General features: G+C 35.6%; 81 protein-coding genes and 1 tRNA gene. 52 read left to right on the forward strand and 30 right to left on the reverse strand.

Features of this window, described 5'->3' with window-relative positions:
• On the reverse strand, positions 1–279 hold a 279-nt coding region (locus H599_RS0111655), incomplete at its 3' end, for a transposase (RefSeq protein ID WP_026714305.1).
• Positions 280–359: 80 nt separating this feature from the next.
• Positions 360–932, reverse strand: coding sequence for a porin family protein (locus H599_RS19585; RefSeq protein WP_051590726.1), 573 nt, complete (start codon positions 930–932; stop codon positions 360–362).
• 264 nt (positions 933–1,196) lie between these two features.
• On the opposite strand from H599_RS19585, the gene H599_RS0111665 reads away from it, so the two are divergent.
• Positions 1,197–3,158 carry a transglycosylase domain-containing protein gene (locus tag H599_RS0111665; RefSeq protein WP_026714306.1) on the forward strand — a complete coding sequence of 654 codons (1,962 nt, stop codon included), beginning with the start codon at positions 1,197–1,199 and terminating at the stop codon, positions 3,156–3,158.
• Between the two features lie 125 nt (positions 3,159–3,283).
• Here H599_RS0111665 and H599_RS0111670 read toward each other — a convergent pair whose 3' ends face one another.
• Both H599_RS0111670 and H599_RS19590 read right to left on the reverse strand, forming a co-directional pair.
• Positions 3,284–4,321, reverse strand: a complete 1,038-nt coding sequence (locus H599_RS0111670) for an NADP(H)-dependent aldo-keto reductase (RefSeq protein ID WP_026714307.1) — start codon at positions 4,319–4,321, stop codon at positions 3,284–3,286.
• A gap of 223 nt (positions 4,322–4,544) precedes the next feature.
• Complete coding sequence (locus tag H599_RS19590; protein WP_051590727.1) at positions 4,545–4,820, reverse strand: helix-turn-helix domain-containing protein; 276 nt, start codon at positions 4,818–4,820, stop codon at positions 4,545–4,547.
• 197 nt (positions 4,821–5,017) lie between these two features.
• Here H599_RS19590 and H599_RS0111680 point away from each other — a divergent pair, with 197 nt between their 5' ends.
• The 4 genes from H599_RS0111680 to H599_RS19595 all read left to right on the forward strand — a co-directional run bounded on the left by H599_RS0111680 (position 5,018) and on the right by H599_RS19595 (position 6,772).
• Positions 5,018–5,221: a hypothetical protein gene (locus H599_RS0111680; protein WP_026714308.1), complete on the forward strand. Its 204-nt coding sequence runs from the start codon at positions 5,018–5,020 to the stop codon at positions 5,219–5,221.
• Between the two features lie 194 nt (positions 5,222–5,415).
• Positions 5,416–5,586: a Sec-independent protein translocase subunit TatA/TatB gene (locus H599_RS20585; RefSeq protein ID WP_081810553.1), complete on the forward strand. Its 171-nt coding sequence runs from the start codon at positions 5,416–5,418 to the stop codon at positions 5,584–5,586.
• A 331-nt stretch (positions 5,587–5,917) separates the two neighbouring features.
• The gene (locus H599_RS0111690) at positions 5,918–6,139 is read left to right on the forward strand and encodes a hypothetical protein (RefSeq protein WP_026714309.1); all 222 of its coding nucleotides are present in this window, start codon (positions 5,918–5,920) and stop codon (positions 6,137–6,139) included.
• A gap of 291 nt (positions 6,140–6,430) precedes the next feature.
• Positions 6,431–6,772 (forward strand): hypothetical protein, encoded by a 342-nt coding sequence (locus H599_RS19595; RefSeq protein WP_026714311.1) that lies wholly within the window; start codon positions 6,431–6,433, stop codon positions 6,770–6,772.
• A gap of 46 nt (positions 6,773–6,818) precedes the next feature.
• On the opposite strand, the gene H599_RS0111705 is transcribed toward H599_RS19595, so the two are convergent.
• On the reverse strand, positions 6,819–7,760 hold the full coding sequence (locus H599_RS0111705) for an OmpA/MotB family protein (protein ID WP_026714312.1): 942 nt from the start codon (positions 7,758–7,760) through the stop codon (positions 6,819–6,821).
• 24 nt (positions 7,761–7,784) lie between these two features.
• Entirely contained in the window at positions 7,785–8,549 is a 765-nt protein-coding gene (locus tag H599_RS0111710) for an exodeoxyribonuclease III (protein WP_026714313.1), read from the reverse strand.
• 138 nt (positions 8,550–8,687) lie between these two features.
• Between H599_RS0111710 and H599_RS0111715 the strand changes: the two genes are divergently transcribed.
• Positions 8,688–10,490 carry a GNAT family N-acyltransferase gene (locus H599_RS0111715; RefSeq protein WP_026714314.1) on the forward strand — a complete coding sequence of 601 codons (1,803 nt, stop codon included), beginning with the start codon at positions 8,688–8,690 and terminating at the stop codon, positions 10,488–10,490.
• 90 nt (positions 10,491–10,580) lie between these two features.
• Here the strand turns inward: H599_RS0111715 and H599_RS0111720 are convergent, their stop codons facing one another.
• Together H599_RS0111720 and H599_RS0111725 are read right to left on the reverse strand one after the other, a co-directional pair.
• On the reverse strand, positions 10,581–10,862 hold the full coding sequence (locus H599_RS0111720; protein WP_026714315.1) for a TM2 domain-containing protein: 282 nt from the start codon (positions 10,860–10,862) through the stop codon (positions 10,581–10,583).
• A 93-nt stretch (positions 10,863–10,955) separates the two neighbouring features.
• Positions 10,956–11,903, reverse strand: coding sequence for a 2-hydroxyacid dehydrogenase (locus H599_RS0111725; RefSeq protein WP_026714316.1), 948 nt, complete (start codon positions 11,901–11,903; stop codon positions 10,956–10,958).
• Between the two features lie 613 nt (positions 11,904–12,516).
• On the opposite strand from H599_RS0111725, the gene H599_RS19600 reads away from it, so the two are divergent.
• Complete coding sequence (locus H599_RS19600; protein ID WP_035141524.1) at positions 12,517–13,557, forward strand: glycoside hydrolase family 43 protein; 1,041 nt, start codon at positions 12,517–12,519, stop codon at positions 13,555–13,557.
• Positions 13,558–13,709: 152 nt separating this feature from the next.
• Here the strand turns inward: H599_RS19600 and proC are convergent, their stop codons facing one another.
• The 9 genes from proC to H599_RS0111780 form a co-directional block, all read right to left on the reverse strand.
• A complete protein-coding gene (gene proC, locus H599_RS0111740) occupies positions 13,710–14,489 on the reverse strand; it encodes a pyrroline-5-carboxylate reductase (protein WP_026714317.1) in 780 nt (259 codons plus the stop codon).
• 12 nt (positions 14,490–14,501) lie between these two features.
• Complete coding sequence (gene mgtE / locus H599_RS0111745; RefSeq protein ID WP_026714318.1) at positions 14,502–15,851, reverse strand: magnesium transporter; 1,350 nt, start codon at positions 15,849–15,851, stop codon at positions 14,502–14,504.
• Entirely contained in the window at positions 15,841–16,620 is a 780-nt protein-coding gene (gene rsmA / locus H599_RS0111750; protein WP_026714319.1) for a 16S rRNA (adenine(1518)-N(6)/adenine(1519)-N(6))-dimethyltransferase RsmA, read from the reverse strand. The genes mgtE and rsmA overlap by 11 nt, the downstream gene beginning before the upstream one ends.
• A 67-nt stretch (positions 16,621–16,687) precedes the next feature.
• The gene (locus H599_RS0111755) at positions 16,688–16,999 is read right to left on the reverse strand and encodes a DUF4286 family protein (RefSeq protein ID WP_026714320.1); all 312 of its coding nucleotides are present in this window, start codon (positions 16,997–16,999) and stop codon (positions 16,688–16,690) included.
• 67 nt (positions 17,000–17,066) lie between these two features.
• Positions 17,067–18,845: a tetratricopeptide repeat protein gene (locus H599_RS0111760; RefSeq protein ID WP_026714321.1), complete on the reverse strand. Its 1,779-nt coding sequence runs from the start codon at positions 18,843–18,845 to the stop codon at positions 17,067–17,069.
• 100 nt (positions 18,846–18,945) lie between these two features.
• Positions 18,946–20,217, reverse strand: coding sequence for a serine--tRNA ligase (gene serS / locus H599_RS0111765; protein ID WP_026714322.1), 1,272 nt, complete (start codon positions 20,215–20,217; stop codon positions 18,946–18,948).
• 352 nt (positions 20,218–20,569) lie between these two features.
• Positions 20,570–21,121, reverse strand: coding sequence for a DMP19 family protein (locus H599_RS0111770; protein WP_026714323.1), 552 nt, complete (start codon positions 21,119–21,121; stop codon positions 20,570–20,572).
• A 103-nt stretch (positions 21,122–21,224) separates the two neighbouring features.
• A complete protein-coding gene (locus H599_RS21020) occupies positions 21,225–21,395 on the reverse strand; it encodes a hypothetical protein (protein ID WP_169736899.1) in 171 nt (56 codons plus the stop codon).
• A gap of 66 nt (positions 21,396–21,461) precedes the next feature.
• Positions 21,462–21,971, reverse strand: a complete 510-nt coding sequence (locus H599_RS0111780) for a phosphoethanolamine transferase domain-containing protein (protein WP_245600516.1) — start codon at positions 21,969–21,971, stop codon at positions 21,462–21,464.
• Positions 21,972–22,224: 253 nt separating this feature from the next.
• Here H599_RS0111780 and metG point away from each other — a divergent pair, with 253 nt between their 5' ends.
• From metG to H599_RS0111810, 6 genes are all read left to right on the forward strand, one after another.
• Positions 22,225–24,297: a methionine--tRNA ligase gene (gene metG / locus H599_RS0111785; protein ID WP_026714325.1), complete on the forward strand. Its 2,073-nt coding sequence runs from the start codon at positions 22,225–22,227 to the stop codon at positions 24,295–24,297.
• A gap of 165 nt (positions 24,298–24,462) precedes the next feature.
• The gene (locus tag H599_RS0111790; protein ID WP_026714326.1) at positions 24,463–25,986 is read left to right on the forward strand and encodes a hypothetical protein; all 1,524 of its coding nucleotides are present in this window, start codon (positions 24,463–24,465) and stop codon (positions 25,984–25,986) included.
• A 101-nt stretch (positions 25,987–26,087) separates the two neighbouring features.
• On the forward strand, positions 26,088–26,960 hold the full coding sequence (locus tag H599_RS0111795; protein ID WP_026714327.1) for a DMT family transporter: 873 nt from the start codon (positions 26,088–26,090) through the stop codon (positions 26,958–26,960).
• A 4-nt stretch (positions 26,961–26,964) separates the two neighbouring features.
• On the forward strand, positions 26,965–27,651 hold the full coding sequence (locus H599_RS0111800) for an HAD family hydrolase (protein WP_026714328.1): 687 nt from the start codon (positions 26,965–26,967) through the stop codon (positions 27,649–27,651).
• 116 nt (positions 27,652–27,767) lie between these two features.
• Entirely contained in the window at positions 27,768–28,286 is a 519-nt protein-coding gene (locus H599_RS0111805; RefSeq protein WP_026714329.1) for a ferritin, read from the forward strand.
• A 79-nt stretch (positions 28,287–28,365) separates the two neighbouring features.
• Positions 28,366–28,551 (forward strand): hypothetical protein, encoded by a 186-nt coding sequence (locus H599_RS0111810; RefSeq protein ID WP_026714330.1) that lies wholly within the window; start codon positions 28,366–28,368, stop codon positions 28,549–28,551.
• 72 nt (positions 28,552–28,623) lie between these two features.
• Here the strand turns inward: H599_RS0111810 and H599_RS0111815 are convergent, their stop codons facing one another.
• A complete protein-coding gene (locus H599_RS0111815; protein WP_026714331.1) occupies positions 28,624–28,959 on the reverse strand; it encodes a single-stranded DNA-binding protein in 336 nt (111 codons plus the stop codon).
• Positions 28,960–29,187: 228 nt separating this feature from the next.
• Here H599_RS0111815 and H599_RS0111825 point away from each other — a divergent pair, with 228 nt between their 5' ends.
• From H599_RS0111825 to H599_RS19605, 3 genes are read left to right on the forward strand one after another with little or no spacing between them, the layout of a single operon-like run.
• Positions 29,188–30,717, forward strand: coding sequence for a carbon-nitrogen hydrolase family protein (locus H599_RS0111825; RefSeq protein WP_026714332.1), 1,530 nt, complete (start codon positions 29,188–29,190; stop codon positions 30,715–30,717).
• 2 nt (positions 30,718–30,719) lie between these two features.
• Complete coding sequence (locus H599_RS0111830) at positions 30,720–31,067, forward strand: hypothetical protein (protein ID WP_026714333.1); 348 nt, start codon at positions 30,720–30,722, stop codon at positions 31,065–31,067.
• Between the two features lie 20 nt (positions 31,068–31,087).
• Positions 31,088–33,499, forward strand: coding sequence for a M28 family peptidase (locus H599_RS19605; protein ID WP_081810554.1), 2,412 nt, complete (start codon positions 31,088–31,090; stop codon positions 33,497–33,499).
• A 67-nt stretch (positions 33,500–33,566) separates the two neighbouring features.
• Here H599_RS19605 and radA read toward each other — a convergent pair whose 3' ends face one another.
• The 4 genes from radA to panC form a co-directional block, all read right to left on the reverse strand.
• Positions 33,567–34,928 carry a DNA repair protein RadA gene (gene radA / locus H599_RS0111840; RefSeq protein WP_026714334.1) on the reverse strand — a complete coding sequence of 454 codons (1,362 nt, stop codon included), beginning with the start codon at positions 34,926–34,928 and terminating at the stop codon, positions 33,567–33,569.
• A 2-nt stretch (positions 34,929–34,930) separates the two neighbouring features.
• Positions 34,931–36,076, reverse strand: a complete 1,146-nt coding sequence (locus tag H599_RS0111845) for an alpha/beta hydrolase (RefSeq protein WP_035141530.1) — start codon at positions 36,074–36,076, stop codon at positions 34,931–34,933.
• 133 nt (positions 36,077–36,209) lie between these two features.
• Positions 36,210–36,560 (reverse strand): aspartate 1-decarboxylase, encoded by a 351-nt coding sequence (gene panD / locus H599_RS0111850; RefSeq protein ID WP_026714336.1) that lies wholly within the window; start codon positions 36,558–36,560, stop codon positions 36,210–36,212.
• Between the two features lie 14 nt (positions 36,561–36,574).
• Positions 36,575–37,453 (reverse strand): pantoate--beta-alanine ligase, encoded by an 879-nt coding sequence (panC, locus tag H599_RS0111855; RefSeq protein WP_026714337.1) that lies wholly within the window; start codon positions 37,451–37,453, stop codon positions 36,575–36,577.
• A 79-nt stretch (positions 37,454–37,532) separates the two neighbouring features.
• On the opposite strand from panC, the gene H599_RS0111860 reads away from it, so the two are divergent.
• The 11 genes from H599_RS0111860 (at position 37,533) to H599_RS0111910 (ending at position 52,182) form a co-directional block, all read left to right on the forward strand.
• On the forward strand, positions 37,533–38,336 hold the full coding sequence (locus tag H599_RS0111860) for a glycogen/starch synthase (protein WP_026714338.1): 804 nt from the start codon (positions 37,533–37,535) through the stop codon (positions 38,334–38,336).
• Between the two features lie 23 nt (positions 38,337–38,359).
• Positions 38,360–40,072, forward strand: a complete 1,713-nt coding sequence (locus tag H599_RS0111865; protein WP_026714339.1) for a DUF4270 domain-containing protein — start codon at positions 38,360–38,362, stop codon at positions 40,070–40,072.
• A gap of 9 nt (positions 40,073–40,081) precedes the next feature.
• Positions 40,082–41,926, forward strand: a complete 1,845-nt coding sequence (gene glmS / locus H599_RS0111870) for a glutamine--fructose-6-phosphate transaminase (isomerizing) (RefSeq protein ID WP_026714340.1) — start codon at positions 40,082–40,084, stop codon at positions 41,924–41,926.
• Between the two features lie 219 nt (positions 41,927–42,145).
• Positions 42,146–45,031: a TonB-dependent receptor gene (locus H599_RS0111875; RefSeq protein ID WP_026714341.1), complete on the forward strand. Its 2,886-nt coding sequence runs from the start codon at positions 42,146–42,148 to the stop codon at positions 45,029–45,031.
• Between the two features lie 277 nt (positions 45,032–45,308).
• Complete coding sequence (gene atpD, locus H599_RS0111880; protein WP_026714342.1) at positions 45,309–46,820, forward strand: F0F1 ATP synthase subunit beta; 1,512 nt, start codon at positions 45,309–45,311, stop codon at positions 46,818–46,820.
• An 82-nt stretch (positions 46,821–46,902) separates the two neighbouring features.
• Positions 46,903–47,184, forward strand: coding sequence for a F0F1 ATP synthase subunit epsilon (locus tag H599_RS0111885; RefSeq protein WP_026714343.1), 282 nt, complete (start codon positions 46,903–46,905; stop codon positions 47,182–47,184).
• 63 nt (positions 47,185–47,247) lie between these two features.
• Entirely contained in the window at positions 47,248–48,459 is a 1,212-nt protein-coding gene (locus H599_RS0111890; RefSeq protein ID WP_026714344.1) for an aminotransferase class I/II-fold pyridoxal phosphate-dependent enzyme, read from the forward strand.
• Between the two features lie 4 nt (positions 48,460–48,463).
• Positions 48,464–48,871, forward strand: coding sequence for a putative signal transducing protein (locus H599_RS0111895; protein WP_026714345.1), 408 nt, complete (start codon positions 48,464–48,466; stop codon positions 48,869–48,871).
• 66 nt (positions 48,872–48,937) lie between these two features.
• Positions 48,938–49,573, forward strand: coding sequence for a dethiobiotin synthase (gene bioD / locus H599_RS0111900; protein ID WP_026714346.1), 636 nt, complete (start codon positions 48,938–48,940; stop codon positions 49,571–49,573).
• Positions 49,574–49,604: 31 nt separating this feature from the next.
• A complete protein-coding gene (gene bioA, locus H599_RS0111905) occupies positions 49,605–50,876 on the forward strand; it encodes an adenosylmethionine--8-amino-7-oxononanoate transaminase (protein ID WP_026714347.1) in 1,272 nt (423 codons plus the stop codon).
• Between the two features lie 151 nt (positions 50,877–51,027).
• Complete coding sequence (locus H599_RS0111910) at positions 51,028–52,182, forward strand: beta-ketoacyl synthase N-terminal-like domain-containing protein (RefSeq protein WP_026714348.1); 1,155 nt, start codon at positions 51,028–51,030, stop codon at positions 52,180–52,182.
• 104 nt (positions 52,183–52,286) lie between these two features.
• Here the strand turns inward: H599_RS0111910 and H599_RS0111915 are convergent, their stop codons facing one another.
• Positions 52,287–52,769 (reverse strand): regulatory protein RecX, encoded by a 483-nt coding sequence (locus H599_RS0111915; RefSeq protein ID WP_026714349.1) that lies wholly within the window; start codon positions 52,767–52,769, stop codon positions 52,287–52,289.
• Positions 52,770–53,264: 495 nt separating this feature from the next.
• Between H599_RS0111915 and H599_RS20325 the strand changes: the two genes are divergently transcribed.
• On the forward strand, positions 53,265–57,251 hold the full coding sequence (locus tag H599_RS20325) for a T9SS sorting signal type C domain-containing protein (RefSeq protein ID WP_162174260.1): 3,987 nt from the start codon (positions 53,265–53,267) through the stop codon (positions 57,249–57,251).
• A 265-nt stretch (positions 57,252–57,516) separates the two neighbouring features.
• A complete protein-coding gene (locus tag H599_RS20330; RefSeq protein ID WP_155960778.1) occupies positions 57,517–60,867 on the forward strand; it encodes a glycine-rich domain-containing protein in 3,351 nt (1,116 codons plus the stop codon).
• Between the two features lie 48 nt (positions 60,868–60,915).
• Here the strand turns inward: H599_RS20330 and bioB are convergent, their stop codons facing one another.
• The 4 genes from bioB to H599_RS0111950 all read right to left on the reverse strand — a co-directional run bounded on the left by bioB (position 60,916) and on the right by H599_RS0111950 (position 64,085).
• Positions 60,916–62,001, reverse strand: coding sequence for a biotin synthase BioB (bioB, locus tag H599_RS0111935; RefSeq protein ID WP_026714352.1), 1,086 nt, complete (start codon positions 61,999–62,001; stop codon positions 60,916–60,918).
• 95 nt (positions 62,002–62,096) lie between these two features.
• Entirely contained in the window at positions 62,097–62,534 is a 438-nt protein-coding gene (locus H599_RS0111940) for a hypothetical protein (protein WP_026714353.1), read from the reverse strand.
• A 70-nt stretch (positions 62,535–62,604) separates the two neighbouring features.
• Positions 62,605–63,042, reverse strand: a complete 438-nt coding sequence (locus H599_RS0111945; RefSeq protein ID WP_026714354.1) for a hypothetical protein — start codon at positions 63,040–63,042, stop codon at positions 62,605–62,607.
• 113 nt (positions 63,043–63,155) lie between these two features.
• Positions 63,156–64,085 (reverse strand): bifunctional riboflavin kinase/FAD synthetase, encoded by a 930-nt coding sequence (locus H599_RS0111950; RefSeq protein WP_026714355.1) that lies wholly within the window; start codon positions 64,083–64,085, stop codon positions 63,156–63,158.
• Between the two features lie 210 nt (positions 64,086–64,295).
• Between H599_RS0111950 and H599_RS0111955 the strand changes: the two genes are divergently transcribed.
• On the forward strand, positions 64,296–66,971 hold the full coding sequence (locus H599_RS0111955; RefSeq protein ID WP_026714356.1) for a reprolysin-like metallopeptidase: 2,676 nt from the start codon (positions 64,296–64,298) through the stop codon (positions 66,969–66,971).
• Positions 66,972–67,021: 50 nt separating this feature from the next.
• On the opposite strand, the gene pth is transcribed toward H599_RS0111955, so the two are convergent.
• From pth to H599_RS0111970, 3 genes are all read right to left on the reverse strand, one after another.
• Entirely contained in the window at positions 67,022–67,648 is a 627-nt protein-coding gene (gene pth / locus H599_RS0111960; protein ID WP_026714357.1) for an aminoacyl-tRNA hydrolase, read from the reverse strand.
• Between the two features lie 240 nt (positions 67,649–67,888).
• On the reverse strand, positions 67,889–68,500 hold the full coding sequence (locus H599_RS0111965; protein ID WP_026714358.1) for a 50S ribosomal protein L25/general stress protein Ctc: 612 nt from the start codon (positions 68,498–68,500) through the stop codon (positions 67,889–67,891).
• Positions 68,501–68,564: 64 nt separating this feature from the next.
• Entirely contained in the window at positions 68,565–69,506 is a 942-nt protein-coding gene (locus H599_RS0111970; protein WP_026714359.1) for a ribose-phosphate pyrophosphokinase, read from the reverse strand.
• A 284-nt stretch (positions 69,507–69,790) separates the two neighbouring features.
• On the opposite strand from H599_RS0111970, the gene H599_RS0111975 reads away from it, so the two are divergent.
• From H599_RS0111975 to H599_RS0112085, 22 genes are all read left to right on the forward strand, one after another.
• A tRNA-Leu gene (locus tag H599_RS0111975) sits at positions 69,791–69,870 on the forward strand.
• A gap of 318 nt (positions 69,871–70,188) precedes the next feature.
• The gene (locus H599_RS0111985) at positions 70,189–73,305 is read left to right on the forward strand and encodes a glycoside hydrolase family 2 TIM barrel-domain containing protein (protein WP_026714360.1); all 3,117 of its coding nucleotides are present in this window, start codon (positions 70,189–70,191) and stop codon (positions 73,303–73,305) included.
• 159 nt (positions 73,306–73,464) lie between these two features.
• Positions 73,465–77,562, forward strand: coding sequence for a hybrid sensor histidine kinase/response regulator transcription factor (locus tag H599_RS0111990; RefSeq protein ID WP_162174261.1), 4,098 nt, complete (start codon positions 73,465–73,467; stop codon positions 77,560–77,562).
• Positions 77,563–77,583: 21 nt separating this feature from the next.
• Positions 77,584–78,822, forward strand: coding sequence for a DUF2264 domain-containing protein (locus tag H599_RS0111995; RefSeq protein ID WP_035141532.1), 1,239 nt, complete (start codon positions 77,584–77,586; stop codon positions 78,820–78,822).
• A gap of 25 nt (positions 78,823–78,847) precedes the next feature.
• On the forward strand, positions 78,848–80,005 hold the full coding sequence (locus H599_RS0112000; protein WP_211253753.1) for a glycoside hydrolase family 88/105 protein: 1,158 nt from the start codon (positions 78,848–78,850) through the stop codon (positions 80,003–80,005).
• 96 nt (positions 80,006–80,101) lie between these two features.
• Positions 80,102–81,769, forward strand: a complete 1,668-nt coding sequence (locus tag H599_RS0112005) for a S41 family peptidase (protein ID WP_081810555.1) — start codon at positions 80,102–80,104, stop codon at positions 81,767–81,769.
• 498 nt (positions 81,770–82,267) lie between these two features.
• A complete protein-coding gene (locus tag H599_RS19620) occupies positions 82,268–85,528 on the forward strand; it encodes a SusC/RagA family TonB-linked outer membrane protein (RefSeq protein ID WP_245600517.1) in 3,261 nt (1,086 codons plus the stop codon).
• A 36-nt stretch (positions 85,529–85,564) separates the two neighbouring features.
• Positions 85,565–87,535, forward strand: a complete 1,971-nt coding sequence (locus H599_RS0112015) for a RagB/SusD family nutrient uptake outer membrane protein (RefSeq protein WP_051590731.1) — start codon at positions 85,565–85,567, stop codon at positions 87,533–87,535.
• Between the two features lie 15 nt (positions 87,536–87,550).
• A complete protein-coding gene (locus tag H599_RS0112020; protein ID WP_026714366.1) occupies positions 87,551–88,747 on the forward strand; it encodes a DUF4959 domain-containing protein in 1,197 nt (398 codons plus the stop codon).
• Positions 88,748–88,772: 25 nt separating this feature from the next.
• A complete protein-coding gene (locus tag H599_RS20335) occupies positions 88,773–90,035 on the forward strand; it encodes a DUF4998 domain-containing protein (RefSeq protein ID WP_081810557.1) in 1,263 nt (420 codons plus the stop codon).
• 361 nt (positions 90,036–90,396) lie between these two features.
• Entirely contained in the window at positions 90,397–91,575 is a 1,179-nt protein-coding gene (locus H599_RS20340) for a glycoside hydrolase family 16 protein (RefSeq protein WP_051590733.1), read from the forward strand.
• 74 nt (positions 91,576–91,649) lie between these two features.
• Positions 91,650–92,780: a glycoside hydrolase family 43 protein gene (locus H599_RS0112035; protein ID WP_026714367.1), complete on the forward strand. Its 1,131-nt coding sequence runs from the start codon at positions 91,650–91,652 to the stop codon at positions 92,778–92,780.
• 6 nt (positions 92,781–92,786) lie between these two features.
• A complete protein-coding gene (locus H599_RS20345) occupies positions 92,787–93,983 on the forward strand; it encodes a hypothetical protein (protein WP_051590734.1) in 1,197 nt (398 codons plus the stop codon).
• 194 nt (positions 93,984–94,177) lie between these two features.
• Positions 94,178–94,669, forward strand: coding sequence for a DUF4488 domain-containing protein (locus H599_RS0112045; protein WP_026714368.1), 492 nt, complete (start codon positions 94,178–94,180; stop codon positions 94,667–94,669).
• Positions 94,670–94,930: 261 nt separating this feature from the next.
• Positions 94,931–98,482 (forward strand): family 78 glycoside hydrolase catalytic domain, encoded by a 3,552-nt coding sequence (locus H599_RS0112050; RefSeq protein ID WP_026714369.1) that lies wholly within the window; start codon positions 94,931–94,933, stop codon positions 98,480–98,482.
• 18 nt (positions 98,483–98,500) lie between these two features.
• Positions 98,501–100,972: a sugar-binding domain-containing protein gene (locus tag H599_RS0112055; protein ID WP_026714370.1), complete on the forward strand. Its 2,472-nt coding sequence runs from the start codon at positions 98,501–98,503 to the stop codon at positions 100,970–100,972.
• A 15-nt stretch (positions 100,973–100,987) separates the two neighbouring features.
• Positions 100,988–103,000, forward strand: coding sequence for a DUF2264 domain-containing protein (locus H599_RS0112060; protein ID WP_026714371.1), 2,013 nt, complete (start codon positions 100,988–100,990; stop codon positions 102,998–103,000).
• Between the two features lie 116 nt (positions 103,001–103,116).
• The gene (locus tag H599_RS0112065) at positions 103,117–104,115 is read left to right on the forward strand and encodes an aldose epimerase family protein (RefSeq protein WP_026714372.1); all 999 of its coding nucleotides are present in this window, start codon (positions 103,117–103,119) and stop codon (positions 104,113–104,115) included.
• 45 nt (positions 104,116–104,160) lie between these two features.
• Positions 104,161–105,327 carry a galactokinase gene (gene galK / locus H599_RS0112070; protein ID WP_026714373.1) on the forward strand — a complete coding sequence of 389 codons (1,167 nt, stop codon included), beginning with the start codon at positions 104,161–104,163 and terminating at the stop codon, positions 105,325–105,327.
• A 5-nt stretch (positions 105,328–105,332) separates the two neighbouring features.
• On the forward strand, positions 105,333–106,385 hold the full coding sequence (locus tag H599_RS0112075; protein ID WP_026714374.1) for a UDP-glucose--hexose-1-phosphate uridylyltransferase: 1,053 nt from the start codon (positions 105,333–105,335) through the stop codon (positions 106,383–106,385).
• Positions 106,386–106,409: 24 nt separating this feature from the next.
• Positions 106,410–107,423, forward strand: coding sequence for a UDP-glucose 4-epimerase GalE (gene galE / locus H599_RS0112080; protein WP_026714375.1), 1,014 nt, complete (start codon positions 106,410–106,412; stop codon positions 107,421–107,423).
• 233 nt (positions 107,424–107,656) lie between these two features.
• Positions 107,657–108,884: sodium:solute symporter family transporter (locus H599_RS0112085; protein WP_026714376.1), on the forward strand; the 1,228-nt coding region annotated here is incomplete at its 3' end.

Here is a 108,884-nt window from a genome sequence, read left to right on the forward strand (position 1 = left end):
AGGAACTTCAAATTTTATACTGGCATCTAAAAGAGATAAATTATTTGATATAAGATATTTAACAACTTTTAGTTTAAAATCTAAACTAAAAACTGTTTTAGTCTTATTGATTTTTAAACCTAAAATTCCTTTGGATTTGTATAATCCAACCCATCTTCTAAGAAGCGAATGATCTATACCAACTTCTTTCGAAATAGCACCATAAGAACGATGATCATTAGTGTGCTTTAAAACTTGTTCAAGTTTGAATTCTGATGAAAATTTTCTTTTTTCTCTCATAAAAAATGCCCCAAATAGTGTCTAACTTTTTGGGGCATGTTCAAACTGCATGGTTTTCTGATTATTTCTGAAAATGGATATTAGAATTTGTAACCTACAGAAGCCTGGATTCCAAAACGATTGTTTCCTGCAGGTCCATAGGCCAAGTCTAAGAAATTATAAACATATCTAGCTTGAACAAATGCTCCGGAGTTAAAGCCATAAGCTAAGCCCGAAACAGATGCGATGTTATATTTTCTCAAATTGGTGTTAGCATAAATTCCTTTTGCTTCAGAGTCTATAATGGCACTTGCTTGTGGGCCAACTTCTATTGATAAACCTTTAACTAAGTGAAATTTAGCTAAAACAGGGATTGCTATTTCGCTAATTTTTAAATCGCTGCCACTTGTGTTTCCGTTTCCGTCAAATTTAAAGCTGGAATGTGAATACAAAGCTTCAGCTTGGAATGAAAATTCATCACACATTTTGAATTCTGCTACTAAACCAGCGTGGTATCCTACTTCAGGACGTAAATCGTAAACAGATGCGTCACCTGTTGCTAACCAATCGTAATTAGCTCCGGCTTTAACACCAAATCTTACTGTTTTTGATTCTTGTGCATTTGCAAACGCAAATGATAGTACGGCAATAACCGATAAAATAACTTTTTTCATTTTTAATTTTTTTTGTACTGCAAATTTAACCTAAAACATTCGGAAAGTCCAGTATTTACGGGCTTTTTAACGTTTTTGTTTAGTGTCTTGTTTTACAGTAATTTAGGGGTGTTTTGGTTGGCTCAGTGTAAAATAATAAGATAAGTTGTGGTTTTTTTCATGCTATTCTGCTGGAAAAGTGAAGTATTTATTAAAGTTTAAACGAAGATTCTCAATCAAAGTAAAAAGTTATTATTTTAGCTCGCGACCAAAAAAAACTGATTTATGAGAACCCAAAAACAAAAAATATTCTTAGTTGCAAAAATTGTAGTAGCATTTGCATTGCTTGCAATTATTGGAATTTTTAGTTTTAGAGAGGTGCTTTTGCAACAAATCATTGCTAAAACGGCTAACAAAATGGAAGCGGATTATAACAGTAGATTTGTGGTAAAAAAAGCTGTTTTTGAAGGATTTTCGGGAGTGCATCTGGCTGATGTTAGCTTGGTTCCTAATCATGCGGATACTTTATTTAATATTCATGAAATTAAAACGACTGTAAATGTATGGCGCTTATTGCTGGGTGAAGTGCAACTGGGAACTTTAGAAATCAAAAAAGGATATATTCAGCTGACTAAAAAAGGTGAGGTAAAAAACTTTGCCGCCTTTTTAAAAAGAAATAAAGACGAAGAAAATACTTCTGACAAAAAAGATTATGCTGCTTTTGCCTATCGGATTATTTCAAGAGTTTTGAATTTAATTCCGACGGATATGCATGTTGAAAATTTGAAATTCAAGCTTAATGATAATGGCAAAAAAGCAACTATTGGTATTCAAAAATTAGTTTTGACCAACAAAGAACTGGAGACTTCCATTGATGTTCAAACCAATACTTTTGCGCAACGCTGGAAAATAAAAGGTTTTGCCGATCCAAGAAATAAAAAAGCTGATATCCGGTTTTTTAATATTGATACCGGTGCGATTAAAGTTCCTTATTTTGACGAACGTTACAATCTGATTTCGAGCTTTGATTCCATTCGTCTGAACGTGGAAAATATAGATAAAAGCGGTGGAGAACTTCATATTGACGGTTTTGCTTCGATTGCCAATTTGAAAATTAATCATCGAAGAATTGCTCAAAAAGATGTTTTAATTAAAAATGCCCGATTGGATTACCGATTGCTGTTAGGGTCTGATTTTATGGCTGTGGACAGCAGTTCGACAGCGCAGTTTAATAAGGTGAAATTCCACCCGTATCTGGCTTATGAAACCGAAGAGGATACCATTTACAAACTCAAAATCAATATTCCAAAAATGAAAGCGCAGGATTTTATCACTTCGCTTCCCGATGGTTTGTTTACGCATTTTCAGGGCATGGAAGCCGAAGGAACTTTCGATTATTATTTGGATTTTGCATACAATAAAAACAAACCAAACGATTTGGTGTTTAACAGCAATCTGAAAAAAGAAAATCTGAAAATTACCAAATACGGCGAAGCCAATTTGAACAAACTCAATGGTGAGTTTATTTATCGCGCTATCATTAACGGGATGTTGCAGCGTCCGGTTTTGGTAGGAACTTCGAATGTGAACTATACTCCTTTGGATCAAATTTCGCCTTATTTGCAAAAATGTGTCTTAACTACCGAAGATCCTTCGTTCTTTTCGCATCATGGTTTTATCAATGAAGCGTTCAAACAATCTATTGCTAAGAATATCCGCACCCGAAAATTTTCCCGTGGCGCCAGTACTATCAGCATGCAATTGATTAAGAATGTTTTTCTGACCAGAGAGAAAACTTTGTCCCGAAAACTGGAAGAAATTCTATTGGTTTATATTTTGGAAAACAACCGCATTGTGAGCAAAAACCGTATGCTGGAGGTGTATTTTAATATTATCGAATGGGGACCAAATGTGTATGGAATAGGTGAAGCAAGTCAGTATTATTTCCGGAAAACCCCTGCCGAATTGACTTTTAACGAATGCTTGTATTTAGCGCGCATTATTCCAAGTCCAAAGAAATTTATGTATCAGTTTAATGATGAAGGAATTTTGAAAGAATCGGCGATGAAACAGGTTTCTTTTTTAACCAATTTAATGATTAGAAGAGGATTGCTGACTGTAGATGATACGATTTTTAAAAAGGAGCAAACCGTTTTAACCGGTCCGGCTAAATCTTTTTTGCATATTAGAGTCAAAGATACAACCGTTGTTGACTCATTGAAAATCGATGAAGAATTTGAGTTTTAATTTTTTTATCTGAAACATTAAAAACGTGTGAGAAAATAAAACCATTAAGAAATTAAGAATATGAAGAGAAATTCTTCTTAATGAAACTTAAATTCTTAATGGTTAATTTAAATTTTTAGGGTAAATTAAGGAGCAGGATCCGGAATTACAGCATGAACGGCATTGATTTCAGAAATGATTTCATCTGATAAAACCAAGTCGATCGAACTGATGTTTTCTTTTAATTGTTCCAAAGTTGTCGCGCCAATAATATTACTCGTAACAAAAGGCTGTTGCTTAACGAAAGCTAAAGCCATTTGAGCCATTGAAATACTGTGTTTTTGAGCAATTTCCTGATAACGTTTGGCTGCCTCCGTACATTCGGCGCTGTTGTATCTGGAAAATTGCGGGAATAGTTTGATACGGGCGTTAGGATGATTTTCTCCGCTTAAAAATTTCCCGGAAAGCACTCCAAAAGCCAATGGAGAATAAGCTAACAAACCTGCATTTTCTTTCATGCATACTTCGGCTGAACCTACTTCAAATTGGCGGTTTAACAACGAATACGGATTTTGAACGGTGCTGATTTTTGGCAGATTATTGTATTTACTTTCTTCCAGAAAACGCATGATTCCCCAGGGAGTTTCATTTGAAAGTCCGATGTGTTTGATTTTTCCTTCTTTGATAAATCCTTCTAAAGTTTCCAGTACCAATCGGATGTTGTCTTCCCAGGCATCGTGTTCTACGATAAAACCTCTTTTGCCAAAAAAATTGGTTTTACGTTCCGGCCAGTGCAATTGGTACAAATCAATATAATCGGTTTGCAGGCGTTGCAAACTGTTTTCTAAAGCGTATTTAATACTGGCTGGTGAAAAATCATTCTTTTCACGCATGTAGCCAAAATTTGGATTGGGTCCGGCAATTTTAGTAGCCAAAACAATTTCGTCTCTTTTGCCGGATTTTTTAAACCATGTTCCCAGAATTTTTTCGGTACTTCCGTAAGTTTCTTTGCGTGCCGGAACGGAGTACATTTCGGCAGTATCAAAAAAGTTTACCCCGTTGGCAACGGCATAATCCATTTGCGCATGACCATCAGCTTCGGTATTTTGTTGCCCAAAAGTCATGGTACCCAGGCATATTTTACTTACTTGAATATCAGTATTGGGTAAAGTTGTGTATTTCATTGTTGAGTTTTAAAAATTAAAACAAAACTATATAAAACGATTAATATTTTCAAGTAAAACCTAAGTCATAAAATCGTTTTCATATCCTCGTATTTTTGATAATTGTTATAAAGTATTTGTTTTAATTGCCATGATACACATGTTTAAAATTAAGACTGTAATTGTTTGTTTTTCAAATCTTTACTTTTAATATTTTTATGTTTGTTGTCTTTAACAAGCTACTTTATTCGTGTTGTCTTGTCAAAGAGACTATTACAGTTAGCATTTTTTTTTTATTGTCTTCTCCAGTTTCGTTAACTTGTTCTTCTTTAATAAAAAAATCAAATTCTACTTTAAATTCTCTACAAATCTTGTATATTAATAGAAAATCTATTTTTTTAGTAGTGCTACTTTCTATGTTGCATAAAGTTGTTTGTGCTATACCAAGGCGATGTGCTAATTCTGGTTGAGACCAATTATTAGCTTCTCTTAGTTGTCTTATTTTAACACCAATGCTCATACATTATTTTTTTAGCAAATTCCTATATTAAAATGAGAATTACAATACCCACTTTTAGTGATATTTACATAACTCATAAGATTTAACATAAACTCAAATTCATAAATAAAATTATTCGTTTTCGAATAGGAAACTAATTTCTGTTTATTAAACTTTGTAAGAAGAAAAATTAATCTATTAACAAAATCATTGACTTTATGAAAAATTCCGAAATTAAAAAAATGAGTCTTATTAATATGGAAGACAGATTAACATTTGTTGAAATGGAAAACATTATGGCCGGAAGTGGATCCTCAACGCTATGGGGTTGTGCATTAAGTGGTTTAGCAGCAGGCGTTGCTTCTGGCATGAATCCATTAGTTGGAGGATTAACAACTGCAGCTTGTTTCTATCTAAATTAATTTAAACAATTAGAAATAAATTATGAATAGAGGGGCTATAACAATTATACTGCTTATTGTAATAATTGCAATAGGATATAGATATAAAATTTATAAAGAAAAAAAAAAGTAGTACATCTCCACGAAAATTTTAACCTCAAGAGCATCTGTTTTTGAGGTTGTTTTTTTATTAATTTTTTTAAATTTATCAAATAATGGGAAGATTTGGAATAACAGAAATTACACTTATAGTTTTTGCTGTTTTATTATTATTCGGAGGAAAAAAAATACCGGAATTAATGAAAGGTCTAGGAAATGGTATTAAAGAATTTAAGAGTGCTATTAAAGATACTGATTTACATAAAGACGCGAAAAAAAAGGAGTAAATCCTTTCAGGATAGTGTCCAAACAATATCTTACTATTTTTAATATCGTTGGACTATTTTATAAAATTACAATAGTCCTTTTTATTTCACTAGTTTATCATGTTTATGAAAAGTACTTTCTTCAAGTACCTATTGCTCTCTATTGCTTTAATTGGACTATCCACTATTTCAATATCTGGAAATCATTCAGAGTTAATAGAAACTGAAATTCATAAACAAAATTATTCGTTTTCGAATAGGAAACTAATTTCTGTTTATTAAACTTTGTAAGAAGAAAAATTAATCTATTAACAAAATCATTGACTTTATGAAAAATTCCGAAATTTAAAAAATGAGTCTTATTAATATGGAAGACAGATTGACATTTGTCGAAATGGAAAACATTATGGCTGGGAGTGGTTTTTGGAATGGTTGCGGTGGAGCAACTGTAGGCTTAGTATTTGCATTTGGAGGTTTGGCAACACTAACTGCGGCAAGTGGTGGGCTAGCCACAGGAATTGCTGTTGGAGGATGGCTTGCTGCTAGTTCTGCTTGGGGAGCTACTTGTAGATAATTCAAATTAATAATTAAATATCAGTCATGATAAAATTTAGTAAACCTATTTTATTTATTCTTTTTGTAGCTTCTCTTTTTTTACTAGGCATATCAATTTCAAATATCGTTATTGATGGTTTTTTAAAAGGTAAAGAATTATTTGTACAAATTGCAAATTTAATTATTTATTCATGTGCAGCATGCACATTTTATATTCAGCTATACAAATCAAAAAAATGAAACCCTGTTGTAATATGTAAACTTGAAAACAGTAGCAAAAGCTGCTGTTTTTTAATTCTACTAATTTATTATGCTTATAAAAAGTACTTTTCCCAAGTACTTGATTTACAATTCACTTTCAGAACAACTTACGCAAAAACAAGTACGAGATTTTTTTGAGATCCAAAACAAGTGGCAATGGCTTGGATATATTTTGCTGCCAATACTTTTACTCATTAAAACAGGTCTTATAGCTTATATTCTTTACATTGGCACTTTCTTTTTTAGTGCAATTCCAGTTACATTTAAAAAGTTATGGTCAATTGTTATAAGTGCAGAGTTTGTGTTTTTGCTTGCTATTTCAATATCTGGAAATCATTCAGAGTTAATAGAAACTGAAAATTTTTATAGTGAATATTGGAATGAAAAATAAAAAAGTTTTGAAACACTGTTTCAAAACTTTTTTATCTAATGTTTAATTAATCAATCTCATTCAACATCTCGGCGATTTCATCTAATCTTGGTGTTAAGATAATTTCAATACGACGGTTTTTAGCTTTGCCTTCAGCCGTTTCATTAGTAGCAATCGGAGAGAATTCTCCTCTTCCGGCAGCGGTTAAATTCTTTTTGTTGATGGCTCTGTTTTCGCTCAAAATTCCTACAATGGCTGTAGCTCTTTTGGTTGATAAATCCCAGTTGTCAGCAATTGGTCCGGAACCACCATAAGGGTCGTTATCCGTATGACCTTCAATCAAAACCGCAATATCCGGGTTTTCACCCAATACTTTTCCTAGTTCCACTACCGCTTTTTTCCCTTCCGAACTCACAGCCCAGCTTCCGGAATTGAAAAGTAATTTGTTTTCCATGGATACATATACTTTTCCGTTTTTTTGTTCTACGGTTAAGCCTTTGCCTTCAAATCCGTTAAGAGCTTTTGACAAAGTTTCTTTTAATTTTCGCATGGAAGCCTCGTTAGCGGCTATTTTATCTTCCAGTTCTTTCAGGCGTTGTGCATTTTTACTTAAACGTTCTTGTTCAATAGATAAGGCTTTTTGCTTGGCTTCTAATTCGGCTAATAAATCACGATTCTTTTTCATGTTGGCCTGTAAAGCATCGTTGCTGTTTTTCTCCAAAGCATTGTAAGAATCTTCCAAACGGGCTATTTTTTCGTTTAGTGCTTTTTGGTCAGCCGTTAGTTTGTCGCGCTCCGATTTTATTTTGCTTAATTCATTTTGCAAAGTCTCGCGGTCAGATTTTAATTTGTTTTTGGCTTTTAAAAGTGCCTCATTTTCGTCGGTTAAGCTTCTGTTTTCTTTCTTTAAATCGGTGTATTTGTTTTCTAAGTCTGTATATATTTTCTTGGAAACACAAGAAGTTGAAAGTGCCAGAGCTAACAGGCTTAAGGAGATTTTTTTGATCATTTTTAAGAGTTTAAAATGTTTATATTATTCGATATCTACCAGAACGGGACAGTGATCAGAATGTTTGGCCTCGGGTAAAATAAGCGCTTTTTTGATTTTGTCTTTCAAAGGTTCGCTCACCAGACAATAATCAATACGCCAGCCTTTATTGTCAGTTCGGGCTGTTTTTACACGAACGGTCCACCAGGAATAATTACCCGGTTCTTTGTTTAAAAAGCGGAAACTGTCAATGAATCCGTTTTTTAAGAAAGCATCCAGCCAGGCACGTTCTTCGGGAAGGAATCCGGAAACTTTCGCATTTCGTATCGGATCATGAATATCGATGGCCTCGTGACAAATATTGTAATCGCCACAAATAATTAAATTAGGGATTTCCTTTTTTAATTCGTTGATGTAATTTTGGAAATCATCCATAAACATGAATTTATGATTGAGTCTTTCGATGTTGGTACCTGAAGGCAAATACAAACTCATAACTGAAAAATCATCAAAATCGATGCGTAGATTTCGTCCTTCGTGGTCCATGTGCTCAATTCCCGTGCCATAAACTACGTTTTTAGGTTTAATTTTTGATAAAATTGCAACACCGCTATAACCTTTCTTGGTTGCCGGAAACCAATAGTGATAAGGGTAGCCTGCCATTTCAAAATCCATTAACGGAAGCTGATCAGGAGTAGCCTTAATTTCCTGAAGACAAACGACATCGGGTTTGGCCTGTTCTAACCAATTGATAAATCCTTTTGAAATAGCTGCCCGAATTCCGTTGACATTATATGATAAAATCCTCATTTTTTTAAATTTTTTGATTCCCAAAAATACTAAAAAATAACTGGTAGCAGGTATAAAATTTTAAAATCAAAGTAGGCTCATAGTCGGATAATGGAGTTTTTTTCTATCTTTGTTTTTCGCTCAAAAAAGAAAAATTAAATGGGTTTAGTTACAGCCAAAGAAGTTGCAAAAGCAATAAATGTTGATAAATACGGGGTCTTAGGGACTTTTTCAGGTTGGCTATTAATGAAGGCGTTGAGAATTTCTACACTCAATAAATATTACAATCGCAATAAACATTTGAAAGAAATTGATTTTTTAAATGGTATTGTGGACGACTTACAGATAAAATTTGAAATTCCGGAAGAAGATTTTAAACGTCTGCCTAAAGATGGCGCTTATATTACTATTTCCAATCATCCGCTGGGAGGAATTGACGGAATTTTATTGTTGAAACTGATGTTGGAAAAAGAGCCTAATTTTAAAATTATTGCTAATTTTCTTTTGCATCGCATTGAACCATTAAAGCAATACATTATGCCGGTAAATCCTTTTGAAAATCATAAGGATGTAAAATCGAGTGTTTTAGGGATTAAAGAGACTTTGCGTCATTTAAGTGACGGAAAACCCTTGGGGATGTTTCCTGCCGGGGAGGTTTCCAGTTATAAAGACGGGCAGCTTGTTGTGGATAAACCTTGGGAAGAAGGGGCTATCAAAGTAATTAGAAAAGCTCAGGTTCCGGTGGTTCCTATTTATTTTCATGCTAAAAACAGTCGTTTGTTTTATTTCCTCTCCAAAATCAGTAGTACGTTGCGTACGGCTAAATTGCCTTCGGAATTGTTTAGTCAAAAAAACCGCGTGATTAAAGTTAGAATTGGAAAACCAATTTCGGTGGCGGAACAAAACGAATACGAAAGTATTGAAGCCTATTCGGAATTTCTGAGAAAGAAAACTTATATGCTGGCGAATCCTTTTGAAAAGGAAAGCAAATTATTGACAACGCCCCATTTAAAATTGCCTAAAAATCCAAAGGAAATTGTCACTCCGGCTAATGAAGAAAAAATTATTGCCGAAGTTAATGCCTTAAGAAATACCGATTGTCGCTTGTTACAAAGCAAAAATTATGAAGTGTTTTTTGCCGGAGCCGAAAAAATTCCGAGCATTTTGCATGAAATTGGGCGACTGCGTGAAATTACCTTTAGAGAAGTTGGCGAAGGAACGAATGAATCTATCGATTTAGATAAATTTGACCAATATTACCATCATTTGTTTTTGTGGGATGATGAAGCGCAAAAAATCGCCGGAGCTTACCGAATGGGTTTGGGAGGTGAAATCTATCCAAAATACGGAATTGAAGGTTTTTATTTGAATGAATTATTTCGTTTCGAACCGGAATTGTTTGAAACCATGCATCAGTCGATTGAGATGGGACGCGCTTTCATTATTAAAGAATACCAGCAAAAACCGATGCCGTTATTCCTGCTTTGGAAAGGAATTATTCATACTACCTTGCGTTTTCCGGAACATAAATATCTTATAGGTGGGGTGAGTATTAGTAATCAGTTTTCTGATTTTTCTAAATCACTGATGATTGAGTTTATGAAATCCAATTATTACGATCCATATATAGCACAATATATTCATCCGAAAAAGGCTTATAAAGTGAAATTAAAAGATGCTGACAAAGATTTTATCTTCAATGAAACGGAAGCCGATTTGAATAAATTTGATAAAATTATTGACGAATTGGAGCCTGGAATTTTGCGTTTGCCGGTATTGATTAAAAAATACATTAAACAAAATGCAAAAGTAGTCGCTTTTAATGTCGATCCTTTGTTTAATAATGCTATTGATGGTTTAATGTACATTAGAATTGCCGATATTCCGGAAAGTACAATGAAACCGGTTATGGAAGAATTTCAGGCTGAATTGGAGAAAAAATTTAATGAAAAAGGGGAATAGTGTTTTTATACTTTTTTAAAAATTTACCGCAGATTCACAGATTGTAAATTATTAAATCTGCGAATCTGCGGTTTTTTTTAGTCTGAATATCTAAAACCAGGGTTTTCTTCCCATTTGGTAGGTTCTGTAAAATTCATCATCTGATTTTGTCAGATAGATAATACCTTCTATAAGTCCGAGTAATCCCGTTATGGCGCCAAAACTGATGAGACTTAGAAAAAGCCAAAAAATACCCGTTTTAGTATAACCTAAGAGAAATTTATGGATTCCAAATGGACCTAAGATTATTGCTAATAAACCCGCAGCAATTCTTTTATTGTCTTCTTCATAGGGCTGCGGTTGGTTCCAGTGTTCGTATTTTGAATCTTCCATAATCCCATAATTTAGTGATTATCAATCTATAAATTTATGAAATTATCCTGAAAAAAGGAAATTTTTTGGTTTTACAAAAAGCTGGTTTTTATTTTATTGAGCAAATAAAGCTTTGATTTTATCAACAATAGTTTGTGCCAGGCGCTCGTGACTTTCAAAAGTCCATCCGGCAACATGTGGAGACAATAAAACATTATCAGCGTCTAATAAATATTGAAACGCTTCCGGAGTTGTTTTGTCCTGAAATAAGGTTTCAAAAGAGAGTTTTTCATACTCCAAAACATCTAAACCTGCTCCTAAGATTTTTTTGGATTGTAAGGCTGTAACCAAGTCGGCTGTAACGATATTTTTTCCTCTTGAAGTGTTGAGTATCCAGAATGATTTTGCGAAGGCATTAATAAAGTTGGTATTAACCATTTTATCCGTTTCCGGAGTCCATGGCAGGTGCAGACTCAAAACATCTGTTTTTTGCTGTAATTCGGCTAAAGAAACCTGTTGGGCATTTTCGTCGCCTACATTTTCTTTGATGTCATAACAAAGCACTTTTACATCAAAACCTCGTAGCTTTTTAGCAAACCATTTTCCCATGTTCCCATAACCGATAATTCCAACGGTTTTTCCGTCTAATTCATGACCACGGTTGCTTTCTCTGTTCCAGTGTCCGGAACGAATTTCTCTGTCGGCGCGGTTTAAGTTGTTAAAAAGCGATAAAATCATACCTAAAGAATGCCCGGCAACGGCATTTCGGTTACCTTCCGGAGCAGCAATTAATGCGATATTTTTTGAAGTGGCATATTCGCAATCGATGCTTTCCAAACCGGCTCCTACACGGGCAATAAACTGCAAATTGGTTGCTTTGTCCAAAAATGTTTTGTCAATTTTAAAACGACTGCGAATTACAATGCCGTGATATTCCTGAATTTTTGCTTCTATGGCTTCTTTGGAAGAGGTAAAATCTTCATGGTTTTCAAAACCAGCCTCTTGTAATTGTTGCATCAGGATGGGATGATTACTATCGATGTGTAGAATTTTAATTTGCATAATTATGATTTTGAGCTTTCAAAATTAGCAAAAAATATCTGCTTTTGGGTGACGGGAAATTTAGGGAAGCGTTGGGGTTTTAATTCAGAAAAACAAAAAACCATTTCTAAATCAGTATAAATTTAGAAATGGTTCATCGTTGAATTAATCAAACCTAAAGTAATTTTTTTACATACGCGCTTCTTTTACGATTTGTTGTTAGTATTTCACCATTGTTTCGTCTCCGAATAGAAAACGGGAAATTTTGTCGTAAATCATGTTGAATAACTTTTTCATAATAATGTTTATTTAATGTTAGTAACAAATTAAACCATTAACCAGAAAAGTTAGAGTAGACGGGGTTCACTTCCATAAAATTACGGCTATTTTTAGTTTTATAAAAACAACTTTTCTTTTTTTCGATGTAAAGCTCTTTTTTCGGATAAACTACATGATTATCAAACATTTGCATTATTATTTTTACAAATAAAAATTTGATTTTTAGTAAGTTAGTTGTCAGTTTTTAAATTTTAGAAGAAGCAAACCAGAAATCAATTATATTTACATTTTGCAAATGTTGATTTAACATTTAAAAAATTGAATTTTGTAATTATAATTGAAAATAAATAAAACCATGAATTTTTCACGCTTCAGTATTTTTATTAGTATGCTTCTTTTTGGAGTGAGCATACAGGCTCAAAAATTAAAAAAAAACCAATTTGATAATCCATTGGTGTTGCAACGGGCGGATCCGTTTGTAACCAAGGCGGCTAATGGAACTTATTATTTCATTGCGACGGCTCCTGAATACGACCGAATTGAAATTAGAAGTTCTAAAACGATTAACGGAATAAAAACAGCACAGCCCGTGGTGATTTGGCGTAAGCACAATAAAGGGCCGATGGGAAATCATATCTGGGCACCGGAATTGCACCGAATTGACGGAAAATGGTACATTTATTTTGCCGCCGGTTCTGCCGAAGATAAATGGAGCATTCACAAATATGCCTTATCCAATCCTTCAGAAGATCCAACCAAAGGCGAATGGAAAGAAGAAGGACAAATTGTAACCAAAGGAGATATTTTTTCCCTTGATGCGACAACTTTCGAATTGCACGGACAGCGTTATATGGTTTGGGTGGACAGAGGTTCCGGAAAAGTGGTAAATACCAGTTTGTATATTGCTAAAATGACCAGTCCTACTACACTTGATGACAAACAAGTGGTTATTAGTCAGCCAGATTATGACTGGGAAATGCATACGTATAAAGTAAATGAGGGACCAGCGGTTTTGGTTAAAAACGGCAAAGTATTCCTGGCTTTTTCGGCCAGTGCTACCGATGCGACGTATTGTATTGGATTGCTTTGGGCTAAAGAAGGAGCGGATTTATTGGATCCAAAATCCTGGACTAAATTAGACAAACCAGTTTTTTATACGAATGAAAAATTCAAACGTTTCGGGCCAGGACACAATAGTTTTACCGTAGCTGAAGATGGTAAAACCGATATTATGATTTACCATGCCCGTGATTATGAAAAAATTAAAGGGGATGCCTTATCCGATCCGAATCGTCATACAAGAGCCAGAGTATTAAAATGGACTAAAGATGGTATGCCTGATTTTGGTCAGGAATATGATGACAATGAAATGGCTTTGAAGAAAAAGAAAAAATAATTTTTTGTTGATTTACCATTAAGCAATTAAGTTAGTTTAAGGCTTAATTGTGTTAATTTTAAATGGTAAAAGAAAGACAGCAAAGATATGAATTGTAACACAAAGGCTTTCTGAATTTCAGAAAGCCTTTGTTTTTTTTTTACTAAGAACAATTAAATATCTTTAATTTTCTTAACTGCGGCTTTAATTCCGCGGATTAATGACGAACTGAATCCGTGCGATTCCATTTCGCTTAATCCCGTAATAGTACAGCCCTGAGGTGTTGTTACACGGTCAATTAACTGTTCCGGATGAATTTGTTCTTCCATCACCATTTCGGCAGCTCCTTTAACTGTTTGGGCGGAGATTGCCAAAGCTGTTTTCCAGTCAAATCCAATTTCGATTCCTGCCTGCATGGATGCTCTGATGTAACGTAAGGCAAAAGCAGTTCCGCTGGCAGCTAAAACCGTTGCAGCATCCATTAATTTCTCGTCAATAACCGGTGCAGTTCCTAATTCCTGAAAAATAGTTACTAATTTTTGTCCTTCAGCAGCGTGTTTTTCATTAAAAGTAATACAGGTTGCTGATGCGGCATATTGTGCGGCAATATTTGGCATGATACGAATAGCCTGATGGTCTTCGCCAATTTTTTTCTGTAAAGTTTCCGTAGAAAGTCCCGTTACAGCCGAAGCGATAGTTTTATTTGAAATTACAGGTAAAATTTCAGCTAAAACGGTATCTACCTGATACGGTTTAATGGTTAAAATAATAACATCCGCTTCCTGAATATTGTGTTTGTTATCTGAAGAAACGGTAACGCCTAATTTTTCTAAATAAAGAATGTTGGCCGTATTTCTTCTGGTAACTGTAATTTGGTGTTCGCTGGCATTTTTAGCCATTCCCAGAGCGATGGCAGCACCTAAGTTACCACCACCAATAATATGTACTTTCATTAATAAATTATGTTAAATTCCTAAAATCATTTTGGCTACTGCAAAATAAAGGATAATTCCAAAAATATCATTTGCAGTAGTTATAAAGGGTCCTGTTGCAATAGCAGGATCAATTTTGTTTTTATGAAGGAAAAGCGGAACTAATGTTCCTAAGGTAGCAGCAAATAAAATTACCACCAACATCGAAATGGAAATCGCCAGACCAACTAAATATTGTTGGTACATAACCGAATGATAACCTAGCAAAAGCAGGGAAATAATCGTTCCCGAAATCATCGCTACCGATACCTCTTTGCTAAAATAAACACGACTAAATTCTTTCAGCGAACCATTTGCTAATCCCTGAACTACGATTGCCGATGCCTGAACTCCAATGTTTCCGGCGGTTGCCGAAAGTAAGGGTACAAAAATAATTAAGGTTTCGTATTGTCTGAAAGCGTCTTCGTTTCCTTTTAAAACAATCGAAGCAATCAATTCGATGACCATTCCGATAAGAAGCCAAGGCAAACGCGCTTTGGTCAATTCTAAAACGCTGTCATTAGTCTCTACGTCCTGCGTAATACCGGCAGCTAATTGGTAATCTTTCTCAGCTTCCTCTTTAATCACGTCTACGATGTCATCGATGGTAATACGTCCTACGAGACGACCTAATTCGTCTACTACCGGAATAGCCTCTAAGTCGTATTTTTGCATGATACGGGCTACTTCCACATCTTTATCGTCAACTTTTACCCAGTTTAATTTTCGGATATAAACATCACTAATGTGGGTTTTTGTTGAAGTTGTTAATAAATCTTTCAGTGAAAGTCGGCCTTTCAAACGGTTTTCATCATCCACAACATAAATCGAATGGACGCGGGAAATATTTTCGGCCTGAATACGCATTTCTTTCACACAGGTCAAAACATTCCAGTTTTCGTTTACTTTTACCAACTCTTTTCCCATTAAACCCCCGGCCGTATTTTCGTCATAACGCAACAAGTCCACAATGTCCTTGGCGTGTTCCACGTCCTGAAGTTCCGAGATTACTTCGGCTTTGATGTCCTGAGAAAGTTCGGCGATAATGTCGGCCGCGTCATTGGTGTCCAACTCGTCCAGCTCTTCGGCAATTTCCTTTGGCGAAAGGCGACTCAGGATATTTTCACGCAAATCATCTTCCAGTTCCAGAAGAATTTCTGCGGTTTGTTCACTGTCTAATACTTTAAAAATATAGGTAGCTTCATCAAAATCAAGTTCGTCCAAAACCTCGGCTATATCAGCATGGTGCATGTCATTCAGCAAGGATTCCAGTTCCTTGTCACGATTGTTTGCAATGTGCTGTTTTAGTTCGAGAATTAAGTCTTTACTGATTTTAAATTCCATCGGCTTCTATTTTTTGAGTAAGTTCGATAAATTGTGCAACATTCAATTGCTCCGGACGGAGGTCAAAGATACTATCTTCTCTTAAATTATCCGATAAATTCAGCGTTTTTAAACTGTTACGTAAAGTTTTGCGGCGTTGTTGAAAAGCCGTTTTAACTACCGTAAAGAATAATTTTTCGCCACAAGGCAAACTAAAATCTTCTTTTCTGCGCATGCGCATTACTCCTGATTTTACTTTTGGCGGCGGATTAAAAACATGTTCGCTAACTGTAAATAGATATTCAGTATCATAAAAAGCCTGAGCCAATACGGATAAAATTCCGTAAGTCTTGCTTCCTTTTTTCTCGCAAATGCGCTCCGCGACTTCTTTTTGAAACATACCCGAAAATTCAGGGATTTGCTCTTTTAATTCTAAAACCCGGAAAACAATTTGAGATGAAATGTTATAAGGGAAATTACCAATGATAGCAAATTGTTTGTTTTCAAAAACCTCGTTAATGTTGTATTTCAGGAAATCTTTAGAAATGATTTTTCCGTGTAATTTTGGATAATGAGCATTCAAATAGTCCACCGATTCGGTGTCAATTTCAATTACATAGGTGTTAATGGGTTTGTCTAATACATATTTAGTCAAAACGCCCATTCCCGGACCTATTTCCAGTACATCATCATATCCTTTTAGACTTAAGGTGTCGGCAATGTCTTTTGCTATACTTTCGTCTTTTAAGAAATGTTGTCCGAGGTGTTTTTTGGCTTTTACTTTATCCATGTTTGTTGCTTTTTTATACGAAAACAGAAAGAAGCTGTTTTCTTAATTTGCATTCTGAATACTAGTTTTAGTGTTCTGAAATTAGCTGTAATTCCGTCTTGAAAGTGAGCATTTTTTCACCAAAAAGTTTTTGTCCTTCTGCCTGAAAAACAGCTTCGTTTTCCTGATAGAATTTTTCTAAAGTAGCCAGACTGTCGGTAGTAAACTGAGCCGAATACGTCACGCCGCCCATTTCTTCTTCAACTAAAACACGAACCAGTTTGGCATTAGTGAATTTGCCGGTTGCGAGCATTTCCGGAATGTGTTTGTGTTGCATCCAGATTATCCATTGGTCGTGAACGCTTTCGTGTATATTGGTAGTTACGTTGTAAATTATCATTCTCTATTGTTTAATCGTTGATTTGTTTAGCCGCTTAATCGAATCAACGATTAACCGATTAAACTTTTTATAAGTTTTTATCGCCTCTTAATTCCCGGAATTTTTTTCGGGCTTCTACAAAATAAATACTATCCTGGTGATTGAATATTATTTTCTCATAGAGTGGTTTTGCCTTTTCGGGCTCGTTTAATTTTTTACTGTAAATTTCTGCCGAAAAGAACAGTGCTTCGTCGATATAAATACCGTCACTATGATGGTCAATTATGGCTTGGTATTGGCTTAAAGCCAAATTAAATTCGCCGGTTTTTTCGTAAACTTTTCCCAGTCGTAACTGAGTTACCGCTTCGATTTCGCTTCCTTTAAAGTTTTTTAAAACTAATTGAAACTGTGCAATGGCTTCCTGATTTCGGTTTTGATATAACAAATAATCGCCTTTGGCAAATGCTTTTAAAGCCGTTTGTGTCGAATCGGCAACGGTGTTGTCGTTGATCAATAAAAAATATTCCAGCGCATCATTGGCTATCAACTGCGTGTTAGCCGATTTTAATTCTTTAAATTGTTTTAAAGCCCAGTCAAAATCACCTTTGAAATAACTCGTTTTAGCTGCTTTCAAACTGGCTTCGTGTGCTACAGCATCATTCTTCAAATCCATTTCAATTTGTGAATAATACAACAACGCCTGATTAAATTTTTCTTCGAAAAGGAAAATATCAGCCAGTTCCATTTTGGCTTTTGCCACTTCGTAGCTGTTCAATTGCAAATCCAAAGCTCTCTTTATAATTTCTTTTCCCTGCTCCGGTTTTTTTAAATGAAAAGTCACAAAATGCGCCTGAATCAGCTGCAAAGATAAGGTAAAAGGACTTATTTCAAATTCTTTCAGTAAAGCTTCTATTTCGCCGTTGATAGCAGCGTAATCTTTGTCGGTGGCTTTGTCGATTTTGATTTGTATCAAATAGGTATGCGCCTGAACCAATAGTCCTAAATCTTTAGTGTTTTCAAGGATGAAATTCAGAATTTCTCCGGCCACTTCCTGATTTTCTTCTTCAATAGCCAAATTAGCTAAGTTTAAAATGCCAGCCAGTGATTCCGGATTGCGCTTGTATATGGCTTTTTCCTGAATAAAAGCTTTGGAAAATTCTTTTTGTTGGACATAAAACCAACTTAAATAGCGATTCCAAAACAAATCCTGACTTTTTTGAACTTTTAAAATCAAGGCTTTTCGTAAAGCGTCGCTAAAGGAATTGTCGGCTTCATCGGTCATGAAACGGGATAATTGATTTTGGATTACAATCGAGTTATGAGGATTCGCATAAGCTTCGTCCAAAAAAGTACTAATCATTTTGTCGAAATTGCCCAGTTGTCCGTAAATCAGCCCTTGTTGGTAATTAAAGTTAAAATTGGGTTGGATTTCAGTGGCCGTTTGATAAGCCTTTAAGGCAAATTCTAATTGTACTTTTCGCTCAAAAGAATTTGCAATTCCGTATACTTCATTCGGGTTTTTGCGAATGCGTTCTATAGCTTGTTCATAATAATTCTGGGCTTTGCTGTCGTTTTTTTGCAACTGGCAATTATAGCCTAATTCGACTAAAAGGCTGCCCTGATTGTATTTGGTTAGTCGGTTTTGAATGGCTTTTTCGGCCAGATCAAATTGCTGTAATTGTTGGTAACAATCAATGGTTCTCAGAAAATATTGGGTGTTTTGGGGAATGTTTTCTAACAATTCCTCATAGCCGATTTTAGCTTTTTCAAAATCACCTTTGTCGTAGTAATACTCTGCTAATTGTTCGTTTTGAGAGAAACAAATCAATGAAAAAAACAAGGCGATATGTAGAAAGAGTTTTTTCATTATTCGATTTATTTCAAAAATAGTTTACCGCAAATTCGCAAATTTTATTTTTATTAAACTTAAAAAATAATTTGCGAATTTGCGGTAAAGAGAACTAAAATTAGTTGATAATATCAAAACCACAGTAAGAGCGTAAAACCTCTGGAATTACAATTCCTTCCGGAGTTTGGTAGTTTTCAATAATTCCGGCTAAGACACGTGGTAATGCTAATGAACTTCCGTTTAAGGTGTGGGCCAATTGATTTTTCCCGTCCTTGCCTTTGAAACGCAATTTCAAACGATTCGCCTGAAAAGTTTCAAAGTTAGAAACCGAAGAAATCTCTAACCAACGATCTTGTGCTGTTGAGAATACTTCAAAATCGTAAGTCAATGCCGAAGTAAATCCCATGTCGCCACCGCAAAGACGCAAAATACGATAAGGTAATTTTAGTTCGTCCAAAATTCCTTTTACGTGTTCTACCATGCCGTCTAAAGCCTCGTAAGACTTTTCAGGATGCTCGACACGCACAATTTCCACTTTATCAAATTGGTGCAAACGGTTCAATCCACGTACGTGAGCGCCGTAAGAACCTGCCTCACGACGGAAACATGGTGTATAAGCCGTAGTTAAAATTGGCAATTCATTTTCGCTCAGGATTACATCTCTAAATAAATTAGTTACAGGAACCTCAGCCGTTGGGATCAAATACAAATCATCCGTTTTGTCGTGGTACATTTGGCCTTCTTTATCCGGCAATTGTCCTGTTCCGTAACCAGAAGCTTCGTTTACTAAATGTGGCACCTGAACTTCATTGTAGCCTGCAGCTGTGTTTTTGTCTAAAAAATAATTAATTAAAGCACGTTGCAAACGGGCTCCTTTTCCTTTATAAACCGGAAAACCGGCCCCGGTGATTTTATTTCCTAATTCGAAATCAATGATGTCGTATTTCTTTACCAATTCCCAGTGTGGCTGTGCGCCTTCATGTAAAACAGGCACTTCTCCCGCTTCAAAAACGTTTAAATTTTCTTCAGGTGTTTTTCCTTCCGGAACAATATCGGCAGGAAGGTTCGGTAAAGTATATAGTTTTTCGGTTAATTCAGCGGCAATGGCTTCGGCAGTTTCAGCAAGTGCTTTGCTCTTTTCTTTATTACTTACTGTTTTTTCTTTTAAGATGGCTGCTTTTGATTTTTCACCCGCTTTCATCAATTCGCCAATATCTTTGGACAATTTATTAGATTCAGCCAGAATGTTGTCTAACTCTACCTGCGTAGCACGACGACGCTCATCAAGTTCTACCACTTCTTCCACAACTGTTTTGGCATCCAAATTTCTTTTAGCCAAAGCTTGGATTACTTTTTCCTGATTTTCTCTAATAAATGCAATTTGTAACATAGTTGGATTTTTATAACTATTCTATTTCTAATTAACGGTAGCAAATTTAAGGAAATGTTTGAGACTTATAAGACAAAGTTTTAAGGAAAAATGATATGATGACACTACAAAAAGTTATTTCGCAAAGCAACACAAAGTGAACACGGAGATTCGCTAAGTTTATCTCTGAAATTCTTAGTGTGTCTTTGTGTCGCTTTAGTGAATCTTTGTGTAATAAAAACTATTTCACAAAGGGACGCTAAAGCGACACAAAGATTCGCAAAGTATTTAAAGTTAGCCCACGGATTATACTGATTCAAACCGATATTCACTGATTTAATTTTCAAAAAAATCGTGAATCTTTGTAAAATTGCTACTCTCTTTTAATTTCCCTTCCGGCAAGTTCTTCCAAAATAGTAAATATTTCTTCTACAGGCAGTATTTGGGTATCGGGATGGGATTTTAAAAAAGCAGCGTTCAAAGCAACCAGGTTTTCTTCTCCTGAAATTTCGGGACTAAAAAATGCGTCGTTGTTTAAAGCGTCTCTGATTGGATTTACCCCTTCCAGTTTTCCCTTTAGAAATTTAGCCAATTTAACACTACTCATCAAACTGACTTTTTTAGATTGGGTTCGAAACAATTCCAAATGTTTTTCGGCGCCAATTAACTGCAAGCCTTCTTCTATAAGTTCGTTCAACTCTTTGTCCCAACCTGAATTGTAAACAAACTGTGCAAAGTTACCCTGAGTATATTGCGAAGTATAATAATCCAGATAATAACTCATTAAAGCGTCTTCGTGAATGTTTTCATCATCGATTTTTTCCTCACGCATCAGGTTAACAATCGAAATGTTGGAATTGATTACATCCTGAGGGTTTTTGCTGTTGGCTGCCGTTTCTGAGATTAAAATACTTCCGAATTCCATGAGTTTGTTTTTATAAATGGACTGCAAATTTCGGTTTTTTTACCACAGATTACTCGGATTACCGCTGATTTTTTTGAAGCGGCTATGTTGTCTAACCGCAAATTTATTCAGGTGATGAATTGTTGTTGTTCTTTTGTTGATTCATTTTAGTTACTATAGCTTTCAAACGAATGGCTCTTTCTCTTTTTTCTTCCTGTATTTTCTCTTTTTTACGGTTGAGTAATTTAGTGTGTAAAGCCTTGTTTTTACCGTCTTTTTCAGGTCCTTTTGGCATGGTTTAGAATTTTATATAATGTAAATATACCCAAACTAATACTAAGTACTGAATTAAAAATCCTCTTTATCTATCACGATAAATTTCCTCAATTACTTTAGTTAGATCCTCTTTTTTTTGAGTGCCAACTAATAATTTTTTTCCATTTTTTAACTCAAGAGCAAGCCCTATGTTTCCTTTTGTATTATACACTGTTCCATATTTTGTAAATAATCGAATTCCATAGCCAACAAATCCATAGCTAATTACCTGAGCAGATTTCACTTCTTTCCATTCTATTTTTTTAGTAATAAAAGGGATGAATTTTATTTGTATTTCGATTTTGTTGACTTGTGTTTTCAATTTTGAAAATCTAAATAAAACCAGAATTGCAAACATTACTATTACAGCAGTAATCAATCCCGAATCAGAAATGGGCTTGCCGCCAAAAGCTTCTCCCTGGATTATTTGTTTGTAAATTCCATAAACAGGAATTAATGCTAGTACAATTAAAAGTAGCCACAGCCACCATTGAGTAAATTTTTGTACTTCTTTGAATTCAGTTTTCATTGTAATTAGTTTTTTAAAGCTTTTCAAATATAGTAATTTATTGTAAGAAAAACACTCTTGCAAAACATTCGTGTTCGATTTTTTAATCCCTAGTCCCGATAGCAGTAAAAATCTTTTTGTGCCGGTGTTCGGCACAAAAGATTACTTTACCTAACTTTTATTTACAGCGGAGTTCAGTGAATATATTTGTAACGGATAGCGGGACATCGAAGATTCAACGAAGTTAAATTGCTCCAAATAAAATTGGATTGCTTATTTTTGCACGCAATAAAATTGAATCATGATACAAAATCCAGAAAGATATACCATTACGGCGGCTTTGCCTTATACTAACGGGCCTATTCATATTGGGCATTTGGCGGGAGTTTATGTTCCTGCCGACATTTATTCGCGTTACCTGCGTTTGCAAAATCGCGATGTGTTGTTTGTATGCGGAAGCGACGAACACGGAGTTGCCATTTCTATGAAAGCCAAAAAAGAAGGCATCACTCCGCAGGAAGTAATTGACAAATACGACGGAATAATTCGTAAATCTTTTGCCGATTTTGGGATTGCATTTGATAATTATTCGAGAACTTCTGCTAAAATTCATCATGAAACCGCTTCAGAGTATTTTAGAAAACTATATGACAATGGTGATTTTATTGAAGAAGTAACAGAGCAATTGTATGATGCCAAAGCGAATCAGTTTTTGGCCGATCGTTTTGTAACAGGAACTTGTCCAAAATGTGGTAATGAAGAAGCTTATGGCGACCAATGCGAAAAGTGTGGTTCGACTTTGAATGCTACCGATTTGATTAATCCAAAATCGACCATTACAGGAGAAACTCCGGTTTTGAAATCAACAAAACACTGGTTTTTACCATTAGACCGTTACGATGCTTTTTTGAGAGAATGGATTTTGGAAGGTCATAAAAACGACTGGAAACCGAATGTGTACGGTCAGGTAAAATCGTGGATTGACGGTGGATTGGAACCTCGTGCAGTAACCCGTGACTTAGACTGGGGAATTGATGTTCCGGTTGAAGGTGCCGAAGGAAAGAAATTATATGTGTGGTTTGATGCGCCAATTGGATACATTTCGTCAACCAAAGAATGGGCAGCCAGAGAAGGAAAAGAATGGGAGCCGTATTGGAAAAATGAAAGCACTAAGTTGGTTCACTTTATTGGAAAAGACAATATTGTTTTTCACTGCGTAATTTTCCCGGCGATGTTAAAGGCTGAGGGAAGTTATATTTTGCCGGATAATGTGCCTGCAAATGAGTTCCTGAATTTGGAAGGAAATAAATTATCGACTTCTAAAAACTGGGCGGTTTGGCTGCACGAATACTTGGAAGAATTCCCTAATCAACAGGATGTATTGCGTTATGCTTTAACATCGAATGCTCCGGAAACTAAGGACAATGATTTTACCTGGAAAGATTTTCAGGCGAGAAATAACAATGAATTGGTAGCCATTTTTGGAAATTTCATCAATCGTGTGGTGGTGTTAACGAACAAATATTACAACGGAATTGTTCCTGCACCTAATGAATTGACCGAGGTGGATGAGCAAACCTTAGCCGAATTACAGGCTTATCCGGCGGTGATTTCAAGCTCGATTGAGCGTTACCGATTCCGTGAAGCTTTAGGCGAAATGATGAATGCAGCCCGTTTAGGAAATAAATATCTGGCTGACGAAGAGCCTTGGAAAATGATTAAGACTGATCCGGAACGCACTAAAACCCAAATGTATGTGGCTTTGCAAATTGCCGCTGCTTTGAGTACACTGTGCGAGCCTTTCCTTCCGTTTACTTCTAAGAAATTGTTGAAAATGTTAAACATCAAAATCAACAATTGGAATTTGGAATTTGAAGATTGGAATTTATTACCAGCCGGTCACCAAATTGGAGAAGCCGAATTATTATTTGCTAAAATTGAAGACGAAGAAATCCAAAAACAAATAGACAAATTGGAAGCTACTAAAACTGCTAATCAGGCTGAAAACAAAAAAGCAGCCCCGATAGCTATCGGGACTCAAAAAGACTTAATCCAATATGAGGATTTTGCTAAAATGGATTTACGAGTTGGGACAATCATTGAAGCTGAAAAAATGCCAAAAGCCAATAAATTATTGGTATTGAAAGTTGATACCGGAATTGACGTTCGCACGATAGTTTCAGGTATTGCCGAGAGTTTCAAACCGGAAGATATTATTGGAAAAAGAGTAACTGTTTTAGCAAATTTGGCTCCAAGAGCTTTACGTGGAGTAGAAAGTCAGGGAATGATTTTGATGACTAATAATGCCGAAGGAAAATTAGTTTTCGTTAATCCGGATGCTGAAGGTGTTGGGAACGGAGAGACTATTAATTAGTTGCTTTAAAATTGGAATTGTTTCAATTCTAATTTCAATATAGTGTTATATAAAAATGGCTGTCTACAAAGATGGCTTTTTTTGTAGTTGTCGTTTCAAAAAAATATTGGAAAAAATATATGACTTGACAAAAATATCTTATATTTCGTTCGAAAAATAATTACTATGAAAAGACTTTTACTTGGTTTCATTTTATTAGTGGGTTTGACTGTTAAAGCTCAAAAAGAGGTAGCTTCTTTGGCTGTTCCGTATTCGAGCGATTTCTATAGTGATAAGGAATCAGTTGCTGTGTCTAATGCTAAAACTAAAGATTTAGTTTTGTTGATAGAAGATAATGATAAAACAATTTTGTCATTATTAAATGAAGATTTTAAACAAATAGGAGTGTTAGAAGGAGAGAAATTAGATCGAAAATTTAAAACATTTATTGGTTATAGTATTCAGAGTGATACTTATTATATTTTTTTTAAAAACAATACTGATAAAAAGTTTGGCTACATTGAATTTAATTTTAAGTCAGCTGCTGTTGCTCAATTTCCATTAGATTTTAAATTAGAAGATGAAAAATATGTAGAAGGAATTACTCAAAATGACGTTTTCTATTTAATGACAGCTGATAAAAAATCAGATAATGTTAATTTTTATGAGTTTACCAAGCAAAAACAATTAGTAAAGCATGCTGTCGATTTTAAATCTGCTACCTATGAGAGCAATTTAAATGGCATTACTGTAAATCATACTCCTTATAAATTATTAACTTCAAATTCTTGGGGAAACAACGGTTCACTTACAAAAATTGACCTCAACAGTCCTGGTGCCATCGAGTCAACATCAGAAAAAGTAAAGTTATATCAGCTTGGCAATGAACTCATTTTTACATTTGATAATCAAGATGATAAAACATGTATAATAAGTATTAATACAACTGATTTTTCAAAAAAAGAAATTGTTTTTGAAAAACCTTCATTAGATTTAGTATATGATTCTGCTTCTTATAATACATTTTCTCATAATTCATTGTATAATAATGGTGTTTTATATCAGGCAATATGTTCTTCAAAAGAATTAAAACTCACCGCAAAAAATTTCAATGATAATAAACTACTTAAGCAACTATACATTTCAGAAGCTAATGACACTATTTCTTTTAAAAATGGACCTATCATTCAGGAAAATACTTCGATGTGGTATAAAGACAATAAAAGAGTGAGAGAACTTGAAAAAACTTCTAAATTTTTAAGAAAAGTAAGCAATGGAAAACTCGGAATTATTGCTTTCGTTAATAAAAATAACATTAAACAAATTACAATTGGGGGATATATTGAAAGAAAAGGAGGCGGTGGTTTTGGGATGATGCCAATGGGAGGAATTCCAATGGGGGGAATCCCAATGGGAGGGATGATGTTGACTGCATCATTTAATCCCGTTATGACAGCTTATAATGGTTATTCCTATACAAAATCAACGAGGATAGATTGCCTGTTTGATGACAGTTTCAATCATCTTGAAGGAGAAATTGAAAAAAATATTTTTGATAAAATTCACGATGAAGAAAATGTCATAAAAAAGTATAAACATTTAGGATTTAGATTAAATCTTAAAAATATTTACCGACATAATAATAAGTTTTATTTGTCATATCTTGATGATTCTGATAAAAAATATAACATCGTAGAGTTTGAAAATTAGTACGATTTTTGTTTGAATTGTTTTATATAAATAGCTTAAAATTTGATTAAAGAATAATTAATTGCCGCAGTTTATATTGCGGCAATTGTTATTTTTGGCAAATGAATAATGCGAAATCTAAATTAGCACTGGTGGCAGGAATATTATGTATTTCTATCTTTCCAATTTTGGTGCGACTGCATTTAACCGGCGGGCTGATTTCGGCCTTTTATCGCATGTTTATTGCAGCTCTTTTATTGTTACCGTATGTTTTTCTTTCAAAGAAATTCCGATTGCCTTCAACCAAATTATTGTTGCTTTCCTGTGTTTGCGGAATTATTTTCGCTACTGATATTGCCATTTGGAACATCGCCATTCAAAAATCGAGTGCTACTCAGGCGACTTTATTGGCGAATCTCTCTCCGGTTTGGGTAGGAATTGGTTCTTTCTTTTTTTTGAAAAATAAGCCTGGGGTCAATTTTTGGTTGGGAACGGCTGTTGCGCTTTTGGGAATGATTGTTTTGGTAGGATTTGAAACTTTTAGTGAACTCAATTTTGATTTGGCTTTTGTATTGGCTTTGCTGTCGGGAATGTTATATGCAACTTATATTTTGATTAGTAAAAATATATTGGAAAAAGCGGATGTACTTTCCTTTTTGAGTATTGTTTTAATATCGTCCAGTATGTTTTTGGCTATTGTTTGCGGCTTTTCCGGAGAAAATTTTACGGGTTTTTCTAATACGGCCTGGTTGGTTTTGTTTGTTCAGGGAGCCGTTTGTCAATTAATGGCCTGGTTGCTGATAAGTTATGCTACACAGTATTTACGGGCTACCCGAGTTTCGCTGAGTTTGTTAGGACAGGCAGTGCTGGCCACTTTTCTGGCTTGGTTTTTTTTAGGAGAAACCATGAGTTGGGATAGGATTTTGGGTGCTGTTTTTTTACTTTTAGGTATCCGAATTACTTTTTACAATAAATCTGTTTTGATAAAATCATAAAATTATGTCTTTTAAAGTTATTGCTTTCGATGCCGATGATACCTTATTTGTAAATGAAACTTACTTTTTAGAAACAGAAGAGAAGTTTTGCGAATTAATGAGTGATTACCTTTCACATCAGGGGCTTTCTCAGGAACTTTTCCGGATTGAAATTGCCAATTTGAAAATTTACGGATACGGAATCAAAGCCTATATTCTTTCGATGATTGAGGCCGCGATGACGATTTCGGATAATACGATTCCGGTTAGTGTAATTGAAAAAATTATTCAGTACGGTAAGGAATTATTGGAAAAACCTATTGTGCTTTTGGATGGCGTGGAAGAAACTTTGGAAGCTTTATATGGAAAATATAAATTGGTTGTGGCGACTAAAGGTGATTTGTTAGACCAAAGAAGAAAACTGCATAATTCCGGTTTAGGGAAATATTTTCATCATATCGAAGTAATGTCGGATAAGCAGGAGCAGGATTATCTGGATTTAATTAAGCGTTTGGAAATTAAGCCGGAGGAATTTTATATGATTGGGAATTCTTTAAAATCGGATGTCTTGCCGGTTTTAAATATTGGCGGTCATGCGGCTCACGTTCCGTTTCATACTACCTGGGCACACGAGAAAATTGACCATGAAATCAAACATAAAAATTTTAGTGCTTTTGAAAATATAAAGGAGGTTTTGAAAATTATCTCTTAATCAAGTTGCTTTAGGTGATTTTTGGTTTTTATCAAATGAGTTACAATTTAGTTTATGGAGAATTGTATTATTTTCTTTAACTTTACTCGGAGTCTAACTAATAAAAAAGAGAATTTATGTTATCAAAAAATATAGAAACTGCCTTAAATAATCAAATTCGAATTGAAGCCGAATCTTCTCAAACCTATTTGTCAATGGCTTGCTGGGCTGAAGTACATGGATTGGAAGGGATTTCACAATTTATGTATGCACAGTCCGATGAAGAACGCGCTCATATGCTTAAATTGATTAAATATGTAAACGAGCGTGGCGGACATGCTCAAATTACCGATTTGAAAGCGCCTAAAACGACTTATACCACTTTTAAAGAAATGTTTGAAGCTTTGTACGAACACGAAGTTTTTGTGTCAAATTCAATTAACGAATTGGTGCATATTACGTTTTCGGAAAAAGATTATGCAACGCACAACTTCCTGCAATGGTACGTTTCGGAACAAATTGAAGAAGAAGCTACCGCAAAAACCATTTTGGATAAAATCAACCTGATTGGGGATGACAAAGGAGGTTTGTATTTATTTGATCGCGATATTCAACAAATCTCGGTAATGAGTTCGGTTGCAATAAATCCGAAATAAAAACGTTAAAATTTATTTAGAATATATAAAAATAATATTTTTTGATTTATATTTGCTTCAGTTTTAAACTGGTAGCAAGATGGGCAAAAAAGAAAAGGAAAAGGACAAGAAAAAGAAGAAGAAAGACAAACAGAAAAAAGAAGCTCTTGTTGTTATTAAGAAGGTAGAAAATTGTAAATCTTCCTGTTGTGAAAAGTTCAAAAAATCGGAAAGTAAACGTTGCAAGCGTTGCCCAATGTACGATTTGATTCAAAAAGTAGCCTAAATAAATATTAAAACCCATCTCGTTTTAAAAATGAGATGGGTTTTCTGTTTAATAACACAGTGGTTAAAAAAATTACGGTTTTCCTAACAAAAGTAAATCAGAAACCACCACTTCCGTTACATAGCGTTTTTCACCGTTTTTGTCTTCATAACTGCGATGCGTTAGTTTGCCTTCAATGGCAATTTCTCTGCCTTTGGTTACATATTTTTCAATAATTTCGGCAGTTTTTCCCCAGGCTACTAAGCGATGCCATTGGGTTTCTTCTACTTTTTCACCTTTGTCGTTTTTATAACTTTCATTAGTGGCTAAGGTAAAATTGGCTAATTTTTTTCCACCGTCGAAGTTTTTAATTTCTGGCTCATTTCCTAAATGACCGATTAACTGTACTTTGTTTCTTAATGCATTCATGGCGTGTAAAATTTAATTGTTAATATTTTTTATTGCTATTGCTATTGCTATTGCTATTGTCATTGAAATTGAAATTGAAATTGACAATGTTGTTTCTTTTCGACAGTACAAAGTTGCACCGGTTGTCAGGCTTTATTCGGTTATTAGCTACTTACTTTCGGTTGTAAATATTTGTAAACGTTTGTAAACGGATATTTTTTTGTATCTTGCAGTAAATCAAGATATTTTATGAAATCAGAAATTAATAAAGTCGAGTTACGCAATCTGAAAATTCAGGATTATAAAGATTTAAAAGCGTCAATGATTGAATCCTATCCTGAAATGGTTGACGATTATTGGAGAGAATCGGATATTAAAAAATTACTCAAAATATTCCCCGAAGGACAATTGGTTATTTTAGTAGATGATATTGTGGTGGGGGCTGCTTTATCACTTATTGTACCGGAAGATTTGGTAGATCAAAACCATGATTATGCTAAAATTACCGGAGATTATACTTTTTCGACCCATACTTCAAAGGGGGAAGTCTTGTACGGAATTGATGTTTTTGTGGTGCCAAAATACCGCGGTTTGCGTTTAGGACGCCGATTGTATGATGCCCGAAAAGAAATTTGCGAACAGCTGAATTTAAAATCCATTGTTTTTGCGGGACGAATTCCGAACTACGGGAAATATGCTAACGAACTGACACCAAAAGCTTATATTGATAAAGTAAAACGCAAAGAAATTCACGATCCGGTGTTGTCTTTTCAATTGAGTAATGAGTTTCACGTGATGCGTGTGATGCGCAATTATTTGGAAGGAGACCGAAAATCCAAGCAATTTGCCGTTTTGTTAGAATGGAATAACATTTATTATGATGAAAGTCCGCAAATTATTAATACGACCAAAAGCGTTATCCGATTAGGATTGATACAATGGCAAATGCGTTCGTTGAACAACTTGGAAGCATTGTTTGAACAAGCCGAATTTTTCATCGATGCCGTTTCGGGTTACGGAAGTGATTTTGCTGTTTTTCCGGAATTGTTTATTGCGCCGTTAATGGCCGATTATAATCATTTGTCTGAGGCTGATGCTATAAGAGAATTAGCCAAATATTCGGAACCTATTCGAAAAAGATTTCAGGAATTGGCAATTTCGTACAACATTAATATTATCACAGGAAGCATGCCTACTTTGGTTGACGGAGTGCTTTATAATAGTGGTTTTTTATGCAGAAGAGATGGGACTTATGAAACTTATACCAAAATTCATATTACACCAAATGAGGTATTTCATTGGGGGATAACAGGAGGAAATTCCATTCAAACCTTTGATACCGATTGTGGAAAAATTGGAGTTATCATTTGTTACGATGTCGAATTTCCGGAACTTTCCCGATTGATGGCCGACGAAGGGATGAATATCTTGTTTGTTCCTTTCCTGACTGATACGCAAAATGCCTTCACCAGAGTGAAACATTGTGCACAGGCCAGAGCCATAGAAAATGAATGTTATGTGGCTATTGCCGGCTGTGTGGGGAATTTACCAAAAGTAAATAATATGGATATTCAATTTGCGCAATCGGCTGTGTTTACTCCGTCTGATTTTGCCTTTCCAAGTAATGGAATTAAGGCCGAAACGACTCCCAATACCGAAATGACCTTAATTGTGGATGTCGATTTGGATTTACTCAAAGAATTACACGAACACGGAAGTGTTAATATAATGAAGGACCGTCGTCATGATTTGTACCGAATCAAAAAACTAAAAAGTTAGTTATGAAAAACTGTTTAGAATGTGGTGAAAAAATAGTAGGCCGCGAAGACAAAAAGTTTTGCAGCGATGGTTGTCGCAATGCCTATAATAACAAGATGAATAAAGACAGCAATAATATTATGCGCAACATTAATAATAAATTGCGTAAAAATTATCGCATTCTCAGCGAACTGAACACGGGCGGAAAATCAAAAACAAGTCGGACCAAATTATTAAGTAAAGGTTTCGATTTTGATTTTTTTACCAATATTTTAAAAACAAAAACAGGAAATACATACTATTTTCTGTATGATCAGGGTTATATGTTATTAGAAAATGATATGTATATCCTTGTCAAAAAAGACAACTAAAAAATCCCAATCTGCCTAGAATGAAAAAAGATCTCTCATCCATAGTTTATGTGCTGTTTTTTTCGGCCGTTCTCGCTTTCGTTTATCTCAGCATCATGCCAAGATGGACCGTTAATGATACGAAGCCACTTGCTGAGTTTTCGACCAAAAGAGCTTTGGTACACATAAAAAAAATCAGTCAGCAGCCGCATTATGTGGGCTCCAATTATCACAATCAGGTGGCTAATTATTTGCGATATGAACTGACTAAATTAGGTCTCGAAGTCAGTTATCAGGATGGTTATACCTTGACTGATTGGGGGAATTTAACCAAATCCCATAATGTTATTGCCCGAATCAAAGGAAATCAAAAAGGCAAAGCGCTGTTGTTGCTTTCGCATTATGACAGTGCACCGCATTCGGCTTCCAAAGGAGCCAGTGATGATGCCACCGGAGTGGCTACTATTTTAGAAAGTGTGCGCGCTTTTTTGTATGCCAAAACCCCTCATAAAAACGATATTATCATTCTGTTTTCTGATGCGGAAGAATTAGGTTTGAACGGAGCGGCTCTTTTTGTAACCCAGCATCACTGGGCTAAAGAAGTAGGATTGGTGCTGAATTTTGAAGCCCGGGGAACTTCCGGACCTAGTTATATGCTGATGGAAACCACAGATGGAAATGCGGCGATGGTGAAACATTTTGCGGAAGCGAATCCGAATTTTACAGTATCTAATTCTTTAATGTACAGTATTTACAAAATGCTGCCTAATGATACCGATTTGACTGTTTTCAGAGAACAGGGCGGAATTCCCGGTTTTAATTTTGCTTTTATTGACGGACATTATAATTATCATACCGCGCAGGACGATGTGCAGCATTTAGACGTTAACTCCTTAGCGCATCAGGGTTCTTATTTAATGCCTTTATTGCATTATTTTTCGAATGTCAATTTGGATAGCCTGAAGACAGCCGAAGACGATGTTTATTTTTCCATTCCTTTCAGCTTTATCAGTTATCCCTTTAGTTGGGTGATTCCAATGTTGCTGATTGCTTTTGTGTTGTTTTTGTTTTTTATCTTTTTAGGAATAGCCAAAAGAATTTTGACTGTCCCAAAAATGCTTTCGGGTTTTGTTCCGTTTTTGGGTTCGTTATTTGCTTCCGGTTTGATTACCTTTTTAGGTTGGAAATTAGTGTTGCAAATTTATCCGCAATACCAGGATTTACTTAATGGTTTTACTTATAACGGACACGATTATATTGCTGCTTTTGTGTTGTTAAGTCTGGCTGTTTGCTTTGCATTTTATCGCTTTTTTGCTCCCAATAAAATCAGTGCCAATGATTTTGTAGCGCCATTATTGGTGTGGTTGCTTTTAAATTTCGGAATTGCCTTTGGCTTAAAAGGCGCTGGTTTTTTAATTATTCCGTTTTATTTTGGAATTTTTACTTTCGGATTTTATATTCTTACGCAAAAATACAGTCCGATACTTAACCTGATTTTTTGTATCCCGGCTTTGTTGATTATTGCTCCTTTTATCCAAATGTTTCCTATAGGATTGGGATTGAAAATTTTGTTCGGAAGTGCCATACTTACGGCACTTTGTTTTGGATTGCTGTTGCCGGTTTTTGGGAATTTTGTTCAAAAAGGAAGCTGGTCGGTTTTGTTTCTTTTAGTTGCTATTGGATTTTTTATCAAAGCAAATGCCGAATCTGATTATGAAAAAGGAAAAGCAAAATCGAATAGTTTGGTTTATCTGTTTGACGCCGATGCTAGTGCTGCACAATGGCTGACGTATGATAAAAATTTAGATGTTTGGACAAAAACCTATTTGGGTGAAAATCCGCAAAAACCCAAGGGGCTTGAGGCGATTCCGCTTTTTAGTAAATACGATTCCGGATTTACCTTTGCTGCCAAAGCGCCTTTGAAAAATATTCCGCAACCTGCAATTGATTTTTTAACCGATAGTATTGCTGATAATCAGCGTTATTTGAAGATTCGAATTTCACCCAATCGGAAAGTAAATCGCTATGATATTTTTGCCAATGAAAAAATGGATTTGTACAATATCAAAGCGAATGGCGTATCTCATTTAGAGCAAAAAGGAAAAATTTACGAAAGAGAAGGAAAGCGGTTGTTGAGTTATTATGTGGTGAACAATGATCCTTTGGTTTTAGAGTTTAATATCAATGCGGCAACTGTTATGGATATGACTTTGTTGGAAAGTTCCTTTGATTTGTTACAAAATCCAATGTTTCACCTTCGCAAAAGAGCCGATTGGATGATGCCAACACCTTTTGTGCTGAATGATGCTATAGCGATTAAAAAAACAATCCGTCCGAGTCCGAGAGTGATTAGGGATACGGTTCCGGTTGTTGTTCCTAAAGCCAGATTTGTGAAACCGGTTAAAGTTGAAGCAACGCCCGACTTCGAAATTGCAAAAGATACGGCTAAATAAAATTTTAAACCCGACAGCTTTTATCCCGAAGCTTCGGGACTGTCGGGTTTGTTTTTAAAAATAAGTTTTACCCAAAAAGCATACTTGCTACATCTTCTATTTTAGCAACCAATTCAATTTTGATTCCGGTATTTTTTAAAGCAATTTTATTGTATTTAGATACGAAAATGGTCGAGAATCCCAGTTTTTCGGCTTCCTGAATGCGCTGGTCTACACGGTTCACCGGACGGATTTCGCCTGAAAGTCCAACTTCGCCGGCAAAACAGAAACCTTTGTCCACCGGGATGTCTTCATTGGAAGATAAAATTGCAGCTACGACAGCCAAATCGATAGCGGGATCATCAACCGTAATTCCTCCCGTGATGTTCAGGAAAACGTCTTTGGCTCCCAGTCGGAAACCAGCTCTTTTTTCTAAAACAGCAAGAATCATGTTCAGCCTTTTGGCATTGTAACCTGTGGTGCTGCGTTGTGGTGTTCCGTAAACAGCTGTACTTACCAACGATTGGATTTCGATCATCAGCGGGCGCATGCCTTCGAGAGTGGTTGCGATAGCAGTTCCTGATAATTCTTCATCTTTATGCGAAATTAATATTTCGGAAGGATTAGAAACTTCGCGTAAACCACTGCCCAGCATTTCGTAAATACCAATTTCGGAGGTAGAACCAAAACGATTTTTGAGTGAACGTAAAATACGGTACACATGATTTCGATCGCCTTCAAATTGTAAAACCGTATCGACCATATGTTCCAAAATCTTTGGACCAGCAATGTTGCCGTCTTTGGTAATATGACCAATTAAAATCACAGGAATATTAGTTTCTTTGGCAAACTTAATCAGTTCGGCAGTAGTTTCTCTAATTTGAGAAATACTTCCCGCTGTCGATTCAATATAATCGGTATGCAGGGTTTGAATCGAATCGATTATTACGATTTCAGGTTCGATAGCTTCAATTTGTTTGAAGATATTTTGGGTTTTGGTTTCCGTCAGAATGTAGCAATTATCGCTACTTGGCGTAATCCTTTCGGCACGCATTTTTATTTGCTTCTGACTTTCTTCACCCGAAACATATAAGGTTTTATAAGGTAATTTTAAGGAAATTTGAAGCAAAAGCGTACTTTTTCCAATTCCCGGTTCACCGCCTAAAAGTGTCAGGGAGCCGGGAACAATTCCGCCTCCCAACACGCGATTCAATTCGGCATCCGTAGTATCCATACGGATTTCCTGAGTCGAATCGATTTCGTTGATTTTTAAAGGCTTTGGCGCTCTGCTGCTAGGTGTAGGTTCGCTTTTCCAGGCAACTTTATCCTGTTTTTGAATAATTTCTTCGGCAATGGTATTCCATTCTTTGCAGGCGTTGCATTGCCCTTGCCATTTAGCATAAGAAGTTCCGCAACTCTGGCAGAAAAAAGAGGTTTTAACTTTCGACATTATTATTTAACGGTTAAACTTTTCATATCATCGTACTTGTTGTACATCATTTCTTTGGTCAAATTGCCAATTTCTTCCAATTGTGAAGCGCGTTGGTATTTTTGGGCGGCTTTTTTGGCATCGCCTGTTTTTTCATACATCAACCCCAGTTCGTAATCGGCGAGCATGGTTTTTGGATAATTTTTATTGGCTAATTGTGCTAGTTTTTCCAATTCGTCGTAGGCTTTGTTTTTTAAAATGGCAGCTTCGATGGCTTTGAAATCATTAATTCGGATGGGAACCTGTAAACCTAGTTTTTCTGTAGTGTTGTCGTATTTTTTAGTCAAATAATCCACGTATCCTGAAGGTAAAACAGCGATTTTTTCGGTGAATTCGGTAGAAGAAATCGGTTTGTAGCTGTCGAAAATCTGATACAAAGCGTTCGGAATGGAAAATAGAACTAACGAATAATGCGAAGCATTGTTGAATTTGTCGTATTGATAATTGATTAAAGGATTGTTGGTTGCCGCCGCTTTGATATTGCCGTCCAATTCTTCAATGGGTTGCCGCAATTGTTTAATATCGCCGTCAGCAGAAGACTGATAGTAAAACAGATTTTTTTTGGTATTGGTCAAAGTGGTGGTAATCTGATTGCTCATTCCAGGGGCGAGTTCCGGACTTAAGGAAATATAAGCGTTGAAAAACGGATTTTCTTTATACAAAAAGAAATTTAAAAATCCGGCAGTGGTGTCGTGTCCGGCAATGATTCGGAAAGGAGCTGTGCGGTATTTTTTTTCGACAAAAGGCATTAGTTCTTCTCCAATAAAATTATAAAATGCTGCCGATCTTTTGGTTGGCATTCCTTCAACTTCATCGATGCCGCAATCGCTCATGCGGCTGTTTTTTTGTTTGATGCCGATGATGATAATTTCCGGCAAATCGTCCCAATATTCACCATAATCCAGTGCGCCCTGAAACGGATTCATTAAATAATCACCGTCCAATAATAATAAAACGGGATATCTTTTGGCAGGGTTTGTTTCGTAAGAAGGAGGGAGGCTCACGAGAATTTCACGGGTTTCAGCCAGTTTGGTCGATTTGATCAATTCGGTTTTTTGTTGTGCAAATAATGAAATCGTAAGAAAGAATAAAAGTAGAGCTTGCTTCATAATTTGGAGATTTAGGTTGGAATGCAATCGGTACAGCAAGATACTAATTTTTGATGAAAGTAAAATAAAGACTATAAAAACAAGAAGCGTTTCTTTTGGAAACGCTTCGAAATTAATTTTTTTGAATTTTCATTTATGTTAATGAATTGTTTTTTTCATTTGGAAAAATAATCCATGGTTTGAAAGTTTTGGCTTCTTCAAAGTCCATTGAAGCATACGAAATAATGATGATAATGTCATCACGCTGTACTTTTCTGGCTGCCGGACCGTTAAGTGTGATTTCGCCGGAATTTCTTTCTCCTTTTATGGCATAAGTGTCAAAACGTTCTCCGTTGTTGATGTTAACAATAGAAACTTTTTCTCCTTCAATGATATTAGAGGCATCTAATAAGGTTTCATCGATGGTAATACTGCCAATGTAATTTAAATCGGCTCCTGTTACTTTTACCCGATGAATTTTCGATTTTAAAACTTGAATTTGCATGGTGCAAAAGTAAATTATTTTAATGAAATGGTATCAATTAAACGGATATTATTAACAAATACGGCAATAAATGCGCGATAATTTTTATCTTTTAATTTTGCTTCACAAGGGATTAGTGTTTCTTCTTCGGCAATTTCAAAGTATTCTAAATCAAGCATTTCGTTTGTTTTGAAAGCTTTTTCAACCCATTGTTTTACTTCCTCGCAGGTTTGGGTTTTGAATTTTTTTTTGGCTTCTGTCAGTGTTTTATAAATCACCGCAGCCTGTTCTCTTTCGGTTGCCGAAAGACGTTCGTTTCGGGAGCTCATGGCGAGTCCGTTGGCTTCTCTAAAAATAGGACAACCGATGATATTGACTTTCAAATGGTTTTTGTGAACCATTTTTTTGACAATTTGTAATTGCTGAAAATCTTTTTCTCCAAAATAAGCATTCGTTGGAGTTACAATTTCAAATAAACGTTTTACAATAGTTCCTACACCGTTAAAATGTCCGGGTCTGAACTTGCCTTCCATTTGGTTTTCCAATCCGTCAAAATCAAAATCCTGTGAAGTGACATTGCCTTCGTAAATGTCTTCGACGGATGGTGCATAAACAATAATGTTTGGATCTAAAGAAGCTATTTTTTGAGTGTCTGCTTCCAGAGTTCTTGGGTATTTTTCCAGGTCTTCCGGATTGTTAAACTGAGTAGGATTGACAAAAATACTCACTACAGTATGTTGGTTTTCTGCTAGTGATTGTTGCATTAAGGAAAGGTGTCCCTGATGTAAGGCACCCATTGTAGGAACAAAACCAATAGTGGAATTTGACGTTTTAACAGAATTTAAAAATTCGGTCAAAGTTGCTTTTCCATAGAAAATAGGCATGATCGTTTTATTAAAATTGAGTGCAAACATAATATATTAGTTAATAACTGCATAAAATTTTGTAATTTTGCATGGTTTTTATTACCAACATAACTAACTAAATTACAATATGAAAGATAAGAGGATATTATATGTATCATCTGAAGTGGTGCCGTATTTGGCTGAAAATGAGGTTTCTTTAATGTCTTATGATGTGCCTAAAATGGTCAATGATCAGGGGGGGCAAATTCGAATTTTTATGCCGAGATATGGTAATATTAATGAAAGAAGACACCAATTACACGAAGTTATTCGTCTTTCCGGAATGAATTTGGTAGTAAATGACTTAGATATGCCATTGATTATTAAGGTAGCATCTATTCCAAAAGAAAGAATTCAGGTATATTTTATTGATAATGACGAATATTTTAAAAGAAAAGCCACATTTGCTGATGAGGACGGAAAATTATATCCGGATAATGACGAGCGGGCTATCTTTTTTGCAAAAGGTGTCGTTGAAACGGTAAAAAAATTAAACTGGGTTCCTGATATTATCCACGTTCACGGTTGGATGGCAGCGATGTTGCCGGTGTATATGAAGCATTTTTATAAAAATGAAGCTTTGTTTTCCGATACAAAAATTGTGACTTCGGTTTACGGACAGTCTTTTGACGGGACTTTGGATATTGAAATGATTAATAAAGTTAAAATGGATGGCGTGCCTCAGGAAGCGGTTGATATGCTTTCGACTCCTGATTATGAGAATATTATTAAGGCAACGGTCATGCATTCGGATGCGGTAATTGTGGCTTCATCAAATCTTAGTTCAAGTTTAACAAAATTTATTGAAACTTCCGGTAAACCTTTTTTACCTTACGTCCCTAAAGATGCTTTCGCTGATGCGTACAGCAATTTTTACAAAGAAATGCTTTAACCCTCAATTTTTAGGTATTTAATATGCGTAATACTTCTTTTTTTAAGATCATTCTATTATTTATAACTGTTGTTTTTCTGGCATCCTGTGATAAAGATTATAACTCCATTGGTGGTGATTTAATTGGAGACGAACATTTTGGTTTGCAAAGTGAAAGTTATAATGTGCTTTCATACAATCATAAAGTCGGAGGGGTGCAATCCAGTAATTTGCCGGTTAATGCCTTAGGTGTTTATGAAGACGCTGTTTTTGGGACTACTACGGCAAGTTTTGTGACTCAGGTCGTTTTGAACTCTCCTAATCCAACAATAGATATGAGTTTGAATCCTTTGGTTGATAATGTAGTTTTGTCAATTCCTTATTTTAGTCATATTGATTACAACGCAGTGAATGAGGTTGAAGGTGATAATACTTATATTTTGGATTCTGTTTATGGTCCTGAAACAGGGAAAATAAAATTGAGTATCTATGAGAGTGGTTATTTTATGAGAGATTTAGATCCTGCAACGGGTTTTTTAGAGGCGCAAAAATATTACACTAATCAAGGAAGTGACTTTGATGGCTTGAAAAAAACGACATTGTTGAATGATAGTATAGTTTCTCAAAATGATGAATTTTTCTTTGATGGAAATGAAATAAGAAAAACTACCACAACTACAACAGATGGTGTAGAAACAAAAACAACAACCCGTACAGCTCCTGCTATGCAATTGGCTTTGAATAAAAGTTATTTCCAAACAAGAATTATTGATGCGGCAGCATCTGGTGTATTGGTTACTAACGATGTTTTTAAAAATTATTTTAGAGGATTGTATTTTAAAGTTGAAAAATCTGGTTCCTATCCGGGTCAGTTGGCTATGATGAATTTTAAAACAGGTACGGTTACTATTAATTATAAAGAAGATTATCATTATACTGAAAAAGACGAGAATGGTAATGATGTTGATAAGGTTAAAAGAGTTCTTAAATCTATTGTCCTTAATTTGACTGGTAATACTGTAAATTTGTTATCAAATAGTAATAATACAACTTATGAAACCGCTGTTACCAATCCGAATACGACTTCGGGAGATGAAAAACTGTATTTAAAAGGAGGAGAAGGGGCAATGGCTGTTTTAGATCTTTTTGACAAGGCGGATGTTTTAAGTTATGATGAAAACGGAAATGAAGTTTCCGGCGCTAATGGAGTTCCGGATCAATTGGACGAATTAAGACGTAAAGATCCTGTAACTGGAAAGAAAAAGTTAGTGAATGAAGCTAATTTGGTTTTTCACATGGACCATACGGCAATGGGAGCCAATAGAATACCGAGCAGAGTTTATTTGTATGACTTGACGAATGCGACTACGGTTTTGGATTATTTGTATGATGGAACAACTGGTACGAATGCTAAAAACGGATTGTTAATTTACAATGGATTGTTAGATAAAACGAAAATAAGTGATTACACTTATAAAATCAGAATTACGAATCAGATTAAAAACTTAATAAGAAATGCTGATTCCACCAATGTTAAATTAGGAGTGGTAGTTACTGAAGATATTAATAACAGTGCCATGAATAAGTTGCGTACATCAGTAGTTTTATCCGATGGGACGCCAAGCGGAACAGTATTGTCTAAAGTACCTCAGGCTTCGGTAATGAGTCCGATGGGAGTGGTGTTGCACGGTGGAAACTCTTCCGTTCCGGATGACAAAAGATTAAAATTAGAAATATATTACACAAAACCGAATTAATAGAATTATATGTGTGGAATAGTTGGTTATATAGGTCATAGAGAAGCTTATCCTATTGTTATCAAAGGTTTGAAAAGGCTGGAGTATCGTGGATATGATAGTGCCGGAGTAATGGTTTATGATGGTTCGATTAAAGTTTGTAAAACCAAAGGAAAAGTAGCCAGCCTGGAAGAGTTAGCTGCAAAGCAAATTAGTACCAAGGGTACAATTGGAATTGGGCATACGCGATGGGCGACTCATGGAGTTCCGAATGACGTGAATTCACATCCGCATCTTTCTAATTCCGGTGAATTAGCTATTGTTCACAACGGAATTATAGAGAATTACGCTCCTTTAAAAGAAGAGTTAATCAAGCGTGGTTATGTTTTTCATTCGGATACGGATACCGAAGTATTGGTTAATTTGATTGAAGAAGTTCAGAAGAAAGAAAAAATAAAATTAGGAAAAGCAGTTCAGTTGGCATTAAATCAGGTGGTTGGAGCTTATGCGATTGCTGTTTTTGATACTAAAAATCCGAATGAAATTGTGGCAGCTCGTTTGGGAAGTCCTTTGGCAATAGGAGTTGGAGAAGAAGAGTATTTTATTGCTTCGGATGCTTCTCCTTTTATCGAATATACTTCTAATGCGGTTTATCTGGAAGATGGAGAAATGGCTAATATTAGTTTGAAAAAGCCAATCAAAATCAGAAAAATTAAAGATGATAGTTTGGTGGATCCTTATATTCAGGAGCTTCAGATGAATTTGGAGCAAATTGAAAAAGGAGGTTTCGATCATTTTATGCTAAAAGAAATCTACGAGCAACCAAGTGTAATCAAAGATACTTACAGAGGACGTTTGCATGCTGATAAAGGTATTATTCAGATGTCAGGAGTGGAAGATCATTTAGAGAAATTCCTGAATGCCGACAGAATTATCATTGTTGCCTGCGGAACTTCCTGGCATGCCGGTTTAGTGGCGGAATATATTATCGAGGAATTTGCAAGAATTTCGGTAGAAGTAGAATATGCTTCTGAATTTAGGTATAGAAATCCAATTATTAAGAGCAGTGACGTGATTATTGCGATTTCGCAATCAGGTGAAACTGCCGATACGATGGCGGCTATTAAGTTGGCTAAAGAACAAGGTGCTTTTGTTTTTGGAGTTTGTAACGTGGTTGGTTCTTCGATTTCCAGAGAGTCACACGCTGGTGCTTATACGCATGCCGGACCTGAAATTGGAGTGGCTTCAACAAAGGCTTTTACTACTCAGATTACAGTATTGACCATGTTGGCATTGCGTTTGGCAAAAGCCAAAGGAACGTTGTCACATTCTGATTTCCACAGGTATTTGTTGGAGTTAGAATTGATTCCCGAGAAAGTAAAAGAAGCTTTGGGAACTATCGATAGAGCTAAAGAAATTGCAGCTGCTTTCAAAGATGCACCAAATTGTTTGTATTTAGGTCGTGGGTATAATTTCCCGGTAGCTTTAGAAGGAGCTTTGAAATTAAAAGAGATCTCTTATATTCATGCGGAAGGTTATCCGGCCGCCGAAATGAAACACGGTCCTATTGCTTTGATTGATGAGCAGATGCCGGTGGTTGTTATTGCACCGAAACAGGGACATTATGATAAAATTGTAAGTAATATTCAGGAGATTAAATCCAGAAGCGGAAAAATTATTGCTGTAGTAACTAAAGGAGATACTCAGGTTAGGGAATTAGCCGATTATATCATAGAAATTCCGGAAACTTCGGATGCGTTGTCGCCTTTGATTACGACAATTCCACTGCAGTTATTGTCTTATTACATTGCGGTTTATAGAGATTGTAATGTAGATCAGCCACGTAACCTGGCAAAATCAGTAACGGTAGAATAGTTTATATAAAAACATATTTTTTAGAAAAGCGGGATGAAAGTCTCGCTTTTTTTGTTTGTGATTTTTAGATAAACAAGCAGGTTGTCAATGGTTTTGAATTGGTAATTTGATAAAGGAAGTTGGTTTTCTTTGAGTGAATTTCTAAATAGAGGGCTTTATATTATTATTTTGCTAAAATTAGTATTATTTTAGTAGTCCAAATCATAAACTTAACCAATTATGAAATCTTATCTATTTTTCTTGTTTCTGCTTTTTTGTAGCGTAAATTTTGCTCAAAATACAGTTGAAGGTTCAATTGTTGAAAAGAACAATTTGCCAGTTGTAGGTGCTAATATTCGTGTTGTTGGTGAAACTGCTGCGACAGTAACTGACAGCGATGGAAGGTTTCTTTTAAGTACGTCTTTGCGTTTTCCTTATGAGCTTGAAGTGAGTAGTGTGGGTTTTAAAACCAAAAAAATTACTGTAGCTTCTAAAAAACAGTTGATCGGGATTCTTCTTGAAGAAGAGCAAAATGTGTTGGATGAAATTGTAGTTTCGGCTTCCAGAACTCCGGAACGGATTTTTGAATCGCCGGTTACTATTGAAAGAATGGGGATTTCGGATGTGAAGAAAACGGCTTCGGCAACTTTTTATGACGGTTTGGAAAATCTGAAAGAAGTACAAATGAATACCAGTAGTTTGACTTTTAAATCAATTAATACCCGTGGTTTTGCCACGGTAGCTAATACGCGTTTTATGCAATTGGTGGATGGAATGGATAATTCTTCGCCTTTATTGAATTTTGTTTTGGGAAATATGGTTGGTATTTCTGAAATCGATGTGCAAAGTGTGGAATTACTGCCGGGAGCTTCTTCGGCTTTGTATGGGGCGAATGCATTTAACGGAATTTTGTTTATGAATAGCAAGAGTCCGTTTAATTATCAGGGAATTACCGCTTATGTAAAATACGGACAAACGAGTCAAAAAGCGGCCGGAACTAATGATTTTGTGGATTATGGAATTCGTATGGCACATGCTTTTGATAAACATTTTGCTGCCAAAGCTAATTTTACTTACATGAGAGGTACTGATTGGTATGCAACTGATTATCATGATCGATTTGTTGCAGGCAGAGACAGAACCAATCCTAATTACGACGGAGTGAATGTATATGGAGATGAGGTGAGTACCAATATTTATAATGTAGGTCAAAAAATGGTTGCGAGCGGTGCCTGGGCTGCTGCGGGTTTGCCAAGTGGTTTTGCTGAATATTTGCCTAAGGAAAATGTGTCCAGAACCGGATACAACGAAGTCGATTTGACCGATAATAAAGCGAGTAATACTAAAATAGATTTGGCGCTTCATTTCAGACCTTTTGGAAATGAGAATTTTGAAATTATCTGGTTGAGTAAGTTTGGTTTTGGGAATGCGGTTTATCAGGGAGCGAATCGTTATTATCTGAATAACTTTTTTATGCAACAACATAAATTAGAATTCAAAGGGAAGAACTTTTTCTTAAGAGGGTATACCACTTCTGAAGATGGAGGGAATTCCTATGATATGCTTTTTACAGGGATTAATGTAAACAGAGCCTGGAAATCGGATGAAATCTGGTTTGGGACTTATGCGGCAAATTATGCCGGGGTTTATGGGAATCCGTCGAGTCCTTTGTATAATAATGCTGCCGGCGCACATGCTTATGCGAGAGCTCAGGCTGATGTAGGCAGGTTGATGCCGGGAACTGCGGCTTTCAAAGCAGCTTTTAATAGTGTTATTGCTGAACCTGATGTTTTGACGGGCTCGAGATTAGTAGATAATTCTAAAATTTACCATTCGGATGCAAATTATAATTTTAAAGATTTAATCAAATTTGCTGAAATTCAAATTGGAGGTTCGTTTAGAGAATATCAATTGAATTCTCACGGAAGAATTTATACGGACGACAATGGACCAATTCATTATAATGAGTACGGGGCTTATACACAATTGATGAAAAAGTTTATGGAGGAGCGTTTGAAATTTACAGGTTCCATACGTTATGATAAATCGCAAAATTTTGATGGTAATTTTTCGCCAAGACTTTCATTGGTTTACGCAGCTGGTGAAAATAAGCAACATAATTTCAGAGCTTCGTTTCAAACCGGTTTTAGAAATCCAACTACTCAGGATCAATATATAGGTTTTAATATTGGAAATGCAGTTTTAATTGGTTCAGCTCCGGATAATTTATCCCGATATTCGGAAATATTACCGGTTAGTACAGCTGTCGGGCAATCTTATGCCGCTGGGACTTCGGCTATTATGACGGGAAATGAGGCTTATAATAATTCTTATACGGCAAGCTCGGTGCAGGCTTTTGCTGCCTTTGCTGCTGCTAATCCCGGAAATACACCCGGAGCAGCAGCTTTATTACAAAAAACAGCTATTAATTATGTGAGACCAGAAGAAGTGAAAGCATTTGAATTGGGTTATCGTTCTAGGGTTAAAGAGGTGATAATTGATATTAGTGCTTATTATAACATTTATAATAATTTTATAGGAAATGCAAATGCAATTGCGCCTTTGTATGGAAAGGCGTCTAATACTTTTGATTTTGCTTCCGGAGCGCCTACTTATAGTACAAATCCTGAAGTGCAGTCTTTACACGCTTTGGCAAATGGTAATTATAGAGTTTATCAGTTGTATACTAATACAAATGTAGAAATTAAATCATTTGGGATAGGTGTTGGGCTTTCGCGAAAAGTGTATGAAAATTTTGAAGTGGGAATGAATTATAATTATGCTGAGTTTGATTTTGATCAGGCAAAAGATCCAAGTTTTGAAGCTGGTTTTAATACGCCAAAACACAGAGCGAAAATTTCTTTAGGCAATGAAGAATTGTTTAAAAATTTTGGATTTAACATCAGCGGTCGATGGAATTCTGATTATAAATGGGAGTCTTCAATGATTGATGGTATGGTAAAATCGGCTACGGTTATTGATGCCCAAATGAATTACAGAATCCCTTCGCTCAAATCGACTTTGAAAATTGCGGCTTCTAATATTGGAGGAAAAGAATATATGCAGGTTTTAGGAGCGGGATTAATCGGGCAGCAGTATTTTGTTTCCTGGACGGTAAATCCGTAGTTTTTGGAGGGTTTGGAAAAACGAAATTTCTATATTTTTTGAAAAAATTGATAATTGTTCCAAAATCATATCTGATTGTTTTAAGGTAATATGGCTCTCAGAAGTGGTTTTTAAAGCGGTTTTTAGGGTTGGTTTTATTTTTTTATGTTTTTTAAATAAAATTGTTGATTTTTTATTTTAAAAAATTATCTTTGCGCTCTGAAAAAACACCTAAACAGTAAATTTTAAAGGTGTGTATTTCATAAACCTAAATAGCTGTTTAATAAATACATAAGTAATGTCTAGAGTAATAGGAAAAGTTGCCCAAATCATTGGCCCGGTAGTTGACGTTGTTTTCAACGGTAAGGATGTTGAACTTCCAAAAATTTATGATTCATTAGAAATCGTAAAAAAAGATGGTACTAAATTAATCCTAGAAGTACAATCTCACATTGGTGAAAATACTGTTCGTACCATTTCGATGGATTCAACAGATGGTTTGAGCAGAGGTTATGAAGTAATAGGAACAGGAAATCCTATTCAAATGCCGATTGGAGCAGATGTTTACGGACGTTTATTCAACGTTGTTGGAGATGCTATCGATGGTTTACCAGAATTACCTAAAACAGGTGAAAACGGAATGTCAATCCACCGTCAGGCACCAAAATTCGAAGATTTATCTACATCTTCTGAAGTTTTATTCACAGGTATTAAAGTAATCGATTTGATTGAGCCTTATGCAAAAGGAGGTAAAATTGGATTGTTTGGTGGTGCCGGAGTAGGTAAAACAGTATTGATTCAGGAGTTAATTAACAATATTGCAAAAGGTCACGGTGGACTTTCAGTATTCGCAGGAGTAGGAGAAAGAACACGTGAAGGAAATGACTTGCTTCGTGAGATGTTAGAGTCAGGAATTATTAAATACGGTGAGGAATTCATGCACTCTATGGAAAACGGAGGATGGGATTTGTCTAAAGTAGATTTGCCAGGAATGAGAGAGTCTAAAGCTACTTTCGTTTTCGGACAAATGAATGAGCCACCTGGAGCTCGTGCTCGTGTAGCACTTTCAGGATTATCTATTGCTGAGTATTTCCGTGATGGAGCAGGATCTGACCAAGGAAAAGACGTATTATTCTTCGTTGATAATATCTTCCGTTTTACACAAGCAGGTTCTGAGGTATCGGCACTTTTAGGTCGTATGCCATCTGCGGTAGGTTACCAACCAACATTAGCAACTGAGATGGGTGCAATGCAAGAGCGTATTACATCTACAAACAAAGGATCTATTACATCTGTACAAGCGGTTTACGTTCCTGCGGATGACTTAACTGACCCGGCTCCGGCTACAACTTTCGCGCACTTAGATGCTACAACTGTATTGTCTCGTAAAATTGCTGAGTTAGGTATTTATCCTGCGGTAGATCCATTGGATTCTACTTCTAGAATTTTAACTCCACACATCTTAGGTGATGATCACTATAACTGTGCACAAAGAGTAAAAGAGATTCTTCAAAAATACAAACAATTACAAGATATCATCGCTATCTTAGGTATGGAAGAGTTATCTGAAGAAGATAAATTAGCGGTATCAAGAGCACGTCGTGTTCAACGTTTCTTGTCTCAGCCTTTCCATGTAGCGGAGCAATTTACAGGTATCCCGGGAGTATTAGTTGATATTAAAGATACTATTAAAGGATTTAATATGATTATTGACGGTGAATTAGATCACTTGCCAGAATCAGCATTCAACCTTAAAGGAACTATCGAAGAAGCTATCGAGGCTGGAGAAAAAATGTTGGCAGAAGCATAATTGGTTGTTAGTTGTTAGTTGTTAGTTGTTTGAAAAAAAACAACCGTCAACCATCAACCATCAACTATTAACTAAAAAGAATATGATTTTAGAAATAGTATCACCAGAGGCATCTTTGTTTAAAGGAGAAATTACATCAATCACTTTACCGGGTGTGGATGGTAGTTTTCAAATTTTAAACAATCACGCTCCAATAGTTTCCTTACTTCAAAAAGGAACTGTAAAAATTACAGCTCCTAGTTTTAAGTTTAACAAAGAAGCAGCAGCATTGTTTACTAAAGTAAATGATCAAAACTATACGTTGGCTATTTCTTCAGGAACTATTGAAATGAAAGACAACAAAGTAATTGTTTTAGCTGACTAAGACAATTTAGGTTAACATAAAAACGTCAAGCTTTGCTTGGCGTTTTTTTTTACTTTTGTTTTTATGAAAAAATTACCCAACAATCTTAAAGCAAAGTTAGAGGCAAGAATAATGAATAACGCCTTGCGGCAGTTGCCAAAACCTAATGGTTTAGTTGATTTTGCATCCAATGATTATTTAGGTTTTTCAAAATCAGAATCGATTTTTAATGCTGTGCATCAGTATTTATTAGCGAATAATTTTACCCAAAATGGAGCCACAGGTTCAAGGTTAATTTCTGGAAATCATTCCGTGTATCAAGAAGCAGAAAACTATATTGCGCAATTCCATCAATCGGAGTCGGCATTGATTTTTAATTCAGGATATGATGCCAATGTAGGTTTTTTTAGTTCGGTGCTGCAAAAAGGAGATTTGATTTTATATGATGAATTATGTCATGCTTCCATTCGTGACGGAATTCAGCTTTCCAATGCGAAATCCTATAAATTTAAACACAATGATTTTGAAGACCTGGAAAGACTTATTTTACGTTTTAAAAAAAACGAAATCACGCCGGATGAAGTTCAACAGCAGTCCATAACTCATCCCGATAGCTATCGGGACTCACAACTCACAACTATTTACATTGTTACCGAATCTGTTTTTTCAATGGATGGAGATTGTCCCAATATCGAAGAGTTGATTGCTGTTTCTGAAAAATACAATTGTTACTTAGTTTTTGACGAAGCGCATGCTTTGGGAGTTTTTGGTATTAATGGATCTGGATTGGTTCAGCAGTTTGCCTTGCAGGAAAAGGTTTTTGCTAGAATTATGACTTTCGGAAAAGGCTTGGGATGTCATGGTGCTGCTGTTTTAGGAAGTCAGGAATTAAAAAACTATTTGGTCAATTTTGCCCGAAGTTTTATTTATACAACAGGATTATCTCCACATGCTGTTGCGACAATTTTAGTTGCTTATCAGCAATTGGAAACTGAACAAAATAATATTCATTTGTTAAGGGAAAATATTATTCACTTTAATCAGCAAAAGAATGTATTGGGATTAAAACAAATTTTTGTCCGAAGCAAATCGGCAATACAATCGGCTATTATTCCAGGAAATGAAAAAGTGAAATGGATTGCCAAACAAATTCAGGAAAAAGGTTTTGACGTAAAACCCATACTTTCACCAACTGTGCCGGAAGGACAGGAAAGATTACGATTTTGTTTGCATGCCTTTAATTCGAAAGAGGAAATAACAGAAGTATTGCAGTTGTTAAGTAACTTTGTTTTTTAAAACTATGGAAGATTATTTTGAATTAATTGGAAGGTATCAATATTCATCAGAAGCAATAATTCTTAAAGGTAAATTAGAAGCTGAAGGAATAGCTGTTTTTATGCGTGATAATAATACCGTAGATGCCAATCCTTTGTATAGTAATGCTATTGGTGGAGTAAAACTGTTTGTCTATAAAGATAATTATTCAAAAGCAATGGAAATCATTTCTCAAGTTTCCGAATATTCGTTAGATGATGCCTGTCAGTTGATGAAATGTCCAAATTGTGGTGCAGAAGAAATTGACCGGGTTACTTCTATAAAAGATTTTAAATCGCTTTTTGCATTTGTCTTCTCCATATTTTTAGGTTCATTACCTTTTTATTCAAAACATAAATACAAATGTGTGAAGTGTAAATTTGAATTTAATTAAAATACTTTGCGCTTACTCTTTGCGAATCTTCTTTTAACTTTGTGAATCTTTGCGAAACAAAAAACTATGAAATTATTTATAACAGGAATCGGAACCGATGTAGGCAAAACGATAGCTTCGGCAATAATAACGGAAGCCTTAGAGGCTGATTATTGGAAACCGATTCAGGCGGGAGATTTAGATACTTCTGACAGTCATAAAATAAAGGCCTATTTGTCGAATGAGAAAACTATAATTCATCCGAATAGTTATGCGTTAAAAACGCCTGCAAGTCCGAATTTGGCGGCAGCAATTGATGGAATTACTATCGATTTAAAAAACATTAAAGAGCCTAATCCCGATAGCTATCGGGAGGATAATCATTTGGTAATTGAAGGTGCTGGAGGGATTTTTGTTCCAATTAATGATAATGAAACGATAATCGATTTGATTCAGCCGGATTATAAGGTGATTGTGGTTTCCCGTCATTATTTGGGAAGTATCAATCATACGCTGCTCACAATTGAGGCTTTACAAAACCGAAAAATTGCCATTGCCGGAATTCTTTTTAACGGCAAAGAAAATCAATCTTCGGAGTCGATTATTTTGAAAAAAACAGGATTAAACTGCCTCGGAAGAATTGAAGAAGAGCCTTACTTCGACAAAAATGTAATTCGCGAATTCGCCGATTTGTTTCGGGAAAAGCTGTTGCAACTTCAATAATCAATGGCAATCTCAATTGTAAAAATCTGAAATGACATTAACCGAAAAAGACAGCCAATACCTTTGGCATCCATATACCCAACATAAAACGGCTCAGTTGCCTATTGCTATAAACAGAGGTGAAGGAGCTTTGCTTTGGGGCGAAAATGGAAAAGAATATATTGATGCGATTGCTTCCTGGTGGGTAAATCCGTTTGGGCATTCCAATAAATTTATTGCCGATGCTATTTATAAGCAATTAACGACTTTGGAACACGTGCTTTTTGGTGGGTTTACTCATGAACCAGCAGTTGTTTTAGCTGAAAAGCTGATGCAAATTTTACCTGAAAATCAACAGAAAATATTCTTTTCGGATAATGGCTCTACTTCGGTGGAAGTGGCTATTAAAGTAGCTTTGCAATTTTTTTATAACAAAGGCGAAAAACGAACCACGATTATCGCACTTGAGGATGCTTTTCACGGCGATACTTTTGCGGCGATGGCAGCCAGCGGAATTTCCTTTTATACCCAGGCTTTTCAGGGGATGTTTATTGATGTGGTGCGTATTCCGGTTCCGGTGAAAGGAAAGGAACAACTTAGTTTTGATACTTTAAGAAGAGTCATTTCAGAAAATAATTGTGCCGGATTTATCTTTGAACCTTTGGTACAAGGCGCCGCGGGAATGGTGATGTATGTACCCGAAGCTTTGGATGAGCTTATAAAAATATGTCGACAAAATGATGTTTTGACAATTGCTGATGAAGTTATGACAGGTTTTGGAAAAACTGGAAAAACCTTTGCTATGGATTATTGCACGGAAATTCCAGATATGATGTGTTTGTCAAAAGCATTAACCGGAGGAACCATCCCGATGGCGATTACTACTTTTACTCAGGAAATATTTGAGGCTTTTTATGATGAAGACATCAATAAAGCCTTGTTTCACGGACATACTTTTACCGCAAATCCAACGGGTTGTGCTGCTGCATTAGCCAGTATGGAATTGTTGCAAACTTCCGAAATGCAAGCCAATTTGGTTCGGGTGAATCAAAAACATTTGGATTTTCAGGAATATATTAAAAAGCATCCAAAGGTAACCACGACCCGGGTTCTAGGGACTATTTTTGCCTTGGAAATAAAGAAAGAAGGAGAGGAATTGTATTATGGTTCAATGCGAACCAAACTCTATAATTTCTTTATCGAAAATGGCGTTATTCTGCGTCCGGTTGGAAATATTGTTTATATTTTACCTCCATATATTATCAGTGATGCTCAATTAGATAAAATCTATGAAGTAGTCGAAAAAGCACTAGAAATAGTTTAAGGTTTAACCGCAAAGATTCACAAAGGAGGCACTAGAACACAATTTTAATAATGTTGTGTTGTGAGCCTAGTTCTTTCTTTGTGTTCTTCGTGTTTAAATAGTTTCTGTTTTTACAAATAACTTTGCGACCTTTGCATTAAAAAAAATACTCTTGTCACAAATTATATCAATAACCGCCTTAGCCTCTATTTCTCCATTAGGAAATAATTCTAAAAATATTTGGGAAAAGTACCTTTCACCAAAACATTGTTTTACTAAAACGCAATTGGATAATCAGGAGACTTTGGTAGCAGTTTTGGATGAAGAATCTCAAAAAATAGTTTCGGACTTGCAACATTCCGATATTAAATACAAGACTTTGGATAAATCGGTTTTGTATGCCATGGCTGCATCGCGACAGGCTGTTAAAAATGCAGGATGGGATACCGATTCTGTTTTTGGAATAAATATCGGTTCTTCGCGTGGAGCGACCGATTTGTTTGAAAGACATTTTCAGGAATATTTAGAGACAGGAAAATCGCAAACATTGGCTTCGCCTACTACAACTTTAGGAAATATTTCTTCCTGGGTGGGACATGATTTGCAAAGTACAGGTCCTGAAATTTCGCATTCGATAACCTGTTCTACGGCTTTGCACGCGCTTTTAAATGGTGTGGCTTGGTTGCGTTCTGGGATGGCTGATAAATTTCTTGTTGGAGGTAGTGAAGCACCTTTAACCGATTTTACTATCGCTCAAATGAGAGCTTTAAAAATCTATTCGCATAGTGACGAAGCTTATCCAAATCAGGCCTTGAATTTTGATAAGAAATTGAATTCAATGATTTTAGGGGAAGGAGCTGCTGTTGCCTGTTTAGAGCTGGGAAAAAAGGACAATGCTCTGGCTTTTGTGGAAGGTGTTGGCTATGCTACCGAAATTTTGGAACACAATATTTCTATTTCGGCAGAAGCGATTTGTTTTCAAAAATCGATGAAAATGGCTTTGCAAAATATAAATCCTGAAGAGGTAGATGCGATTGTAATGCACGCTCCGGGAACTAAGGCCGGAGATTTAACAGAATACAAAGCAATTCAGAAAATTTTCGGAGAAAAGCTGCCGTTGCTGACTACGAATAAATGGAAAATCGGGCACACCTTTGGTGCTTCGGGCATATTGAGTGTAGAATTGGCCATTTTGATGCTGCAACACAATCAGTTTATTGGAGTTCCTTTTGCGAAAGCGCAAACACAAACAAAACCTATTCGAAAAGTATTGGTAAATGCAGTTGGTTTCGGTGGAAACGCGGTGAGTGTTTTGTTGTCAGTTTAGGTAGTTGTAACGCAAAGCTTCGCTAAGATTTCACAAAGCGTCGCCAAGTGATTTCTTTTTCGTGTATCTTGGTGTTTTTCTTGGTGTGTCTTTGCGAAAGAAATCTATTCTTCTGTTGTATCATTTTCCAACTCCCTGACTTTCTCATAAACAAGATTGCTTTCGAAGCCTCTTCGAAGCATAAAATCACAGAACTTCTTTCTTTTTTTGAGTGCATTTGTTTCTCGAATGGATTCCCAGTTTCTATTGGCTAAAGTCTCGAAAGTTTCGTAGTATTCTTCGGGGCTGATTTCTTTTAAAGCGGTATTAATTATTGTTTGATTGATCCCTCTGAATTTTAATTCATTAGTAATTCGGATTTTCCCCCAATGTTTAATGCGGTGTTTTCCTCGGGCAAAACTGCAGGCGAAACGTTCTTCGTTAAGGAAATTATCGCTAATCAATTGATGGATAATTTGGTTAATTTCTTCCGAATTCATTTTCATGCTTCGTAATTTTTGAATTACTTCTTCATGACAACGTTCCTGATAGGCGCAGTAATGTTCGATTTTTTGAACGGCTTCTTTAATGGAAAAAACGTCTTTCATTTTTATTGCAATTATTCGTCATAAAGATACTTGTTTTCGGTAAAAAGTATGTTTTTGTCTGTGAAATAGCTGTTTTTTCTGTGGAAAAACCAAATTAGAAATTACGGTCTTAGATATGAAATTTTGCATGTTAAAGCCTTATGAATAAAGAGGTTTGAGAGGAAAAATGTACTTCAACGAGAAAATAAGTACATCAACGTTTTTAGTTTTTCGAATAAAAAAATACAATTAATCTTGCCTCGTAATTACTGTTTTTATCAGTTGAGGATTAAAGTTTTAAGGTTTGTGCCTGCTCCAAATAAATATCTTATGAGACTAATTTTACCTAAGAAATCTTTTTTTATATTTTTTATTGTTTTGTTTTTTTTTGTTGAAGGGTTTTCACAAACATATACAATAACAGGAAATGTTAACGCTTCTAGTTATAGTTGTAGCACATTTGTGGGATATACTACTATTAGTATAGGTAATGGTTCTGCTACGACAAAATTAACAATGGATCAAGACTTAAATTTGATAGGTAGTTGTTCATTAGGGCCGCTTAGAATTATTATCAATAATGCAACTCTTGATTTTTCTATGGCTAATAAACGATTAACATTGCCAGAAGGCTCGTCGATAGAGTTTACTAATGGTGGTGCTTTGTATCCTAATGGAGGTAACGGAGGTGGCTGCACTGGAAGTGATAGGATTTATATCGGTACAAAAAATATAGCAGCCTGCCAGGGTTCTTCTGGAGTAGTAGGTTTTGACGATATTAATATTTTGGGAGGTACTGGTGCGGCTTATTCAAATTCACCAGTTTGCGTTGGAAGTTCAATTAATTTAACTGCAACACCTCCACCAAATGGTAGTTTTACTTACTCTTGGACTGGACCTAACTCTTTTACAAGTACGTCACAAAACCCAACATTTATTGCTACTGCTTCAAGTGGAGGTGTTTATAGTGTAACTATGACTAGAACCGATGGTAAAGCTACTTATGGACAAGTTACAGTAAAAGTTAATTCTCTTTCTACCGTGGCAGCTATTGAAGGAGGAGCAACAACAGTATGTGTTAATACGTCAACATCAGCATTTACAAATGCTACTTCTGGAGGTACATGGTCAATTACAAATGGAACAGGAACAGCTAGCATTACATCTGGAGGAGTTGTTACAGGTTTATCAGCTGGTTCAGTAACTGTTGTTTATACAGTTTCTAATGGTACTTGTACCAATTCGACAACTAAATCTTTGACTATAAATGCTAATAATACAGTAAGTTCAGCTTCATCGAGTCCAACTTTATGTGTAAATACAGCAATAACCAATATTACCCATACCACAACTGGAGCAACTGGAATAGGTTCTGCTTCTGGTTTACCAACAGGAGTTACTGCGTCATGGTCGTCAAATACCATTACTATCAGCGGTACACCTACGCAAACGGGCACTTTTAATTATAGTATCCCTTTAACAGGAGGATGTGGAAGTGTTAATGCAACGGGTGTGCTAACTGTTAATAACTTACCTAATAATGTCTATAATGGTTTTTCGGCAACTACTATTTGTGCCGGTGGTAGTCCGCAACTGACTTTTGACGCTGAAGATGCTACTTTTTCGACGCCTTATAGTATTACTTATAAAAACGATGCTACTTCTGTTCAATATACTGTTTCAATTCCATCTGCAGCACCTTATAGCTTTACTCCGGGGGATAATCCCACATCGAATACAGGTTATACTTTAGTTTCTATTTCGAATGCAACTTGTACAAGAACGAGTGATTTTGCAAATCCCGGAGCTAATTTAATTGTTCGTCCAATACCTACTGCTACTATAAGTGGTACAACAACTGTTTGTGTTGGTGCTTCGTCTCCAAATATTACATTTACGAATCCTCAAACAGTTGCTATAACCATAACTTATAACATAAATGAAGGAACAAATCAAACGGTAAATGTTGCAGGAGGAGGAAATAGTTCAACAAATGTAGCGGTTTCAACAGCATCCGCAGGTGATTTTGTTTATAATTTAGTTAGTGTGGTTTATCAAAGTACACCCAATTGTTCGAACACACTTTCAGTTAGTGCAACGGTAACTGTGAATAGCAATTCTGTTGCGCCAACAAGTATCACTGGAACAACGACTATTTGTAGTGGTGATTCTACAACTTTGACTTTAAGTGGAGGAACAGCTGGTACAGGGGCTGTTGCTAAATGGTATTCGGGTTCTTGTGGTGGGACTTTACTAGGGACAGGAAACAGTATATCTGTTTCGCCAATTTCAACAACAACTTATTTTGTTAGATATGAAGGAACTTGTAATACAACTTCATGTGCTTCTGCAACTGTAACTGTGAATGATAATAATACAGTAAGTGAAGCCTCATCAAATCCAATATTATGTGTTAATGCTACTATGACTAATGTTACACATACTACTACCGGGGCAACAGGAATAGGGATAGCCAGTAATTTGCCGGCAGGAGTTACAGTATCTTGGGCTTCTAATACAATTACTATTACTGGAGTTCCTACCGAATCAGGTACTTTTAATTATAGTATTCCTCTAACAGGAGGATGTGGAAATGTTAGTGCTACAGGAACGATTGTTGTTAATCCTCTTCCAACGATTCCAACAGCAGGTACACCAACAAATCCAACCTGTACAGTGCCTACAGGAAGTGTGCCTTTGAGTGGGTTGCCTTCATCAGGGACTATTGTTCAGACAGGATATAGAAGTGATAGTTATGCAATTACAGGAGGTGGGACACAAGTTATTTCAGGACTTTTGCCGGGAACTTATTATTTTGCAATTGATAATGGAAGTTGTGTTTCTGGTACAGTGACTGTTGTTATTATTGCTCCGGTTACTAATACCTGGTCAACCGGATGGAGTAATGGGACTCCTGCGATTAACCAAAGGTTAGTTTTCGCTACTAATTACGAAAATGATGCAGATGTAGAGGGTTGTTCTTGTCAAGTAACTGGGTCGGCAATTGTTACTATTAAATCCGGACGTACTTTAAAAATTGAGAATGAAGTTGAAGTTGCCAACACAGCATCTTTAATTTTCGAAAACGATGCTAGTTTAGTTCAAATGAATGATGCTGCTGTAAACTCAGGAAATATCAATTACCATCGTCATACTGGTTTTGTAAAACGCTATGATTTTACCTATTGGTCATCACCTGTTGCGGGACAAACTCTAAAGGCTTTGTCTCCCAATACACTTTTTGATAAATATTATAGCTATAATCCAACTTCGGGATGGAAAATAGAATATTATGGAGCTGCTATAATGGAAAAGGGACGCGGATATATTATTAGAGCGCCACAAACATTTAGTATTACTGTGCCGGCTGTTGATACAGCTCCTGAGTTTGTTGGGGTGCCTAATAATGGATTAGTTTCTTATGATGTGCTCCCTAATTTAGTAAACCTTGTAGGGAATCCTTATCCTTCAGCTATTGATGCAGATAAGTTTATTGCTGCAAATTCAGCTTCATTAGAAGGTACGCTTTATTTTTGGACTCATAATACATCACCAAGTAAAGATATTGCAGGAGATGCTATTTATAATTACACTGCAAATGATTATTTTATTTATAATAAAACAGGAGGTGTTGGCGTTTCTGGAAAAATAGCAGCAGGTCAAAGTTTTTTTGCACCATCAAGTACAACAGGAGGAACAGTACTATTTAATAATGCGATGAGATATACCGAAGGACAACCTAATTATGATAATTCACAGTTTTATAAATTGGGAAGCACTTCTAAAACAACTATTAAAGCTGAAGTTGAAATTAAAAAAAGCCGTATTTGGCTGAATCTAACTAATAAAGAAGGTGCTTATAAGCAAATGTTAATAGGTTATATTGATGGAGCTACTAATAATTATGATGCCGGTTTTGACGGAGTAACTTATGATGGAAACCAATTTGTTGATTTTTATAGTGTGAATAATGCGGTAAATTTGGCTATTCAGGGTAGAGCTTTGCCTTTTGTAAAACAAGACAGTGTGGCATTAGGGTATAAATCAACAATTGTGGGTGATTTTCAAATAAGTATTGACCATGCCGATGGTGTTTTAGAAACTCAGAATGTATTTTTAGAAGATAAAACACTGAATATACTCCATGATTTAAGAAAAGGGGCTTACACTTTTACAACAGCTAAGGGAGTCTTTAATAATCGTTTTATATTGCGTTATGTAGATAAAAATGTGGTAGAGGAAGTTGCTGCACCAGTTGCGTCGGAAGAATTAAGTAATGAAGTTGTAGCCTCGGTTAAGGACGGAGTAATTACTGTGAATTCGACAGTTGGAGCTTTAAAAACAGTTGTTATCTATGATGTTTCAGGAGGAAACTTGTATCAAAAAGATAATATTGATTCGAATGAATTAGTGATTCAACAATTAATATCCAGTCATCAGGTTTTGGTGATTAAAATAGTTTTGTCAGATGGGTCAGGCTTGAGTCGAAAAGTGATTTATTAGTCAATTAAGAAATAGTTTCAAAAATCCCGATTGCAGTTTGTAATCGGGATTTTTTGGTTTAGAATATTTCATAAGCTATTGGTTTAGCGATTGTTTGCATTGGAAACAATAATTTTTTTAAGGCATAATTGTATTTTAACAGCAAAAAACTGTATTTAATCGATTTTTTACCTACTTTTAGTACGGATTTTTTTACCCCCAAAAAGTCACACCCAACCGGATATAAGGTATCCGGCGGTTTGTCTATTTTTTTTATTGAAGGGGTATGCGTCCAAATTTTTTTACTTTTCAATCCTTGCTACAAAAGCCGGTATATACTGGTTTGTTATTGTTGCTTTGTCTTTTTCAATCCTTTTTTTTATTTAGTCAAACGACTAAAACGTTGACTTCTTCAGGTACATTAGAAGTGCCGGCTGGTGTTACTAGTTTGTCTGTTCAATGTTGGGGAGCCGGTGGCGGTGGCGGTGGGTCTAATAATACATTATCGGCTGCAGGTGGTGGTGGTGGTGGTGCTTTTAAACAAGGAACGGTAATAGTAGGTGTTGATAAGGATAATGTAAAAGTTTTTTATACTGTTGGATCCGGAGGATCTGGAGGTTCTACAGCAAGTATTAATGGTTCGACTGGAGGTGCTACTATTTTTTCTACTATTTCTGCTAATGGTGGAGCAGGAGGGCAAGGGGGAACTTCATTAATTCAATATGGCACTGGTGGTATCGGAGGAGCGGCAGGTGATTATAAAGGAGGAAATGGTGCGACTGCATATTTACTAGGAGCTTCGCTTATTCCTTTGGTTATTGAAGCGAATATTAGTGGTGGCGGTGGAAGTAGTGCAGGAACTGCTACAAATGGGAATAATACTGCTGGGAAAAATGGAGGAGTAGCTGTAACTAATGGGGGAGCAGGGGGAGCTGGAAATTCACAAAATATTATTGATTTATTATTGTCTCCTGATAATCCGGGTTTTCCGGGTAGTGTGCCTGGAGGTGGAGGTGGTGGAGCTGTAGGAGTAGGTGTTGTTAATGGTGTTTTAGGGGGGCTTATAAATGGTAATATTGCAGCGAGTACAGGAGGAAAAGGCGGGGACGGTCAAATAAAAGTAACGTATACCTGTCCAACGTACAGTGTTTCCGGTGTTTCTGCTGCAAGTACCTGTACTACTTTTGGAACTGCTGTAATTACATTGAATGCAACTGCGGAAGGATTGCCGGTTGGGACTTATACGGTAACTTATGACAGAAGTGTTCCAGAGGCTACAGGACTTACCGCTACTATGGTAGTCGAAACAGCCGGAACAGGGGCTTTTACCGCTACCGGATTAACAGCGGCAGGTGTAAGCAGAATAACTGTCAAAAGATTAACTTCTGTTGATTGTTTTACGGATATTAGTAATCAATATGTTAATTTGACTGTGAATACTGTGCCTGCTCAACCGGGAACGATAAGTGGTTATAATAGTCAATGTGCTGGAAATACTTCACAAACTTATAGCATAGCAACTGTTGCTAATGCTTTATCTTATACTTGGACTGTCGATACGGCTTCAGGATGGGCTATTACTTCGGGACAAAATTCGAATTCGATAACGCTTACTGTTGGTACTGCTGCTGCCAATATAAGTGTGGTAGCGGTTAATGAATGTGGTAATTCGACTGCGAGTACATTGGCAGTCAGTTTAAATATTCCGGCTCCAACGACATCTGTTACCTTGCAGCCTACTTGTTTGGTAAATACAGGAACAATTACGGTAACGAGTCCCGCTCCGGCTGCCGGTATTAGTTATAGCCGGGACGGAATTGATTATTCAAATACCAGTGGGGTTTTTACTTTGGTGCCTATTGGTGATTATAGTATAACTGCAAAATATCCTTCCGGCTGCATCTCGGAAATAGCTACTATTGCGATGGAATCTTCGGTTGTTGTAAGAACATGGAATGGTTCCTGGGATTCTGGAGTGCCTACCATTGAAGAGAAAGTGATTTTTGAATCGGATTATGATGAAGATGAAAGTATTGAAGCCTGTTCCTGTCAGGTGAACTCAGGAGCTGATGTGGAAATAAAATCAGGACGGTATATGAAACTTCGCAATGAATTAGTGGTGGAGGATGGAGGTTCTTTAACTTTTGAAAACAATGCCAGTTTGGTTCAGATAAATGATGATAGTGAGAATTCTGGTGAAATAATTTACAAAAGATATACGAAACCTGTAAAGCGTTATGATTTTACCTATTGGTCTTCTCCAGTTGAAAGGCAGACATTAAAAAAGCTTTCGCCAACTACTTTAGCGGATAAATATTATAGTTACAATCCTAATACAGGTTGGGTGATTCATTATAATGGAAATAAGATTATGGAGCCGGGAGAAGGTTATATTATCCGCGCACCGCAAACTTTTAGTATCACCGCTGCGACCATTGATTATAATCCTAAGTTTGAAGGACCACCAAATAATGGAGAAATTACTAAAACTTTAGAAGGTAATAAAGTGTATCTTCTCGGAAATCCTTATCCGTCTGCCATTGATGCCGATGCGTTTTTGAATATAAATTCGGATTTAGAGCTCGATCCAGAGGACAGAGTTTTAGAAGGAACACTTTATTTTTGGACACATAATTCACCACCAAGTGACAATGTTGGTACTTTTCCGGGGAATGACCCTGCAATTTACAATTATACAAGCAGTGATTATGCTGCCTATAATCGTACCGGAGGTGTAGCAACCCATGCGGCTGTTGTGGATGATGATGAAAATGATCCAAATGATAATAATAATTTAAGTGAACCAACAGGGAAAATAGCCGCAGGACAGGGCTTTTTTGCGCCCACAACTAAGGGCGGAGCAATTATTTTTAATAATAGTATGCGTCTTGTTGGTGATGTAGTAATTGATAATTCGCAGTTTTTTAAAATGACAACTGCTGCAAAATCTGCTAAAGCATTAGAGAAAAACCGACTTTGGCTGAATTTATCCAATGCTCAGGGCGCTTTTAAGCAAACTTTAATCGGGTATATAACTGGAGCGACCAACGGATATGAAGGGAGTTTTGATGGTGTAAGTTATGACGGAAACCAGTATGTTGATTTTTATAGTGTTAACCAAGGGGCAAATTTTTCTATTCAGGGAAGAGCTTTGCCTTTTCAGAAAAAAGATAGCATTGTTTTAGGCTATAAAACGGCTATTGTGGGTGAATTTCAAATTAGTATTGACCATGCTGATGGGAAGTTGGCTTCGCAAAAAGTATTTTTAGAAGATAAAATGCTGAATGTATGGCACGATTTGAAGGAGCCTTACGTTTTTACCACTGAAAAAGGAATTTTTAACGACCGTTTTCTATTGTTTTATCAGGATAAGAATGCGGTGGAGGAAGACACAGTTGATACTGAAGTTGCGGGAGTAGTGATTGCTGTAAAAGACAAAACGATTACCATTAATAGTGCAGATTCATTAATAAATACCGTTGCTGTTTATGATTTTTCAGGACGCTTAGTTTATTCTAATTCTGTTATTAATGCTAATAGTACAGTTGTTCGGAATTTGTTTGTCAATCATGCGGCTTTAATTGTGCAGCTTGAATTAGAAAATGGTAAAAAAGTAAACCGGAAAATAATTTATTAAAGCAAAAAAAATCCATTAGGTATTTCTAATGGATTTTTTTCGTTGTTATTATTTTTCTTTGACAGAAGCTTCAACATTTCGTTCAATTACGTGTCCCGGGCGTGACCATTTTGGTTTTTCGCCTAAGGAAGCAAATTGAGAATCTTCTGCTTCAACCGTTTTTGGCTGAGAGATTTTTGTAAATGGTTTTTGTGGGTTTAAACCAAGCATTTCAAACATTTTCATGTCTTCATTAACATCCGGATTTGGCGTAGTTAAAAGTTTATCTCCGGCAAAAATGGAGTTTGCACCGGCAAAGAAGCACATTGCCTGTCCTTCACGACTCATATTCATTCTTCCTGCTGAAAGACGCACCTGAGTTTCCGGCATCACGATACGGGTAGTAGCCACCATGCGAATCATTTCCCAAATTTCTACTGGTTTTTCTTCTTCTAACGGTGTCCCTTCCACGGCAACTAAGGCATTGATTGGCACAGATTCCGGTTGCGGATTTAAGGTAGAAAGAGCCACTAACATTCCGGCGCGGTCTTCAATACTTTCTCCCATTCCGATGATTCCTCCGCTACAAACCGTAACATTGGTTTTACGAACGTTTTCAATAGTTTCTAATCGGTCTTCAAATCCTCTCGTTGAAATCACTTCTTTATAATATTCTTCAGAAGTATCTAGGTTGTGGTTATAGGCGTATAATCCGGCTTCGGCTAAACGTTGTGCCTGATTTTCAGTAAGCATACCAAGCGTACAGCATACTTCCATGTCCAGTTTATTAATGGTACGCACCATTTCTAAAACCTGATCAAATTCAGGTCCGTCTTTAACGTTTCTCCAGGCTGCTCCCATACATACACGGGAAGAACCACTTTCTTTAGCACGCAAAGCCTGAGCTTTTACCTGACTTACCGACATTAAATCATTTCCTTCAACCTTAGTGTGGTAACGTGCTGCCTGAGGGCAATACCCACAATCTTCCGGACATCCTCCTGTTTTGATAGATAATAAAGTAGACACCTGAACCACATTTGGATCGTGATATTCTCTATGAATTGAAGCTGCTTCAAAAAGCAAATCCATCATAGGTTTATTATATATAGCGATAATTTCTTCTTTTGTCCAATTGTGTTTTGTAATACTCATTGTACTGTTTTTTTTGATGGCTCAAAAGTAGTCAAATTGTTCAAAATGACAATGCAATCGCTTTAAAAAGGATGGATTAGAAAGAAGTTGAATTTTTAATCAGTTGAAAATCGATTATTCCAATACAGCATTAGCATTAAGGTTACAATTACCGATGAGGCAAGTCCTTCAAACAATAATGAAATGGAGTACATATCAATTGATGGATTTCCGCCAAAAAGGAAAGTTTCGGATAATGACCGTACAAAGGCATCGCCGCCCTGTAAATAGCTGTAAATGACCAGTGCGATGATGCTCAAAAAAACACTAACTACGGAGGTGTATAGTGCTGATACGGCATTTGAAACAAATTTTTTCTTTCCTTCGATGAGGTTCATCTGAATGGTTCGGTTAACTCCGTAAAAAACAAAAAGAATGTTTAAAAATCGTAAATAAAATAAATGTGCTAAGCCTAATGCTTCCATGAGTAAAAAGTAAATAGCAATGGCAATGAAGATGATAAATCCGTTAGTGATTTCTTTAGGTGGTTTCATTTTGGCAGGATTAAAATTAATGGTTTAATTTTAAAAAATGGTTGGTTTTAGATATTCTGTACTTTGTTTTCTAGTCTGAAGGATATTTCTTTTTCCAAAATAACATCAGTGAGAAAGTAACAATTACCGCCGATACAATTCCTTCAAAAAGTAAAGAAATGTTATAGGTCATTACGGAAGGGCTTCCTACGAATAATAATGTATCCGATAAGGTTTTAATGTAGTCGTCTCCTCCTTTGGCGTAGATATAGGCAACTAAGCCTGAAATACTTAAAAATACACCAAATAATGCAGTTAATAATGCCGAGATGGCGTTGTCGGCAAAATTAGTTTTGCCTGCTGCAAAATTAGATTTCAGGGTTCTGTTTACACCATAATAAACAAAAACAATGTTAAATAATCGCAAGAAGTAAACATTAGAAAGGTGAAGCGCTTCCATCAACAAAAAGTAAAGAGCAATACCTATAAAAATAATAACTCCATTGTAAAATTCTTTTGAGAGTTTCATACGCTTAATTTTTTAGGGTTAAAAAATAATAGTTTGATAAACAGGGTATTGTCTATCAAATTTACGGAAAATACAGGAGTTATTGTAAAAAAAGTAGCTGTTTTTTATTAATTCTAAAGATTTTCCAGGTAAGAAAGGGTTTGAATTTTGTCTTTCTCAATTTGTACTTTTAATAAATCTACAGAATCAAATTTTTCTTCGCCACGAATGCGTTTCAGGATAGAAACACTGATTTGTTGGTCGTATAAATCAGCGTTGAAATTTAAATAATGAATTTCTACCGACAGTTTTTCGCCACCAACGGTAGGATTGAGTCCGATATTCATCATTCCAAAAACTTTTTCACCGTTGAGTTGGCTACTCACAATATAAACACCTTTTTGAGGAATTAGCTTGTAATCTTCTTCAATGTTGAGGTTGGCTGTGGGAAAACCGATCGTTCGTCCCAGTTGTTTGCCTTTGATAACCGTTCCGGTCAGGAAATATTCATAGCCCAGATACTTGTTCGCCAGATACATATTGCCTTCCTGAATAGCATTTCTGATTTTGGTCGAACTTACCGAAATATCGTTGATTTCCTGTGCAGAAATTTGTTCGACTTCAAAGCCGTATTTTTCGCCAAATTCAATCAGATTGTGAATATCGGCGGTGCGGTTTCTTCCAAAACGATGGTCGTAACCAATAATAATTTTGTGAATTTTAAATTGATCAACCAATACTTTTTTTACAAAATCTTCGGCTGTCAGTCTGGAAAAACTTTCGTCAAAAGGATGGATTACCAGATTTTGAATTCCTAATTGTTCCAGAAGATTAATTTTTTCAGTAATTGTATTGAGTAATTTGATTTCTGAACGTTCCTGTAAAATCATTCTTGGATGCGGAAAAAAAGTCAACACCAGACTTTCATACCTTTCGTCAAGGGTGTTTTGAATTACTTTTTCAAGTATTTTTTTATGTCCAATATGAACTCCGTCAAAAGTGCCTAAGGTAAGGATGGTTTTTTTAGGAGAACTGAAATATTTTATAGAATGAAAAATCTTCAAAACAATTATTTTATAGTAGTGCAAATTTAGACTATCTGAATTAAATTTAAGCGCAAGCCGATTCTATTTTTTTGTTGGTTTTTAGATGATTCATACAAATAGTTTGTGTGTGTTGTATTAATGAATTGATTTTCTAGGGTTAATTCCTAATTTGTTGAATATATTTTGGTGGAAATGCTTTATTTTTGAAATGTAAAAAATAAACTGGTCATGAGGATAAATAGTCTGTTTGTAATTCTTTTGTTGTGTTTTTCAGTGGTTCGTGCTCAGGATAAAGGACCGTGGAAACGAATGGATTCTTCGACGGCTCAGGTTTCGGAAAAATTGCTAAGCGGAAAGGGAATTTCAAAGGCAGTTTTGTTTCAATTGGATGAGGAAGTTTTGCAAACCAGGCTGAAAACAATTCAGGATAAAAAGCAATCAGTCGCTCGTTTGGAGATTGCCATTCCTAATGCGAATGGTGTTTTAGAGCGGTTTTCAGTACATGAAGATTCTAATTTTGATCCCGAATTGCAGGCTAAATATCCGGAGATTCGCTCTTATTCCGGTGTCGGACTTACCGATGCTACTGCGGTGGTCAATTTCAGTATGTCTCCGTTGGGAGTTCAAACGATGATTACCCGAAAAAACAGTCAGGTAGAATTTATTGAAAAAGATGCTGAATCGGCCAATTTATATGTAGTTTATAATTCTAAAAGTAAGTTAAAAGAGCGTTTTCCTTTTAGTTGTACTACGGCTGATGCGGTTAATTTGGGTCAAAAAATTAGTAGTCAGAATGCTAAAATAGTTTCCAGTGATAAAAAGTTCCGAACCCTGCGTTTGGCTTTGTCTTGTACGGGAGAATATGCGGAATATTTTGGAGGAACTGTAGACGGAGCTTTGGCGGGAATGAATGCTACGATGACCAGAGTAAATGGAATTTATAATCGGGATTTGGCGGTAAAATTAATTTTGATTGCCACTAATAGTCAGATTGTTTATACCAATGCTGTTACTGATCCTTATGATGATGCTGAAGCTGGTGTGGGGACTTCTACAGTTGAAGGAACTTGGGGAATGCAGTTGCAGAATAATTTGACTTCTGTAATTGGAAATGCTAATTATGATATTGGGCATTTGTTTGGTGCTTCCGGAGGTGGTGGAAATGCGGGTTGCATAGGTTGTGTGTGTGATGCGGGAAAAGGAAGTGGTTATACATCACCATCTAGTGATAAGCCGGAAGGAGATACTTTTGATATTGATTTTGTAGCTCACGAAATGGGGCATCAGTTAGGAGCTAATCATACGTTTTCTTATGATCTAGAAGGGACGGTGGCGAGTGTTGAGCCGGGAAGTGGTTCTACGATTATGGGATATGCCGGAATTACAACCGATTATGATGTAGAGCAGCATTCGGATGATTATTTTTCTTTTATCAGTATTGCTCAAATTCAAAATAAGCTGGCAACCAAAAGTTGTCCTGTGGTAACTACAATTAGTACGGCCGGACCTACAGTGAATGCCGGAGCAGATTATACGATTCCTAAAGGAACTGCCTTTGTGTTGAAAGGAACAGGAGGTGCTTCGGAAGCAGTAACTTATACCTGGGAAGAAAATGATCCGGCTACTTCGGCCAGTGGTGATTTAAGTTTGGCTGTAAGTACTAAAACTAACGGGCCGCTTTTTCGATCGCTTCCTCCAGAGAGTAGTGCTGTTCGATATATGCCAGGCTTTGATAATGTTTTGGCGGGAAGATTGAGAGGGAAATGGGAATCGGTCTCGGATGTAGGCAGAACTTTGCATTTTGTTTTAACGGCAAGAGATAATGGTATGGAAGGTTCAGCTCAAACATTATCAGACGAAATGGTGGTAACAGTAAATGCTAATGCAGGGCCTTTTGAAATTAGTTCCCAAAATATTGATAATTTAAGTTGGTTTCAGGAAACGGAGCAAACAATTAGCTGGAATGTAAATGGGACAAATGTTTTGCCGGGAGCAGCGAAGGTAAATATTAAACTTTCGACTGATAATGGTGTGACGTTCCCAATTATTTTGGCTGCTGCGGTGGATAATGATGGTTCGGAGGAAGTAACTGTTCCAAATGTCTCTTCGCAGCTTTGCAGAATATTGATAGAGCCTGTTGATAATATTTTTTATGCAGTTAATAGCAAAACTTTTGCAATAGGTTATACAGTGACATCTGATTGTCAAACGTATGCTTTGCCGGGAACGCCTTTGTCTATCCCGGAACAGGGAAATTTTGCGACTAAAACGATAACGGTTCCGGCTACTACGGCATTGATTTCGGATGTTAATTTCAATATTGATTTTTCGCATGATTATTTTTCGGATGTACAAATGGAATTGGTAAGTCCTCAGGGAACTGTTGTTAAGTTGTTTTATAACAGTTGCGGGACTAGTAGTGGAAGTTTGCTGTTAAATTATGATGATGCCGGAGCTGATTTGTTCTGTGGGAATACTGCTTTGCAAATGGTTAAACCTTTAGGGGTTTTGAGTGATTTTAATGGAGAGAATCCTCAGGGGAACTGGACTTTGCGTTACAGAGATATTTATTTGACGGATACCGGAACTATTAATTCGGCTTCAGTTGAAATATGTACACAGAGCTTTACTTTAGTTCCTTATGAAGATATAAGTAAGGATATAATAGTGAGTTCGAAAACGCATGATGAAAATTTTAATGTAAAGTATATCAGTACTTCTGTTAATGATATTGAAATTTTGGTTTATGATGTTTCGGGGACAAAGATTTTTGGTGAAAAATATCCGAATAACGGAGGTTTTAATCAGGATATTCGATTGCAGAATAAACCACAGGCAGGAGTTTATTTTGTATGCTTAATTGATGGTGGAATAAAAAAAACGGCTAAAATTATAATTAAATAGAATTTTAGAGAGATAAAAAAAGCTGGAAAATAAATATTCTCCAGCTTTTTTTATTTTCCGTTAAAGGAAGTCATCGTGTTTTCTAATCCTGCTGTTCCAAAAGATTTAATGGCTTCAGAAGCAATTTCTAAACGTTCCGGAAGTGCGTTGATTTCAGTATCGTTCCACTCGCCAAGGACATAATCTACTTGCTTTCCTCTTTTGAATTCGTCGCTGATTCCAAAACGGAAACGCGTATATTGATTGGTGTTTAATACCAGATTGATGTTTTTTAATCCGTTGTGGCCGCCATCGCTGCCTTTGGGTTTGATGCGAATGGTTCCAAAAGATAAATTCAAATCGTCAGTTATTACAAATAGATTTTCTAAAGGAATTTTCTCTTTTTCCATCCAATATTGAACAGCTTTTCCACTAAGATTCATGTAGGTGTTAGGTTTTAATAGAAAAAAGCTTCTTCCTTTGAATTTGTATTCTGCTAATGAACCTAATTTTACGGTTTGGAAATCGAGGTTTTCTTTTTTGGCTAAATAATCCAATACTTTAAATCCGATATTGTGACGGGTATTTACATATTCGGCTCCAATGTTACCAAGTCCTACAATTAGAAATTTCTTCATATAATCTGTGTTCTCCTCTGTTTTTGATTTTGTAAAGAGGTTATTCAACCAATTTTTCATGTTGCAAAAATAAGTTAATTTGGTTATTTGTTGATTTGATCAGTGGATTTTGTTTCAGAATAGGCAATCTTCTTAATTATTGTAGCACCGATAGAGCCGGTATCCTCGAAGTCCTTTTGGGACGGAGAGATAAAGGCGATAGCCGGAACATTTGCCGGCTGGAATGCCTTTTTTTTTGATTCAAATCAAAAAAAAAGCACCAATCTTTCGATTGATGCTTTTGAGTATGATTGAAAAAAATTATTTTTTCTTTCCTTTTGCTGGTGCTTTTGCTGCTTTTGCTGCTTCCTGAGCTGCTTTCATAGCCGCACGAGACATCTTCACCTGACAGATAACAGTGTTGTCCGGGTGCATGATTTTGAAGTTTTCAGAAGGAACTTTAGTGATGTAAAGTTTGTTCCCCATTTCAAGCGGAGTAATATCAGCTACCACATAATCAGGAAGATTTGCTGGTAAAGCTTTTACTTTTAATTTACGGTTTGTAATACGTAAATCTCCACCTGCCATAACTCCTTTAGAGTTACCAGTGATTTTTACAGGAACTTCTACAGTTACTTCTTTGTTGTCGAATAATTGGAAGAAGTCAATGTGTAAAATTTTGTCAGATACCGGGTGAACCTGGATATCTTGTAAAATAGCATTGAAAGACTTACCGTTTCCAAGGTCAATCACAACTGTGTGAGCGTTTGGAGTGTAAACCAAGTTTTTGAATGCTTTTTCTTCTGCTGAAAAATGAACTGGTTGATCTCCTCCGTATAACACGCAAGGAACCGCTCCAGCATTACGTAAGGCTTTAGTAGCTACTTTGCCCACGCTTTCTCTTTCTGATCCTTTAATTGTAATCGATTTCATTTTAAATATTTATATAGTTATTAATTAAACTCTTTTTTGATTCCCCTTTAGGGGTTAGGGGTAATTACATGATAAACTTTCCGCTAATGGAATTGTTGTTTTGTACCATGTGCATTACTTCTGCAAAAAGTGGAGCGCAACTTACCACTCTGATTTTCTTAGATTCTCTCTTTAATGGGATGGAATCGGTAACGATTAATTCGCTTAATTTTGACTCCTCAATCCTTTCGTAAGCTTTTCCTGATAGAATAGCATGAGTACAAATAGCTCTTACGCTAAGTGCTCCTCTCTCAATCATTAAATCGGCAGCTTTAGCTAAAGTTCCTCCGGTATCAATCATGTCGTCCACTAGGATTACATTGCGTCCTTTAACTTCACCAATCAATTCCATGGTGTCGATAACGTTAGCCTGTTTTCTTTGTTTGTAACAAATAACTACGTCAGATTCTAAGAATTTAGAATAGGCGTAAGCTCTTTTAGAGCCACCCATGTCTGGAGAAGCGATAGTTAGGTTGTCTAATTTAAGGCTTTCTACATATGGTAAAAATATAGTAGAAGCGAATAAGTGATCTACTGGTTTTTCAAAGAATCCCTGGATTTGATCAGCATGTAAATCCATAGTCATGATTCTTGTTGCTCCGGCAGCTTCCAGCATTTTAGCAATTAATTTTGCTCCAATTGGAACTCTTGGTTTGTCCTTTCTGTCTTGTCTGGCCCAACCAAAGTAAGGCATAACAGCAGTTATGTGTCTTGCTGAAGCGCGTTTTGCAGCGTCAATCATCAATAACAACTCCATTAAATTCTCTGAATCAGGGAATGTAGAGCAAATTAGAAAAACACGTAAACCTCTGATAGATTCTTCAAATGATGGTTGAAACTCACCATCACTATAATGGGATAAAGAAACTTTTCCTAGCGGAATTCCATATGCTTCGGAAATTTTTTCAGCTAGATAGACACTTTTTGAACAAGCAAAAATTTTAGCTTCTGGTTCTCTTTGTGACATTTAATTTGTTGTTTTTATTCCGTAGTACTAGTTACATTTCGGTTTTTACTTTGTTTTAAAGTTTGGAATGTGTGTAAGTGCTTCGGATGGAGTGTGTTAGTATATGTTGTTTTATCGAGCTGCAAAATTAGAAAATTAATTTGACTGTGAAAGTAAAATTTTCAGAAAATTTATTAGAAACTTTAATAATATTTTTTACATTTGCACCGTCTTAAGGAAACGAAATCTTTAAAGAATGTAATTTTCTTAATTACCAAGAATAATTTATTATTCACGCCTTTTAAGCCCAGGTGGCGGAATTGGTAGACGCGCTGGTCTCAAACACCAGTTCTTAGGAGTACCGGTTCGATCCCGGTCCTGGGTACAAAAGCCTCTTCGAAAGAAGAGGCTTTTTTTGTTTTTAGACTTTTCTTCTTTTTTGGTTAAAACAATAAAAAGGCTGTTGTAAACCTGAAATAATTATGGTTTTTTGACAGTTTTTATCAAATTACCCCTTTTATTGTGCGGTTATACCCCTCTTGTCTTTTGTGGGCTTATCTAAATTTGTAATTCAGATTTTGTTGTTTCTTATAATCAGAGTTGTTAGTTCTGGTATCATAAATAAATTAGATGTACCGGGAGAATTAGATTTAAGTTTTGTGGAAAACATTTCTGAATTAATAATAAACTACAAAAGATTTATATGAAGAGTATTGTTGCTGCCTTTGCTTTATTTTTAAGTATACAGATTAATTTTGCCCAAATTAATGAATGGGAAAATCCTCAGATTTTAGACAGAGGAAAAGAATCCGGGAGAACTTCTTTTTTGTTGTTTGGGAATGAAGCAGAGCTGAAAACAGGAAATCCAAAACAATCTTCTTTGTATCAAAGCCTGAATGGTACTTGGAAATTTCATATTGTTAAGAATCCGTCGCAACGCCTTATGGATTTCTATGCTGAAGATTTGAAGGAAACTCATTGGGAAAATATTAAAGTGCCTTCAAACTGGGAAATTCAGGGTTTTGATATTCCTATTTATACCAATATTACTTATCCGTTTCCTAAAAATCCACCTTTTATAGGTGGCGATTATAATCCGGTGGCAACATACAGACGCACTTTTACTGTTGCAGATTCCTGGAATGACAAAGAAATTATACTTCATTTTGCTTCGGTTTCCGGTTATGCAAGAGTTTATTTGAACGGAAAAGAAGTGGGTATGACCAAGGCTTCTAAAACTCCGGCAGAATTTAATGTTACTTCTTTTTTAAAGAAAGGAGAAAATTTAATTGCTGTACAGGTTTTTCGCTGGCATGACGGAAGTTATTTAGAAGATCAGGATTTTTGGCGATTAAGCGGAATCGAGCGAGATGTGTATTTACAGGCGATGCCTAAGACTACTATTTGGGATTATACGGTGCAAAGTGAATTGGATTCTCAATATCAAAATGGAATTTTTAATTTGGATGTGGTATTAAAGTCATTTGCGAATACTAAAATTAAAAATCCGATTGTCAAAGTTGATTTGTTTGATAATGAAGGTAAGCTTGTTTTTTCAGAAAGTAAAAAAGCAACGGTAAAAGACACGAAAATCAGTTTTGCAAAAACCATTGAAAAGGTAAAACAATGGAATGCCGAAACGCCAATTTTATACCGTTATACGATTTCGTTATTAGATAATAAAGGCAAAATGCTAGAGGCTCTTTCTCAAAAAACGGGTTTTAGAAAGGTTGAAATTAAAGATGCGCAGTTATTAGTAAATGGTAAAGCGGTTTTGGTAAAAGGAGTGAATATCCATGAGCATGATGATGTAAACGGACATGTACCTAACAAAGAATTGATGTTAAAAGATCTTCAACTTATGAAAGAACATAATATCAATGCCATCAGAATGTGTCATTATCCACATGATACGCAGTTTTATGATTTATGTGATGAATATGGTTTTTATGTAGTAGATGAAGCAAATATTGAAACACATGGGATGGGAGCCGAATGGCAAGGTTCATTTGATAAATTAAAACATCCTGCTTATTTGCCGGAATGGGCTCCGGCACATTTGGATCGTATCAAAAGAATGTTTGCAGTCGATAAAAATCATCCGTCAATAATCATTTGGTCTTTAGGAAATGAATGTGGTAATGGCCCCGTTTTTTATGAAGCTTACGATTGGTTGAAAAAAAATGACACAACCCGTATGGTTCAGTTTGAGCAGGCGGGTGAGAATAAGAATACAGATATTGTTTGTCCGATGTATCCCGGAATTAAAAGTATGAAAGACTATGCTGCTGCGGAGAAAAGCCGTCCATACATCATGTGTGAATACTCGCATGCGATGGGGAATAGCAACGGAAATTTTCAGGAGTATTGGGATATTATTGGGAGTAGCAAACACATGCAGGGTGGTTTTATTTGGGATTGGGTTGATCAGGGATTGAAAACTCAAAATGAAAAAGGAACTACTTTTTGGGCTTACGGTGGTGATTTAGGCGGAGCAAAATTACAAAACGATGAAAATTTTTGTGCTAACGGCTTGGTTTCGGCTAACAGAATTCCGCATCCGGGATTGTCGGAGGTGAAAAAGGTGTATCAAAACATCCAATTTCAATTGGAAGACAAAAATCAATTAGTTGTAAGCAATCATTTTAATTTCACGAATCTTGCTGATTATAATTTCAGATGGGAATTGATTAAAAATGGATTAAAGATTCAGTCCGGAGAGTTTACGCTAGATGTTAATCCGGAAGAAAGCAAAAAAGTAAATCTTGATTTTAGTTTGCCAGATACCCATTCGGAGTATTATTTAAATGTATTTGCTTTTTCTAAAAATGATTCGCCTTTAGTAACTAAAGGACATGAGTTTGCCAGAGAACAATTTAAAATAGGAAATGGAAATTATTTTGAAAAAGAGACAACGGTAGCCGCAAAATCGAAATTAAAGTATGTAGTGAAAAATAATCTGCTGACATTTGAAACAGACAAAATTTCCGGAGCGTTTGATTTGAAAAAAGGAGCGTTTGTAAAATATGCCTTAAAGAATACTGACAATACTGTGATTTCCAGTTTTCCAAGTCCTTATTTCTGGCGAGCGCCAACCGATAATGATTTTGGGAATGGAATGCAAAATAAGTTGGAGATTTGGAAAAAGGCTTCTCAAGAACCAAAAGTTTTAAGCGTTGTTTTGGGTAAAAAATCAGCGGATGGATTGTCTATTAAGGTGGTTTCTCAATTAGTTGAAGCCGATGTTCCTTATACTGTAAATTATGTGATTCAAAATAACGGAGCTGTCAAAATAACGGCTTCTGTAGATATGGAAGGGAAAGAGCTTCCGGAACTGCCACGTTTTGGGATGCGTTTAAAATTAAATGGAGCATATGATAATTTGACTTATTATGGAAGAGGGCCATGGGAAAATTATTCCGACAGAAATTCGGCTTCATTTGTTGGAACTTATTCAGATAAAGTGATTAATCAATTTACCAGAACTTATATCCGTCCTCAGGAGTCAGGTTATAAGACGGATGTACGTTGGTTAACTTTAAAAAATGCTAACGGGCAAGGTCTGAAAATAGAAGGGGATCAGCCGCTTGGTTTTAGTGCTTTGAATGTTTCTACAGAAGATTTAGATCCGGGGAAACATAAAAATCAGCGTCATCCTTCGGATTTAGATTTAGATTCCAAAGAAGCAGTTTTCTTGCATTTGGATTATAAGCAAAGAGGAGTTGGAGGTGATGATAGTTGGGGAGCTTTGCCGCATGAACAGTATCGCTTACTGGATAAAAAATATAGTTTTTCTTATATTATTTCGTTGGAAGAATAAGTTAATTGTTTTTTGGTGTGTTTTTTAGGGAACCTATGATGTTTTTTCATAGGTTTTTCTAATTTTAGAAATTTAAGTTTGTTTTTTTGTGATGAAAAGAGATTAGTGAAAGAGTTGGATTAAAAAGAAATGTAATTAACCTTAATGCAATATTGTGTTTTGAGAAATATCCTGTTTGTTTTATTGCTTTTAGTAGTTTTTCCAGCCAAGGCACAAGTTGTTGGCGGAATAGCGGTTTCCGGATACCATCAGGAAAAATATGATATTGATTATATTGGGATTGAAAACGGATTGGCTAATAATGCGGTTACTTCTGTTTATAAAGACAAACGTGGTTTAATGTGGTTTGGTACTTATGATGGAATTAGTCGTTTTGATGGTTATGACTTTTTAAATTTCAGAAATGAGCCTAATGACTCCAATTCGCTTATAAATAATCGGGTTGTAAGTATTTGCGGAACCCAAAATGAGATTTGGATAGGAACTAAGCAGGGAATAAGTGTTTATAGTTATTTAACGAATAGTTTCAGTACCCGATATTGCGAAAATCCTAAAACGACTAAAAGAGAATTAATTGATGTTGCGATTAATCAGATAAAAGATTATAAATCCAGAATTTATATTGCGACAGCAGGTAAAGGCTTGATGCATTGTTTAGGAAAAGGTGGGAAAATTGACCGAATTCCCCTTTATACTGAAGGTAAATTAATATGGGAATACCATGTGCAAGGTATTGATTTTGATCGTTCGGGAAAAATGTGGTGTTTTGTTCAGGGTACGGGTTTGGTTATGATGGCTCCTGATGCTAATAAATTAACGCCTGTTTTTTCGGGAGTTTTGAGTGGAACTACAGTTTTTTATGATGGTTTTTCGAATATTTGGGTGGCTATTGATGGTGGTTTATTAAAGTATAATACAGTCGATAGAACGCATAAGTTTTATTATAATCAGGAAATTCAGTTTCCCGTTTCGGCTTTCATGTATAAACCGGATGCAAAGGAACTTTGGATAGCAACGAATGGGAATGGTGTGGTGAAATATAATTTTACTTCAGATACTTTTTCGTTGTTGAGTTCCGGTTTGAATGCCGAAAAATTAAACAGTAATGCGATTTCGTCATTGTGTCTGGATTCTGAAAACCGGGTTTGGATAGGAACTTTAAGGGGAGGTGTTAATAAAATAGAGAGTGCAAAAAGTCCTTTTCTTACAATTTCCAGAAATGACAAACTAAGCAATACCTTGCCGAGCGATTTTATTTTATCGTTATGTGAACAAGATAATGATCATATCTGGATTGGAACAGATGGAGGCGGAGCCAGTTTATGGGATAGGAAAAATAATGTGTTTACTAATTATTCCTATAACACTTCTAACCCTAATTCATTAGCGAATAATTTTGTAGCTTCAATTGTAAAAACAGATAAAGGAACCTGGTTTGGCTCGTATGGAGGAGGGGTTTGTCTTTTTAATTCGCAAAATCGTACTTTTAAAAGATATCAGCTTTTTAATCCTACTTATAATATTGTTCAAAAGAATATTTGGGTATTATTTCGTAGTCGGGGAGCTGTTTTGTGGGCTGCTTCACCAGATGAAGAAGGATTGTATCGGTATAATGAAGTGCTTGATCAGTTTGATTATGTCGATGCTAAAATTAGTGGGATTATTTCGATGACCGAAGATCAACAGGGGAATCTTTGGTTGGGAACTTTCACACAACTGATTCGGCTTAATCCCAAGACTTTGACTAAGAAGGTTGTTGATGTAAAATATCCGGTTCGTTCCATTGTTTCCGTTTCTGCGTCCCAAATGCTTGTAGGAACTGAAGGAGGAGGTTTGATGTTGTTTAATCCTAAAACTTTTCAATCTGATTTTTTGACCCAAAAGAATGGAGTTCCTAATAATTCGATTTTAAATATAGTTCCAGAAAATAAACAGGTTTATTGGTGTAGTACCTACAATGGTATTTTTGTTTACAATGCGACCAGCAAAAAAATTACGAGTTATCATGATGCCGATGGTTTGCAAAGCAATCAGTTTAATTACAATGCCGCTTTAAAATTATCTTCAGGAGAAATTGTTTTTGGCGGAATTAAAGGGTTTAATATTATTAATACAAAAACCAACAGCCAGATTCATGCTTTTCCAAAACTGATTGTTACCTCCATCAAAGTGAATAATAAGATATATCATCAATCCGGATTAAGCGTTTTTGGAATTAATCAGTTAAAATTGCCTTATGATGAGTCGATGTTGAATATTGATTACGCTGCTTTAGAATACAGTTTGCCTGAAAAAATTTCGTATGCCTATTTTTTGGAAGGTTGGGATTCACAATGGCATTATGTGGATAATATTCGAAGTGCTAATTATTCGAGATTAACCGAAGGAGAGTATGTTTTGAAAATTAAATCAACGAATGCCGAAGGAATTTGGAATCCAAAAACGATTTCTTTGCCTATTACAATATTGCCACCTTGGTATCGAAGTACTTGGGCTTATTTGTTTTATGTGTTAGTTATTGCGGGAGTCATTTATCTCATAGATAAATATCAAAGAAAACAGGCGCAGTTAAAGTATGAGGTACAGCTTTCGCAAAATTTAGCCAGACAGGAAAAGGAATTAAACGAAAAGAAACTTACTTTTTTTACAAATATTTCTCACGAGTTCCGTTCGCCATTGACAATGATTATCAATCCGTTGAAAGATATTATTTATGGCAATGAGCCAAAAATTGATCCGGGAGCAATTGAGATGGTTTATAGTAATTCCCGAAGATTACTGAGTTTAGTAGATCAATTATTGCTTTTTAGAAAAACCGAAACTGAAACAGGGAAACTTAAAATTGCTAAGGTTGATATTGTTGAATTAAGTAAAGAAGTGTTCAATTGTTTTGTGCATCATGCCAAGACTAAAAAGATAGCGTATAGTTTTAGTTTTTCTGAAGAAAAACTTTTTGTTTACATCGATAGAGAAAAAATAGAAATGGCATTGTTTAATTTAATTTCTAATGCCTTAAAGTTTACTGAGAAAGAAAATGGCGCTGTGACAGTAAATATTCGAACTGTTGAGAACAAAATTAGTATTAGTGTTGTTGATAATGGTGAAGGAGTTTCGAATGAAGATAAGGAGAAAATTTTCAATCTGTTTTATCAATCCAATAAGAATATTAAAAACAAGCGCAAAGGATTTGGAATTGGACTTTATTTAGTGAAACAATTTATCAATCAGCATCATGGTGATGTTCATTGTTATGATAATGCAGGAGGAGGAACTGTTTTTGAAATGCGGTTATTGTTAGGGAAAGAGCATTTTGGAGAAGTTGAAATAAGAGAAGATTTAAATGACAGAACATCGTTTTTAGAAGAAGCCTTAGAAGATAATGTAATTCGGGAGCAGTTTCCGGAAGTTATGGAAGAAGTTGAAATTGGCGGTGATTTGGTTAAAAATGTAAAAAGTATTTTGGTTGTTGATGATAATCCTGAGATACGAAATTACCTGAAACGTATTCTTGCTCCTAAATATAGGGTAACTGCTGCCGAAAGTGCGGAAATGGCATTAAGTATTATTAGAAAAGTGCAACCGGATTTAATTGTTTCAGATGTAGTAATGGCTGAAATGAGTGGGGTAGCTTTTTGTAAGCATATTAAGGAAGATGATGAGTTAAAACATATTCCGATAATATTGCTTACCGGAGGGACTTCGGAAGAGGTGAAGCTGAAGGGAGCCGAAGTAGGAGCAGATGATTATATAACGAAGCCATTTGATAATGAGTATTTGTTAGCCCGAATTAACGGAATTCTTACCCGTCGGGATAGTGAGCAAAATTATCTCTTGAATTCGGTGACAAAAAATGTTGCAAGTCCGAAGTTGTCGGATGAAGATAAAGTGCTGATAGATAGAATTGTGGAAGTTATTGATGCTAATTTGGATGTAGAAAATTTCAATGTTCAAGATTTGGCTGTTGAATTAGGAATGAGTCATTCTTTGGTGTATAAAAAAATTAAAAAAATTACCGGAAAATCTGTTTCAGAATTTACCCGAAATGTGCGATTGCGTAAAGTGGCTACGCTGTTAATTACAACCGATTTGCAGATTAATCAGGCGGCTTCGATGGCTGGTTTTGGAGATATAAAGTATTTTAGAAAACAATTTCAACAGTTTTATGATATGAATCCATCCGATTTTCGAAAAAAATACCAGAATGTGAAGGATCATAAATATCTATTGAATGAAAGTTTCTGGAAATCTACAACTTAAATAATTTATAAAATTTTAAAAATGAGAAAATATTTAATTAAAGTTCTTTTGGTAATTCTTGGTCTATCCGGACAATATTTGTTTTCGCAGTCTAAAAAGATAGAAAAAGATTCACCTGAAAAAGTTCGTGAATTTTTTGTGTCTTCATTGATAAAAATTGGAGATCCAGTTTTGGTGGCTTTGAGTAATAATCAGCTAAGACAGCAAATGCCGGTAGAAAGATCACCCGGGGCTTGGGATGACAGAAAACATGTGACTTATTTAGAAGCTTTTGGGCGCTTGTTGTCGGGAATGGCACCTTGGTTAGAGCTTGGTCCGGATGAAACTCCCGAAGGAAAATTAAGAGCAAAATACATTGCTTTGGCACAAAAATGTATTCATAATGCGACCAATCCTGCTTCTCCTGATTTTATGAATTTTGTTAAAGATAAGCAGCCTTTAGTAGATGCTGCTTTTTTTGCTCAGGCTTTACTTCGTGCACCCAAACAACTTTGGGAACCCTTAGATGTTACTACAAAGGAAAACGTAATTAAGGCATTAAAATCGTCCAGAGTAATAGAACCTTATTATTCTAATTGGTTGCTTTTTGCCAGTATGGTTGAAACAGCAATAGCAAAATTTGATAAAGAAGAAGATCAAAAGCGATTGAGTTACGGTTTAGAAGAGCATAAAAAATGGTATTTAGGTGATGGAACTTATGGTGATGGACCTGATTTTCACTGGGATTACTACAATAGTTTTGTGATTCATCCTATGCAGCTGGATATTTATAAAACATTAGTTGAAAAAGAGGCTGTTTATAAAGATGCCTATCAAAAAGAGCTAAATAGAGCAAAACGTTATGCCGCTATTCAGGAGCGATTGATTTCTCCGGATGGAACTTATCCGCCTATCGGAAGATCGCTAGCCTATCGTTTTGGAGCTTTTCAGTTGTTGTCTCAAATTGCACTTTGGAAGGAATTGCCTAAAGAAATTACACCTGCGCAGGTTCGTTCGGCTTTATATGCTATGATTCATCGTCAGATAAATGCTCCGGGAACTTTTGATAAAAAGGGTTGGCTTCAAATAGGCTTGTTTGGACATCAGCCTAATATTGGGGAAGGTTATATCTCAACCGGAAGTTTGTATCTGTGTTCGGAAGCTTTTTTGGTTTTGGGTTTGCCAACTACTGATACCTTTTGGACAGATGACTACCAACCCTGGACGCAAAAGAAAATTTGGTCAGGGATAAGTATTCCAATCGATCATGCCTCTAAATAAGTAACACTAAACTAAATAAATTATAATGATGAATTTAAAGAACTCATTTTTCATGACATTAATGGTGATGTTTTTGCTAACGGCTAGTTGCAAAAGTGGTGCTGTGCAGCAGAAAACTGTTATAAAAGAATCTAAAAAAGAAGTGATTGCGATTATTGATAAAGTCAACAATCATTGGCAAAATAATCATCCGGATTTAGGGAATGCTTTTTGGAATGTGGCGGCTTATCATACCGGGAATATGGAAGCTTATAAAGTAACCAAAAACAAAAAATATTTGGATTATTCTTTGGCTTGGGCTGAGAAGAATCAATGGACGGGGGCTAAATCAACTAATAAAGCAGAGTGGAAGTACAATTATGGAGAAAATGATAAACATGTGTTGTTTGGTGATTGGCAAATTTGTTTTCAAACTTATATTGATTTGTACAATTTCACCGGAAAAAAGGATGCTTCTAAAATTGCCCGCGCCCGCGAAGTAATGGAATACCAGATGAGTACTGCGGCCAATGATTATTGGTGGTGGGTTGATGGTTTGTATATGGTAATGCCGGTGATGACGAAGTTATATAAAGTAACCGGAAACGAATTGTATTTGGAGAAATTGCATGAGTATTTAACTTATGCTAATTCTATTATGTATGACGATGAGGCAAAGTTGTATTTCAGAGACGCAAAATATATTTATCCAAAACATAAAAGTGCTAATGGTAAAAAAGATTTTTGGGCCAGAGGAGACGGATGGATTTTTGCAGCTTATGCTAAAATCATTCAGGATTTGCCAAAAAAAGCAAAACATAGAGAGGAATATATCAACCGATTTAAAGCTATGGCTCAATCTTTAGCAGCTGCCCAACAAAAAGAAGGCTATTGGACCCGAAGTATTTTAGATCCGGAACATGCTCCGGGACCTGAAACCAGCGGAACAGCCTTTTTTACTTATGGTTATTTATGGGGAATCAACAATGGAATTTTAGATAAAGCAGCTTATTTGCCAGTAGTTGAAAAATCATGGAATTACTTGACTCATTTTGCACTTCAAGCTGATGGTACTGTAGGTTATGTTCAACCTATTGGCGAAAAAGCCATTCCAGGTCAGGTTGTAGATAAAAATTCTACGGCTGATTTTGGAGTAGGAGCTTTTTTATTAGCTGCTTCTGAGATAAGTCGTTTTGTGAAATAAAGTTTATGATTTGAAAATTGTCATTTTATCTACTGTTTTTTAATAATCAACTCTATTGAGTTTAGATTGTTTTAAATTTTTTTTTAAAATATTTTTATGAATAGAAAATTCATCTTAGTAATTATAATTTGTTTTTGTGGTATTCTTCAAATGAGATCTCAGGAGAAAACGGTGCTTAGTAACGTCGAAAAATACAAACAATTTGGTTTGGTATGGGGACTTCTAAAGTACCATCATTCTGAAGTAAGTAAAGGAAATTACAATTGGGACGACATTTTCGTTGAAAATATTGACAAGCTAGAAGGAGTACAAACACAAACAAATCTTGATTCTTTTTTATTAAATTTTGTTTTATCAGTCAAAGAAAGCAAAATAAAGACCGATACTAATATGGATAATGTATTCGCCAAAAATTTTGATTATAAGTGGATAGAACAGTATTCGGGCAATAAAGAACTTTATACCAAGTTGAAAAAATTAGAAAACAATACAAGTTTAGGTAGTTATTACACTTCAAAGAGTGAAATCCTGACTTTCGAAAATGAGAAAGGATTTAAAGCATTTGACTATAAAATAAAAAGCCATAGATTATTAGAGTTATTCAGTTTTTGGAACGTCATCCAATATTATTATGTAAATAAATATTTGATGGACAAAAACTGGTTTAGTCAGTTAGAATATTTTGTGGATGATTTTTCAAACGCCAAGACAAATCTTGAGTACGAGCTGGCAAAAACTAAATTAATTGTATCTCTAAATGATTCTCATTCCTATTATTTTGCCAAACCGGTTTCAGATTCTCTATTAAAATTTAAGCCGTCATTTGAAATCAAGATTGTCAATGACACTTTAGTAATTACTGGCATATTAAATAAATTAGGAAAAAAAGATGATTTGAAATTAGGGGATTTGATAGTGGAAGTTAATGATATGGACATTAAATCATTTCAGAAACAAAAGATAGGGGCAAAGTTTTCTTCATCAAATGATTCTTATTTAAAAAAGTGGGCCAACAGATGGCTAATGCGAAATACCAAAGATAGTATTAAGGTGAAAATAAAAAGAGAAAATTATATCACGACAAAATATATTCATCTTTATAAAACATTTACTGACAAGGACTATTCCTCTTTGCCATTTTTCCAAATTGAAAAGGAATGGCAACTTATTGATGATAATATTGGCTATATAAATTTAAAAACAGTTTCTAAAGAGGATATTAAAAAAGCTTTTGAAGCATTTTCTAACACAAATGGAATTATAATAGATTTAAGAAATTATCCTAAAAATATTTCAGGAGATGATATTACAAAATACACTTATCCAGATAGGGAAGAATTTATTAAGGTTCTATCGCCATTAGGAAATAGACCTTCATTGGCAAGCTTTGGTAAGCCTTCAATTAGTATTATCATAGATCCTTTTAAAAGTGGTGGTAAAAACTCAAAATACTATAATAAAAAGATTGTTTTATTAGTAGATCATACCACTCAAAGTAAGGCTGAGTATATTGGAATGGCTATTCAAGCATCTCCTACTTGTATAACTGTAGGTGAAAACACAGCTGGTTCTGTAATGAATATTGCCTCATTTAAAATGCCAGATAGCACTATAATTGATTTCACAAGTTTAGGAGCATTTTATCCTAACGGAATGGGAGTACAGAGAAAAGGATTGAAAATAGATCACTATGTTAAAGAAACCACTTCAAATTTTATGAAGGATCAATATGTAATTGAAGGAGTGAAATTGATAAAAAATTAAAATAGATTAAGTTAACTAACATCATTGATATGTAAAAACTTTGTTAGACTATGAGTTGTTGGTTTTTTTACTGAGAGCATCAGAGATGTATCGTTTTGTGAAATAATTGAATTAGCTTTTTAGAACCAAAAAAATCGGTCTCGCTTTATTTGAAGTGAGATCGATTTTTTTATTAGTTGGTTTTGGAGTTTTTTTTGTTTCTTGTTGAAGAAGCTTATTAATTATTTATAATGTTTTTTTTGTATTAATTTTTTGATGTTTGTTTAAAATATGTTGTTTTTATTTGTTTTTTACTGATTTATCCCCGTTTTAATGTTGAAATTCCCCCCTTTCGATTGTAGGTGTTCTGATAGATTTGTAATGTGAATTATTTGTTAATTCCAAACAAGATTTTCTTAAAGAATGTTTAAAAAAATTTAAGTTGATTTTTGTTCTCATAGGATGCTAAGATAATTTACAAACTAACAAATTATTAATTAACCAAAATTACAACCAAACATGACAAATTTTATTAGGATGAAAAAAGCTCCTGATCGTGTATCTGGATTTGATTTGAGAAAAAAGCTGACGTTGTTTTGTGTATTAGCTTCTTTGTCTCAGGTACAGGCATACACAATTGATTATGGAAATGGAAATGAAATTCAAACGGTACAACAACAAAAAAGTATTAGCGGTCAGGTTAATGACGAAAACGGGATGCCTCTTCCCGGGGCTACCGTTTCTATCAGAGATACGAAATTAGGAACAATAACTGATTTTGACGGGAAATTTACTTTGAAGCTAAATGCTGATTCAAAGGTGTTAGTCGTGAGTTCTATCGGGTACCAAACTGTAGAATTGCAAATAGGAACTCGTTCAGAATTTAAAGTACAATTGAAACCAAGTTCGGAAGGATTAGAAGAAGTTGTTGTAGTAGGATACGGGACACAGAAAAAAGAAAGTTTGGTAAGTGCCATTACAACCATTCCAGTTGGAGAAATAAAAGGACCTACAAGTAACCTAACTACCATGATGGCGGGTAGAGTATCGGGTATGATTGCTTATCAAAGAAGTGGAGAGCCGGGATCAGATAATTCAGATTTCTTTATTCGTGGTTTAGGGTCTTTCGGAGCCGGAAAAGTAAATCCGTTAATTTTGATTGATGGAGTTGAATCTACCTCTACAGATATGGCACGCTTACAGCCAGACGATATTGATGCATTTTCGGTTTTAAAAGATGCTTCGGCAGCTTCTATTTACGGAGCTCGTGGTGCTAATGGGGTGGTTTTGATTACTACTAAATCAGGTAAGGCAGGTAAATTAAAATTTAGATTTCGTCAGGAAAATAAGGTGTCTAGTAATACCAGAAATTTCAAGTTTGCAGATAATATAACCTATATGAATTTGGCTAATGAGGCTGTTTTAACCCGTAATCCAATTGGTGTTTTACCTTATTCCCAAATTAAAATAGACAGAACTGCTGCTGGTGCTGACCCTGTCTTATATCCTAATAATAACTGGATTGATCAATTGATAAAAGATTATACGTTCAATCAGGGATATAATTTGAGTGTAAGCGGAGGTAGTGATAAAACGCAATATTATGTGGCGAGTACTTATAATATTGACAATGGAGTATTGAAAGTTGATAATTTGAATAATTTCAATAATAATATCAAATTAAGAAATTATTCCTTTAGGAGTAATGTAAATATCAGGTTAACTCCAAGTACAGAAGGGATTATTAGGTTTTATAGCCAGTTTGATGATTATACAGGTCCATTAGGGGGATATGATAATAATGGGAATTGGGTTGGTGGTGGTGCCAATATTTTTAACAAAGCCATTTGGTCTAATCCTGTAGCTTTTCCAGCTGTTTACCCTGCGGAGTTGTTGCCTTATATAGAGCATCCTTTATTTGGTGGAGCAGTAACCGGTTATGGAAGTACAACTTTGTTAACGAATCCTTATGCAGAAATGGTAAGAGGATATCAGGTAAATAAAGCTTCAACAATTCAGACTCAATTGGAATTGAAACAAGATCTTAAGGCTATTACTCCGGGTTTAAGTGCAAGAGCAATGACCTACGTTAGAAGATATTCTTTTTATAGTCTTTCAAGACAGTACAATCCTTTTTATTATAATGCCACAATTAATCCGGATACTGATGAGATATTTTTAAACTTGCTGAATCCAGGAGGAGAAGGCTCTATTGGTACTGCCGGTACAGAATATCTAAATTATAGTGAAGGTAATAAAAATCTTAGTTCGGAAATCTATCTTCAAACAGCAGTTAACTATAATAGAACCTTTAAAGACAAACATGATGTTTCAGGTATGTTAATTAATATTTTGCAAAATATTGAGTCAGGTAATCCAGGTAGTCTCCAAGCTTCATTGCCCTCCAGAAACTTTGGTCTTTCAGGACGCTTTACTTATGGATATGATAAAAGATATTTAGCAGAATTTAATTTTGGGTATAATGGTTCAGAACGTTTTGCCAAAAATAATAGATATGGTTTCTTTCCTTCATTAGCGTTAGGATATATCGTTTCTAATGAGAAATTTTTCGAGCCTTTACTTAATGTAGTGAGTAATTTAAAATTCCGAGCCAGTTATGGATGGGTTGGTAATGATCAAATAGGAAATAAGACAGATCGTTTCTTTTATTTATCAAATGTTAATTTGAATGATGGTATTTATGGAGCCAGTTTTGGAGATTTAAATGGGTATTACCGTAATGGGGTTTCTATTTCAAGATATGCAAATGATAAAATTAGCTGGGAACGTTCCAAACAAATCAATATTGGAATGGATTTGAAGTTATTCAATTCTATTGATATTATTGTAGATGCATTTAAGCAAACACGTTCTAATATTTTACAAACACGTTCTAATATTGGTTCTACTTTAGGACTTGCTGTAACACCTGCAACCAATTTTGGAGCAGCAGAAAGTAAAGGTTTGGATATGTCAATCAATTATAACAAATATTTTGGAGATAATTGGTTTACAAATTTAAGAGGGAACCTAACCTACTCAACCAGTAAAATATTAAAATATGATGAGAATTATTATCCGCCGGAATTAGATTATTTATATAGAAAAGGAAATTCGATTGCTCAAAACTATGGATACATTGCCGAAAGATTATTTGTTGATGATCAGGAAGCTGCTAATTCACCAAAACAATTTGGAGTTTATGGAGGAGGAGATATTAAATACAGAGACGTAAATGGTGATGGAGTGATTTCTGCTTTGGATAAAGTGCCAATTGGATATCCAACCTCCCCGGAAATTATTTATGGTTTTGGTGGGACATTGGGTTATAAAAAGTTTGATTTCAGTTTGTTCTTCCAGGGTTCTGCACGTTCTTCATTTTTTATAAATCCACAAAACATTTCTCCTTTTGTTACTAATGGAGGTGCTCAAAACGGATTATTGAAAGTAGTTGCTGATGATCACTGGTCTGAAGATAATAGAGACTTATATGCTTTTTGGCCAAGATTGAGTGATACTTTCGTTGAAAACAATAATCAGACTTCTACTTGGTGGATGAGAAACGGAGCATTCTTAAGACTTAAAAGCATTGAGTTAGGATATAATGTGTCTAAAGAATTTTTAGATAAGTTTAAAATTTCAAATTTGAGATTGTATGCTAATACAATGAATCCTGTGGTGTTTAGTAATTTTAAGTTATGGGATCCTGAAATGGGAGGTAATGGTTTAGGATATCCTATTCAGGTAACCTACAATTTTGGAATTTTACTTGATTTGTAATGTGTGAATATGATAAAGGCATAAAAAATAATAATCATGAAAGAAAATAAAACCATAATAAATAGATTAAGAAAATCTATTATACCAATAGCATCATCATTTATCACCTTGCTTGCTGTAGGTGCGTGTTCAAGTGATTTCTTGGATGTGATACCGGATAATGTGGCAACTATTGATAATGCTTTTAAGTTAAGAAATGAAGCAGAAAAATATTTATTTACCTGTTATTCCTATCTTCCAAAAGATGGAAGTGTCTATCACAATCCTGGATTTTTAGGAGGAGATGAAATGTGGATTCCTTATAAAACTTCTATTACCAGTGATGTATTTGAAATAGCAAGAGGTAGTCAAAGAAGAGCAAATCCTTATTTTAACGTATGGGATGGCAATTATTCAGGAGGAGGTCCTGGGGATAATTATAGATTGTTTACAGGGATACGTCACTGTAATATCTTTTTAGAAAATGTTACAGATGAATCAAAAGTTCCTGATTTAACGGCTACCGAAAGACAACGATGGATAGGAGAAGTAGAGTTCTTAAAAGCCTATTATCATTTTTATTTATTAAGGATGTATGGTCCCATCCCTCTTATGAAAACGAACATTCCTATTGATGCACCTGAAGATCAAATTAATGTTAAAAGAGAGCCTGTTGATGAATGTGTGTCTTATATAGCTGATTTATTGGACACAGCAACCGAAAAATTACCTGAAGATAATACACTTGTCCCTACAACAGAAGCAGGAAGAATAACAAAGACCATTGCTTTAAGTGTGAAGGCTAAATTATTGTTAATGGCCGCCAGTCCATTATTTAACGGTAACAATGATTTTTCAAGTTTAGTAAACAAGGATGGTGCTCCTTTATTTAATGCAACTTATGATGCTAATAAATGGAAGTTAGCTGCTGATGCTGCTTTAATAGCTATTGAATCTGCTGAGACTAATGGGAAAAGTTTATATGTTTTTCCGCAATCTCCATTTACACTTACACCAGAAACCATGATTCAAATGAGTATTCGTCAGGCGGTGTGTGAAAGATGGAATTCAGAAATTATCTGGGGAAATTCTAATAGTCAAACTTCTGATATACAAAGATTAGCTATGCCTCCGTTAGATCCGGCACACAATCATAATGATGCCAGAAAGATTTTATCTCCACCACTTAAAATGGCCAGAATGTTTTATACTAAAAACGGAGTGCCAATTAGTGAAGATAAAACATTAAATTTTTCAAATGATACCCAATTAAGAGTTGCCACAAATGCTGAGCGTTTCAATATCAAGGAAGGTTTTGTAACAGCGAGAATTAATTTTGACAGAGAGCCTCGTTTTTATGCTGATTTAAGTTTTGATGGAGGAGTTTGGTATAAATATGATAGTCCATCAAAATCAGATGATGGTACTGTTTGGGGGGTGAAAGGTAAATTTGGTGATCCAGCTGGAGCTTCACATGCTTTCCATATGAATGTAACCGGTTATTTTGTTAAGAAATTGGTAGATTGGAATCAGATTACTTATACAACCGGAGGTTCGTTTTATAAAGGATATGCCTGGCCCGAAATACGTTTGGCAGATTTGTATTTAATGTATGCCGAAGCTTTGAACGAATCAGAAGGGCCTTCTGCAACAGTATATGAGTATTTAGATCGTATTAGAGAAAGAGCCGGATTAGCGGGAGTGGTAGAATCTTGGGCTAATTTTTCTTCAATACCAACTAAGCCTTCTACACAAGCCGGACTTAGAGAAATTATTCAAAGAGAACGATTAATTGAATTAGCATTTGAAGGGCATCGTTTTTGGGATTTAAGAAGATGGAAATTAGCTACTCAAAATTTAAATGCTCCAATTACAGGTTGGAATATCAAAGGTACTGATCAGACTTCTTACTATCAGGAAGTAACTGTTTCACAACAACAGTTTATTGCTCCTAGAGATTATTTCTGGCCAATACCGGAGAGTGCAATGATTCAAAATCCAAACTTAGTTCAAAATTTAGGTTGGTAATTAAAATATATAGTTATGAATTGGAAAATAGTAAATAGAAGCATTTTTGCAACAATGATAACTTTGTTGATTATCAGTTGTGATCAAAATAATTTAGAGCCTTTAGAACATAATTCGACACCTCCCGGACAGGTTGAAAATGTTACTGTTGAGAATTTACCGGGTAAGGCTAAATTAACGTACAGCTTGCCATCAGATCAGGATTTATTATATGTGAAAGCAGAATACACTCTTGCCACTGGTCGAAAAATGGAAGTAAAATCTTCTTATTATAATAATACGCTTACAGTAGAAGGATTTGCAGATACTGATGAACATGATGTTAAATTGTATGCTGTAAATAGGAGTGAAACTGCTTCTAAACCTGTTGTTGTAACAATTAAACCATTGGAAGCAGCAATATGGGATGTTTACAGAAGTATTCAAGCAGGCTCAGCTTTTGGAGGTATTTATATCACAGGTAGTAATCTTACGCGGGAGAATCTTTCAATTTTAGTAATGCAAAAAGATGTGCAGGGAGATTGGGTTGTTAATCCTAGAAGTATTTATACTTCGACTGACGTAATTAATAAAACGGTGAGAGGATTTCAGTCTGTCGAACAGGAGTTTGCCATCACGGTGAGAGATAGATGGTTAAATACAACAGATACCCTATTTACAAGTATAACACCTTTGGAAGAATTTGCCTTGCCTAAATCAGGTTATAAGCATTTCCCTTTACCAGGTGATACAAAAACACATCCATCAGCGATTCCTTCAGGTATGTGGGACGGGAACATTATGGACTGGCCAAAAGTGTTTTTAACTGATGGAGCTGTACCGGGTCAGCATGTTGTTACAATTGATACTGGAGTATTAAAAAGGATGAGCCGCATGGTTATTTGGGATTATCCTGAATATTATAATGGTAGAACGTATTATTATACTGGAGACTTAAAGGAATTTGAAATTTGGGGCTCAGCAAATCCAAACCCAGATGGAACTCTTGATGATACCTGGATTAAATTAGGTAGTTATAATGCTGTAAAACCTTCAGGTCTTCCATTCGGGGAACAAACAGCGGAGGATTACAATACTGCTGTGGCCGGATTCAGTTGGGATTTCGATGCAACAGCGCCACCTATAAGATATCTGAGAATTATTTCTATCAAAAACTGGGGAGGAATTGGAACTATGGCAATTGGTGAAATTCAGGTTTATGGCGCTAATTAATGTTTAACGAGAAAAAACTATTGTTATGAACAAAATAAAAAAATATGTTTTTCAAACTATAATGTTGTTGCTTTTGACAGCAGGTTTGTGGTCCTGTACAAGTATGGACGATGGATATAAGGATTTTATTAAAGATGGTGAGTTATCTTATACAGGAAAAATAGATTCTTTACATATTTATGGTGGAAAAAACAGAGTGAATGTAAAAGGCTTAATCATTTCTGATCCCAAAGTGACTGAAGTGCGTGTTTTTTGGAACACAGGAAAAGATTCTGTCGTAGTGCCTGTTACCAGAACATCGGGTATTGATGTTTTGGATGTTATCATTGATGGATTAGAAGAGAATATATACAATTTTGAGGTTCGTACCTATGATAAATTAGGGAATAAATCCATTCCTGTATTTATGATTGGGAATACATATGGAGAACGTTATGAAGCTACTTTACTGGCAGATATAATGAATAGAAATATTGCAACAGGTATTAGTAATGGAGCAACACTTGTTGGAACTCTTGCAAGTCTAAATGATTTTACTAAAAATTCATCTTATTCTATTCTTACTTATACAGCTACTGATGATACGGAAAAAGAATTAATTATTCAATCTAATCAAAGTAATTATACTATTCTGGATTACAAATCGGGTACTGATATTAAGTATAAAACTGCTTATCAACCGGAAGAAGATGCAATTGATACTTTTTTTACACCAGAAAAGTCTTTTTCTACACAGACAGATGTAACAAATACTTATTTAGTTAATGCTAATTTTGAAATCAATCCAACTGGAGCCGCTTTAGGTACTATGGTTTATGATGTGCCAGGATGGACTGAAGTCCCTGTTGCAGGTACAACTAATGATTTTCAAAAGTTAGGTACTGTTCTTTATGGAAGTGTTACTGCTGGTTTAGAAACTGCTCCGTTACCAACAGCAACGGGAGGATTAGCTCTTTTAGGAGTTAAGAAACATTGGGGGCCTGCTAATCTTTATGTAGAGCAAGCGGTAAATCTTCCGGTAGGAACTTATACAATGACTTGGGAGTCATTCATGAAGATAACTACATCTAGTGCATCCAGTATGATGGGATACGAGATGGATGGTTTGGGTATTTATGACGGTTTTCCTTCCGCTACGGAAACATGGAAGAATCATAGTTTGGTATTTAAGGTTACCACACCTAAAATAGTTAAAATTAGAATGGGATATAGGAAAACTGCTAATACCGGAGGAGGTTCTAGTCCAATTCTTTTTGTAGACAATGTTAAATTACTGCATGCTAAATAATTGTGATTATTTGAGGTGATTTTGCTTATAATGTAAAGGTGATATGTATGATTCATTCATTCATAATAGATATCATATCACCTTTTACATTTTGTTTCATTTTTTTGATTAGAAAATGTGAAGTCCGTGACCTAAAAAGCTATTGTTTATAAATTATTTTTTAACCAGATTTTTCATGTATAATTGATAAATTGTACAAAAGAAAATAGTTTCAAGTATAGAGATGTACTGTTGAAGAAGATTTGGATGAAAGGTTATGTTGTTTATAATTAAAAATATTGAATCCTTAATTGTACAAATGAAGGATTTTAAAATAATATAAAATTGATAATTTGAAAGTTGTCATAATATTTATAGGACTATGAAAAAAAATAAAAAAAAATACTTGCAGCTTTTAGGTGTAATTCTGATTTCTTTTTTAACAATTAGTTGTTCAAGTGGAAGTGTTAATACCTCTGAAGGTACAAATTCAGATAGTGACCCTGTATCTGAAAAGGTATTACCACAGGTACAAACATTGGAAGTGAGTAATGTACTAAAGACATCAGCTGTTGTTAACGCCAAAATTTTAGATAAAGGAAGTGCATCCATTGCAAGAAGAGGCGTTTGCTGGAATACTTCCGGTAGTCCCACAATAGAAAATGGGGAATTTCTGAATGCTACTTCAGTAAAGGGTACCGGAGAATTTACAACAGAGTTGTCTGGACTGAATGACGGACAGACTTTTTATGTAAGGGCTTTTGCAACATCGGATGCGGGTACAGGATATGGAGAAGAAAAAATTTTTACAACTATTAGAATTCCTAAACCCATTGTTTATTTAGATGGGACATCTTTTGATAGTAAAGAAAAATTTGAGGCAGAATGGAATATGCTTTATCCTTGGGGTTCAGATCATAATGGTTCGGCTCGAATGTTTGCTGAAAATGTAAGTTTGCTAAATGGAGGAGTTCTTCAAATAAAATCAGAATGGACTAATTGGGCTTGGGAAGGATATAGTACTGCTGAACCTAAATTAAGGATTACATTTCATTCAGGGGCAATTCATGCTAAAGAGCAAATAAAAGTAACTTCCGAATTGCCTTATTGGGAAATTAGTGGTGATTTTAAAGCGCCAATTGTACCTTCTTCCTGGCCTGCTTTTTGGATAACCGGTGCCTGGAGCTGGCCTCCGGAAGTAGATATTTTAGAGTTTAAAGGAACATCAAGTACGTTACAAAACACCGTAACTGGGCCGGCTTGGAATCAAACGGTTTGGACTTCTGTTCTTACCGCAATACCGGATGCTACTACAACTTGGCACAATTATAAATTAACCATGGAAAAAGTTTCAAGCACGGATGTTTTGGTTAAAATGTATATAGACGGTTCACTTAAAACAACGGCAACAAAAGATTATGTAGGGAAACCTTTTTGGTTAATTATGAATATGCAAATGGAAGGAGCCAGTGGAACCACGACGGATAATTCTGTAGTAAGAACAACGCCTCAATATTTTCTGGGAAGAAATATTTATGTGGCAGCAACTCCAGGCGAGTAAAAAGTTATAAAATGAAAACAGGCAGCTATTCTATTGTTGCCTGTTTTTTTAAGTATTTAATTTAATAATTCCAGATGAAGTTTTTGTTTTCAGTTGTAGCGGCTTGTTGTGTTTTATTTTCCTTTTGTTTGAATGAAAATGATTCTTTCATTCCTGGAAAACCATGGAAAGATACAGATGGGATACACATTAATGCTCATGGTGGCGGAATTGTATTTATGGATGGTGTTTATTATTGGTATGGCGAACATAAAACTGCCGGACGTGGAGGGAATACGGCTCAAGAGGGTGTAAGATGTTATTCTTCAAAAGATTTATACAATTGGAAAAATGAAGGAATTGTTTTAAAGGTTGAGAAAAATCCTGATTCAGAAATAACCAAAGGATGTATTATAGAAAGACCAAAAGTTATTTTTAATAAAAAAACCAGAAAGTATGTTATGTGGTTTCATTTGGAACTGAAAAATCAGGGTTATGAAGCTGCCCGGGCTGCTGTAGCCATAAGTAATACTCCTAAAGGACCTTTTAAGTATATCAAATCGATTCGTCCTAATAAAGGAGTCTGGCCAATAAACTTTGATGCTAAATTCAAGTTGGCGCCAGCCAATGAGGAAGAATTAAAGTCCTGGACTCCGGAATGGATGACAGCTGTTAAGAACGGAATGTTGGTTCGCAGGGATTTTGATATGGGGCAAATGTCCAGAGACATGACCGTATATGTTGATGATGATGACAAAGCTTATCTTATATATTCTTCAGAAGATAATTTAACACTGCATATAGCCGAACTGAGTGATGATTATTTAAGTTTTACAGGAAAATGGACCAGAATGGAACCGGCAGGACATAATGAAGCCCCGGCTATTTTTAAAAAAGACGGAATTTATTACATGATCACTTCCGGTTGTACGGGCTGGGATCCTAATGCAGCTCGTTCGTTTCGTTCAAAATCCATTTGGGGGCCATGGAAATCATTGGGAAATCCCTGTATAGGAAAAGGGGCTTCACTTACCTTTCATTCTCAAAGTACCTTTATTTTACAGGTTCAGGGGGAAAAAGACCAATTCATTTTTATGGCCGACCGCTGGAAACCGGATAAGCCTATTGATGGAACTTATGTCTGGCTTCCTATAAAATTTAATAAAGAAAAGCCGGTTTTGAAATGGTATGACAAATGGGATTTAGATGTTTTTAGAAAAAAATAAAGAATTATGAAAAAAAGTATTGATTCATTGATGTTATTATTGCTTCTTATATGTTCTTGTTCGCCAGGAAGTTCGTCAGAAAATTCAGAAGTAGAAGAACCTGATTTTGTTGGGACGCTGGCCACTTTACAGACAAATGAAGCTGAAGATATCGCAGCCAAACAGGCTGTTATATGGGGATTTTTGACAGATAACGGAGGGACAAGTGTGTACGAACGAGGGGTGTGTTATGGAACAACGACCAATCCTACGTATGAAGGAACAAAAAATACAGCCAGTGTTACACGAGGTTCTGGTGAGTTTAAAGTAGATCTGACTAATCTGGAAGGAGGAATGGTTTATTATGCCCGGGCTTATGCAGTAAATAAAAAAGGAGTCGCTTATGGAAATCAAATCAGTTTCAAGACAAAGGAGTTAGCCTCTCCGTTATTGGTTTTAGGAACCATAAAAGTGGCCGGTGCACAGGATTTATTTTTTGATGTTGAGTTGAAAGAACAGGGTGATGTAACTATTCAGGAAATAGGATTGGTGTACAATACCGTCAAAGAACCTACTGTTGCGAATAATAAAATTGCCAGGAGTACGGTTGAGAGTAAGTTTAAACAACGTATTTCTAATTTGACGCCTGAAACCTTGTATTATATCAGACCTTATGCGGTTACATCTTCGAAGGTTTTATATGGTGAAGAATTTGTAATCAGCACGATTAAAAAAGGGAATTTTACCTATTCCTTTAATCAAAACGGTGCTGATGTTGCAACTGTAACCAGAATAAAAGCAGCATTTGATTTGGCAACAACCTATTACAATAATTTTACATCCATTGTAAAACATGTTACGGTGAATTATTCGCCGGGAACCCCTACTGCCGATGCGAATTTTAACGGTTGGATTAATATGGGTTCCAATGCAGCCTACCAAAAAGCCGGAACAGCTATGCATGAAATGGCTCACACGGTAGGAGTTGGGCAACATGCAAAATATTGGGAATTAATGTATGCGGGTACCTGGCATGGTACGAGAGCCAACGAAATACTTAAAATGATGACAAATGATGCTAATGCGGTTGTAAAAGGAGATAATACTCATTTTTGGCCTTATGGAATTAATGGTTCTTGGGAAGATGACGGTTCAGATTTCCTTTATATAATGAATGCTTTAATATTGCAAGGGATGAAAGCTGATGGATTGCCGAGTAATTAATTTTAAATAAAGATGTTGTAATCAAAGAATAAATGGAGAAATTCATTTACGCATTGCTTTTCTGGTAGACTCGTTTGAAAAACAGAGGGGAAACTGCTGTTGAAAATTTTAATTAAAGCGATAGTTTTGAATTTCATGTTTTTAGAAAAACCAAATGAACAAATTATAATTTTTAGGAACCAAAAAAACTTATTATGAAGCACATTTTTGCATTATTAATTATTATTTTTTCTGCAACATTATCGGCGCAGACAGAACAAAAACATATTCCTGTTTCAAAATCAATTGTTGGAATTTGGCGGCGAATAGACGAAAGGAAACTTGTTAATGGTGAACCTATAAAAATAGTAACAGGAGACTACAAAGTAATTAATGCTGATGGCACCTATTACACCTTTGCAACTTTGCCTTATGAAACAATAATTGTACAATATGGATCTTATGAAATAGAATCAGACAATACTTTAGTGGAGCACATCATACAGAATGTGCTCCACCCCCGTTTAAGTGGAAAAGATTCACCTATCAAATACAACTTGATAGATGAAAATACAATGACGGTGGCTTGGAGTTATAATCTTGAGGGTAATATTTGGATAAATGAAAAATGGATTCGTTTGCCTTTGGCTGTGCCAACAAGTGCCAGCGGTGTAAACTTTGTGCAACCTGGGACTCAAAAGCGTTAATTGTGATGACTTTGAGGTCTAATAAAAAACAATAACCCAAACAATATTTATCGATTTGTATATCTAAGTTGTTAAGCATTGAAGCATAAATAAGCCTTTAATTCCAAAGAATATTGGATTTATTTATGCTTTGTTTTTTATCTAGTGGCTTTGTTTGAAAAACCGGTAGGAACTGGTGTCAAAAATTGGATTTAATACATAGCTTTGAATTTCATGTTTTTAGCAAAGCGTTATAACTAGTATTCTAATTTCTGTTTTTTAATGAAATCCTTTAAATTAATCTTTTTATTATTTCTTGCTGTACCAAGCTTTCTTTTTGGGGCAGATATCCAAATCACAAATCTTAAGGTAGAAAATGCAGTAACTCCTATAGGTGTTGATGTGTCTCAGCCTGTTTTTAGTTGGCAAATGGAAACATTGAACAAAAACAGAGGCTGTTATCAAAATGCCTATCAGATTATTGTAACTAATAATTTGGGTCAAGAGGTGTGGAATACCGGGAAAGTTATAAGTGGAAAATCTATTAATATTAAATACAAAGGCGAAAATTTTAAGCCTACCACTTTGTATTACTGGACTGTGAATGTTTGGGATCAAAAAGGGAAAAAGCATTCTGAAAAGTCGTGGTTTGAAACGGGTTTGTTGAACCATAAAACGGTAACTAATAGTGATTCTGATAAAGAAACTACAGCCTGGTTCGGAGCAAAATGGATTGGTGGTAATGCTAATGATATGGTTTTGTATTCTCAGTATTTACCCGTTTTTGCTGTTAATTGTACCATTCAGTTGGATAAAAACTCACAGTCCACCCAAGCAGCATTTGTTTACGGAGGGAACGATTCTCGTTTATTGGATAAAAATAAAAATTTATACCAATTAGAAAATAAAAAAGGCAGTAGTTATATTAAAGTAGAGTTAGATATTACTTCGATTAATTCAGATGGAAATGCAAAACTGAATGTGTATCGCGTAGGGTACCATCCAGATGATAAGAAAGGTGTGCCTTTTAAAAGTTTTCAAATACCAAATTCGATTATTAACAACAAAAATAAATATGAAGCTCATAAAATTTTGATTCAAACGAATCTTGGGGTTACAAAAATTTATATTGACGGAGATACAAAAGAAAATCAGATTGCTGATTTTAACCTTAATCCATTGGGATCGGGAGGCGATTTTATAGCTTTTCCAGTAGTTGGAGATATTGGTTTTTCAATATCGAAGGGACAAAAGGCAAGGTTTTCGGAATTTCAAATTAAAAATTACCGAAGTCCTTCAAATGTAATTTTTTCTGAAAATGCAAGAATTCCAAGTTTGTTTTCTGGATTTGAAGGGCTAACGATTAAAGACGGAGTATATTCTTTATCAGGAGGAAATTCGGATGCTTTTATCTTGGCAAATCCAACTAGGAATTCCATGCCGATGTTGCGCACTACATTTGATGTAGTCTCATCTAAAATAAGTAAAGCCCGATTGTATGTTACTGCCCGAGGAATTTATGAGGTTTATATGAACGGTAAAAAAATAGGAGATGATTATTTTAATCCGGGATTAACACAATACAATAAAACCCATTTGTATCAAACCTTTGATGTGACGGAAAATGTTCAGCAAGGAACCAATGTGTTGGGAGCAATTCTGGGCGAAGGCTGGTGGAGTGGAGGTAGTACATTTATGGGTGAAAACTGGAATTTCTTTGGTGATCGTCAGTCTTTGTTAGCCAAACTGGTAGTTACTTATGCCGATGGCAGTGAAAAAATCATCACGAGTAATCCTGATGCGTGGAAGTATTTTAATGATGGTCCTGTAAAATATAGTAGCTTTTTTCAGGGTGAAGTTTATGATGCAGCAAAAGAAAAAGCAATTGAAGGTTGGAGTGCAGCCGGATATGATGCGTCCAACTGGCATCAGGCGGAAGCTATAGGAACTAATGGATTTGTAAGTTCAGAAGGAACGGCGAATTTGCCCAACTTTAACAATTTTACCGACGCTCAATTAATAGGGCAATTTGGTACTACGGTCAAACCAATTAAAGAATTAACAGCTCAATCGGTTATCGAAGTTCGTCCGGGCGTATTTGTTTATGATATGGGACAAAACATGGTAGGCGTTCCGAAAATTATCCTGAACAATACAGAGAAAGGAAAAACAATCACATTGCGTTATGCCGAAGTTTTGTATCCTAATTTACCTGAATACAAAGGTAACGAAGATATGCTGATGCTTGAAAATGTCAGGGCAGCTATGTCACAGGATATTTATGTAACGAAAGGTGGTAATGAAACCATAGCACCCCGATTTACATTTCATGGATACCGTTATATCGAAATCACAGGAATAGAAAAACCGCTACCCTTAGCTAATGTTAAGGGAAAAGTATTAAGTTCCATACAACAATTGTCTTCTCATTACGAAACTTCCAATCCTTTGGTCAATAAATTATGGGAAAATATTACCTGGTCTATGAGAGGAAATTTTTTATCGATACCAACCGATTGTCCTCAGCGTAACGAACGCCTGGGATGGAGTGGCGATATTTCAGTTTTCTCCCGAACTGCTGTTCATTTATCCGATGTGAAGCAATTTCTGAAACGACACATGCTCGCTATGAGAGATATCCAAAGAGAAGACGGGAGATTTCCGGATGTAGCTCCCATAGGTGTTGGATTTGGTGAAACCATGTGGGGAAGTGCCGGAATTACAGTTGCCTGGGAAAATTACCTGCAATATGGCGATGTGAGTTTGTTAGAAGAGCACTATGATGCGATGAAAAATTACATGAACTATCTTATAGCTGATATTGATCCTAAAACTAATGTTTTTAAAGAAAAAGAAAGAAATACATGGGGTTCTTTAGGCGATTGGTTGAGTTTAGAAGATGCTAAAAATGAAAAAACACTATTCTGGGAAGCCTATTTAATCTATGATTTAGAAATCATGACCAAGGTGGCAACGATATTAGATAAAAAAGAAGACCGAGAATATTTTTCTAAATATTATAAAGAACGAAAAGACTTTTTCAATACAACCTACATTGATAAAACAACAGGAAAAACTTCTTTCAGGGGTAAAATAATTGATACACAAACGTCTTATGTGTTGCCTTTTGTTTTTGCTGTTTTGGATAAACAGAATACAGATCTGGCTATAAAACCTTTTGTAGCTTCCATAAAAAGAGAAAATAAAACAGAGCAAGGAGTTGTTTGTCCGCCCTATTCATTGATGACCGGATTTATTGGTACGGCGTGGATCAATAAAGCGCTTTCTGATAATGGTTATTCTGATGTAGCTTATCAATTGTTGCAGCAAACTTCATATCCATCGTGGTTGTATCCGGTAACTCAGGGAGCGACAACTATTTGGGAACGCTTAAATTCCTACACGCACAAAGATGGATTTGGAGGAAATAATCGAATGAATTCGTTTAATCATTACGCCTTTGGAGCGGTAGGAGCGTGGATGTATAATTACTCATTAGGAATTGTAAGAGACGATGATTCACCGGGATTTAAGCATTTTGTTTTGCAACCGGAACCGGATGTTACGGGACAAATGACATTTGCTAATGGCTATTACGATTCGATGTACGGACGAATTGAAAGCAGTTGGGAAACAAAAAACGGTAAATATGAGTTCCGTTTTGTAGTTCCCGCAAATACCAATGCGACACTTTACTTACCGGCTTTAAAAGAAAGTGACGTAAAAATAAATGGTAAAAAGAACGGAATACAGTTTTTGAATATAAAAAACAACAAGGCTATTTTTAAACTGGAATCCGGAGAATACCGTTTCGAAACAGTTATAGCCAATTAAAATAAATACAAGAAAAAAATGATGAAAAATATACAATTTGTAGCGTCTTTGTTTTTACTTAGTTTCTTAACGGTGAATGGTGTTTGGGCTCAGACGAAAAAGAAAGTTGGTTTTGAAAGAAATCAAAAGTTCAATGCCGATTGGAAATTTGCATTAGGAGATTCAGATGAGAATAGTTTGGTGAATTTTGATGATAGTCGTTGGAGGAAATTAGATTTGCCCCACGATTGGAGTATTGAGGGAAAATCAGAACGAAATAATCCAAGTGCAGGTGATGGTGGTTTTTATCCAATGGGAACGGGATGGTACAGAAAAACATTTTCAGTACCTGCTGAATGGAAAAACAAAAAAACAGCCATCTATTTTGAAGGCGTTTACATGAATGCGGAAGTTTTTATTAATGGAAAATCAGTAGGAATGCAGCCTTATGGCTATACTTCTTTTGAGTATGATTTGACTCCATATTTAAAATTTGGACAGCAAAACACTATTGCTGTGAAAGTCGATAATTCACAACAAAAAAATTGCAGATGGTATAGCGGTTCCGGGGTTTATCGCAATGTATGGTTGAAAGTCAAAAATCCAATTCACATAAAAACTTGGGGAGTTGCAATAACGACTCCAAAAGTGACTAATGAAAAAGCTGTAGTTGAGGTTAAAACTATGGTAAAAAATGAAACAGAAACTTTGCAAACAATGACTGTTTCAACAACGATTTCTATAAAAAAAGTAAATGGTTCTAATACTATTTCGATGAGTACCGATAATGGCGTTGGGATTGATTTAAAAGCTGGTGAAGAAAAAGAAATTGTACAAAATATAGAAATTGAGAAACCAATATTGTGGTCGCCGGAAACACCAGATCTTTATGAAGCAGAAGTTCAAATTATAAAAGTTGGAGAAATAAAAGCTGGTGATGAACCAATAGATGTGGTTACTAAAAATTTTGGGATCAGAACAATTGAATTCAGTGCAGAAAACGGATTTGTATTAAATGGTAAAAAAGTGCTGTTAAACGGAGGTTGTGTCCATCATGATAACGGTGCTTTGGGTGCTGCGGCTTATGACCGTGCTGAAGTGAGAAAAGTGGAATTGCTTAAAAAAGCGGGTTTTAATGCAGTAAGAACTTCTCACAATCCACCTTCGGAAGCTTTTCTGGATGCCTGTGACCAATTAGGAATGTTGGTAATAGATGAAGCTTTTGACGGTTGGAAAGAAAAGAAAACCACCTATGATTATGCCGGTATTTTTGACAAATGGTGGAAACATGATGTAGAATCGATGGTTTTTAGGGATAGAAATCATCCTTCAATTATTATGTGGAGCATTGGTAATGAAATTATTGAAAGAAAAGAACCGCAGGCTGTTGAAACGGCAAAGATGTTGGCTAATGCTGTTCGGGATATAGATGCAACCCGCCCGGTAACTTCGGCAATGACTACTTGGGATAATTCTTGGGATATTTTCGATCCTTTAATGGCAGCTCATGATGTGGCGGGTTATAATTATCAATTGCATCGTGCCGAATCCGATCATGCCCGAGTTCCGTCGAGAATAATTGTACAAACGGAATCTTATCCTAAAGATGCTTTCGCAAACTGGAATCTGGTTCAAAAACACAGTTATATCATTGGTGATTTTGTGTGGACAGCTATGGATTATTTAGGCGAATCAGGTATTGGCCGTTATGTGTATCCGGGAGAACCGGCCGGGGAACATTGGGAAGGAAATTTATATCCCTGGCATGGCGCTTATTGTGGCGATGTGGATTTAACAGGGTGGAGAAAACCCATTTCTCATTATCGAAGTATGTTGTATAATGATACGGAGAAATTGTATATGGCTGTTCGCGAACCTAACCCGGAAAGTGGGGCAATTAAACTGACTTCCTGGGCAGTTTGGCCAACTTGGGAAAGTTGGACCTGGCCTGATCATGAAGGAAAAAATATCGAAGTGGAGGTTTATTCGAAATATCCAAAAGTGAGACTGTATCTGAATAATAAAGTTATTGGTGAAAAAGAGACAGGATTGAAACAGGAATTTAAAGCGACTTTTACTCTTCCTTATGCTGCCGGAGTATTAAAAGCCGTAGGTTTAGAAAATAATAAGGAAGTAGAAACAACAACATTAAAAACAGCAAAGTCGGCTGCAAAAATCAAATTAACTGCCGATAGAAAAGAAATAGCAGCAAACGGTCAGGATTTATCGTATATAAGTGTTGAACTTACGGATGTTGACGGAATTTTGAATCCAAATGCGGAAAACCAACTTACATTCACTGTTTCGGGACCAGCTGTTATTGTAGCAGTTGATAATGCTAACTTAAAAGATACTGATTTATATATTTCCAATACCAGAAAAGCATGGAAAGGAAAAGCGCAGCTTGTTGTTAAAAGCACAAAAGAAGCGGGAGAGATTATAGTTAAAGTAAGTTCGTCTGATTTGAAGGACAGCACTATTAAAATACTGTCAACCAATAAAAATAGATAACCAAACCATTTGAACATGAATAAATCCAGTCTTTTATTTTTAACTGTTTTTTTTAGTACTTTTTTGTTTGCACAAAAAAAAGAAAGCAATAATAATGTATTTCAAATTGTAAATCCGGATTATAAACGGAGTCCTTATACCGGAATGACTAAGCAGCACTGGAAAGATGCGGCCATGTACCTGCTCGAAGGTGCTTTTAGTTATGTACATTCTTTAGATGATCCGATGAGATTTCCCAAACAGGAAGGAAAAAGTTATCCGGTAAATGAAAGTCAGGTTCCAACAGAAAAGCTAGAAGGACTTTGTCGTACATTGTTTGTGGCTTCACCCTTATTGAAAGAAAATCCAGAATTGATTATTAATAATATAAAAGTAGCTGATTACTATCGTTACCAGATCCAAAAATTATCTGATCCCTCCAGTGCTTCTTATATCGAGCCACGACCTAAAAACGGAGGGCCTAATCAAAAATTAGTCGAATTTGGAGCATTAGCAGTTTCTATGCTTACAAATCCTGAAGTTTTGTGGAATCCGTTATCACAGGAGCAAAAAGATAAACTGGCAAAAACGATGTTGAGTTTTGGAGACGGACCAACTGTAGATTCCAACTGGAAGTTTTTTAACATTTTTGTATTAAGTTTTTTCAAAGAACAAGGCTATGTTGTCAATGAGAAATTACTTGTGGAGTATTTGCAAAAATCTCTTAAAGCTTATAGAGGCAATGGCTGGTACAATGATAGTCCGGCCTACGATTATTATAGTATGTGGGCATTCCAGATGTATGGGATGATTTGGTCGGAGTATTTTGGGAAGACACATTATCCGGAGATTGCTGCTCAGTTTGAACAAAATTTTAGCGATTTGAAATACAATTATCCTAATTTATTCAGTAAAAATGGGGAAATGATTATGTGGGGCAGAAGTATCAGTTACAGAACCGGTGCGATTATTCCTTTTCCACTAATGGGTTTTCAAAATGACCCAAATACTAATTTTGGTTGGATGCGTCGCATAGCTTCAGGCGTCATTAAACAATTTTTTACCCATCCCGATTTTATGAAAGACAACGTTCCTGCTTTAGGTTTTTACGGAGCTTTTGAACCTGCTGTTCAAATCTACAGTTGTCGGGGTAGTGTGTATTGGATGGGAAAAGCTTTTTTAGGTTTGTTGGTTCCGGATAACAATCCTTTTTGGACGGCTAAAGAGAATAATGGGGATTGGGAAAATAAATTTCAAAATGATAAAGTGTACAATAAATACCAAGGGGATTCTCAGATTTTAATTACTGATTATCCCAATATAGGCGCTTCGGAAGTGAGAGCCTGGTGCCATGAAAAGGTGAAAAACGACTGGCAAAAATTCCGTTCTACCGAAAATTATAATCGTTTGTCTTATAATAGTGCTTTTCCCTGGCAAGCAGATGGAGCTAATGGTGAAGTGGCGATGAATTATGTAGTCAAAAATAAAGATAATAATTGGGAAGCCTTTAGATTATACACTTTTAAGAAATTTGAAAACGAAGTCTATTACCGTGATGTAGTTTTAGAAACAGATGAGAATATTAAATTCAGTCTGGCTGATATTCCTTTGGCAAATGGCATTTTAAGAGTAGACAAGAATAATTCGGATAAAGCTATATCAATGCGTTTGGGGCATTATGCTTTGCCTAAATTGAATAAAGAAATTAGTGTTGTAAAAAGAAAAATAAAAGGGCACGAAGTAACCATTATTGATAATGGTAAATACCAATTAGCGATGGTTTCTCTATTAGGTTGGGAAAAATCCGAAGTTGTTAAAGCGCAAGGTTTGCATCCGGAAAGCAATGAAAGTTCGGTGATTAATCTTGTAGCAAATGCTATTCCTAATGATAAAGTATCTACTATTTATGCGACTTTAATGCTTTGGAAGAAATCTGGTGAAAAATGGAGTAAGAAAGAATTGCTTCCGGTGAAAAGTATTGAAACTAATTATTCCGGAGTGGTTATTAAGTTTACTGATGGGACAACTAAGTTGGTGAACTTTAACTAAAAGTTAATTTTTTATCTAGTGGCTAATTTTAAAAACTGGTAGGTAGTGGTATAGTTTAATGCGGTTTATTTCTATTTTTGCGTTCTCAACCAATTAATAAAAATAAACCATAATTTATGTCTGTGTCTGAAAATAATTCTGCTAAATTTTACGAATTAACTAATGCAAAAGGATCAGTAGCTAAAGTAATTCTTTATGGAGCTACCTTGACTTCTTTAAAAATACCAACCAAAAATAATCAATTAATTGATGTGGTTTTAGGGTTTGATACGGTGGAAGGCTACGAAAAATCTTTTCAACTGGAAGGAAAACCTTATTTAGGTGCTACTGTGGGACGTTATGCGGGTAGAATTAGCGAAGGTAAATTTGAACTAAACGGAAAATCGTATCAATTAGCCATTAACAATGGGATTAATTCTTTACACGGCGGAATTGATAACTTTAGCCAAAAAATATGGAATGTAGAAGCAGTGAATGAAGGCGAAAATCCTTCAATTACCTTAAGTTACGTAAGTGCTGCCGGAGAAGAAAATTATCCGGGCGAATTATCAGTTAGTTTGTCGTATACTTTGACGGAAGAAAACGAATTGATTCTGGATTATAAAGCCACTACTACCGAAGATACAGTAATCAACTTAACACATCACAGCTATTTTAATTTGGACGGACATCAATCAGATGTAAGCAATCAGGATTTGGTGGTGCATGCGCAAAAAGTAGTAGAAACGAGAGAAGACTGTATTCCAACGGGAAATATTCTGGAAGTGGCTAATACGGTTTTTGATTACAGAACAGCTAAAAAATGTCCGGCAATTATCGACAACACTTTTGTAGTTGAGAACAATGACGAAGTAAAAGCGACGCTGTTTAGTCCAAAGACCAATTTAAAAATGGACGTTTACACCGATCAGCCGGGAGTACATATTTATGTGGGCGGAAATTGTGGTCCGGATTTAAAAGGAAAAGAAAATGCAAGTTACCACGCTTTAAGCGGAATTTGTTTTGAAACACAAAATTTCCCTGATGCACCCAATCATCCTAATTTTCCAAGTGCCGTTTTGAAAAAAGGCGATGTTTACACTCAAAAAACTACTTATAAATTCGAAGCTCTGTAAAGAGTTTTTATCAAAATAATATAACACTATACCAATTTTTAACTAATGAATGATATTTTAATTAACAAAACGGCGGCTTCTTTTAAAGAAATCTTTGGTAATGAGCCGGATAAAATAGTGCTTTCTCCTGGAAGGATTAATATTATCGGAGAACATATTGATTATAATGACGGATATGTTTTGCCGGCGGCTATCGATAAAATTATTTGCTTTGCTTTTGCAAAAAACAATAGCAATACTTCCAGAGTAGTAGCTTTAGACCTGAATGATGAGTTTGAAATTGATGTTACGGCTGAGGTAAGTTTAGACAAAAACGAATGGACAAACTACATCAGAGGAATTATCAATCAGTTAAAAATGAACGGATTCCAGTTTGAAGGGGTAAACTGTGTTTTCAGCAGTAATATTCCTGTGGGTTCAGGTTTGTCTTCATCGGCGGCTTTAGAATGTGGTTTCTTATTCGGTATGAACGATTTGTTTAATTTGAATATTAAACCAATCGATATTGCTTTGTTAGGACAAAAATCAGAACATTGGGTGGGAATCAAATGCGGAATTATGGATCAGTTCTCCAGCGTTATGGGGCAGGAAAACAAAGTGATCAAGATTGATTGCCGCACTTTAGAGTATACCTATCACGATGCTAATTTTGCTGATTATTCGTTGATTTTGTTTGATTCAAATGTGAAGCATTCGCTAATGACTTCGGCTTACAACGAAAGAAGACAGCAATGTGAAGAAGGAATTGCTATTGTAAAAGCTAATTTCCCTGAGATAAAAAGTTTTAGAGATTGTACAGAGCAAACCATTATTGATTTGAAAGACAAAATGAGTCATGACGTTTTCAGACGTTCTCTTTTTGTAGTAAAAGAAATCAACCGTGTGATTCAGGCTTGTGAAGCTTTGGATAATGGAAAAATTGAATTGTTGGGAGAGTTAATGTTTGCTACACACGACGGTTTGTCTAAAGATTACGAAGTGAGCTGCGAAGAATTGGATTTATTAGTAGATTTGGCTAAGGAAGAAGCGGCAGTTATTGGTTCCCGATTAATGGGAGGCGGTTTCGGAGGCTGTACAATTAACTTAGTTAAAAAAGGACACGAACAGGAAATTAAAGATAAATTTTCAAAATTATATACCGAAGCTTTCGGAATCGAATTGAAAATTTACGACGTTAAAGTAAGTAACGGAACATCACTATACACTAAATAATGAGCATGAGAAAGTTTGATATTAATGAAGATCCGCACAGAAGGTACAATCCTTTGATTAACGAATGGGTTTTGGTTTCGCCACACCGTTCAAAAAGGCCATGGCAAGGGCAAAAAGAAGCGGTAAATACGGTTGCTTTACCAGAATATGACCCTGAATGTTATTTATGTGCCGGAAATGTTCGCGCTAATGGCGAAGTAAATCCGCCTTATGAAAGCAGTTTTGTTTTCGAAAATGACTTTGCAGCCTTAAAGCAAGACCCAATTGCTTTTGACGGAAATGCAGAAGGAAGTTTTTTTAAAGCACAACCGGAAAGAGGAATTTCGAGAGTGGTTTGTTTTTCACCAAGACACGATTTGACTTTACCGGAAATGGATGTGGACGGTATTGTGAATATTATTCATACCTGGCAAAAAGAATACACTACTTTAGGAAGTGTAGATTACATCAATCACGTACAGATTTTTGAAAACAAAGGGAGTGTAATGGGATGTAGTAACCCGCATCCACACGGACAAATCTGGGCGCAATCTTCATTGCCAACTCAGGTTCAAAAAACACAGGATAATTTAAAAGCTTATTTTGATAAAAATGGAACAAATTTGTTGCAGGATTATCTAAATGAAGAATTGAAAGTAAAAGAGCGTGTTGTAGTTGAAAACGATCATTTTGCTGCTATCGTTCCTTTTTGGGCCATCTGGCCTTACGAAACGATGATTATCAGCAAACGTCATATTACTAAAATTACTGATTTTACAGAGGATGAGGTAGCTGCTTTTGCTGAAGTTTTGAAAAAACTAACAACAAAGTATGATAATCTTTTCGAAACATCTTTCCCATATTCATCAGGAATTCACCAGGCTCCAACAGATGGTGAGGAGCATCCGGAATGGCAATTTCACATGCATTTCTATCCGCCTTTGTTACGTTCGGCTTCTGTGAAAAAATTCATGGTAGGTTACGAAATGATGGGAGAATCTCAAAGAGACATTACACCGGAGAAAAGTGCCGAAATGTTGCGAAACTTATCCGAGGTACATTATAAACAAAACAGTTAGACTGTTATTTAAATAAAACAAATTATGAAAATACTAGTTACGGGAGGTTTAGGTTTCATAGGTTCGCATACGGTAGTCGAATTGCAAAATGAAGGTTTTGAGGTGGTTGTTATTGACAATTTATCAAACTCATCTGAAGACGTTTTAAAAGGGATTGAAGCAATTACCGGTAAAAAACCACTTTTTGAAAAACTGGATTTAAGAGATAAAGCAGCTGTTCAGGATTTTTTCAAAAAACATGCTGATGTAAATGGAGTGATTCATTTTGCGGCTTCTAAGGCTGTTGGTGAAAGCGTTGGTAATCCTTTGTTGTATTACGAGAACAATATTAGTGCCCTTGTATATATATTGCAGGAATTAGAGAAAAAGGAAAATGCTAATTTTATTTTCAGTTCTTCCTGTACGGTCTATGGTCAGGCCAAAACAATGCCTATCAATGAAGGTTCAGAAGTACAGCCAGCTATGTCTCCTTATGGAAACACCAAACAAATAGGAGAGGAAATCATCACTGATGTGGCTAAGGTAAGTGGAATCAACGCTATTTTGTTGCGTTATTTCAACCCAATCGGGGCACATCCTTCTGCTGAAATTGGCGAATTGCCTTTAGGAATTCCACAAAATTTAGTGCCATTCATTACCCAAACAGGAATTGGATTGCGTAAAGAATTACTGGTTTATGGCAATGACTACCCTACACCAGATGGAACCTGTATTCGTGATTATATTCATGTTGTTGATTTGGCAAAAGCGCATGTGGTGGCTTTGCAACGCTTATTGAATAAAAAGAATCAGGACAAAGTAGAAACTTTTAACCTTGGAACAGGAGTAGGAAGTTCTGTTTTAGAAGTTATCAACGCTTTCGAAAAAGTAAGTGGTAAAAAATTAGCGTATCGAATTGTAGACAGGAGAGAAGGTGATGTGACTTTGGCGTATGCCGATACCACAAAAGCCAATGATGTTTTGGGTTGGAAAACCCAATCTACTTTAGAACAAGCAATGGAAAGCGCCTGGAAATGGGAACAAAAAATCAGAAGTTAAGGCTATTAACCAATATGAGTATCCGTTTCTTATACTAATTATTGAGAATGGCACACAATCCCGATAGCTATCGGGACTGATTTTAACGGATTTTCGCAGATTATAATTTACAAAAGCAGATAAAAAATCCGTTTTTATCTGTTCAATCGGTATCATCCGTGGTCTATTTCTTTATTGAGTCCGCTTAGCGGACAGTGATATTAACTAATTATTAATTTTAAATAATAACTCTTATGAGCTCAAGTCTCGAATTTGCAGATTATGCAGTATTTATAATTTACTTTCTAATTGTATCGGTTTACGGATACATTGTTTACCGCAAGCGTGAACAAAACGAACACGATGCTAAGGCGTATTTCTTAGCCGAAGGAACATTGACCTGGTGGGCCATTGGAGCTTCGTTAATTGCTTCTAACATTTCAGCGGAGCAGTTTATCGGAATGAGTGGGGAAGGATTCTTCTTAGGAATTGCCGTTGCTGCTTACGAATGGATTGCAGCAATTGCTTTGATTATCATTGCGATTTGGTTTATTCCTGTTTATTTGAAAAATAAGATTTACACCATGCCTCAATTCTTAACCACTCGTTATAATGAAACGACGGCTTTGATTATGGCGGTTTTCTGGTTGTTCTTGTATGTTTTTGTAAACTTAACTTCTATTTTATACTTAGGAGCTGTTGCTATTAACGGATTGGCCGGAGGAGATTACCTTCATGTAATCATGTTAGGATTGGCTGTTTTTGCTTTGATTATCTCTTTGGGAGGGATGAAAGTGGTAGCTTATACCGATGTTATTCAGGTTGCTGTATTGATTATTGGAGGTTTAGTAACTTCTTATATTGCATTAACAACCGTAGGAGAATATTTTGGTGTTGGAAAAGATGCCATTGCCGGATTCAATGTTTTGATGCAGGAAGCTCCGGAGCATTTTAAAATGATTATCCCAAGACCGACAGCGACTTCTACGCAATTAGAAATTGATAAATATTTGACATTCCCTGGAGTTTTATCATATTTGGCAGGTATTTGGATTATCAACCTGAACTATTGGGGATGTAACCAATACATCACACAAAGAGCTTTGGGAGCTGATTTACAAACAGCCCGTACAGGTATTTTATTTGCAGGATTATTAAAATTATTAATGCCTGTAATTGTAATGTTACCAGGTATTGCGGCTTATGTTTTATACCAAGGAGGACATTTACCACAATTAGTTGGAGGAAAAGACGGAGCTTACTCAGCGATGTTAACTTTCTTGCCTACAGGTTTAAAGGGACTTTCGGTTGCGGCTTTAACAGCAGCTATCGTAGCTTCTTTAGCTGGAAAAGTAAACAGTATTTCTACAATTTATACCTTAGATGTACATAAAAAATACATTCAAAAAAATGCCGGAGAAAGACAACAGGTAAACATTGGTCGTTTGGCTGTATTTGCTTCAATGGTTTTAGCGGTAATGT

Source organism: Flavobacterium daejeonense DSM 17708 (assembly GCF_000425425.1).
Taxonomy (GTDB): Bacteria; Bacteroidota; Bacteroidia; order Flavobacteriales; family Flavobacteriaceae; genus Flavobacterium; species Flavobacterium daejeonense.

Excerpts from the sequence above, each read along its gene's own strand:
- H599_RS19585 (WP_051590726.1), bottom strand. The coding sequence starts at position 932 with ATGAAAAAAGTTATTTTATCGGTTATTGCCGTACTATCATTTGCGTTT.
- H599_RS0111665 (WP_026714306.1), top strand. The coding sequence starts at position 1,197 with ATGAGAACCCAAAAACAAAAAATATTCTTAGTTGCAAAAATTGTAGTA.
- H599_RS0111670 (WP_026714307.1), bottom strand. The coding sequence starts at position 4,321 with ATGAAATACACAACTTTACCCAATACTGATATTCAAGTAAGTAAAATA.
- H599_RS19590 (WP_051590727.1), bottom strand. The coding sequence starts at position 4,820 with ATGAGCATTGGTGTTAAAATAAGACAACTAAGAGAAGCTAATAATTGG.
- H599_RS0111680 (WP_026714308.1), top strand. The coding sequence starts at position 5,018 with ATGAAAAATTCCGAAATTAAAAAAATGAGTCTTATTAATATGGAAGAC.
- H599_RS20585 (WP_081810553.1), top strand. The coding sequence starts at position 5,416 with ATGGGAAGATTTGGAATAACAGAAATTACACTTATAGTTTTTGCTGTT.
- H599_RS0111690 (WP_026714309.1), top strand. The coding sequence starts at position 5,918 with ATGAGTCTTATTAATATGGAAGACAGATTGACATTTGTCGAAATGGAA.
- H599_RS19595 (WP_026714311.1), top strand. The coding sequence starts at position 6,431 with ATGCTTATAAAAAGTACTTTTCCCAAGTACTTGATTTACAATTCACTT.
- H599_RS0111705 (WP_026714312.1), bottom strand. The coding sequence starts at position 7,760 with ATGATCAAAAAAATCTCCTTAAGCCTGTTAGCTCTGGCACTTTCAACT.
- H599_RS0111710 (WP_026714313.1), bottom strand. The coding sequence starts at position 8,549 with ATGAGGATTTTATCATATAATGTCAACGGAATTCGGGCAGCTATTTCA.
- H599_RS0111715 (WP_026714314.1), top strand. The coding sequence starts at position 8,688 with ATGGGTTTAGTTACAGCCAAAGAAGTTGCAAAAGCAATAAATGTTGAT.
- H599_RS0111720 (WP_026714315.1), bottom strand. The coding sequence starts at position 10,862 with ATGGAAGATTCAAAATACGAACACTGGAACCAACCGCAGCCCTATGAA.
- H599_RS0111725 (WP_026714316.1), bottom strand. The coding sequence starts at position 11,903 with ATGCAAATTAAAATTCTACACATCGATAGTAATCATCCCATCCTGATG.
- H599_RS19600 (WP_035141524.1), top strand. The coding sequence starts at position 12,517 with ATGAATTTTTCACGCTTCAGTATTTTTATTAGTATGCTTCTTTTTGGA.
- proC (WP_026714317.1), bottom strand. The coding sequence starts at position 14,489 with ATGAAAGTACATATTATTGGTGGTGGTAACTTAGGTGCTGCCATCGCT.
- mgtE (WP_026714318.1), bottom strand. The coding sequence starts at position 15,851 with ATGGAATTTAAAATCAGTAAAGACTTAATTCTCGAACTAAAACAGCAC.
- rsmA (WP_026714319.1), bottom strand. The coding sequence starts at position 16,620 with ATGGATAAAGTAAAAGCCAAAAAACACCTCGGACAACATTTCTTAAAA.
- H599_RS0111755 (WP_026714320.1), bottom strand. The coding sequence starts at position 16,999 with ATGATAATTTACAACGTAACTACCAATATACACGAAAGCGTTCACGAC.
- H599_RS0111760 (WP_026714321.1), bottom strand. The coding sequence starts at position 18,845 with ATGAAAAAACTCTTTCTACATATCGCCTTGTTTTTTTCATTGATTTGT.
- serS (WP_026714322.1), bottom strand. The coding sequence starts at position 20,217 with ATGTTACAAATTGCATTTATTAGAGAAAATCAGGAAAAAGTAATCCAA.
- H599_RS0111770 (WP_026714323.1), bottom strand. The coding sequence starts at position 21,121 with ATGGAATTCGGAAGTATTTTAATCTCAGAAACGGCAGCCAACAGCAAA.
- H599_RS21020 (WP_169736899.1), bottom strand. The coding sequence starts at position 21,395 with ATGCCAAAAGGACCTGAAAAAGACGGTAAAAACAAGGCTTTACACACT.
- metG (WP_026714325.1), top strand. The coding sequence starts at position 22,225 with ATGATACAAAATCCAGAAAGATATACCATTACGGCGGCTTTGCCTTAT.
- H599_RS0111790 (WP_026714326.1), top strand. The coding sequence starts at position 24,463 with ATGAAAAGACTTTTACTTGGTTTCATTTTATTAGTGGGTTTGACTGTT.
- H599_RS0111795 (WP_026714327.1), top strand. The coding sequence starts at position 26,088 with ATGAATAATGCGAAATCTAAATTAGCACTGGTGGCAGGAATATTATGT.
- H599_RS0111800 (WP_026714328.1), top strand. The coding sequence starts at position 26,965 with ATGTCTTTTAAAGTTATTGCTTTCGATGCCGATGATACCTTATTTGTA.
- H599_RS0111805 (WP_026714329.1), top strand. The coding sequence starts at position 27,768 with ATGTTATCAAAAAATATAGAAACTGCCTTAAATAATCAAATTCGAATT.
- H599_RS0111810 (WP_026714330.1), top strand. The coding sequence starts at position 28,366 with ATGGGCAAAAAAGAAAAGGAAAAGGACAAGAAAAAGAAGAAGAAAGAC.
- H599_RS0111815 (WP_026714331.1), bottom strand. The coding sequence starts at position 28,959 with ATGAATGCATTAAGAAACAAAGTACAGTTAATCGGTCATTTAGGAAAT.
- H599_RS0111825 (WP_026714332.1), top strand. The coding sequence starts at position 29,188 with ATGAAATCAGAAATTAATAAAGTCGAGTTACGCAATCTGAAAATTCAG.
- H599_RS0111830 (WP_026714333.1), top strand. The coding sequence starts at position 30,720 with ATGAAAAACTGTTTAGAATGTGGTGAAAAAATAGTAGGCCGCGAAGAC.
- H599_RS19605 (WP_081810554.1), top strand. The coding sequence starts at position 31,088 with ATGAAAAAAGATCTCTCATCCATAGTTTATGTGCTGTTTTTTTCGGCC.
- radA (WP_026714334.1), bottom strand. The coding sequence starts at position 34,928 with ATGTCGAAAGTTAAAACCTCTTTTTTCTGCCAGAGTTGCGGAACTTCT.
- H599_RS0111845 (WP_035141530.1), bottom strand. The coding sequence starts at position 36,076 with ATGAAGCAAGCTCTACTTTTATTCTTTCTTACGATTTCATTATTTGCA.
- panD (WP_026714336.1), bottom strand. The coding sequence starts at position 36,560 with ATGCAAATTCAAGTTTTAAAATCGAAAATTCATCGGGTAAAAGTAACA.
- panC (WP_026714337.1), bottom strand. The coding sequence starts at position 37,453 with ATGTTTGCACTCAATTTTAATAAAACGATCATGCCTATTTTCTATGGA.
- H599_RS0111860 (WP_026714338.1), top strand. The coding sequence starts at position 37,533 with ATGAAAGATAAGAGGATATTATATGTATCATCTGAAGTGGTGCCGTAT.
- H599_RS0111865 (WP_026714339.1), top strand. The coding sequence starts at position 38,360 with ATGCGTAATACTTCTTTTTTTAAGATCATTCTATTATTTATAACTGTT.
- glmS (WP_026714340.1), top strand. The coding sequence starts at position 40,082 with ATGTGTGGAATAGTTGGTTATATAGGTCATAGAGAAGCTTATCCTATT.
- H599_RS0111875 (WP_026714341.1), top strand. The coding sequence starts at position 42,146 with ATGAAATCTTATCTATTTTTCTTGTTTCTGCTTTTTTGTAGCGTAAAT.
- atpD (WP_026714342.1), top strand. The coding sequence starts at position 45,309 with ATGTCTAGAGTAATAGGAAAAGTTGCCCAAATCATTGGCCCGGTAGTT.
- H599_RS0111885 (WP_026714343.1), top strand. The coding sequence starts at position 46,903 with ATGATTTTAGAAATAGTATCACCAGAGGCATCTTTGTTTAAAGGAGAA.
- H599_RS0111890 (WP_026714344.1), top strand. The coding sequence starts at position 47,248 with ATGAAAAAATTACCCAACAATCTTAAAGCAAAGTTAGAGGCAAGAATA.
- H599_RS0111895 (WP_026714345.1), top strand. The coding sequence starts at position 48,464 with ATGGAAGATTATTTTGAATTAATTGGAAGGTATCAATATTCATCAGAA.
- bioD (WP_026714346.1), top strand. The coding sequence starts at position 48,938 with ATGAAATTATTTATAACAGGAATCGGAACCGATGTAGGCAAAACGATA.
- bioA (WP_026714347.1), top strand. The coding sequence starts at position 49,605 with ATGACATTAACCGAAAAAGACAGCCAATACCTTTGGCATCCATATACC.
- H599_RS0111915 (WP_026714349.1), bottom strand. The coding sequence starts at position 52,769 with ATGAAAGACGTTTTTTCCATTAAAGAAGCCGTTCAAAAAATCGAACAT.
- H599_RS20325 (WP_162174260.1), top strand. The coding sequence starts at position 53,265 with ATGGATCAAGACTTAAATTTGATAGGTAGTTGTTCATTAGGGCCGCTT.
- H599_RS20330 (WP_155960778.1), top strand. The coding sequence starts at position 57,517 with ATGCGTCCAAATTTTTTTACTTTTCAATCCTTGCTACAAAAGCCGGTA.
- bioB (WP_026714352.1), bottom strand. The coding sequence starts at position 62,001 with ATGAGTATTACAAAACACAATTGGACAAAAGAAGAAATTATCGCTATA.
- H599_RS0111940 (WP_026714353.1), bottom strand. The coding sequence starts at position 62,534 with ATGAAACCACCTAAAGAAATCACTAACGGATTTATCATCTTCATTGCC.
- H599_RS0111945 (WP_026714354.1), bottom strand. The coding sequence starts at position 63,042 with ATGAAACTCTCAAAAGAATTTTACAATGGAGTTATTATTTTTATAGGT.
- H599_RS0111955 (WP_026714356.1), top strand. The coding sequence starts at position 64,296 with ATGAGGATAAATAGTCTGTTTGTAATTCTTTTGTTGTGTTTTTCAGTG.
- pth (WP_026714357.1), bottom strand. The coding sequence starts at position 67,648 with ATGAAAAATTGGTTGAATAACCTCTTTACAAAATCAAAAACAGAGGAG.
- H599_RS0111965 (WP_026714358.1), bottom strand. The coding sequence starts at position 68,500 with ATGAAATCGATTACAATTAAAGGATCAGAAAGAGAAAGCGTGGGCAAA.
- H599_RS0111970 (WP_026714359.1), bottom strand. The coding sequence starts at position 69,506 with ATGTCACAAAGAGAACCAGAAGCTAAAATTTTTGCTTGTTCAAAAAGT.
- H599_RS0111985 (WP_026714360.1), top strand. The coding sequence starts at position 70,189 with ATGAAGAGTATTGTTGCTGCCTTTGCTTTATTTTTAAGTATACAGATT.
- H599_RS0111995 (WP_035141532.1), top strand. The coding sequence starts at position 77,584 with ATGAGAAAATATTTAATTAAAGTTCTTTTGGTAATTCTTGGTCTATCC.
- H599_RS0112000 (WP_211253753.1), top strand. The coding sequence starts at position 78,848 with ATGATGAATTTAAAGAACTCATTTTTCATGACATTAATGGTGATGTTT.
- H599_RS0112005 (WP_081810555.1), top strand. The coding sequence starts at position 80,102 with ATGAATAGAAAATTCATCTTAGTAATTATAATTTGTTTTTGTGGTATT.
- H599_RS19620 (WP_245600517.1), top strand. The coding sequence starts at position 82,268 with ATGACAAATTTTATTAGGATGAAAAAAGCTCCTGATCGTGTATCTGGA.
- H599_RS0112015 (WP_051590731.1), top strand. The coding sequence starts at position 85,565 with ATGAAAGAAAATAAAACCATAATAAATAGATTAAGAAAATCTATTATA.
- H599_RS0112020 (WP_026714366.1), top strand. The coding sequence starts at position 87,551 with ATGAATTGGAAAATAGTAAATAGAAGCATTTTTGCAACAATGATAACT.
- H599_RS20335 (WP_081810557.1), top strand. The coding sequence starts at position 88,773 with ATGAACAAAATAAAAAAATATGTTTTTCAAACTATAATGTTGTTGCTT.
- H599_RS20340 (WP_051590733.1), top strand. The coding sequence starts at position 90,397 with ATGAAAAAAAATAAAAAAAAATACTTGCAGCTTTTAGGTGTAATTCTG.
- H599_RS0112035 (WP_026714367.1), top strand. The coding sequence starts at position 91,650 with ATGAAGTTTTTGTTTTCAGTTGTAGCGGCTTGTTGTGTTTTATTTTCC.
- H599_RS20345 (WP_051590734.1), top strand. The coding sequence starts at position 92,787 with ATGAAAAAAAGTATTGATTCATTGATGTTATTATTGCTTCTTATATGT.
- H599_RS0112045 (WP_026714368.1), top strand. The coding sequence starts at position 94,178 with ATGAAGCACATTTTTGCATTATTAATTATTATTTTTTCTGCAACATTA.
- H599_RS0112050 (WP_026714369.1), top strand. The coding sequence starts at position 94,931 with ATGAAATCCTTTAAATTAATCTTTTTATTATTTCTTGCTGTACCAAGC.
- H599_RS0112055 (WP_026714370.1), top strand. The coding sequence starts at position 98,501 with ATGATGAAAAATATACAATTTGTAGCGTCTTTGTTTTTACTTAGTTTC.
- H599_RS0112060 (WP_026714371.1), top strand. The coding sequence starts at position 100,988 with ATGAATAAATCCAGTCTTTTATTTTTAACTGTTTTTTTTAGTACTTTT.
- H599_RS0112065 (WP_026714372.1), top strand. The coding sequence starts at position 103,117 with ATGTCTGTGTCTGAAAATAATTCTGCTAAATTTTACGAATTAACTAAT.
- galK (WP_026714373.1), top strand. The coding sequence starts at position 104,161 with ATGAATGATATTTTAATTAACAAAACGGCGGCTTCTTTTAAAGAAATC.
- H599_RS0112075 (WP_026714374.1), top strand. The coding sequence starts at position 105,333 with ATGAGAAAGTTTGATATTAATGAAGATCCGCACAGAAGGTACAATCCT.
- galE (WP_026714375.1), top strand. The coding sequence starts at position 106,410 with ATGAAAATACTAGTTACGGGAGGTTTAGGTTTCATAGGTTCGCATACG.